We start from the raw sequence: 111,887 nt of genomic DNA on the forward strand, positions 1-111,887 counted from the left end.
GTCACGCCGGTGATGAACTTCGCCTCGGATTGCTGCACGAAGGTGATCAGGTCGTTGGCAATCGGGGAGACCTCATCTTGTTCCGCGTTGGTCAGGTACACCAGCGGGTACGGCACGCGCACGTACGGGTCGATTTTCTTCTTGGTTTCAGACACGGCGAACTTGCTGTACACGTCGCCGGTCGGGTCGTCGGTCTTCTTCTCCAGCACCGTGTTTTGGTACGGGTCGTCGGAGAGCTCGCCGCTCAGGCCAGGGGACGTGATGCCGTAGTTCGGGGTGATCTTGGAGCGGAACTCCTCGGAGTTGGAGTAGTCGATGCCCTTGTTGAAAACGCGGGCCTTGTTGCCGTCGGCGGTGGTTTCGTAGTGCCACATCACGCCTTCTGGACCCTTGTCCATGAAGTTTTGGCCTTCCACGCTGTACATGTAGTCGATCCAGCGCAGGGAGGCTTCAGGCGACGGGTTGGCCTTGGTGATCACGAAGCAGCCGCGGTTGATGCGGGGGTTGCCCGGGATCACGGCGGTCTTGGACACGGAGCTGGTCAGAGGCTGCCACATCGGGTTGGTCGCCTTTTCAGCCGCATCGGTCTGGCCGTTGAAGGACGGGCCGTAGCCCTGGGTGAAGCCGATCTGGCCCTTGTCGGCCTTGGCCTTTCGGGTGTCGTCGGACTGGGTGAAGGTGTTCTTGTCGAGCAGCCCTTCCTTGTAGAGCTTGTTGAAGAAGGTGAGGTACTCCTTGTAGTTCTTGGTGATCGGGTTGTAGACCACCTTGTCGCCGTTGTTTTGGATGCCGTTGGACAGCATGCCGAACGCGGACATCAGCCAGGTGCGGCTCCAGAAGTCCTTGGTGTCGGAGTACGGAATTTCGTCCGCCTTGCCGTTGCCGTTCGGATCTTCGGTCTTGAAGCGCTTGAGCAGCGCGTAGAACTCGTCGGTGGTCTTCGGCAGCTCGGTCACCCCGAGCTTCTTCAGCCACTCGCCGTTGTACCACATCGGGCCAAGGTACCAGTTGGAGGTGTCGCCACGCTGCAGCATCGGCAGCGAGTAGATGTGACCGTCCGGAGTGGTGATCGACTTTTCGATGTTCGGGTCTTCCTTCATCAGCTTGTAGAAGTTCGGGGCGTACTTCGGCAAAAGCTTCTCAAGCGGCACGATCAGGCCCTGCTTGCCGTACGTGATTTCGTTGGCGGTGGTGAAGCTGCCGGTCCCGGAGCCGTAGATGATGTCCGGCAGGTCCTGGGAGGCGAAGGCCAGGTTCAGCTTGGTGCCGTAGTCGGAGGCCGACGGGGTGTTGTACTTGAGGGTGATGCCGGTTTTCTTCGCGTACTCCTGAAGCGTCGGCATGTCCTTGTACTCGGCGTTCCCCGCCACGTTCGGGGCCATCAGGGTCATCGTCAGCTTGGACTTGACGATGGGAAAACCCTTGGTCTCGACCTTGATCTTGCTCTTGGTCCCGCCGTCGCCGGAGCTCGACTTGCCGCCGCACGCGGCCAGGGCCAGCAGTGACATCGCGGAGATTCCCGCGACTCGAATCGCTTTGGACAGTTTCATAGTAATGCTCCCTTCTTAATCTAACCACTTGCGCCGCCCTAAACGGCGCTTAACCTTTCAGCGAGCCAATCAGCACCCCTTTGACGAAGAAGCGCTGCAGGAACGGGTAGATCAGGATGACCGGCAGAGAGGAGACGATCATCACGCCGTACTTGATGATGGCGGCCAGCTCAGCCTTGCGCTCCATCGCCTCCGCGGCGGTGGCGGTGATCGCGGCGCCGGTCGCGGCGCCCTGCTGCATGTCCTGCAGCACCAGGATCTGGCGCAGGACCATCTGCAGCGGGTAAAGCGCCTTGTTTTGAAGGTAAACCAACGCGCCGAAGTAGCTGTTCCAGATGCCGACGCCATAGAACAGCGCCATCACCGCGATGATCGGCGCCGAAAGCGGCAGCACGATGCGGAAGAAAATCTGGAAGTCCGAGGCGCCGTCGATCTTGGCGGCCTCCTGCATCTCCCACGGCACATTGGACTGGAAGAACGCGCGGGTCACGACGATGTTGTAGACGGACACGGCGCCCGGGATCAAAAGCGCCCAGACGGTGTTGACCATGCCCAGGGTCTTGATCAGCAAGTACCCCGGGATCAGGCCGCCGTTCAGGAACATCGTCACCTGCATGAAGGTCGTGAACCATTTTTTACCCGAGAAGTCCGGGCGCGAGATCGCGTAGGCGCAGGGCAGGGTCATGAACAGGCTGATGCCGGTGCCGGCGAACGTGTAGAAAATGGTCATGCCGTAACCGCGCCAGATGTCCTTGTACTTCAAGATCACCTCGTAGCCGTCCAGGGAGAAACCTTTGGGCCACAGCCACATTGCCCCCGAGTTCACCGCGGTGGGGTCGGACACCGACGCGCTGATGATGTAGATCAGCGGGTAGATCACGATCAGCACCGCGAGCAGGACGAAAGCGTAAAGGAAGTACTTGAAGATGCGATCGGCCTTGGTGTCTTTGATCAATGTTGTGTTCATGTTACCCCTCCTTTACCACAGGCTCGTCTGCGAGACTTTGCGGGCGATGTTGTTGACGATGATCAGAAGAATCGCGTTGATCAGCGAGTTGAACAGCCCGACCGCCGCCGCGTAGCTGTAGGCACCGTTGATCAGCCCCTGCTGGTACACGAAGGTCGCAATCACGTTGGAGCTCGACATGTTCAGCGGGTTTTGCAGCAGCAGCACCTTCTCGTAACCCATGGAGAAAAGGCTCCCGACGTTCATGATCAACAGGATGACCATGGTCGGCACGATCGACGGCAGGTTGATGTGCCAGACGCGCTGCAGGCGGGTGGCGCCGTCGACGATCGCCGCTTCGTGGAGCGTCGGGTCAACGCCGGCCAGGGCCGCCAGGTAGATCACGGACCCCCAGCCGGTGCCCTGCCAGACGCCGGACAGCACGTAGACCGTTTTGAACCAGCGCGGGTCGCTCATGAAGGCGATCGGCTTCATGCCGAACAGTCCCAGCGCGTGGTTGATGATCCCGGTCGACGGGTCGAGGAAGGCGACCAGCATGCCGCCCATGACCACGACGGAGATGAAGTTCGGCGCGTAGGTGATGGTCTGGCTGAACTTCTTCCACGTGCCGCCCTTCAGCTCGTTGAGCGCCAGGGCGAGGATGATCGGCAGCGGGAAGCCGACGACCAGTCCGTAGATCTGGATGCCGACGGTGTTGCGCATCAGGTCCCAGAAGTAGTAGGAATTGAAGAACTGATTGAAGTACTTCATCCCGACCCACGGCGAGCTCCAGATGCCCAGGGATGGCATGTAATCCTTGAATGCAATGAGGACCCCGTACATCGGCACGTACGAGAAGATCAGAAGGCTCAGGAACGCGGGCAGGATCAGCACGTACAGCTGCCAGTTATCCTGAAGCCGCTTGAGTGAGAAAAAGCGACGCACTAGCTTGGGTTTGGCCCTTGGAACAGCAATAGCAGTAGCGGGTTGCATGGCGGCCATTAAAATCAACTCCTTTGAGAGAGGGCGGAGCAAGCCGGTCTTAGCGGGTCGGGTGGCCTAGCCAAGGCGCTTGGGCCGTACTTTGGCCCGAGTGACTTGGCGTAGCCAGCCGCACCCGCGTTGGCTTGCGGAGCCCGTTTACTAGCAGGCAAGCGGCATCCTGCCCGCGTCGGTGCTTATCTAGTGGGGCGCCAACGCGATCGCGCGGTGCCGTGGCGAAAGTGGGACGGGGATTGGGTCAGGCGCGCTTGGTCAGCCGGATGCCCGGCAGCAGGCGCTGGCGCAGGCCGCCCGGCAGAAGCACTTGGTGGCCTTGGCGCACCAGCGGCTCGCCGGTGCCGAGCAGCGCGGAATCGGCGACCTGGTCGGCCAGGCCCAGGCTCGTGAGGTCAAGTACTGCGCTTGGCACCTTGGCCTTGGGGAAAAGGTAGTAGTGCCCGGCGTCTTCGGTGATGAACAGGCGCTGGGCGGCGGCGCGGCGGATCAGGTCGGCGCTTGCGGCACGAGTGTTGTAGATGCCCGCGCCGTTGAGTTGCAGCCACGCGCCGAGTTTTTCCAGCAGCGCGACGGCCTGGCGCGGCAGCGTGCCGTCCGCCCTGGGGCCGACGCCCAAGACGATGTTGCCGCCCAGGGTGACCACCTGCAGGACGTTTTCGACCACGGTGCGGATGTCCTTGTAGTCGGCGTGGGGCACGTCGCCCCAGTCGTGGCTCAGCGGGATGTTGCTCTCCCACGGAATGGCCGGGCGCGCCTCGAGCGCCGGGATGCGGCGCTCGGGGGTGACGTACTGCTCGTAGCGCCCGCCCATCGTGCGATCGACCACCAGCATGTCGGGCTGCACCGCGCGAATCTCCGGCATCAGCTCGTCGAACCCGAGCGGCTCGCGCGTCCCGTTGACCCACCCGGCGTCCAGCCACAGCATGCCGAGCGGCCCGTAGTTGGTGGTCAGCTCCAACAGCTGCTTGTGGGTGAAGTCGACGAAGCGCCCCCAGCGCTCGGGATCGTCGCCCGGCTCGTAGTCGGCGCGGCGGTCCTTGGGCTGCCCGTCCGGCCGCCAGTAATCGGGGTGGTGCCAGTCGGCCTTGGAGTAGTAGAGGCCCGGGGTGATCCCGGCGTCTTGCATCGCCGCAACGAACGGCCCGACCAGGTCGCGCTTGACCTTGAAGTCTGAGAACTGCGTGTCGAACAGGTTGAACCCGTCGTGGTGCTTGGTGGTCAAAATCGTGTAGCGGATGCCGGCCTGCTTGAACAGCTTGGCCCACGCCGCTGGATCGTAGCGCGGTGGGTCGAAGCCCTGGGCCAGCCCCCAGTAGTCGCGCTTGAGCTGGCGCATGTTCGGACGAAACGGGTGCTTGCCCCGCGCCCAGGCGTCCTTGTCCGACAGCTGCCAGGACTCGACGATGCCGGCCTTGCTGTACAGGCCCCAGTGAAGCAGCAGCCCGATCTTCTGGTTTTGGAACCAATCCCAGCGCCGGGTCAGGGTTGAATACTCGGGAAATGGTGCAAAGTCCCGCGCCGTCCATCCGGTGGTTTTGGCCGCCTCGATGTCCGCGCGGGTTGTCGGTTCTGTCATGTTGCGTCCCCCTTTCCTTTTCCAGCATAAGATGCTCGGTTAACCGCTTTCAATATTTGGATGTTGCGACTATGTGATTCGTGCGGTCGCCTTGTTGACGCGTGACGCAAGCCGGTATAGTGGAGTATGTAAGCGATTGCGAGACGACAAAGGAAGAGAACGGAGTGACGAGATGAGCGAACTGATGGCATACCTGGACGATGGCAAACCCTGGCGCATCGAGGACATTCGGCTGGCGGATCTGGCGTGCATCAACTACGCCTTCGCCAAGGTCGACGGCCTGAACCTGACGCGCGAGCTGAAGAAAATCCACCTGATCAACGCAGCCAAGCCCGCGTACCCGGGGCTTAAGACCTGCATCAGCATCGGCGGCTGGTCCGCGGACGGCTTCTCCGACGCGGTGGCGACTGAGGCCAACCGCACGACCTTTGCGGCCAACGTGGTGGCCTACATGCGCCGCTACAGCTTCGACGGCGTGGATCTGGACTGGGAGTACCCGGGCCAGACCGCCGGCGGCATCAAGGCCCGGCCCGAGGACGCGGCCAACTTCCTGGCGTTCGTGAAGGTGCTGCGCCGAGCACTCGATGCGGCCGGCGAGGAAGACTGGCGCTACTACCGGCTGACGGCGGCAATCGGAGCGGCCGAGACGCTCTTGGACACGATGAGCCCGGACGGCGAGCACGCCTACGTCCAGTACCTCGACTACCTCAACGTGATGACCTACGACATGCGCGGCAGCTGGACCAAGCTGGCCTCGCACCACACCAACCTGTTCGGCTACACGGCGGCAAACGGCAACCTGAGCGCGCAGCAGGCGGTCAACAACCTGCTGGCGCGCGGCGTGCCGGCCGGCAAAATCGTGATCGGCTCTGCCTTTTACAGCCGGGACTGGTTCCACCCGGCGATGGCCGCGCCGGTGGGGCAGCCGACCGCAACCGAGGGGACGCACACCACCGACTACAACGAGCTGCGGCGCATCCTCGAGGCCCATCCGGAAAACGCTTTCTGGGATGCGGAGGCGCAGGCCCCTTACTACCTGGACGGAAAGCGTTTTTCTTCCTATGATGACGCCCGCTCGATGGCGGCCAAGGCGCGCTACGTCCTCAACCACGGGCTGCGCGGGCTGATGTTTTGGGAGCAGTCCCTGGACCTGTCCGGGGAGCTGGTGCAGGCCGCCGCGACGGTGCTGCGCAGCGTGAGATAAGGAGGGTCACCATGAGACGACTGTTGAAACTGGTGCTCACCGCGGTGGGCGTGCTGATGCTGGCCGCGGCGGCCGCGTTCTTCCTGGTGGACCGGCGTGTCGTGTCCGAGAACGTCTCCGCCCAGGCGGCGACCGGCGCCAAGCAGGGTGCGCGCGCCACGTACGAGGCAAACATTGCGGCGATCAACCAAGGCTCGGTGGCCGGCTACCTGAAGACGGTGCCGCCGGCCAAGCGCGCCGAGACCAAGCGATCGCTTGCCGCCGGGATGCGCCGCGGCACGACAGTCACCCTGCAGTCGTTCAAGGTGCAGAAGGTGACGGCGACCGGCGTGGTGGCCAAGGTTTCGCAGCTGCAGCACACCCGCAGCCCGGCGGAAAAGCAGTCGCTTGAGTTCACGGTCGAGTTCGTGCGGCAGGACGGGCACTGGTACATCAAGCGCAGCGTGTTGGTTAACGCTGTGAAGGTTCGCTAAGACGGGTGCGGTGGCGCGGGCCGCCGCACCTTTTTGTCACCGATTAGAACACGGGATGAACCAGCCGCTGCCACGCGGCCGGTTCGCACACAAAGGAGCACGCCATGACAATAACGTTTACGGCATTACCCGAAGAACTGAAGCAGGGCGTCACCGCGCTGATCGAAGACTGCCAGCTCGGCGAGCTGACGGAGGCGGTCGAAGTGTCCGTGACGCACGCCGACGTCCTAGTGGTCACCCGCACCGGGGCCACCGCGCACATCGGCTACCCGTTCCCCGCGGCCTTTTTCCGCGGGCTGACGTGCCTGGCCGCTGCGGTGCGCGCCGGGCGGGACCTGAACTTAACCGAGCACCCGCAGTTTGCGACCACCGGCATCATGATCGACATGTCCCGCAACGCCGCGCTGAGCGTCGCCGGCCTGCGCCGGCTGATCCGGCTGTCCGCGCGGCTCGGGCTGAACTCGGCGCTGCTTTACATGGAAGACGTGTACGCAGTGCCCGAGTACCCGTTTTGGGGCTACCAGCGCGGGCGGCTGAGCGAAGCCGAGCTGCGCGCCGCCGACGCGTACGCGCAGGCGCTTGGCGTCGAGCTGATCCCCTGCATCCAGACGCTGGGCCACCTGAAGAACCCGATGCGCTGGGGGTTCATGAACCCGATCCGCGACACCGACGGCATTTTGCTGGTCGGCGAGGAAAAAACCTACGCCTTCCTCGAAAACATCATCAAGGCGGCCGCCGCGCCGTTTGCCACCCGCAAGATCCACATCGGCATGGACGAGGCCCACGAGCTCGGGCGCGGCCGCTACCTCGACCGCAATGGCCTGGTCGACCGCACGCAGATCATGCTCGACCACGTGCAGCGGGTGACGGCGATCACCGCGGCCCTTGGGCTTGAGCCGATCATGTGGAGCGACATGTGGTTCAACGCCGCGGGCTTTGGCTACGGCGATCCCGAGACCGTTTTCCCTGATGCGGTCAAGGCGCAGATCCCCGGCGTCGGCCTGATGTACTGGGATTACTACAACGACTCGCGCCAGAACTACGAGGACGTGTTCCGCGTCCACCAGACGCTCGGCCAGCCCGTCAGCTTCGCAACCGGCGTGTGGACGTGGAACGGCATCGCGCCCAACTACGGCAAGACGATGACCACGATGAAGGCCGGCATGGACGCGGCCAAAAACGTCGGCCTGGACACGGTCTACGCGACGATGTGGGGCGACGACGGCGGCGAGACGCAGTTCACCGCCGGGGCGCTCGGACTCGAGTACTTCGCGGCGCAGTGCTACCGGCGGACCGCGCCGAGCCAGGCCGAGCTGGCCGAGCAGTTCTGGTGCCACCAAGGCAAAATCGCGGCGGACTACTGGCTGCTGGACCGCTTCGACCAGCTGCCGGACCTGGTTTTAGGCAACCCGGACGCGACCAACCCGAGCAAGATAGTGCTGGATGAGGACGTGATGCACCCGCTGTTTGCGGCCAACCTGGCGCCGCACGACCTGCGCGGCCACTACCGCAAGCTGGCCCGCGCGCTGGCCGCGGTGGTGCCGCAGGCCGACGACCAGGCGGTGTTCGACTTCTACCGTGCGCTCGCCGACACGCTGGTGGCTAAGCTCTCGTTTATGGAGAAAATAAACTCCAGCTATTTTAGTGGACAACCCGGCGACCAGATTGGTATAGTAAACTTATCGCAAGAGTTAGTTAAATCTTTGAATAACCTGCGCGACAAGCACCGCACGGTCTGGTTCGAGCTCAACGCGCCGTTCGGCTGGGAGGTCCTGGACATCCGCTACGGCGGCCTGATCGCCCGCTGCGACACGGCGGCCTGATCGCCCGCTGCGACACGGCGGTGTGGCGCATGGCGCAGTGGGCAACGGGGGCGGTAGCGACACTGCCGGAGCTGGACGAGCCGCGGTTGACGCTCGGGACGCCGAACGACCGCACGGTAGGTCGCGGCCTGTACGCGGACCTGGTCACGGTGACCAAGCTTTCCGGGGTGTGAACGCACCAGATAGATGGAAGCGCTTGCTAGCGGTTGACGTGCCGGGCTCCGGCCCGGACGACGTGGTGCTTCCGGCTCCGGGCCTCCGCCCTCCTTATTAGAGGGCTAGCCGCTGTTGGCTGCGTTCGAACATTCGGTTATTCAGACGATGGGGGCTTTGATGCAGCGATGCTAGGCTAGTCAATCCGCTAAGCCCGCTGCGCTGCACGCTCATTGACAAAGGGGGAATCACGATGATGGCGACGGAACCACGGGGATTTGTGAAGGGAACGCTTCAGCTGGGGCGGCTTTTGCTGTTTGGCATCAAGCTGCAGCTGCTGTGGCTGTGGTACACGCTGCGCGGTGGCATCGTGCTGGGATTTTTCCCGGCTTTGGCCAGCTGCGTGAAGCTGTTGCTGAGGCGGCTTGAGGCGCCAGACGCCGAGCGCTTCAGCGGCGAAGAGGCCCACCTTTCGAACCTGAACCGCGAGTTTGCGGCGTTTTGGCGCCAGTCGTTCGCCGCGATGAACGGCATCGGCTACCTCAGCGGCGGGGTGCTTTTGGCGCTTCTGGTCGATCTGGCCGTGAACCGCGCGTTCATCCGCTCCGCGCCGCTGCATTACGGGCTGATTGTGCTGCTGGTCGCCGGGCTAATCTACCTGCTGTACGTGCTGACCGTGTTCGGGCGCTACCAGCTCGGGTTTTGGCAGTACTTCCGCCAGGCGTTCGTGATCTCCGTGGCCAAGCCGGTCGACACGCTGGCCATCCTGCTCGGGACGGTGGCCGCCACCGCGCTGCTCGTGCTGTTCCCGGCGCTGTCGCTGTTTGCCATCGTGCCGCTTTACCTGACGCCGGTGGTGTGGTTTTCACTTCACGCCTGCCGCTACGTCGAGGCGGTGATCCAGGTCGCCGCGGAAAACGGGGAGGGGTAGCACTGCCTGAAGTTGTTGTCGCTGACGTTGCCTAAGATTGGGGGAAAAGCTTACGCATGCCAACGCTATGGCCCAGGTGGCCCATCAACCGGAGATGTTCGACTTCATCACTGAACTCAAGCTGGATAACAGCCTGCTGCACCGCAACTTCGACCACGCGCGCGAGGCCTTCGAGGTCCTGTTCGCGCTGGCCAGCCAGAGCTACGATCCGCACGCGCGCTTTGACCTCGGGATGTCGAACCTGATCACCCGCATTCTGAAGGCCGATTACCAGCGCAACCTGCAGCTGTCGACCGAGCTGGTGCACCAGCTGTTGGCGGTGGAATCGCTGCCCCAGCTGCACGCGCTTTTGCTTGCGACCATTCGCAGCATCACGGCACCGGACGCCGCGCCGGCGCGTCCCGCCCCGGCGGACATGGCCGCGCGGCTGCGGGCCTACATCACGGCCCACGCGGCCAGCCCGACGCTGTCTTTGGTCGATGTGGCCGACCACTTCGGCTACTCGGTGCCTTACACCAGCCGCTTCGTGAAGGAGGTCACCGGCAAAACCTTCACCAGCTTCGTGGCCGAGCGGCGCCTGATCCAGATCGAGCGGGCGCTGGTCACCACGCCCCTGCCGATCAAGACCATCATTGAACAAAACGGCTACTACGACGTCGCCAACTTCACGCGCAAGTTCAAGAAGCTGACCGGCGTCACCCCGGGCGAGTACCGCCGCACCCACGCGATCAGCGTCGCCGGGTGAGCGGTGCAGGTCGCGCCGGCCGCTCGCTGGGCCACCCCGTCGTTGCCCGTCGCCGCTGCGGGCGGTGGCCGTACGCCCAGCGGCCCGGCGCGGCCGCGTCACCAATCGCCGCCCGTGTGCCCCACCGTTGCGACCGGCCCGCCCCCGCGGCGCGCCGGTCGTTTTTTGTCTAGGCAACGTGTTACCGCGAACAACCGAGTCGCAACCCTTTCGCCAACGCGGCGAAAACGGTATCATAGGGGCGTTACCGAACCCCCGTGAAGGAAGGAAATCACAATGCAATCGATTAAGTCAGTTGAACACAAAGACCAGCTGGTCACCATCACCTACGCCGACGGGCAGCTGAACCTGCAGGTGGTCACGCCGCAGATCGTCCGCGTCCAGCGCGGCCCGTGGCAGGCCGGGCACTCCTACGCCATCGCTGGCGACAAGGTGCAGCAAGCGCCGTACCAGGTGGACCGCGGCAGCCAGGAGGTGGTGGTCACCACCGCCGAGCTGAAGGTGGTCGTGGATGACGCGGGCTTCGTCGACCTGTTCGACGCCACCGGCGCGCTGCTGGTCGCGGACTTCCGCGGCCCGCGCCACGCCCTGGCGCGCGACCTCTCCAAGCAGCAGGCCGCGCTGGCTGTGGCCGAGGGCCACGACCTGGCCAAGGCCGAAGTGGGCAGCGCCAACGAGGTGGTCAAGGTGCTGCACGACCACGAGCACCTGTACGGCCTGGGCGACAAGGCCGGCTTCATGGACAAGCGCGGCTACGAGTACGACATGTGGAACACCGACAACCCGGCGCCGCAGCTGGAGAACCGCACGCGGCTGTACAAGACCGTGCCGTTTTTGATCGGCCAAAACGCCGGGCGCGCGTACGGCCTGTTCTTCGACAACATCGAGCGCAGCCACTTCGACCTGGGCAAGGAGTCTTCGGACTACTATTACTACACCAGCAAGGTCGGCGTGGTGGACTACTACCTGATCGCCGGCGCCGGCATTCCCGGCGTCCTTGAGGCGTACACCTACCTGACCGGTCGGACACCGCTGCCCCAGAAGTGGACGCTGGGCTACCAGCAGTCGCGCTGGAGCTACGGCACGGAGGCGCAGGTCGACTACATCGCCGACCACATGCGCGAGTACCGCCTGCCTTGCGATGTGATTCACTTAGACATCGACTACATGGACGGCTACCGCGTGTTCACCGTCGACCACGACCATTTCCCGCGCTTTGCGTCGCAGCTCGCCGACCTGGCCAAAAAGGGCATCAAGGTCGTGACCATCATCGACCCCGGCGTCAAGGAGGACCCGGGCTACCACGTGTACGACGAGGGCGTGGCGCAGGGGCTTTTTGCCACCAACACCGACGGCTCGGTGTACGTCAACGCCGTGTGGCCGGGGGACGCGGTGTACCCGGACTTCGGGCGCGCCAAGGTCCGCGACTGGTGGGCCAACAACGTGAAATTCCTGACCGAAAAAGGCGTGGCCGGGGTCTGGAACGACATGAACGAGCCGGCCAGCTTCAAGGGCGAGATTCCGGACGACATCGTGTTCTCCGACGGCGACCAGCCATCGACGCACGCGCGGATGCACAACGTGTACGGCCACAACATGTCCCGCGCGACCTACGAGGGCCTGCGTGAACAAACCGGCAAGCGCCCGTTCGTGATTTCACGTGCGGTTTACGCCGGCTCGCAGAAGTACACCACCGTGTGGACGGGCGACAACCACAGCCTCTGGGTCCACCTGCAGTGGTCCGTGCCGCTGTTGTGCAACCTCGGGCTGTCCGGCTTCGCCTTTGCGGGCACCGACATCGGCGGGTTCGGCTCCGACACGACGCCGGAGCTGCTCACCCGCTGGATTGAGGCCGCGATTTTCAGCCCGCTTTTGCGCAACCACTCGGCCATCGGCACGCGGGCGCAGGAGCCGTGGCAGTTCGGCAAGCAGACGCTTGACACCTACCGCAAGTACCTGGAGCTGCGCTACCACCTGATCGACTACCTCTACGACCTGTTTGAGGCCGGCACCCGCACCGGGTTGCCAATCATGCGGCCGCTAGCCATGCACTACCCGAACGACGAGCGCGCGGCGACCATCAACGACGAGTTCCTGGTCGGGGAGGACCTGCTGGCAGCGCCGGTGCTGACGCCGAACACCGCGGAGCGGCTGGTCTACCTGCCGGCCGGCGAGTGGCGCGATTTTTGGACCGGCCAGGCCTACGCCGGTGGCCGGTCCCACGTGATTGCGGCGCCGCTTGACGCGCTGCCGCTGTTCGTGCGGGCCAACGGCATCCTGCCGTGGCGGCCGCTGACGCAGTACGTGGACGTCGCAAGCGAGACGACTCTCGGCTTCAAGTGCTTCGGCAACGCCGGCACCTACACGCACTACCAGGACGACGGCGAGAGCTTCGCCTACGAGAACGGCGCCTTCAACCGCTACCTGGTTGAGGTGAAAAACGGCGCGGCGACCGTCACCCTGACGCACGCGGGTTACGCCAAGCCGTACGAGACCATCACCGTGGAGGTCGCGGACGGCGCGGCCCAGACGCTGACCTACGACGCGGCCACCGGGAGCTACCGCGGATGAGCGGCGCAACTGACGACCGTCGCACACCAAAACTGACCGCGCGCGAACCGGAGCCGGCGGGCCAAGGCACGGCGGGGCGGCCGGCGATGACGCTCGCGGCCCTGGCGGCGGGCATCGGGCTGCCGACTTCGGTGCTTGAGGCGGCCGACCGGGCGCTGGCCGCGCAGGTGATTGCCTGGCCCGAGGCGGCCCGCACCGCCGGGGAGGACGCGTCGGTGACCGCGGCCGGCACCACGACGGTGACCGCCGCAATCACCGCAGCCGGGGCCACAGCCGCCGGCAGCGCCGACCGCGACGGCGCGACGGACACCGCCGGGGATGCCGCAACGGCGCCGGCGGCTGACACCACAGCGCCGGCCGCAGCGCTTGCGGCCGTCGACTGGCCGCGCCTTTACGCCGAGATGCTGTTGCAGGACACCGACGCGGCGTTTCACGCCTGGCAGGCGGCGCGGGTGCCAAACCCCGACGCCACCGGGCTGGCGACGCTCGGCCTTCAACTGCACCTGGCCGTTCAGGCGCACGCGCGCTACCAGGCGCTCGGGCTGCCCGATGCGACGTTTTTGGCCACCATGGGCTACTTCAGCCGCACGGTGCGCGAAAGCACGGCGGAAAGCCGGCGGTCGGGGTTTCTGGTGCGCGACTGGTCGCGCCGGCAGCTGCAGCTGCGCGAGTTTCGGCTCGGCAGCTTCGAGTACGAGCGGGTGGGGGATGACATCAACCTGCACATTCCGGGGGATGCCGACCTGACCACGCCGGCGCGGCTTGAATCGTACCGCGCGGCCCGGCAGTTTTGGCCGCAACACTTCGGCCTGACCGTCACGGCGCTTCACTGCGGCTCGTGGCTGCTGGCGCCGGTGCTGGACGAGGTGCTCAAGCCCGATTCGCGGCTGCGGCAGTTTCGCGGCGACTTTCGGATGACGGGGAGCGACCCGACTGAAAACGGCTACCGCAAGTGGCTGTTTGACAACGACCAGGGGCCGGCTGAAGGGCTTGCGACCCGCACGTCGCTGCAGCGCGGCGTCCGCGACCTAGTGCTGGCGGGCAAACCGATCGGCGTCGGCATCGGGGTGATCGACCTCGCGTCGGTGCTGGGCGAAACAGACGTGACGCATTAACGTGGAGGGCGTCGGCCTTTTGGGCCGGCGCCCTTCCTTGCCGTTTTGGGCCACAGGGCGTCTTTAGTTTCCCTGACCGGCAGGGTGTGCTAAGCTTAGACCACAACTAGGGAGGAGGCCGACGATGTCAAGAGCACGCAAAATCTGGCTGTGGGTCACCTCACTTACCGTGGCGCTACTGCTTGGATTCAATTTTTTCTTCCAGATTGACCACACCGAGGGCTCGTCGATGGCGCCGACGCTGACGGACGGCCAGTGGCTGCTGGTCGCGCGCAACCGCACCGTCAAGCTGACCGGCGCCGGGTACAGGTACGGCGACATCGTGATTGTGACCAACGAGGCCAAAAACCTCGACCAAAGCGCCCACCGCCTGCTGGTCAAGCGCCTGATCGGCAAGCCGGGCGACCTGATCGGCGTCACGCGCTACCACGTGTACCGCAACCTCAAGCAGCTCAAGGAGCCGTACGTCTTCTACCCGATGGACAACCGCGCGTACGACTACGGCGGCGTGCCCGGCGCGGGCGTACTGTTTCAGAGCACGCACTTCATGAAAACCGTCTCGCTGCACGACGGCCAGTACTTCATCCTCGGCGACAACCGGCCGATCTCGGCCGACTCGCGCTGGTTCGGCCCGATCAAGCAGAACCAGCTGCACGGCAAGGTCGTCGCGGAGCTCGCCATGAACGACCACGTCGGCTGGCACAAGGCGCTGAGCGTGCTGATCCGCTTCCTGCCGCTGATCGTGCTAGCGCTGTGGCTGGTCGGCCTGTACGCGCCGACGCTGCGCAGGCTGTGGCGCAAGTACCTGGTGAAATAGCGAATGAACAACCGGTGTGGCCCGCGGCCACACCGGCTTTTTGGTTGTCCAGGGCGACGCGCGGCGCACTTAGCGGGTCGACTAGCCTAGCACTGGCGTTGAGGCGGTCTTGGCCTCGGCGCTAGTGCGTAGCTAGACGCACCCGCGTTGCCGCGCAGAGCCCGACGAACCAGGGCGACGCGCGGCGCACTTAGCGGGTCGACTAGCCTAGCACTGGCGTTGAGGCGGTCTCGGCCTCGGCGCTAGTGCGTAGCTAGACGCACCCGCGTTGCCGCGCAGAGCCCGACGAACCAGGGCGACGCGCGGTGGTCTTAGCGGGTCGGGTGGCCGTCGTCGTGCGTGGTCCGCCGCCCGGCCCTTCCCATTGGTGGTACAATCGAGGCATGCACGCCGAACGGGGCGTAATCTGTGACGAGGTGAGCGAATGTCTAACATCAAGATTGAGGAAGGCTACATGCCGTTCCACGAGTTTCGAACCTACTACCGCATTGTCGGCGAGCGCACGCCGGGCAAGGCGCCGCTGCTTTTGATCCACGGCGGGCCGGGGTCGTCGCACAACTACTTCGAGCTGATGGACGACTACGCGGCGACCGGCCGCCAGCTGATCATGTACGACCAGGTCGGCTGCGGCAAGTCCAGCCTGCCCGAGGACGAAAAATGGTACGTCAAGGAGACCTGGGCGGAGGAGCTGATTGCGCTGCGCAAGTACCTGCACCTTGATGAACTGCACATGCTGGGCCAGTCCTGGGGCGGGATGCTCGAGATGCTGTATCTGACCCAGTACGACCAGACCGGCGTCAAGTCGGTGATGATCGACGGCTCGCCGGCCTCCATCAGCCTCTGGACGCGCGAGCAGCACCGCCTGATCTCGTATTTGAGCTACGAGGACCGGGAGGCGATCGCCCGCGCCGAGGCGACCGGCGACTTCACCGGCGCCCAGTACCTGGCGGCCAACGAGCGCTACATGCAGCGCTACTGCTGGGACGCGCCGACGGCATCGGATCCGGAGTGCCTGCGCCGCGAGACCAACGGCCAGCGCGCCAGCCGCATCGCCGAGGGCCCGAACGAGTTCACGGAAAACGGCACGATCTCCGACTTCGAGCTCAGCTCGGAGCTCCACAAGATTCACGTGCCGGTCCTAGTCACCAACGGCACCGACGACCTGTGCACGCCGCTGATCGCCAAGGACGTCTACGACCACATCCCGGGCGCCAAGTGGCACCTGTTCGCCAACTCCCGCCACCTGGCCCTGCGCGACCAGCACGACGAGTTCATCCAGGTTCTCGATCAGTGGGTCAACGCCCACGACTGAGGCCCAGGGCAAGCCTCGCCGGGCGGGTTCGTCCATACCCGGGGCCGGCTTTAATCCGAGCGGTTGCGTCCATGCGGCGCAACCGCTTTTTGCGTCCGGCCGGGCCCGTGCCGCGCGGTGGCTGCGTCACGCAGCTCGGGGCGTCCGGTCGCAGTGCGCGGGAAGGCGCCCGCCGCGTGAATCGGCGTTGACCGGCCGGCGTCCGTGGCGTACACTGGCGGAGCGTGTTGCGCACGCTTTTTTAATTAATTTTGTAAAGGATGATCAATATGTCAATCACACCATCAGAGGTTTCCGGGCAGCGGAGTAAGACAATGGGAGACGCTCGCCCGCGTCGCTGAGCTGACGAAAGGATGATAGGCCCGAACTCGCCAATCTTCCATGGCACTATCTAGGTAAATCACAATGTTTCGCTACTTATCGCACCACCCCTGGCGCCTGACCCTGGCGCTGGCTTTGAACATCGCCGCGTCCGCCGTTTTGGTCGGCTACGCGTTTGCCATGCAGCTGATCACGGACATCGCGACCGGCCGCAGCAACATGACCTTCACGGTGGCCGTCCCGGTCGTCGTGGGGTACCTGATGCTGCAGGCGGCCACCTACGCGGCCAGCGACTACCTCAACCAGGTGCTGCCGGCGCAGGCCGGCCGCGACCTGCGCCGCGACCTGTTCGCCCACGCGCTGAACCGACGCCCGGCGGAGTCCTCGGGCGTCGTGATCGCGCAGCTGACCAAGCAGGTCGACAGCGCGGTCGACAGCTACTTTCGCGTGCTGCTGCAGGCGCCGGCCCAGCTTGCGATGCTGGTGTTCGCCGCGGCGGGGACGCTGTGGATCAGCCCCGTCATCACGCTGTGCGTCGTGCTGCTGAGCCTGCCGGCGCTGATTTTTCCCTTCCTGATCAAAAAGGCGCTGGAGCGCGCCTCCGACCGGGCGGTGGCCAGCGTCGAGCGCTACACCGCGCTTTTGGCCGACGCCCTGGCCGGCCTGACCACGCTGCAGCACGCCCTGGCGCAGGGCCCGTTCGCCAAGCGCCACGAGGTGGCCAACGCGGATCAGTACGACACGCTGCGCCACAACGAGCGCATCCAGAAAATCACCACCGGGCTGACCGACTTTCTCGGCGACCTGATGTACCTGGGCACCTGGCTGGTCGGCGCCTACTTCGTGCGCCGCGGCCAGATCACGATGGGCCAGCTGGTGGCCTTTTCCCAGCTGACCGCGTTCCTGAACGCCCCGATGGCGGCGTTGCCGGAGATGCTGGCCAAGTTCTACGGCGCGCGGCGGGTGACCGGGCGGCTGACCGCAGTGCTCGCGCAGCCGGTGCCGACGCAGCCGCGCCGAGCGCTTGAGCTGACGACGCCGCTGATGGCGGCCGAAGCGGCGACCGCCGGCGACATCCTGCACGACATCACGCTCACGGTGGCGCCGGGCCAAAAGGTGCTGCTGGTCGGCGCCAGCGGCAGCGGCAAGACCAGCCTGGTGCGCCTGCTGCTGGGTGAAACCGCCGCGACCGCGGGCACGGTAACTTTGGCCGGCGCAACGCCGACCGCGCTGAACCCGGCCGATGTCTTCGGCCTGATCGGCGTGCTGGACCAAAAGCCGGCGGTGTTTGCCGCGACGCTGCGCGACAACGTCACCCTGTTTGCGTCCGGCTACACCGACGCGCAGGTGGAAGCGGCGCTTGACGCCGCCGGGCTGGCCGCGTGGCGCCGCGCGCGCTCGCTTGACGAGCCAGTGTCCGACACCTCCGCGAACCTGTCGGGCGGCGAGCGCCAGCGGCTGGCGCTTGCGCGGCTGTTGCTGCGCAAGACGCGGTTTTTCGTCTTCGACGAGCTGACCACGGGGCTTGACCCGCAGATCGCGGCGACGCTTCAGGCCGACCTGATGGCGATGCCGCAGGGGATGCTGTTAATCACGCACCAGTACGACGCCGCGACCTTCGCCGCGGCCGACCAGGTGCTGGTGATGCAGGGTGGTCGCCTGATCGCGGCCGGCCCCGCGACGCAGCCCGCCGTGCAGGCGGCGCTGCGGCAGCTGGGCATGCTGACCCGCGAATAAAGATGGTTACAGAGGCCTCGCCGGCGACGGCGGGGCCTTTTCGCGCGCCCGGCGTGGCGCAGCGCCGTGATTGAACGTATACTGGGCGTGATGGTGAACGGATCACCACAAGGAGGCGGCCCATGAGGACGGAAAAACAGGTTTACGACACGATTCTGAACTTTGCCAAGGCGGACGAGCGAATCCGCGCGGTCACGCTGGAGGGCTCCCGGACCAACGTCAACATTTTGCCGGACGACTTTCAGGATTACGACGTCACGTTTTTCGTCACGGACATGGCGAGCTTCACCGCGGCCGACGACTGGCTGGCCGTGTTCGGCGAGCGGCTGATCATGCAAAAGCCCGAGGACATGGCCCTGTTTCCGGCCGAGGAACCGGGCTACTCCTATCTGATGCTGTTTGCGGATGACGTCAAGATGGACCTGACGCTGCTGCCGGTGGCTGACATCGACGCGTACTTTACCTGGGACAAGCTGGTTGAGCTGCTGCTGGACAAGGACGGCCGGGTGCGCAATCCGCCGGTGCCGACGGACGGCGACTACCACCTGCAGTGCCCCACCGCGCGCATGTTCGACGACTGCTGCAACGAGTTCTGGAACACGACGACGTACGTGGTCAAGGGCCTGTGCCGCGGCGAGATCCTCTTTGCCATCGACCACCTGAACGAAATCGTGCGCAAGGAGCTGATTCGGATGATCGGCTGGACGGTGGGCTTTGAGCGCGGCTTCGACTTCAGCGTGGGCAAAAACGCGAAGTTCCTCAAGGCCTACATCTCGGCGGACTGGTGGCAGCGCCTGATGGCCACCTACCGCACGGATTCCTACGCCCACGCGTGGACGGCCCTCGAGCAGTGCTTGGCGCTGTTCCGGGAGGTGTCGGCCACGGTCGCCCGGCGGCTGGACTGCCCGTACCCGCCGTACGACGCCAACATCAGCGCTTACGTCGCCAGGCAAAAGGCCAAGTACGGGGTGCGCGCCGACTAACCAGGCGCCGCCGAGGATCGCCAAAAAGCCGCTTCGGCCCCGGTTGAGATGACCGGTGGGCCAAAGCGGCGCTTTTGGTTGGCGGATTTGCAGCGCGCACGCGTCGCGCCCGTTGCGTTCAGCGTTGCGCCAGCCGGTCGTGTCGGTTGCGCGGGTGCCGCAAGCGCGGCATTCCTACCGGCCACAAGCGTGCGGCACCGGCTGCCCGGCGTGAGCCAACGGTGTCACAGGCTGCCTTGGTGCTTGCGGAACCGGTGCCACAGCATGACGGCGGCGCCGGCGGCCAGAAGCCCCAGCAGCAGCGGGTCGAGGCGGTGTTGCGGATCCAGCGCGGCGACCACGGCGGCCGCGATCAGCACCAGCCCGACGACAAGCTCCGCCTTGCGCGCCCGCCGCTTGGGTTCCTTCAGGTCCTGAACCCGGTGTGCCGTCAGCCCGATCACCACGAGGTTCAGCCACAACAGCGCCAGCAGGCCGTACTGGGTGGTTGTGCCCATGGTCACGCCGGGCACCGCCAGCTTTTTGCCGAGAAACAGCAGCGTGATGCCCGCACTGACGGCCACCGCCGTCAGCTCGGTCCAGGCGGCGCGCCGGCGCTCCTGTTCCTTTTTGCTCAGATCATCCATCATTCGAGAGTCCTCCTTAATGAGTGTATCCAAGGAAAGCCCGTAGAGGTTGCTGAGCGTGAGCAGACTCGCGATGTCGGGGTAGCTGCGCCCGGTTTCCCAGTTCGAAATCGTGGTGCGGGTGACGTGCACCTCCGCCGCCACCTGGGCCTGCGTCAGCGCGGCCGCCGCGCGGGCCTTCTTCAAGCGTTCACCAATCTCCATTGTGCTTCCCTCCGATACCCTCACTATGACCCCGTCACCTCGATCATACTAGCCAAGCCCCCGCACATCCAGCGGATTGAGGGTCAAGAATGTTGACATCGCGCTGCGGCGGGGGAAAAGCGCCCGGGTGGCGGGACCGGCACCCGTCGAGCCGCCAGACGGGCAGTGGTCTCCGGCGCACACCGTGGCCGGCGCGGGTGCCGGGTAGTGGCCCGGCGCCCGCGTCGATATTTCCCGGGAAATACCGCGTGTCCAACGCTTTTGGCGGCCGCCGTCACGGCTTTGATGGTACACTGACTTTGTTCCGGCGATGATGAGGCAAGGGAGGGCGAGACATGCAGATCGGCAAGCAGATTCAGGCGCACCGCCAAGATCTGGGCATGACCCAGGATCAGCTGGCGGAGAGGCTGTACGTGTCGCGGCAGACCATCTCGAACTGGGAGAACGACCGGCACTACCCGGACATCGAGAACCTGCTTTTGCTGAGCGGGCTGTTTCACACCTCCCTCGACGACTTAGTCAAAGGAGATGTTTCGGCAATGAAGCAGAAAATTTTCACGGCGCGCTCGACGCGAGACGTCAAGTGGATGCTGGGGCTTTTGGCGGCGGCCATTGTGGCGATGGGTCCGACCGCGTTCATGGGGTCCCCGTGGTGGTGGCTGATTCCCGGGCTGCTGTGGGCCGCGGCGATGGTGCCGGCCACGCACCTGGAGGTTCTCAAGCACAAAGCGGACGTGCACACCTACCAGGAGATCATCGCCTACGAGAAAAGCGGCGACATCGCGGCGCTGCGGGCCAAGCGCAGCAAGTGGCGCAACTTCTGGCAGACCGCGCTGATCATGGCGGTGTTCGGCGCTGTCGTCTTGGTGCTGGTACTGATCGTGATGGTGCCGTTCATGCTCTGGGGCGGCCGGTGACGCGCCAAGCGATTGATGGGGGGACGCCCGCCGCGGCAGCTGCTTGCTGCGGCGGGCGTTTTCGTGTCCGCTGCCGGGTCAGGTGACAGAACTGTTAGCGCGCCCGGCCCGGCGTCGCCGTATACTAGGCGAGATTGAACCGCGCATCTCCATCCCGAGACGGATGCGATAGGGCGTGTACGTGTTATGCTATTCACAATGTGGGGCGAACGCCCCAAAGGCGTGCCGGGGCCGCAAGGCGGAGCCGGCGCAGCGGAGGAGGAGTAATATGAGCACAGTTTTGACAGTCGACCACCTCGACAAGTCGTTCGGCAGCAAGCAGGTTCTGCACGGCGTCGACTTTTTCGTCGAGGAGGGGCACGTCGCGGGGCTGGTCGGCCCCAACGGCGCGGGCAAAAGCACGATCATGAAGGCCATCCTAGGGCTGATTCCGGTCAACGGCGGCGGCGTCGAGATCACCGGACAAAAGGTCTCCATCACCAGCCACCAGGCGCTGCGCAAGGTCGGCGCTTTGATCGAGTACCCGGGCATCTACCCGTTTTTGACCGGCCAGCAGCACCTCGAGCTGTTCGCCGACAAGCACAACAAGGCCGCCAACATTAAGGAAATTGTCGATGCGCTGGGCATGGGCACCTACATCAACCGCAAGGCGAAGCTCTACTCGCTGGGCATGAAGCAGAAGCTCGGCATCGCCCAGGCGCTGGTCAACCAGCCCAAGCTGGTCATTCTGGACGAGCCGATGAACGGCCTGGATCCCCAGGCGGTCAAGGACTTGCGCGACATCATCCGCAAAATGGCGGCCAACGGCACCAGCTTCCTGATCTCCAGCCACATCCTGTCCGAGCTCGAGAAGGTCGCCGACGACGTCTTGATCCTCAACCACGGCCACATCGTGCGCGAAACCGGCATGGCCGAGCTCGCCCACGACGGCGGCGTGACCTACGAAATCACCACCGGCAACCTCGACCAGGCCAAGGCCGCGCTGGCCACGGCCAACGTCGCCTTTACGCAAAACGGCATGAACCTTGTAATCAAGGACAACGAAGAGGTTGGCACCCTGAACCAGGCGCTTTACGCCCTGGTTCAGCACGGCGTGGCGATCACCGCCGTCGACCAGAAGACGCGCGACCTCGAGGCGTCCTTCCTCGACATGGTCCAAAAAGACAAGAAGGAGGCTTAGCCATGGGGACGTTAATCAAGCAGGAATTCTACAAGCTTTTTCATAAAACCGGCACCTGGATTGCTATCGGCATCATGGTCGGCCTTCAGATTGCCTTTGCGATTATTCGGATGGCGAACCCGGACCTCTTCACGCTCGGTGACCTGGTGACCTCCGACTTCATGGGCGGTGGCCTGGTGATTTTTCTCGCCGTCGCCGCGACCGCCAGCATCGTCGCGCAGGAGTTCCAGTTCGGCACGATGAAGCAGCTGCTGTACCGCAAGTACTACCGCAGCCAGGTCTTCGTCAGCAAGGTGATCACGATGGTGCTGTACCTGGTGTTCCTGCAGGTCATCGCCACCGCCGTCACCGTGGTGCTGTCCGTGACCACCGGCAAGTACGACTGGCTCAAGGTGGTTGGCAAGCACGCCAACTGGGAGACTTACAGCATCAGCGTGATCGGCTTCTTCCTGGTCAGCCTGCTGCTGCTGTCCGTCGTGCTGCTGCTGTCGACGCTGCTCAAGAGCAACGCCGCGGCCGTCGCCACCGGCATCGTCGGCTACTTCCTGATGTACATCGCCTCCGGCATCCTGATCGCCCTGATTGCCAAGTGGGAGTTCGTGAAGTGGAGCCCGTTCACCTTCCTGATGGTCGGCAGCCAGCTCAGCAGTGAGTCCGTCAGCAAGGTGACGCAGCTCTCGACGCCGGTGATGGTGATCGGTTCGCTGGCCTACACGGCGCTGTTCACCGTGATCGCCTACCTGAGCTTCAGAAAGCGGAGCGTGTAAAAACCAGAGCGGAGAAGCGCGCACTTAGCGAGACGGGTAGCCTAGCCGCAGCACTCGGGGCGTACTTGGCCCCGAGTGCTGCGGCGTAGCTATGTGCTCTCGCGTTGCGCTTCGGAGCTCGACGAAACCAGAGCGGAGCGCGGCGGGTTTAGCGGGTCGAATAGCCTAGCCCTGGCGTTGAGGCGGGTTATGCCTCAGCGTCAGGGCGTAGCTATTCGCACCCGCGTTGCCGCGGGGAGCTCGACGAAACCAGAGCGGAAGGCCGCGCACTTAGCGGGATGGGTAGCCTAGCCACACCCGCGTTGCCGCGGGGAGCTCGACGAACCAGAACAGACAAAAAAACGGCGCCCCGAAATTTTCGGGGCGCCGTTCGTGTCTTGTGAAGAAAATCAGGCGGTGCGCGCACTGCGCCGGGCGCTCAGCGCAGCCTTGGCCCAGTTGTAGCAGGCGCCGAACACCAGCGAGCCGCCGAGCACCAGCAGGTACACCACCAGCAGCTTGGCCAGGTGCGGCGTCACGAGACCCAGGCGCATCAGCACGCCCAGGGCCAGCGGGTGGACCAGGTAGACCGGCAGGGAAACTGCGGAGAGCCAGGACGTTGCCCGGGACGGCCGGTCGGCGTAGGCCTTGGCCAGGACGAACCAGCCGGCGGCCTGCAGCAGGATCCACAGCCCGAGGTTGGCCTGGAAGGCCTGGTCGAGGTGGCCGGCGGCGTCGGAGGCCAGCTGCGTCAGCCAGATCATCGCCAGCGTCCCGCCGTCGCCGGCCGCGGCAATCAGCCAGGTCTGTGCGCGGGTGAGCGTGAGCTTGTGCAGCGCGTAACCCAACACGAAGTAGAACACGTAGCTGCCGAGCGTCGGCACGTGGAACTGGGTCAAAAGGGCGAGCACCGGGCTGTCCGGGCGCAGGAACGGCCGCAGTGTGGCCGGCAGCACGGTGAACGCGGTGCCGAGCGTCAGCGCCCAGGCCATCAGGGCCGGCTTGGCCGTGATCGGCCGCAGCAGCGGCACCATCAGGTAGCAGCCGATCAGCACGTACAGGAACCAGAGGTGGAAGGGCCCGAGCACCAGGGTGTGGATAACGGCGGACCAGTCGTGCGAGCGCACCCACTCGGCCGCGGCGTAGATGACGTTCCACACCACCAGCACGGCCAGCAGGCGCGCCACGTTTTTGCGCAAAATGCGGCCGAACGAGGCCGGACGCGCCGGGTCGAGGAACAGGGCGCCGGAGATCATGATGAATAGGGGCACGGCGGCGCGGGTCGCGTTGTTCAAGACGGCGGTGACCACCCAGAAGCTGCGGTCGGGCGGGCCGACGAGAAACTGGGCGGTGACGTGGGTCAGAACGACCAGCAGGCAGCCGAGGGCGCGCAGGGCGTCGAAGTAGTGCGTACGATGGGATTGCGGCATGCGATTAACCTCTCGTGATGTTCATAGTGTGAAGTAAGTTCAGTGTACCCCAAAGATTCGCGGCTGTTAACTTGGCCGCGAGTTTTCTATAATGGAAGAAGACTAGATAAAGTGAGGGATTCCTTTGAGTGCCTATGTTTTTCCGCTGAAAATGGCGGCCGTGACCTTTCCCATCATCGCACTGCTCATCGCCCTGCCGTTTCTGATCGGCCAGTACCGCCGCTACGGCAGCCTGGTGTTCTGGCGGGCGGTGGTGGTGTACACCTTCATCTTCTACCTGCTGGCGGCCTACTTCCTGGTGATCCTGCCGCTGCCGGACCGCGCAAGCGTCGCCGCGCTGACCACGCCGCGCTACAGCCTGATGCCGTTCCACGAGCTGCAGGAATTCCTGGCCGCGACGCCGTTCGTCTGGAACCAGCCGGCCACCTGGCTGGCGACGGTGCGCGAGTCGACGTTTTTCATGCCGCTGTTCAACGTCGCGCTGACGCTGCCGTTCGGCGTGTACCTGCGCTACTACTTCAAGCGCCCGGTGTGGCAGGTGGTGATCGCAAGCTTCGCGCTCAGCCTGTTCTTTGAGCTGACTCAGCTGTCCGGGCTGTACGGCTACTACCCGCGGCCTTACCGGCTGTTCGAGGTCGACGACCTGATCTTGAACACCCTAGGCGGGACGCTCGGCGGGCTGCTGGCGCCGACGTTGATGCGCGTCTTCCCGTCGCGCGACGAGATGGACCAAGCCGCGCTTGAAAAAGGGCGGCACGTGACCTGGACGCGCCGGCTGGTCGCGCTGTTGATCGACAACCTGCTGGTGGCCAGCATCCTCGGCGCCCTGGCGCACCTGCTGCTGCAGCTGCTCGGCGTCAATTCCGACCTCACGCTGTTCGGCAACGTCGCCGGGCTGGTGCTGACATTCGGGCTGATGCCGCTTCTGATGAACGGCCAGACGCCGGGCAAGCGCGCGGTGCGCATCCGCATCGTGCGCCTCGACGGCAGCCCGGCCAGCATCTGGCGCATCTGGTGGCGCGAGTTCCTGCTGTACGGTGTCGCCTTCTACACGATGCGCGCGTTCCAGGCCGTTTTTGACCAGATCTTCACCAAGTTCCACCGCACCGAGACCAACTTCATCCTGCTGGGCCTGCTCGCGATTCCGGCGCTGTTTCTGGTCGCCAACTTCCTCTGGGAGGTCGTGACCCGCGACAACCGCTACTTCTACGACGTCTGGGCGGACACGACGCAGGTCAGCACGGTGGAGGCGGACAAGTGGTACGGGAAAAAGCGCGGCGGTCGGGCGGCCGCCAGTGAGCCACGCGCGACCGCGGCCGGCGATCCGGATTCGAAGGCCGGTGACGCAACGGCGGCCCAGGACGAGACAACGGCCGAGCGCGATTAGCTTGGCGCCGCGCCGATCGCCGCGTCTGTAGGCCACCGTGTATCAGAAGCCGGGCGGAATCGCCTAGGTGAGCGGGGTGAGACTTTGGTGCGCGTCGTCTCATTCAGGCTTTTTCCCCTAGCCCAAAACCGCTCTCAAGTGCGTTACAATAGAAGTAACAAGACGCGCAAAGGAGGCACACCATGGCGAACGCGACGCGCTACACGGTTGTTAACACACAAGGGGAATTCCTGGAGGACGACAGCCTGCTGCTGCTCGCCGCGTGGACCCCGGACATCCGCCGCACCTGGCTGACGTACAGCGAGCTGGAGGCGCGCCGCGTCGCGCACCAGTCCGAGGGTCAGGCGGTGGCCGTGACCTTCACGCCGCTTCCGGCCGACGGCGAGGCGGTGACACACCGCGGCCTGCCGATTGCGGTCCAAAAGCAGGTGATCACGCTGCGCGAGCAGGGGATGTCCTACCGCCACATCGCGCGGCTGCTCAACATCAGCAAGTCCACGGTCGGCAACATCGTCAGCCGCAAGTAAGCGCACAGCACAGACCAACGCGCCCCTTTCCCGATTTCGGGAAGGGGGCGCGCTTTGTGTTGAACGAAATTTCACTCGCTAGGCGCTCCGCCCTGGTCGTCGGGCTCCGTGGCGCAACGCGGGAGCGGCTAGCTACGCACCAGCGCCGGGGCATAACCCGCCCCAACACTGGCGCTAGGCTACCCGTCCCGCTAAGTGCGCGCCGCTCCGCCCTGGTATCGTCGGGCTCCGCAAGGCAACGCCGGGTCGTCTAGCTAAGGCCAGCACTCGGGGCCAAGTGCGCCCCAAGCGCCGGCCTTACGCTAGCCGCCCGGCTAAGTGCGCCTTGCTCCGCCTTGGTTATCGTAGCACCCAATGTTCCTCCGCCACTTGCACCAGCCTGGCGTCCGGGGCCGGGGCGGTGTGCGGGTCCGGGATCAGGACCTTCTGGTGCTCGTAGATCGGATCGGCGTGCGGCACCGCCGACAGCAGCGACCGGGTGTATGGGTGGCGCGGGTCTTGGTAGACGGCATTGGTTGCGCCGGCCTCGACGATGCGGCCGGCGGACATCACCAGCACGCGGTCGCAGAGGTAGCGCACCATCGACAGGTCGTGGGCGATGAACAGGTAGGTCAGGTGGCGCTCGCACTGAATCTGCCGCAGCAGGTTCACAATCTGCGCCTGAATCGAGACGTCCAGGGCCGAGATCGGCTCGTCGAGCACCAGAAACTCGGGCTGCACCGCCAGCGCCCGGGCGATGCCGATGCGCTGGCGCTGGCCGCCGGAGAACTCGTGGGGAAAACGGTTGGCGGCGTCCGCCGGCAGCCCGACCTGGGCGAGCAGCGCCTGCACCTGCGCGCGGCGTTCGGCGGCGCTGGCCGCCAGGTGGAAGTTCTCGATGCCTTCGCCGATGGCGTCGCCGACCTTCTGGCGCGGGTCGAGGCTTGAGAACGGGTCCTGGAAAATCAGCTGCACCTGGCGGCGAAAGGCGCGGCGGTCGAAGCCACGGGCGCCCAGCACCTGGCCGCGGTAGCGCACGGTGCCGGCCGTGATCGGGCCGATGCCGGCGACGGCGCGGCCGGTGGTGGACTTGCCGGATCCCGACTCGCCGACCAGGCCGACGGTGGTGCCGGCGTCAATCGCGAAGCTCACCCGGTCGACGGCGGTCAGCGCCCGGTGATTTTTCCTGAAAATGACACTGAGGTCTTCAACTTCAACTAACGGCTCAGGCATGGCGGGCCTCCTTCATCAGTGCGGCGTAGCGGGCCCAGCGGCGGCGGATGCTTGCCGGCGGCTGGTAGGCCGGGGTGCGCGGGTCGAGCAGCCACGAGCGCACGCGGTGGGTCGGCGTGACGGCAAACACCGGCGGCGCCTGCTGGAAATCGATGGCGAGCGCCTGCGGGTTGCGCGGCGCGAACGGGTCGCCGACCGCGAGCTGGTGCATGTCCGGCGGGGTGCCGGGCAGCGTGAACAGCTCAGCCTGGTCCGTCGTGTCGTCGGGGACGGCGTCGAGCAGCCCCCAGGTGTAGGGGTGCTGCGGGTGGTAGAAAATCTCGGTGGCGGTGCCGACCTCGACCACCTGGCCGGCGTACATGATGGCGACGCGGTCGGCGATGTTGGCCACCACGCCCAGGTCGTGGGTGATGAACACGACGCTGAGGTCGCGCCGCGCCTTTTGCGCCTGAATCAGCGCCAGCACCTGCGCCTGCAGGGTGACGTCGAGCGCCGTGGTCGGCTCGTCGGCAATCAAAACGCGCGGGTCGGCGATCAGCGCCTGGGCGATCATCACGCGCTGGCGCTGGCCGCCCGACAGCTCGTGCGGGTACTTGCTGGCGATCATGGCGGGGTCGGGCAGCTCGACGTCGGCGATGGCGGCGAGAACCGCCTCGCGCAGCGCGGCGCGGCCGACGCGGTGGCGCGCGGTGAGCGCCTCACCGATCTGGCGGCCGATGCGCATGGTCGGGTTCAGCGCGCTCAGGGGGTCTTGAAAAATCAGCGCGGCTAGGCTGCCGCGCACCGCGGCGAACTCCCGTGGCGTCGCGTGGGTCAGGTCGACGCCGGCCAGTCGCATGGCGTCGGCCGACACGTTGGCGTCCTTGCCCAGCAGTCCGAGCAGCGCGTGGGTGGTGACGGACTTGCCGGAGCCGGACTCGCCGACGATGGCCAGCGTCTCGCCCTGGTGGACGGTCAGGTCCACGCCGTTGACGGCGTGGAGCACCCCGGCGTCCTCCTGAAACTGCACGTGCAAGTTGCGAATCTCGATGATGTCTGACATGGTGTCCTCCAATTCAGAGGGTGACGCCGAGCGCACTTAGCGGGACGGGTAGCCTAGCGCCAGTGCTTGGGGCGCACTTGGCCCCGAGTGCTGGTGCGTAGCTAGCCGCTCCCGCGTTGCTCGGCGGAACCCGTTTACAGCTGTGTGGTCGGCGGTGGGTTAGGCCTAATCTGAAAATCCGGGCTCCGGCGCGGACGGAGCACTGCCTCCGGCTCCGGGCCGGGGCGGCGGAACGCGTGCGGCTCCCTGGAGCCCGAAGTGCGGTCTCCAGACCCGCCGTTGCTGTAAGCCAGCAAAAAGCGCTGGCTAACAGCAATTTCACGCTGGCTCGCCCCGGCCCTACGCCTGCAGCGGTGGCCCGTCCGCGCCTCCGCCCTACATCGTGGTGAATGCCACCAACTGATGACCTGCGCGCCAAAGTCCGGACGGGAGAGGTTTTTCAGATGTGATCTCGTGACCGACGCTACCCGTTCACAGCAGCGTGTCCAGCACTGTGCCAACCGCGACGGCCAGGGCGCCGATCGCCAGCAGCCGACTCGGCCGCGGCGCCTTCGCCTGCACGGTCCGGCCGAGCCGGCCCGCGTGCAGCGGCGACACCCAAAGGCGCGCGGCCAGCGCCAGCATGGCCAGGCCGGCCACGGCCCAGCTCAGGGTGTGGCCGGTCCACAGCAGCGCCGCTACCGGTGGCTGGCGGGTCAGGTTCCAGGCCAGCAGGGCGAGCACGCCGGCGAAGGCCAGGCCGATACCGGTGCGGCGACGGGCAAGCGGACCGGAAACAACCGCGGCCTGGTTTGTGATGTTTTGTCTCATCGCATGTTACCCCCTGAACTTCGGGTCGAGCGCGTCGCGCAGCCCGTCGCCGAGGATGTTGAACGCCAGGACAATCAGGACCAGGATGGCCACCGGAATGTACAGCTGGCTGGGCGACTGCAGCATCTGGTTTTGCCCGTCCGAGATCAGCAGGCCGAGGCTCGTGTTCGGCGCCTGGATGCCCAGACCCAGGAAGCTCAGCCCGGCCTCGGCGAAAATGTTGCCGGGGATGCTTTGGCCGATGTCCAGAATCAGAATGCTCATCATGTTCGGCACCAGGTGGCGCGCCATGATTTTGTACAGCGGCGTGTCCAGCATCACCGCGGCGGTGACGTAATCGGCCTGGCGCAGCTGCAGCACCAGCCCGCGGGCCTGACGCGCCGCGCCCGACCAGCTGGTGATCGCCAGCGCGAACAGCATCGTGCCGACGCCGTTGCCCAGCACGATCATGATGATCATGGTGACGAGCAGTCCGGGCAGCGAGTTGAAAATCTCGATAATGCGCATCAGGAGCTCGTCGACCCAGCCGCCGAAGAAGCTCATCACCATGCCGTAGACGGTGCCGAAGCCGATGGCCAAAAAGGTGGCGACCAGCCCGACGGCCAAGGACACCCGCACGCCCAGGCAGGTGCGCACGAACAGGTCGCGGCCCAGGTGGTCGGTGCCAAACCAGTGCTGAGCGCTCGGCGCGGCGTTTCGCAGGTTGACGTGAATCGTGTAGGGGCTGGCGCCCGAGACCAGCGGGCCGATCAGGGCGGCGAGCACCAGCAAAAGCAGGATGACCAGCCAGACCATGGCCAGGCGGTCCTTGAGCAGCTTGCGCCCCGCGGCCCGCCAGAACCCGATGCTTTTGGGCGGCTGCGCGACCGGCGCGGCCTCATCGGGGCGGTGCGAGACGAAGCGAAAGGCGGAATTATCCATGGTGACCTCCATTAATTGTGGTGCAAAGCGAACTGTGGTGGAAACGGGTTCCGCGTGGCATCGCCGGTGCGTCTAGCTAAGGCCGGACGCTGGGCCAAGGACCGGCCCAACGCCCAACCTTACGCTAGTCGACCGGCTAAGCGCCACGCGTCACCCTCTAAACGGGTTCCGCGTGGCATCGCCGGTGCATCTAGCTAAGGCCGGACACTGGGCCAAGGACCGGCCCAACGCCCAACCTTACGCTAGCCGACCGGCTAAGCGCCACGCGTCACCCTCTAAACGGGTTCCGCCGAGCAACGCGGGAGCGGCTAGCTACGCACCAGCACTCGGGGCCAAGTGCGGGCCCCAAGCACTGGTGCTAGGCTACCCGTCCCGCTAAGTGCGCTCGGCTCCACCCTCTAGTCCTGATACAGTTTAATCCGCGGATCCACCGCCATGTACAGCAGGTCGGTGACGAACAGCGTGACGATGTACAGCGCCGCGAGCAGCACCGTTTCGCCCATCACGATCGGGACGTCGCGGTTGGTCAGCGCCTGCACGAAGTACTGGCCGACGCCGGGGATGACGAAGATGCTCTCGACGAACACCGAGCCGGTGATGCCGAACGCGACCGTGACCGGCAGGCTGGTGATGATCGGAATCGCCGCGTTGCGGATCACGTGGTGTAGAACGATGGCCGGCTCCGACAGCCCCTTGGCCCGCGCGGTCAGCACGTAGTCGGCCGACAGCACGTCGAGCATCGAGTTTTTCAGCAGCCGAGCGTAGGCCGCGATGTAACCGAGTCCGCCGGCGATGGTGGGCAAAACGGTGAAGGACCAGCCGCCCCACCAGAGCTGATCACCCTCCGGCCAGCCGATGATCGGGAACCACCCGAGCCGGCCACCGAAGTAGCTCTGCAACAGCAGCGCGATGATCAGGCTGGGCACGGACATCAAAAGCAGCACGGCCACCGTAATCAGCCGGTCGATCCAGGTGTTTTTGAACACCGCGGCCAGGACACCGAGCAAAAGCCCAAGGGGGATGCCAATCAGCATTTCCTGCAGGCCGAGCCGGGCGCTCGGCGGCAGCTTCTCGGCCAACACGCGGCTTATGGTCTCGCTGGGGTCGACGATGGACGTGCCGAAGTCGCCGTGCAGCATCTTGACCATGGTCAGGCCGTAGCGCTCGAGCACCGGCTTGTCCAGCCCGGTGTTGGCGTACACCTGCCGGCGCGTGGCGGCCGGCAGCCGGTCGGTCTGGGCCGACAGCGCGTCGCCGGGCACCGCCGCGAGCAGGAAAAAGGTGGCGCTGGCGATGAGAAACAGTGAGACGGCGAGCTCGACGAGCCGCCGCAGAATGATTTTGAACATAATGTCTCCTTGTGGTGACTCTGCGCTGTGTCGGGGCATAGAGGCCGCGGCCCTTTTAGCTCAGTGCCTTACGCTACTTCCGAGATGCGTACACGTAGTCCAGATCCGGCCCGAACGTCGGGGTTTGGATGCCCTTGATGTCCTTGGCGATGTAGTAGCGGTTCTGCGCGGAGATCAGCGGGGCGACGCCGTAGTCCTTGGTCAACAGCAGCGTCTCGAGCCGCTTGTAGATGGCCAGGCGCGACTGGGTGTCGGACACCGGCGCCAGCGTCGCGTAGAGCTTGTCGTAGGCCGGGTCGTCGTAGCCGCCGAAGAACTGCTGGAAGCCGCCGGTCGACACCCACAGGTTCAGGAAGGTCGATGGGTCGTCGTAGTCGCCGTTCCAGCCGTTGGTCAACAGGTCGTACTTGTTGCCGTTGCGCGCGGCGATGAAGGACGCGGAGTCCGGCGCGACCACGGCCTTGACGGTGATGCCCAGCGCCTTCTTGTAGGTCTGCGCCAGAAAGCTCGAGGTGTCCTCGTCGCCCGCCATGGTCAGGTAGGTCAGCTTGACCTTCGCCAGGTCGGTCGACTGGCCGAGCTCCTTGAGGCCGGCCGCAAAAAGCGCGCGGAGCTTGGCGTCGGTGTTGTACTTTTCCAGCGCCGGTTTCAGGAGGTCACCGGCGTAGTCGTGGTAGTTGCTCGTGCCCACGGAGATCGACGCCGGCACGAAGCTGTAGACGGCCTTGCTCTGACCGTTGGCGACGGCCTTGTTGTAGGCCTCGCGGTTGATCGCCAGAGACAACGCCTGGCGAATTTTGGCGTTGGTCATCAGCTTGGACAGGCCGCCGTTGTGCTGGTTGAAGGCCAAGAAACTGGTGTTGCCGCTGGCCTGGGTGGACTTAACCACCTTGGCGCTCGACGACAGCTTGTCGAAGTCGGCGGCCTGGGCGCCGCTGGCCTTCACGAAGTCCAGCTGCCCGGACTGCAACAGTGACAGGACGGTCGCGTCCTTGGCGGTGGTGGTGATGGTCACGGTCTTGAAGCTGACCTTCTTGGCGTTCCAGAACTTCGGATTCTTGGTCAGCACCATCTTGCCGTTCTTCTTCCAGGACGTGATGGTGTACGCGCCGTTGGACGCCTGGTCCTGCCAGTCCGTTTTCCACGCCTTGGTGCCGCCGGCCTTGTTGATCAGGTCGAGGCGCACCGGGTAGAAGACGACGCTTGCGAGTTTTTTCAAAAAGTACGGCGTCTTGTTGGCCAGGGTGAGCTGAAGCGTGTGGGCGTCAAGCGCCTTGGCGCCGACGCCAGCGGCCGTGCCCTTGCCGGTGTTGAAGGCCTCCGCGCCTTCGATGTCGTAGGCCATCGAGGCGTAGGCGAACGCGTTCTTCGGCGTCAGCTCGCGGATGATGGAGTCGACGAACTGCTGGGCGGTGACCGCCTTGCCGTCGCTCCACTTGGCGTCGCGCAGCTTGAACGTGTAGGTCAGGCCGTCCTTGGAGACGGTGTAGGACTTCGCCTGCGCCAGCTGCAGGCCGTCGTGGCCGTTCTTGGACGTGATGCGAAAAAGGCCTTCCTGCGTCGCGTTCAGCACGTCGAACTCGTTGGCGTTTCTCACGTCGTTGACGTCGACGGTGGTGGGGTCGGAACCCTGCACCAGGTTCAGCGTGTCGTCGTGCGCCGCGGACTTGCCGCCGCAAGCGCTCAGCAGAAGCGTTAAGGCGGCGATCAGGGTGGTGTCGAGCAATGTTTTTTTCATCATGATTTCTCCTCAAGTGGCGGCGCGCCGGTCGGCCGGGCCGGTGCGCCGCGGGTAGGCACCCGCGCGTCTGCAGTCACGCGAGCACCGATTGGATACAAAAAGGCGGTGCGACAAGAATTGCTTCTCGTCACACCGCCAGAGTTGGGCTCACAAAAAGGTCAGACCGCGAGTGGTCGCCTGTGGGCATGCGCTATGGGCACGTGAAAGAAGCTGTTATGACTGTCATAACAGCAACACGTGTCCATGCAGATGCTCATCAAGCTGCGCGTCATGGTTATCCCTCCTCGTGAACTTGGCTCAAGGTTACTGCACCCGATCGATTCCTGTCAACCTTAAAGTTGAATTTGATTCCGGTGACGCCCCGATGGCGATTGCCGAAAAATTCGCCAACCCGCGCCCCGCGGCCCGTGACCGCTCCCATCCGCCCCCTCAAGGCGCTGATCGTGACTCGCCAAAAATGAGACCACCAATTAATTTCGCCGTCTGTAAGCTTACCTAACATTATGCCTCGACCCGAATGTTCGGAATGGGTATGCTCGTAGATGTGCTGTCAGAGGGCGAAGCGGCGGCCGGGCTCCGGTTCGGCTGGCGTGTCGCTTCCGGCTCCGGGCCAAGGCGGCGGAACGCGTGGGGCTCTCCTGAGCCCAAAGTACGGTCTCAGGACCCGCCCTTGCAGTAAGCCGGCAAAGAACGCCGACTAACTGCAATTTCACGCTGGCTCGCCTTGGCCCTCCGCCTCCAGCGTCACGCCGGCCGAACCTCCGCCCTACATCGTGGGTGAGCAGTTATCTTGGATTATTCACTCGCCCGTAACGGATATGTGGCTTCTGGTTACGATGCGGGACGCACTTCGCTCGCGCTAGTCGTCGTTTTGGCCACTATGTAGCGGGCGTAGGGGCGATGGGCGGGCCGGCAGTGAAAGGATTGGCCGCCCGCAAGACGCGCGGTCTAGGCGCGGCTTGCGCGTGGCCAATCCCGGCAAAAGTTGCGACAAGCAAGGGAGCCGCAGGCGACGCTTGGCGCAACTTTTAGGTCGGAGCCCGCCTCGGGCGGAGACCGGCCGCACAGCCGGCCCGCCCATCGCCCCGGAGCCGGCGGCAGCCAAGCGCACATGCGCACGCAGCAGCCCGCTGGCAGCACAACAAGCAAACACAAAATTAAGCAAAGGGAAGTGGTGTAGGGATGAGACGCAAGTTTTGGGTGCCGGTACTGGCGCTGTTGCTATCGATTATGACATGGGGGATGCCCCGAGAACAGCAGGTGCAGGCAGCCGAACAGACCTACACCATCGGGACGGACGTGACGTTCGCGCCCTTCGAGTTCGCGGACAAGAATAACCAGTACGTCGGCATCGACATCGACCTGCTGAACGCGATCGGCAAGGCCGAGGGGTTCAAGGTCCAGTGGAAAATCCTGGGCTTCAACGCGGCCGTGCAGGCGCTTGAGGCCAAGCAGGTCGACGGCGTCATGGCGGGGATGAGCATCACCCCCGAGCGCCAGCAGAAGTTTCTCATGTCCGACCCGTACTACCAGTCGGGCATCGCGATGGCCGTCGCGACCGGCGCGAAGATTTCGAAGATTGCGGACCTGCGCGGCAAGCGCGTGGCGGTCAAGACCGGCACCGAATCGGCCGATTACGCCGCCGCCCACGCCAAGCAGTACGGCTTTCACGTGGTGACCTTCGACGACTCCAACAACGTCTACCAGGACGTCACGTCCGGCAACTCGCAGGCCTGCTTCGAGGACTTTCCGGTCATGCAGTACGGCATCGCCACCGGCGTCAAGCTGCGCGTCGTCAACAAGACGCCGTACGCGGCCAACGACTACGGCATCGCCGTGCAAAAGGGCAAGCCGCAGCTTTTGGCCAAGATCAACGCCGGCCTGAAGAAGCTGCGCGCGTCCGGCGAGTACGCCAAAATCGTCGCCAAGTACGTCGGCGACGGCTCGCAGGCCTCGCAGACGGCCAAGACCAAAGAGACGCAGGAGACGGACCGCAGCTTCTGGGGTCTCCTCAAGGCCAACCGCCAGACGCTTCTGGCCGGGCTCGCGCAGACGCTCGAGCTGACCGTGGTCGGCATCCTCTTTGCCACCGTCGTCGGCATCCTGATCGGGCTGCTCGGCGTGATTCCGAACCGCTTCGCACAGGGTGCGGCCACGACGTTCATCTACATTTTCCGCGGCCTGCCGATGATCGTGCTCGCGCTGTTCATCTACACCGGGGTGCCGGGGCTGATCGGCTTCAAGATTCCGGCCTTCATCGCCGGCATCATCACCCTGACGCTCAACGAGGGGGCCTACACGGCGGCGTTCGTCAAGGGCGGCATCGCCGCGGTCGACCGCGGCCAGATGGAGGCGGCCCGAAGCCTCGGCCTGCCGTGGGGTAAGGCGATGCGGCGCGTGATCCTGCCGCAGGGGCTGCGCATCATGATTCCAAGCTTCGTCAACCAGTTCATCATCACGCTCAAGGACACGTCGATCCTGTCGGTACTGGGGCTGCTCGAGCTGACCCAGACGGGTAAAATCATCATCGCCCGCAACATGGAGGGCTTCAAGATCTGGACCATCGTCGCCCTGATCTACCTTATTCTGATCACCGGGCTGACCTGGCTGTCCAACTACATCCAAAAGAAGGTGCGCTAATGACCACAACGCGAATCGAAATGAAGGACGTCCACAAGCGCTACGGCCACAACGAGGTGATCAAGGGCGTCGATCTGGCCGTGAAGGACAACGAGGTCGTCGTGCTGATCGGCGCCTCGGGTGCAGGCAAGAGCACGGTGCTGCGCATGATGAACGGCCTGGAAACCACCAGCTCCGGCGAGATTCTGATCGACGGCCTGGACATCGCCAAGCCGCACGTGAACATCGACCAAGTGCGGGAGAAAATCGGCATGGTGTTCCAGCACTTCAACCTTTTCCCCAACCTCACCGTGCTGGGCAACATCACGCTGGCGCCGATCGAGCTCGGGCTGATGGACAAGGCGGCGGCCGAAAAGGAGGGCCTGCGCCTGCTGGACGTGGTCGGCCTGGTCGACAAGGCGAACGCGCGCCCGGCCAAGCTGTCGGGCGGCCAAAAGCAGCGCGTCGCCATCGCGCGGGCGCTGGCGATGAAACCGGACATCATGCTGTTCGACGAGCCGACCTCGGCGCTTGACCCCGAGATGGTCGGCGACGTGCTGGGCGTCATGCGGCGCCTGGCCAAGCAGGGGATGACCATGGTGATCGTGACCCACGAGATGGGCTTTGCCAAGGAGGTCGCCGACCGCGTCGTCTTCTTCGGCGACGGCCGCATCATGGAGCAGGGCACCCCGGACCAGATCTTCAACCACCCGCAGTGCCCGCGGCTGCAGAGCTTCCTGGAGAAGGTGCTGGAGGCGTAAAGGCCCGCGGTGCAACAATCTATTCATGACGAGGTCCCTCGCAGGGCTGGCGACAACGCCAGCCCTCCGAGGGGCCTTTTGTGCGACGAAAAGTTAGTCGAGGCAAAACCTTTGTGATGCCCGTTCTAAGGCATTCACCACCACGGACACAGGAAGTCCCCACGAAAAAATAGCCAAAATTAAATTTAGTTAAGCAAGGCGAACTTTATTCGAGATTTTTATTGAGTGGTTTCGGAGCAGATAACAACCGATGAGCAGACTGTCGGGTGTCGGAAATTTGGCCGGCAAACGTTTTTTTTCGGGTCGATCGGGCTTCTCGACCCCAATGATCGGGCTCTAACGGCGAGAAATCGGTCCAAAGGGGCGGAGACGACGCATTCAATCCGGAACGCGTCTGCGCGAGGGTCACACGATAATCGTGTTTTTATGCTTTTTGATTGCGCCTCCGGTTTCGCAAAGTTAGCCGCCCCTTAAAAAATCCTTTAACTCGCGCAACAACCGCCGTATACTGGCCTTGGAATAATTTGGCAATCCATCACGCCGCATCCAAGCGGCAGTCGGGCGGGGCAGTCCGGCAGAAAGGAAGGGCAACATGGCAGAAGAACCACGCAAGCACAAGCTGATCGAGTACGCGAACGGACCGTCACTCGAGGAGATCAACGGCACGGTGGAGGTGCCGCGGGGGAAAGGGTTCTGGCGCACCCTGTTCGCCTACTCGGGGCCCGGCGCCCTGGTCGCCGTGGGGTACATGGACCCCGGCAACTGGTCGACCAGCATCACCGGCGGGCAGAACTTCGGCTACCTGCTGATGAGCATCATTCTAATCTCGAGCCTGATCGCGATGCTCCTGCAGAACATGGCGGCGAAGCTGGGCATTGTCACGCGCATGGACCTCGCGCAGGCGATCCGCGCTCGCACCAGCAAGGTCCTCGGCGTCATCCTCTGGATCATGACCGAGTTCGCCATCATGGCCACCGACATCGCCGAGGTCATCGGCGCGGCGATTGCGCTGTACCTGCTGTTCAAGATTCCGCTGGTCATCGCGGTGTTTCTGACCGTGCTCGACGTGCTGGTGCTCCTGCTGTTGACCAAAATCGGCTTCCGCAAGATCGAGGCGATCGTGGTCTGCCTGATCCTCGTGATCCTGCTGGTGTTCGCCTACCAGGTCGCGCTGTCTGACCCGCAGTGGGGCCAGGTGATCCTCGGGCTGGTGCCGAGCGCCAAGTCCGTCGCGACCAGCCCGACCGTCGCCGGCATGACGCCTTTGAGCGGGGCGCTTGGCATCATCGGCGCGACCGTCATGCCGCACAACCTGTACCTGCACTCCGCGATTTCGCAGACGCGCAAGCTCAACCACGACGACGAGGAGGAGGTCGCCACGGCGGTGCGTTTTTCGCAGTGGGACTCCAACATTCAGCTGAGCTTCGCCTTTGTGGTCAACGCGCTTTTGCTGATCATGGGCGTTGCCGTTTTCAAGTCCGGCGCGGTCAAGGATCCGTCCTTCTTCGGCCTCTATGAGGCGCTGTCGGACACCTCAACGCTGAGCAACGGCGTGCTGATCGCCGTCGCCAAGTCCGGCATCCTGTCTGTCCTGTTCGCCGTCGCCTTGCTGGCGTCGGGGCAAAACTCCACCATCACCGGCACCCTGACCGGGCAGGTGATCATGGAGGGCTTCGTCCACATGCGGATGCCGCTGTGGGCGCGGCGCCTGGTCACCCGGCTGATCTCCGTCGTCCCGGTCCTGATCTGCGTGGCGATGACCGCCAACCTGAACAAGGTCGACCAGCACGAGGCGCTCAACACCCTGATGAACAACTCGCAGGTCTTCCTGGCCTTCGCGCTGCCGTTCTCGATGCTGCCGCTGTTGATGCTGACGGACAGCGAGGCCGAGATGGGCGCGCGCTTCAAGAACTCGGGGTGGGTCAAAATCTGCGGCTGGATCTCCGTGATCGGCCTGACCTTCCTGAACATGCTGAACCTGCCGAAGTCCTTCGCCGACTTCCTCGGTGCGGACGCCAGCGCGGATGCGGTCTTGTCGGCGCACATCGCGGCCTACGTGGCGATCGCGGCGATCCTGGCGCTTCTGGTCTGGTGCATCGCCGACCTGCGCCGCGGCAACCAGCGGCTGGCCGAACACGAGGCGGCCGCGAAGTTGCACGCGACGACCGCAACCCGCGATAATTAACATAGGTGCACTCACGACACGGAGGAGGAATCACAATGGCAAAGGATTATCAGAAAATTTTGGTCGGGGTCGACGACTCGGCGGATGCGCTGGCGGCTTTTCGCTACGCCATCCACCGCGCCAAGGCCGACGGCGCGGAGCTCGTCATCACCGGCATCCTGGAGTCCGGCGAGATGAACATCTACCAGGCGCTGAGCAAGGATTACGTCCACGGCGAGCGCGCCGAGCTTGAGGCCCACCTTAACGACTACGTGGGTCTAGCGCAAAAGGCCGGCATCGCCAAGGTCTACGCGGTGATCGGCGAGGGCGACGCGGGGGAGACCATCATCAAGACGATCATCCCGCAGGTGCAGCCCGACCTGTTGATCATCGGCGCCGAGGCCAAGAAGGGCCTGGCGCGCCACTTCGGCAGCCAGGCGGCCTACATGGCCAAGTACGCCGACATCTCGGTGCTGATTGTGCGGGAGTAACGCCGACAACATGACGAATTAGCAGGGGGTGCGCCGAGTCTCGGCGCACCCCCTGCTTGCCTAGGGCCGCGCCCGCCGCAGCGGCGGGCTCGCCAGCCATTCCCGGGCCAGGCGCACCAGGGCCAGCGGGAAGCCGAGTTCGTAGTCGGTGAAGGTCAAAGCGCGGCGCGAGACAGCGGCACTGGCCAGGCGGGTGACGTAAAGCGGGCTTGGCATGACCGCCACCGGCTGAAGCGCCGCCTGCATCGTCTCGAGGCGGCGTCTGGCCTGCGGGGTGCGCGCGTCCTGGGCGGAAGCAAAGGCGGCACACAGCGCGGCCCCCTCGCCCGGGCGCGCGGCGTAGCGCGTGGCGACCTGGCCGCCGACGCTGGCCAGGTCGCCGCACCGCACGTCGGCCCGGGCGAACGTGGCGTCAAAGGCCACGAGCAGCGGATTGGGGTCGGCGCTGGCGTAGACGAAGGGCAGGGTCAGCGGCGCGCCGGTGCGGGTTGGGCCGGTGACGGTGAGAATGGTGAGGCGGTCGAACGCGGCCTCGAGGTGTTGAGGGTGCGGCATGGGCAGGCTCCTTTTCTGTGCGGTTGACAGCGGTGGGGGAACGCTTACAATGGAAACCATGCAGTGGGCGCCGCGGCCGCCCGAGTGGGGGCGGCACGCAGGCGCGGAGGAGGAAAAGATGAAAAAGCGCGCGGTATTATTCGATCTGGACGGGGTGCTGATTGACAGCGAGCCCCTGTACTACAAGTGGCGCAAGGCGCAGTTCGACGCGGCGGGGGTGCACCCCGCGCGCTTCTCTTTGGCGGAGACGGCGGGGGTGACGGACGACGCCTTTTGGCTGCAGGCCTTTCCGACCGACGCGGCGCTGCGAACGGCGCAGCGGCGTCAGTTCGAGGCCGACGTCGCGGCGCACCCGGTTCCCTTCTCAAGCATCCTGAAGCCGGGGGTGGCGGAGACCCTGGCGTGGCTGCCCGCGCACGGCTACCGCACCGCGCTGGTGTCGGCCGGTGCGATGCCGGACCTCTTGCGCTTCGTGGCCGAGTGTGACCTGCACTTCGACCGCGTGATCAGCGGTTCGGACCTCGCCGCCAACAAGCCGGATCCCTTGATCTACCGCACGGCGCTTGAGGCGTTAGCGCTGCCGGCCTCGGCCTGCCTGGCCATCGAGGACAGCCAGGTCGGCATCGCCGCGGCCACCGGTGCGGGCATCGAGACCTGGGCGGTGCGGCCCGACGGCTACGCGCTCGACCAGCGCGGGGCCGACCGGATCATCGCCGGGGTCAAGGCGTTGCCCGAACTGTTGGGATGACGGTGGCCCCGAGGTAATCTTACCGGCTGAGGGCGTGGCCGGCAATTTTTAAGCACCGCACGATTAGGTGACGCGAAGAACGGCCGCCGGTTTGGCATCGTGTCAGGTGACGAGGGCTGGCCATCAATCGGCCAGCCCGGATTGCGCACGAAAGTTACATCGCAGTCGCGGGCCGAGAGTCTTCGCCCACGCGCCACGGCGGCCACCGCGTGTTTCCTAAGTTCGGGAAACACGCGGTGGCCGCCTTGTACTCTGGGCTAAGTGCGACTTATGACCCAGCCTCTTTTTTTGCGGTCGCGCCGACGCCAAAACGCCGGTGCGACCGCTTTTGCGTCCCGAAAAAGCGCGGCGGCTTGCCTTCTAGCCGGGGTTTCGGTAGAATTGGTGTAGATAGTTTAGACGTCCCTAAAAATAATGGAGGTGCCGCATGCTCAAGCTCACGGCCCTCACCGTTGCTTACGATGACACACCAGTCTTCTCTGATGTTGCCGTGGACTTTCACGCAGGCACCATTACTGGGATCATCGGCCCCAACGGTGCGGGCAAATCCACCATGATCAAGGCCGCCCTCGGCCTGATCAAGGCCGCCGGGTCGGTCACGTTCGACGACCGCCCGATTAAGGCCATCCGCAAAAACATCGCGTACGTCGAACAGCGCAAGGACCTGGACCTCACCTTCCCGGCCTCGGTGCTCGACGTGGTACTCACCGGCACCTACGCCAGCCTCGGCCTGTTCAAGAGCCCGGGCAAGAGGGAAAAGGCGGCAAGCCTGAACGCCCTGCACCAGGTTGACCTGACCACCTTCACGCACCGCCAGATCGGCCAGCTCTCGGGCGGCCAGCTGCAGCGGGTGTTCGTCGCGCGCGCCATCGTGCAAGACGCCGACCTGATCATCTTGGACGAGCCGTTCGTCGGCATCGACCTGCAAAGCGAGGCCGCCATCATGGCGATCCTCAAGGAATGGCGCGACGCGGGCAAGACCATCATCGTCGTGCACCACGACCTCAACAAGGTGTTCGACTACTTCGACGAGCTCGTGATCGTCAACCGCGGCATCGTCGCGGCGGGGCCGACCCGCGAGGTCTACACCGCGGCCAACATCGCCAAGGCCTTCTCGCCGGACCTGGCCTCGGTTCTCTTTGAACCGGAGGTGAGCGCATGAGCACGATCACAGACTTCATCGCGGCGCTTGGCAAGTACGATTTTCTCCAAAGCGCCCTGATCACCGCCGTCATGGTCGGCGTGATGTCCGGCATCGTCGGCAGCTTCATCATCCTGCGCGGGATGTCTCTGATGGGCGACGCGATCTCCCACGCGGTGCTGCCTGGGGTGGCGGTCGCCTACATGCTGGGCATCAACGTGCTGCTCGGCGCGTCGGTGTTCGGCATCCTGGCGGCGATGCTGATCGGCTTCGTCGCGTCCCGCAGCAAGATCAAGACGGACACCTCCATCGGAATCGTTTTCTCCGCCTTCTACGCGCTGGGCTTCATCCTGATCTCGATGGCCGAAAGCGCGACGAACCTGCACCACATCCTGTTCGGGAACATCCTGGCCGTGTCGGATTCCGACATCATGACCACGGCCATCGTGCTGGCGCTGGTGATCGTGTTCGTCGTCTTCTTCTACAAGGAGCTGTTCATCACCAGCTTCGACGCGACCTTCGCGCGCACGTACGGCCTGCCGGTGCAGGTGGTTCATTACGCGCTGATGCTGGTGCTGACGCTGGTGACCGTGTCGTCGCTTCAGACCGTCGGCATCATCCTGGTGGTCGCGATGCTGATCACCCCGGCGGCCACCGCGTTCCTGTGGACCGAGCGCCTGCACGTGATGCTGGTGCTCGCCGCCCTGGTCGGCGTGGTCTCCGCCACCGTCGGCCTCTACCTGAGTTTCACCTTCAACTGGGCGTCCGGCCCGGCCATCGTGCTGGTCGCAGCCGCGCTGTTCGGGGTGTCGTTCGCGGTCAGCCCCAAGCAGGGCCTGCTGCGGCGGAAGGTACGGGTGCCGGCATGAAAAAACTCCTGATCACGCTGCTCGGCGTCTCCGCGATGCTTTGGGGCGTGCACCACTTCGTCACCACCCGCGCGGCCAGCCAGCCGGCGACCGGCACGGACAAGCTGCAGGTCGTGGCGACCAACTCGATTCTGGCCGACCTGGTCCAGGAGGTCGGCGGATCGCACGTGGCCGTTTACAGCATCGTCCGCCGCGGCGTCGACCCGCACGAGTACGAGCCGCGCCCCAGCGACGTGGCCGCCGACGCCGAGGCCGACCTGCTGTTTCACAACGGCCTGAACCTCGAAACCGGCGGCTCCGGCTGGTTCAAGAAGCTCGTGACCACCACCGGGCAGGCGTTCGGCAAGACCGTTTTCGCCGCGTCCGAGGGCGTCACCCCCAAGCACCTGACCACCAACAAGGCCGAGGTCGACCCGCACGCGTGGCTCGACCTCGAAAACGGCGTCCAGTACGTCCGCACGATCCAGCGCCGGCTGAGCGACGCCGACCCGGCCAACGCCGCGGCCTACCAGCAAAACGCCGACGCGTACGCCGACAAGCTGATGGCGCTGCATGAGGCCGCGGTCGCGAAGTTCGCGCGGCTGCCGGAGAACCGGCGGGTGCTGGTGACGTCGGAGGGCGCGTTCAAGTACTTCGGCGCCGCGTACGGCGTGACGCCGACCTACATCTGGGAGATCAACACGGAGTCGCAGGGCACGCCGGCGCAGCTGCAGGCGGTGCTCGGCAAGCTCGCGGCCAGCTCCGGCAAGCACGTCTTCGTCGAAAGCTCGGTGTCGCCCAAGGCCATGCAAAAAGTGGCCAAGGAAAGCGGCCGCACCATCTACGCGAAGCTCTTCACCGACTCCCTGGCCGCCGCCGGCACCACCGGCGACACCTACTACACGATGATGAAGTGGAACCTCGACCAAATCTACGCCGGGCTGGCGGGGTAGGCAGCCCGGCGCCGGCGCGGGCCGGCTGGGGCTTCCGGCTCCGGGCCAAGGCAATGGTCCGCGTGGGGCTCTCCTGAGCCCGAAGTGCGGTCTCAGGACCCGCCCTTGCAGTAAGCCAGCCAAAACCGCTGCCCGCGCCCCGAGAAAGCGCGGCAGCAATGTCACGCTGGCTCGCCTTGGCCCTCCGCCTCCAGCCGCAGCCGACCCGCGCCGCGGCCCTACCGTGGAGGAAGAGGGCCACCGTGGTCCAAGTTCGAGTACACTGGCGGTGTCCGGGTGTCCGGGTGTCCGGGTGTCCGGGTGTCCGGGTGTCCGCCGACCGATCTGCGGGCTGGGTCTCGCCGCGGCTGAGGCCGGTTGCCACATGGTCGCGGTCGCGGGCTGCGTCGGTGATTGCGGCGCTCGCCCCGGTTCGGTACAATGGCGAAGACAACGGAGGGATGCGGATGAGACCTGTTTACTTCTACGGCGCGATGAGCCTCGATGGCTACCTCGCCACGGCCGACGATGACCTGCAGTGGCTGCTCGACGCCGACGTCGGCGGGGTGGACACGTACCGTGACTTCGCCGCGCGCATCGACACGCTGGTGATGGGGCGGGCCACCTACGACTGGCTGCTGGCCGCGATGCCCGGCCAGGCGCTGTACCCGGATTGCGCCAAGGTGGTGCTGACCCACCGGCCGGCCGCCGCGGTGCCGGGCACGGCATTCGTCGCCGAGACGACCGCGGACGCGGTGCGGCGGCTGCGCGAAGCGCCCGGGCGCGGCATCTGGATTGTCGGCGGCGGCCGCGTGGTCGCCGACCTGCTCGCGGCGGACCTGATCGACGAGCTCTGGGTGCAGATCGTGCCGGTGCTCTTGGGCGGCGGCAAGCCGCTGTTTCCGGCAGGTGATTACCGCCGCCGCTTCGCCGTGGCCGACCGCACCGCGATGGGCGAGCTGACCGAGCTGCACCTGGTGCGGCAACCCGAATGACAGTAAAAATGCGTTGTCTCACCGTTTTGCTTGGCGGTGAGACAACGCATTTTCGTTTGTTTTAGAATGTGGGATGTTTTTTGGCTGACCTGATGCTCGCGATTACAGCGTCTGCCAGACACCTCAATCGGTGATTCGACCTCAACAGTAGGGCGTAGGCCTGGGTGGGGCAGCGCCGGAAGCGGAAGCCTGGGCGAGCCAGCGTGACATTGCACTTAGCCGGCGGTTTTGGCCGGCTTAGTGCAAGGGCGGGTCCTGAGACCGTACTTTGGGCTCAGGAGAGCCCCACGCGGACCATTGTCCAGGCTGGAGCTGGAGGTGCTACCCCGCCCGGGCCGGAGCCCGGCTAGTGCCCCAGCACCAGCTTGCGGTAGCGGACGCGCTGAACGGCGCCGGCGAGCAGCCACGCGGCGGCGGTCCAGGCGGCGAGGATGATGAAGGCCGTCGCCGGGGTCGCGGCGCCGAACGGGTCGGCGTGGGCGAGCAGCGCCGGCGGGTTGGTGTAAAACGCCGGCAGAAGCTTTTGCACTGCGACCGGCAGGACGTCGAGCGCGTGCAGCGGGGCGATGAAGAAGGTGGCGGCGGTGATGGTCAGGGTCATCAGGAGGTTGCCGGTGAACTGGGTGACCAGGAAGGCGACGCCGGAGAGGAACGCGGCCCACGCCCACCAAACGCCGAGCTGCCAGACGATGTCCTGCCACATCGGCGTCAGGGTGACGCCGGTGACAGCCGAGTGGATCGCCGGCTGCCAGATGCTGCCAAGCACCGTGCCGGGCACCACGGCGTTGACGGCCAGGGCGAGGCCGAACACCGCGGCCAGCACGACGGCGATGGCGGCGAGCGTCAGCCCGGCGCGGGTCGCGGCCATGCGCAGGTCACCGCGCGGGGTCATGCGCATCAGGTTTTCCGTCTGGTGCCGGGTGTCGAAGCCGAACACCGCGGCCATGACCAGTGCGACGTAGCAGAGAAAAATCCAGGTGAGCGTCGTGCCGGCGTTGAGCTTGTAGAAGTAGTGCTTTTGGCCCTGCACGACGGTCCACTTGTAGACGTGGGAGCCGTACCTAGAAAACAGCCCGTGCACCTTGGCCATCGCGGTGGTCTGCTCGGCGACGGCCGGCAGCGCGTTGATGTCATGCTTAACGTAGTAGCCCAGCACCTTCTGCATCGTCTCCAGCTGAAGCTGCGGGGTGGTGTAATCGTTGTAGATGAAGGTGCCGAGGTCGTTCATCTCCGCAAGCTCCGGGTGCTTGTTGATGGCGTTAAGCGCCAGGCGGTTGACAGCCACGAAGTCGTGTTCGGCCAGCGGCTTTTTCATGGTGCCCAGCACCTTGATCGCGAGCGTTGCGGTGTCGTTGTGGTTGAACTGACGGAGGCTTGTGACCTGGTCCTCGAGCCGGCGCGGCAGGGCGTCGACCATCGCCTTCTCGGAGGTGGTGGCGTAGTTGGGGATGCGCATGCCGCGCATGTAGTGGTAGGTGGTGGGCAGGATGCCGAGGGTGTGGCCCAGCGGCACCGCGAACATCAGCACCAGGCCGATCAGGGCGGCCAGGTGCAGCAGCCAGGGCTGCTTCTTGAGCTCTAGGGCGAGTAATCCGTGCATGGTTCCTCCCGCGGGCCGCCGGGGCGGCCTAATCATTTTTTAATCAGTTTATCACTAAGATGGCGCAACCGCTATCATTTTTCGGCCAAAAACGCGGTGAATTTCTTGCGAATCTCGGCGCGCACCTGCGAGATCCGCTGGTGCGAAAGGTGGAGCTCGCGCGCGATCGTCGCGTTGCTCGCCCGCTGATACGCCAGCGCGAACACGCGGCGCTGGAGCGGGGTCAGCCGCGGCCACACCGCGGCGATGGTGGCCCGCACCGCCACGACCGCCGACCGGTCGGGGGTCTGGCGCGCGTCCAGGGCGAGTGCGGACCAGGCCGCGCGCTCCCGCGCCTTCCTGCCGGCGTCCTGTCTGACCCGCGTCAGCAGGCTGTAGCGCAGCCGCCACGCCAGCAGGTGGCCGAAGTCCGCGGCCTGCGCATCGGTGAAGCGCGCGTGGTTGGCGGCAATGAAGCGCCACGCAATCTCCAGCGCCTCACCGTAGTAGCGGTCGAGGGGCCCGAAGCGCTGGGCCGCCCGTCGGATCACCGGATCGTAGCGGCGCAAAAGGGTGTCGATGTCTCCTGTCATCACAATGCCTTCTTGTGCGCCGGCGCTGCAGCCCCGGCGCGGGTATTCATCGATGATGACGTCAGGGTAACGCCGACGACGCACGGCCCCAACCCGACCTTTGGCCCACCGAACGCCGGTGTGACGGGGCTTGTGCGATGGGCTGAACCGAGGAGACGAACGAACCGCGGTCCGGCCGGGTTGGGCGTGGTGCAACGCCGATCAAAAAATCTTCGGTGTGAGCATATAATTCGCCATTTTTGCAACCGCTTGCTAAAATGCGAGTATTAAAGGTTGAGGAGGCAAATAATGGGAATTACCAAGCGTTATCCTTTGGTTGAGTTGAGGCTGGATGGGGTGCCGGTCGCTCCGCCGGCACTGGCGACGATGGACTGGGACGACGGCGAGATTATGGAGGACGTGGCGGTGCTGCTGGAGGTGCACCACGATCCGCAGGGGGTGCGCAGCGTGCTTTTGGTCGCGGGGCACTGGTACCGCAGCGCCCGAACGCCGGCCGCCCTGATCGACCGTGCTCGCGCCGGGCTGGCCGGCTGCTGGCTGAACGTGGCCAGTTACGGGCGCCAAGCCGAAGCGGAGTGCGGCAGCGCCGCGCTGCCTTGGACGGTGACGTTCGGGCGCAACTACCTGATGTGCCTGACCCGCAGCCCGCTCGGGGCCCTGTGGCTGGGGATGAACCGGGTGCAGGACGTGCGGTGCCTGGGCCCGGCCGGTTTCACCTGCCGCGTGCGGCTGGCGGATGGGCCGCACACGCTGGCCCTGGCCGCCACCCCGATGAGCCCCGCCACCTTTGCCGCCCGGGCGCGGGCGGCAAAGCGCCTGCACGCGCTGTGCGCGGCGGCGTTCACGGAAGGCACCCGCGCCTACACCCGCCGGCCGCTTCATCGGCGGTAAGCCAAAAGCAGCTCCCGACGTCGTGGCGTCGGGAGCTGCTTTTGTGTGCGGGCGTGGCGGGTGCGAACTGTGCGCCGAGATCCGAGCCGACAAGCCGGTGCCGTGCGCACCGCGAGCGCCGGAGCCGCGCCCTCAGGCGAACAGCGCAGTGGCGGTCAGGCGCCCCACGACGCCGTCCGCCGTCAGGTGCCGGGCCTTTTGGAACGCGACGACGGCGGCCTGGGTGTTGCCGCCGAACACGCCGTCCAGCCCCTTGGGGTCAAGGCCGAAACACGCCAGCGCGGCCTGCACCAGGTGGACGAGGTCGCCGGCGCTGCCGCGGCTCAGCGGGGGAAAGGCCGCCGCCGACCGCGGTCCGAACACGCCATCCACGACCAGGTCCGCGCCGTACTTGGCGTTGAGCGTTCTCTGCACGGCGCGCACCAGCGCCTGGTGGGTCAGCGGGCCGAACTGACCGTCGGGGGCCAGTGAGCTGCCGAAGTGCTGGTTCAGGTAGGTCTGCAGCGCGAGCACGGCGGCCCGGTTCGCCTGCGCGGCCTGCGGGGTTGCGCTCGCGCTGGGTTGCGGCGCGGCCGGCTGGACGGCCGCGAGCGGCGCCGCGGGTTTGGCCAAATTAGCCCAGTCCGCCGCGTTGCCGTTGAACACGTCGAAGTCCAGCGCCCCGGACCAGCCGGGCAGGCGGCCACTTGCGGTGTACTGGAACAGCGTCGCCTTGGGCCACCAGCGCGGCGGCGCGGGCAGCGGTCGCGGGGCGTAGCCGTTGACCACGTTGTAGTTGTTGTACTGCGCCAGCCACAGGCCAAAGCCCGCGGCGGCCACCTTGGCCCAGTTGCGCGCCTGCTCCTCCGAACGGTTGGTGTAGACCAGGGGCCGCACGCCGGTGAGCGCGACGACGCGCTGGAGAAAAATCAGTCCGTGGTCCGGTCCGGCCTGGCTGAGCAGCGGCGCGTCCTCGATGTCCAGGGCCAAGAGCGCCTGGCCGAGGTAGGGTCGCACGACGCCGACGAAGTAGTCGGCCTCGCGCACCGGGTCGTTGTTGCGCAGGTAATGGTACAGCCCAATCAGACGCTTGGCGGCGCGCGCCTGCGCGAGGTTAGCGACCATGGCGGGATTCTGGTAGCCGACGCCCTCGGTGGCCTTGACGATGACGAAGCTGGCGGGCGCGCTGCCGGCGTCGAGGTAGCGCCCGTTCACCTGGTTGTTGCTGGAAATGTCGATGCCGTTCAATGTCATGTTGATCATCCTCCTTTGTGGCCTAAACAAGTTTTGCGGCAAAAATTGCTAGCCCCCCCTAGCGCTTTTTCCCGTCCAACTTGTTTAAGGGGTGTCGGCACGAGCGAACAAGGCTCAATTCTGGCCGACGGGGAGGTGAACGCGATGCAAGTACTCGAATCACTTCGCCTGGTGTACAGCTACGCCAGCGACGACGATGCAACCGACGTGATCACGCGGTCCTTCAGCGCCTTAGCGCTCGATGCCAAGGACGATGAAATCAATGCCGTCGGCGCGGCACTGACCGGCCTGACGCCCGGTCGCCACCTGTCCCACATTCAGCTGACCAAGGTCTACGAGGTCGCCGACGACCAGCCGCAGACCAACGCGTAGTGGCGGGGAACGACGACACGGGTAGCCCGACCCGCTAAGCCCGGCTTGGGTCGCCCTCTAAACGGGCTCCCCGGCGCAACGGCAATTCGTCTAGCTAGGGCTGGCACTCGGGCCCAAGTGCGGCTCAAGCACCAGATCTACGCTGGCCGATTGCCTAAGTTCGCGCCGCTCCGCCCTCTAAACGGGCTCCGCACGGCAACGCGGGCGCGGTCTGCTACGCACGAGCACTCGAAGCCAAGTGCGCTTCTAGCGCTCGCGCTAGGCAGCCCGACCCGCTAAGTTCGCCGTGCTCCGCCCTCTAAACGGGCTCCCCAAGCCGACGCGGGTGCGGTCTGCTACGCACGAGCACTCGAAGCCAAGTGCGCTTCAAGCACTCGCGCTAGGCAGCCCGACCCACTAAGCCCGCCGTGCTCCGCCCTCTAAACGGGCTCCCCGGCGCACCGCGGGCGCGGCTAGCTACGCCCAACCGCTCGGGCCCAAGTGCGGCCCAAGCGGTTAGGCTAGGCTACCCGACCCGCTAAGTTCGCGCCGCTCCGCCCTCTAAACGGGCTCCGCACGGCAACGCGGGCGCGGCCTGCTACGCACGAGCACTCGAAGCCAAGTGCGCTTCTAGCGCTCGCGCTAGGCAGCCCGACCCGCTAAGCCCGCCGTGCTCCGCCCTCTTCGAAAGGAGGTGAACCTAATGAATGATTCCGTTCAACTGCGCTTGATTTTTGCCACCAGCGATGGGGCGCGTCGCACGCTGTCCTTGAGCAACATCTCGGCCAAGCCAAGCGCCGAGACGGCCGAGGCGCTGATGACCACGATTGCCAACACCAACATGTTCGTCTCCAAGGGCGTCGTGCTGTACGCGCGGCCGCTCGAGGCGTGGTACGTCGCGACAACCGTCGAGCAGATCTACCAGGCCTAGGCCATCCGGGGGTGCGCCCCCGGTACATAGACGAGAGGGGGGAGAACGATGCGCTTAGTGCTTTTGATGCTGGCCTTCGTCAGCGTGAACCTGGAGTACCTATTTCTACTCCTGTACCTGCTGCAAAAATACACCCCGCTTCAGGTCGTCGCGGGTTACCTCGCCGCGGATGGCGTGCTGATGGGGCTGAGCTACGCGCTCGGGCTGGGCCTTCAGCTGATCGTGCCCGACTGGGTGACCGGCGGGGTCGGGCTGGTGCCTTTGGCCTTCGCGCTGAGCGCCAAGGCGCCGACGGATCCCGCGCAGTCGCCGCCGGCCGCCGCGGTGACGGTGTGGGTGACGGTGCTGACCGTGACGACGCGCTGCCAGCTCGCGCTGTACCTGCCGATTCTCACCGGAACCGGTGGCTGGGAGGCGCTGGCGGCGTTCGGCCTGATCGCCGGGCTGACCGTCGCCGTGGTGCTGGCCGCAAGCACGGTGGCGCGGCACCCGGCGTGGGCCGACGAGATCGGCAGGCGCAGCCAGGCGCCGACCAAGGCCTGCTACGTGCTGGTCGGCGCGTACGTGATGTGGGATTCCGACCTGCTGCAGCACCTGGAGACGGCGGTGGAGGCGGCGCTGACGGCGCTTGGAAGATGAGCACGAATATTGAATTATCCAACACAATGAATAACAAAAAATGTGCTTTCAATAATGGACTGAATTCTTTTTAGATGACGCCATTCGTGGTATTATTAGCGCAAGCCTGTATCTTAAAAAAACGGGTGAGCGCTTATTCTATAACATTCTCGGAGGAGAGAAATTATGAAGAACAAGAATCTGATTATGGCCGACGGGATCTTCGGCCTGATTGCCGGGATTCTGCTGCTGATCGGGCCGTTCCTGATCACCGGCGCGGCCCTCAGCGACGTGACCGGCGGCTCCGGCAACACCAGCGGCACGGCCGGCCTGCTCCTGCTGCTGCGGCTTGGCGCATTGGCACTGGGCATCCTGACTCTGATCTACTACAAGGGCACGAACCTCGTCAAGCCAGCGGCACCGGTCCTGCTGATTGTCGGCGGCGGCGTGGCCCTCATCCCGTTCCTCGGCTGGGCGGGCGGCATCGTGGTCATCGTGGGTGGCGGCATCGCCTTCGCCAACCTGAAGAACTTCCAGCCCAAGCAGTAACGACAAGCGCCTTGGCGCGAGGGACAAGGCGAGACGTAGGCGCGGCACGGTCGCGTCACGGCTGGCGGCGTATGCCGGAAGCCGAATTTTTGGGTGGTGCCTAGACACCATTTGCCCTCAGTCGCGATGCCGTGTGGTAACATGGAGTCAAGACGGGGAGGGGATGCAATGGCAACGACGGCAGCGGCGCGCGATGCCGCACAGGAGCGGCTGATCGCGGCGACGGATGAGTTGATGCAGCACAAGGGGCTGGGCAACTTCAATGTGAACGAGATCTGCGTGCTGGCGCGCGTGGACTACGCGACCATGCGCAACACGTTTCGCAAGGACGAGCTGATCGACCTGGCGGGGATGCGGGCGTTCGCGCGGTTCTACCGCCAAGCGACCGCGGAGGCGACGGCGGCCGGGCTGAGCTTGGCGGAGCGCATCACGCGCTTCGCCGCGTGCGCGCGGAAGTTTCGCGCCGGAATCCCGGGCAAGGGGTTCCAGCAGCTCTTCTTGCGCCTTCAGCAGTCGCCGACCCACGCCGCGCAGCTGGAGAAGTGGAACGACGACGTCTGGGCCGCCATCATCGCGTTGGGCCGTGCCGATGGCTCGGTCGCCGCGACCGGCGACGAGGCGACGATTCGCCGCTTCCTGATGATCCTGGTGGACGCGCTGATCGACCCGCGCCCGGGCGACGACCCGGCGGCCCTGACCGCGCTGTTCGTCAACGGCGTGCGGTGAGTTCCTACTATATAGAAATGTTTGGCTGGTGAGGCCCCGTGCGGCGAACGCACGGGGCTTTTTGCGCGCCGGCGGCCGTGGACGGGACCGGGTCGTCGGACATGTCGCCCGGCACGTGAATAGCTGCCGGACATGTTGCCGGGCAAGCACCTCGGCCAGTCGCCGACCGCTTCGCCGGGGCAAGCCGCCGCGCCTTCGCAAACTGGCGCCGAGCAAGTCAGCGAACCCGCCACCGGGTCGTTCAGGACACCACAGGACCCGTCGCCAGGCGGGCTGCCTCGGAGTGGTCCACTCGCACCGGTTGGGTCGGCCGCGCGGCGGGGAGGACGGGCCGCAAGCACCCGCGGAAGCCGTTAACCCGCGATACTATGCGGTTTTGACGACGACAGTCGGAAAAATCCGCGAAAAGTTTGTGACATTTTGGACAGACTTTGTGAACCTGCCGAGGAGGCGACAAACCCCGTTGTGGCGCGGTTTTGCGGCCGTTAACCGCGAAAGTTTCGTGTTACAGTTAACACGCTTCATGACAACGGCGGCGAATCGTTAACTTGGATGTAACAGCGCTGTAACTTTGGTCTGCTATATTCTTAACCAGTGAAGTAAGGGAGTGTATTTTATGAAATTCGCAAAATCAATCACAGTGGCTGCCATCATGACCATCCTGGCAGCAGGCACCTTCAGCACCGGCAACACCGTTTCCGCCGACGATGTCACCTCGGCGAAGTCCGCGCTGAGCAGCAAGAAGAGCGAAGCCACGACCTTGCTTAAGGAACTGCAGACGGCCCAAGAGAAGGTCGCCAAGATCGATAACAAGGTCTCCGACAAGACGCTGGCCATTATCGACACCAAGAAGAATATCAGCACCACTGAAGACACCATCCAGAGCTACGCGGCTAAGATCGCCAAGGAGAACCAAGAGATCAAGAGTCGCAAGGCCGTTTTGAAAAAGCAGCTGGTCTCCCTTCAAAAGAAGGCCGGCAACTCCATCACCGGTAACGTCTACGTCGACTTCGTCCTGAACGCGCGCGACCTGTCCGATCTCGTGTCCCGCGGCGTCACCGTCAACAAGCTGAACTCCGCCAGCAAGGATGCGCTGGACGCCGTCAACGAGGCCAAGGCCAAGGTGAAGACGCTCAAGGCTTCGCAGGAGAGCAAAAAGGCCGACCTCGTCGCAACCAAGGACAAGCTGGTTGCCGACAAGCAGGAACTGACCGAGCTGCAGAAGCAGGCCAAAAAGGACTCCGCAGCCCTGGCCAAGAAGCTCGCCGACAACAAGGATGAAATCGCCGTCCTCGAAAAGAAGCTGACCACCGCCACCGCCCAGGCCGCCGCACTGAAGGCCGCCGCCGAGCAGGCTAAGGCCACCGCAGCCGCTCAGGCCGCCCAGGCTGACGCCATCGCCAAGGCCACCAGCGCCGCCGCCACCGTCAAGAAGACCACGACGCCGGCCGCACCGGCTGCCTCGAGCACCAGCTCCAGCACCACGCACCACACCAGCAACAGCAACTCGAACAGCAACTCCAACAGTTCTAACGGCAGCAGCTCCAACGGCAGCAGCTCCAGCAACGCCGGCTCCAGCATCAGCGCCGGCAGCTTCTCCAGCATGATCGCCGCCGCCAAGTCCCAGCAGGGCAAGCCTTACGTCTGGGCCGCCGCCAACCCGTCCGTCGGCTTCGACTGCTCCGGGCTTGTGATGTGGTCCGCCGCCCAGGTCGGCATCTCCCTGCCGCACCAGGCTTCCCAGCAGGCCCACTACGGCTCCGAAGTTTCCCTGAGCAGCCTGTCCGCCGGTGACCTCCTCTTCTGGGGTGGCCGCAACAGCGCCTACCACGTCGCCATCTACATCGGCGGCGGCCAGTACATCCACGCGCCTCAGGAAGGCGATGTGGTCAAGATCGCGACGATCAGCGCCGGCTTCATGCCAAGCTTCGCGCGTCGCCTGTAATTCAATAGTTAACACCGCGACCGGTTTTGCCAACAGGCAGGGCCGGTTTTCGTGTATCAGGCGGGCAAGCCGCGGGCCGGCGACGACAGGCGTCGGGTTCGCCGCGCGCGGCGCGTGATTCGGGGTGGAAGCCGCGTCACAGGGGCGATTGCGGCTTTTGACAAATTGGTATAGATGAGCGAACTTCGATTAAGTCTTGACTCGTTTCGCGAATATAGCGCTTTATATTTTGATAAATCACATTAGATATCGGCGATGATCGGTAGGCACAACCGCCTATGGACGGGACCTCACGCGATTGCCTGCGAAAAGCGGACACGTGTTGCGCCTTGGTGTACGAACGCTGGATGTAACAAATCACCCAAAAATATCAGTATTAATATTCCGAAAAAGATGTACAATTGGGCTAATATTTTGTAGGATGGACTGGCATAGTTAATTGGTTTACTAACTATAACTCAGAGGTTCACCTCTGGGCCGACATTCTTGCGTGTATCGTGACGCGACATTAATTTTCGGGGCAACGTATAGGTTTTGATCCGGCGGGCAATCAACCGGGGAACACCTTGCATCAACAATGACTGGGGGGTTATTGGCGATGAAGCAGCAACTGGCACAACTCAGGCGACTCGGTCGTCTATTAGGCGCAGCAGTGAGCCTAATGGGCGTCTTTTGGGTCGCCTATTTTGTGCTGGCTAATGCGTTCGCCGGGGCCAATGCCGATCCGGTTACGTCAAGCAACACAGCCATCGTTCGTGAGGATGGTGCGCAGGGTACTGTACTAGAGCAATCCCAAACATATGCTCAGGAGTTTCCGGAGACGGCGAATGATTACCTCAACGTTGCCCAGCACTTCACCATTTTCACTAACAAACTCACACGTGAGACCAATGTCAACGGCAACATAGCAGCTGGCACGGTCGTATCCACTAGCGGTAATGGGGGCAAGACACCTCCTGAACTGATACGAGATCTCGTGAAAGACGCGAATGGGGTCGCACACGACGTTTACTATTATCAGAATAACGGGGCTAGCCTGATTCCGAAGGTCGATGACGACGAATCGTTGAATCCGAAAATGGTTCTCGGCTCTGGAATTCAAGGAATTCACGAGATTAACAACGGCAAGCCGTTCACGGTTAACGGCGGACAGCTTCAGCTTGATAATGGACAACTCTTCCAAGAAAATTCCAATACGACTTACATCAATATCGCCGCCGACATGGCAAATCTCAAGGGGATATCTGAGGCGGTCGCGGTTGACACTAATCAGACGCATCTAGATCCAATTTATCCTAAACCTGGTACGACTGATACAGAGACTGGAACGTCAACGGACAATGCTAATACTGATGCTCCACAGAATCTAACTGTTTTTGATGCCAATAACGGCGGGGGTACAGATAAGTATAACGACACCTATGAGAATGCCTATGCGCTCAAATTAACCAAATATGCTCTGAACACCACAGATCCGTTGGCCGGCGCCAAATTCACCATTCAATATCCAGTCTATCCAGCACAGTATACTGGAACGGAAACGCCCGAAATTAGTTCATGGGCGGATCTCAAACCTGGCGTCGAGGTACCGGTAACGGATGATGATGGTAATCCCACTTATGATGCGAACCATAAATTGATTACCCAAAAAGTTAAGCTCTATGACTCCCAGCACCAAGAGATTACAACGACGGGACCTTCGACGGCCCTGACAGTGGCTAAAGATGGCCGGTACGCGGGTCTCTACCTCCTAACGACAGATGCGAACGGGCAGATAAATGTTGCGGTGAACGTTTCGGGTAATTATCAATTTAAGGAGGTTGCGGCACCTGATGGCTACATTATGCCTCAAGATGTTAACACAGATGTCACAACGTTCCGCACGAGCAACACTCCGATCGCGCGAGAGTTCGATATTGATTATAACGAGATTATGAAGGGCGCAAAGCTCTACTTTGTCAACATGGACCTCTCAAAGAATGCGGCCCCGATTGAGATTAATATTAACTTTTCGAACGCACCTGCAGTCTGCGATTTCGACGCGCCGGACACCTACTTCATTTCCCCCGAGAATTCTCCCGCAAACACCACTGAGGCGTTGAAAAATATCACAATCGTTCCGCATATTGACCTGTCCAATGCGGACGTTCGTGCGGCGAATTATAACAAGATTCTTTGGAACTATAAAGGTACCAGCGCAGAGCATGGTGCAAAGATCACGCTCAACAACGATTACTTCTACGGAACGATTCTAGCCCCCACCTCAGAGCTGTTTGTTAAAGGTGCGCACATTTTTGGCTCCTCAATTTTCAAGTCAAGTGCAACGATGATAACGAATTCTTGATAGTGGTCTAGGCTGTTACGCCATGCATCGGTAGTAATCGCATGGGCGAAGATAGTTCAGAATACGTCTGGGACGATGGTTCAGTGCGGATTGGACTGCTTGAATTTCAACCAGGGTAACGGCTCTGAGAGACTTCCCTTTCGGGAAGAATTCCCTAAGCAGTCCATTGGCGTTCTCGTTTGTGCCACGCTCCCAAGGCGAGTACGGATGTGCGAAGTAAATCTGGGTTCCAACAATCTCTGATAACTTGGCAAACTCGGAACCATTGTCAAAAGTGATACTCTCAAATTCCTTGGCCCCGTAGTCGTCAATCGTGTCTTGCAAGGCTTTAAGGCAGGTGCCCGCATGATAGTCAGGAATCTTGACGATGATCTCAGTCCGGCTGTACCGTTCTGTGAGCGTCATTAATGCTGGCTCATCAGCTAAGCGAATACCTTTGACCAAGTCGCCTTCCCAATGTCCCACGCCTGTGCGGTCATTCACGGCCGCAGGACGCAACTCGATTGAGTCGCCGTATGTCTTCTTATTCTTGCGCTTGTGGGCGTTCTTATAGCCTTTGATGCGGCGTCGGAGCTTCTTGGGAAGTGTCATGTTGTCTAGCTCAAGCAGCCCGGCGTCGATGTAGCGATACACAGTTGTCGTTGAAGGGCAAGCCTTGCCCTGGTCGCGATAGAAGTGTACGAAGCTATCAACGCTGTGTACGCGCGGCTTACGAGTAAGCTCCCTGGCGAGAGCCTTGAAGAACGCACGGCCGGTCTTAAGAAAGGCGTAGTGACCGGTTCTATCGCGTTTACGGTCGTGCATGGCTTGGGCAGTTTCCGCAAGATAGACTTGATGCGAGTGACGCTTCGAGTCGAGCTGAGTTACAGATCCACGCGTGATTTCTCGTGAGATTGTCGCTTTACTGCGATGAAGCTTCTGTGCAATCACGGTCGCGGTGTCACCAGCAGCCCGAAGGGCCTGAATTGTAGCACGGTCGCTAAAACTGAGTTGTTGGTAATGCTTGTGGGTGTTAGTCTGAGAGTGGGTCATGAAGATTCCTGCTTTCTTGTTTAGCTAGTACTAACAAGAATAGGTCTTCATGGCCTTTTTGGTCTAGTCGTCAGGGTGTTGCACTTGAATTGTAAACTGGGGGCACATTTTTGGCTCAGTTATTGCAGATAGTGTCAACATTGATAGTGGCGAGGTGTGGCGCTGAGATCTGTCTTACCGGCCGTGGACTGGCTCCAATGATGATCGGTCTAACAATCGTGTTGTCTATAACACCCCAGTTCCGAAAACAGAGGCAAAGACAACTAATATCCATGTAACCAAGAAATGGCTCGATTTAACGAATAGCAAGGCAGGTGCTGACTCAGTTACCGTTCAGCTCTATCAGCGAATTACCGACCCCGACGGCACAACACATGACAGCAAAATGGCGGATAATTCGCTGACGCTGTCCGAGGCGAACGACTGGAATGGTTGGTTTAAAGATCTGCCCACTCGGGATGACAACGGTTCACCGATTACGTATTACTTCACCGAGGATTCACCACCGGAAGGTTATACACCCGTGTACGCCCGTGGCGCGGTAGACGAGAGTGGGAATCAGGAAGTCTCGGTGACCAATACCAAGTTTGGTTTTGACATCAAGAAGGTGACTGTGGGTGGTACAACCCCGCTGGCCGGAGCTGAGTATACGCTGACCGATGTTGCTAAACATTCGGATACTTCTATTAAAACCAGCGACGCCACGGAAGCAAGCCTCACACCTATGACACAGGTTAGCCCGGGCACATATTTGTTGAAGGAAACAAAGGCGCCAAAGGGGTACAGACTTGATGCCCATTATTATGGCTTAAGACTCGTCAGCAAGGACAACAACCTTGCGGATGGTTCGGACTTTGAGTGGGAGCAGATTACGCTACTTGCCAAGGACGTTATCGACGCAGAGGACCAGCTTGCCAAGGGTGGGACAACGTGGCGGCCCTTGGATAAGCCAGAAGCAAGCGACATTAGCGGTGTCAGCGGTTATTTCGCAGATTCGGTTAAGTCCAATCTCGTACATTTCATTCAGGAAGATGCGATGCAGCCGCTGACCATCACCAAGATCGGGAGTGACACAGGAAAGCCACTTTCGGGAGCTGAATTCTCTTGGCAGCGGGCTAGTGACGATTCGATTGGACTCACCAGCAACGCGGAAGGCGAGCTGGTTGCCGAGGTCATTAAGGGCAGTCCGACCACCAGCCTGACGCTTCAGTCGGGGACGCTTTTCACGTTGACAGAGACTAAGGCGCCAGAGGGTTATAAGCCGTACACAGAGCCAATCTACCTTTTGGATGGTAAGCTTGTGAACAACAAGGGCGAGCCACTCTCAGAAGACGAGCTTGCAGATCTGCCAGTCAAACTCACGCTGGGTGACGATGGGTACGCCTTGACCTTTAAGGACGATCCCGACGCTAGACCTTGGCACGTCAAGGTCGTGAAGCTCGACGCGAACACCAACAAGCAGATAGATGGATCAAAGTTCACACTCAGTCCATCACCGGGGGACTCGGCCACAAGTGTTCTGACGCCCACCGCGACTGACGGCAGTGATGCCGCTGAGCTGGCGATGGGCGCGAAATACAAGCTAACGGAAACTCAGGCCCCAGATGGCTATGTGCCGCTGAATGGCGACATCTCCATCGTCACGCAGACGACCGACGACCCACCCGCCATTTACTGGCAGGGGGGGCAACTCGACGACGAGAAGGATGCTTCCGCCTCTAGTCACCAGGTCACCTGGCACGTCACTGGCGATCACGTCATCACCATCACGGTCAAGGACCCCAAGAAGGGCATCCTGCCCAAGACGGGCGGGACGGGGCCGCTGGTGCCCCTGATTCTCGCGACGATGACCTTCGTGGCGTCAGCCGGTATGTTCTTGCTGGCACGCACCCAGCGAAAGGCGGGTGAGCGCCGATGAGAAGAATGCTTAGACTCGCCATCACCCTGCTGATCGGCGTCGCCGTGGGCCTCGGCCTGCGGGGACACCCGGTCGCCGCAAGCACCACTGTGACCGTCCACCCGCCGAGTGCGGTCGCGTCTCGCGGGCACCCGCGCTTCACCGCCTACGACATCACGTCGTACGTGGCTAAGCGCGAGGCCGCCGGCGAGACGCTCGCCGAGCTTCGGCTGCGCCTGCAGGGGGCAGACGCCAGACGGCTGCGCCAGTTCGTGGCCAACCACCATCTGGAGGTTGCCGCGTCCGGCACCGAGAGCCTGGTGGTGCCAAGCGCCAACCGCGACTACCTGCTTTTGCAGGACACGCCGGCGACGCTTGACTTTGCCGGGTACGCCCGGACGCTGGCGGTAATCGTCGAGGTCACACCGACAGACGGCGTGATCGAGGCGTACCCCAAGCCGGTGACGGAGGCTGCCGCCGTGTACTTTTACAAGTACGCGACGCTGGTCGATGGCACCAAGACGCCGCTTGCCGGCGCCCGCTTCGCCCTGACGCGCACCCACCGCGGCGCCCGTCAGTACCTGAGCACCGCCGGTGGTTGGGTGACCAGCACCCAGCCGTTGACGGACGCAAGGGTGAAAAAGGTCCGCTCGGATGCCTCGGGCGCGGTGCTTCTCGACCGCGTCCGGCTCCCCGCCGGCACCTACGTTTTCCGTGAAGTCCAGTCCCCCCAGGGCTTCATGATCTCGGCCAAGGCCAAGAACGTGGTGGTGCGCGTCACCACCACGGACATCTGGGTCAACGGCCACCGGCTGCGGAACCTGCTGGATGGACACATCCAGGCGGGTGAGGCGGCCAGGGTCGGCCTGCGGGTCTACAACCCGCAGCGCCCGGCCGGTCCACCTGGCAAGGACACGACGCCGCCAACGCCGACGCCGTCGACTCCGGGCACGACCACGCCGAACAACCCACACTCAAGCATTTGGCCACACCTGCCGATCACCGGCGGCTGGCTCCCCCAGACCGGGGAGGCCCGCTCCGCCATGGCAATTTTGGGGATTGTCATCATCGGCATTGCACTATACTTTTGGTTCCATACCAAGACGAATAAGAGGGAAAAGCAATGAAAAAAGGACAACTCAAGCATCTCCTTGCCAGCGCGCTGCTGATCCTGCCGCTGGCGTTCCAAGCTGCCGTAGGGGTTCAGACCGTAAGCGCGGCAGGTGAACCAACGGACGGCGCGGTCAATGTTACGTTGCACAAGCTGAAATATACGGAAGGCGACAAAACACCAGATATTACCAATACCGGTTCGTTGATTACGGATCTTCAGGGTGCTACACCGCAGGATGGTGCGACGTTTGTTGCATATAACATCAGTAACTATTACCAGGGTGTTCTTGCACAGGTTGCCAAGGATGCCTCGAATACGACTTCCACAAAACAACAGGAAGCTGCACAACAGCAAGCCGAAACGGACTGGAAAAACGGGGCACCTAGCGCTGAAGTTTCTAAAGATAACCCTCAGGTTGAGACTGATGTTGATCACACTACAGCTAATGGCGGATTGACGACTTTCGAGAATCTTCCTCTGAAAAATCCTGATGGGTCATACGCAACATACGCATTTATTGAAACCACTACCCCCGCTCCCCAGGGACCTGACGCTGATACCACGGTTGTTAAGGCCTCACCACTGATTGTCACGATGCCAATTTATACGCAAGAAGATGGAAAAGACACGTTGAACAGTGATATTCATCTTTACCCAAAGAACACGGTCTACAAGACTTTGGATAAGGACATGACGGCCGTGAATGGAGCTGCAATCAAGGATAGTGCTGTCGGCACAGGCGGTACCGTCGGCACGCAAATTGGGGATAAAGTAACTTACACAATCCACAACGCTTTGCCGGCTGATTTTCACACACTGAAGGAATATACGCTTACTGATACAGCAGACAAGGGTCTTAACATCGACCTCGGCTCAATTAAAGTAACGTATACAGATGCAAAGCAAGTTCAAGTTGATGTTCCGGCCGGAAACTTCCGCATTTCACCAAAGTATCTGGCGTCGCAGGACGATGCTTCTGATACAGCTTCAAAGGATCTGAACGGCTTTGTTCTAGATTTGCAACCAGGCGCATCAACCACGGATCATGCTATTCCTGACGGTGCAACCGTTACCGTAACATATGATGCAGTTATCACCAAAGGTGCGGAGATCAACCAAGCAATTAAAAACACGGTAACTGTCACGCCAGACATTACTACTACGAGTACGCACAATCCTAAGGTGGGCAAGATTCAGTTCACCAAGATCGATGCCAATACCAAAGCAAAACTGGCAGGAGCAATCTTTGTGGTTTCGCGTGTCGTAAAAACTGATGCAGGCGATGAGACTCAGTATGCGACTCAAGACAAAGATACCTTGGAGATTAGCAAAGAGTGGACTACCGACGAAGGTGCAGCCGCTAAATTTACGACGGATAAAGATGGCTTGATTCAAATTTCTGGCTTGGCCTATTCCGCGGATGTTGTGAACCCCGAGAGTGGCGACTATGTTCTGGGCCAGCAATACACTGACAAGGCAGGCGACACTCAGACGGCCACTTACAACCTTGTCGAGTATCAGGCTCCAGCCGGTTACACCAAACTGGCGGAAGCCATTCCGTTCGCGGTCGTATCAAATGACGGCGATGTGCTGCTGAAGACCATTCAACTTGGCACAGATGTTAAGAACTCACCTAATGGTATCCTCCCACACACCGGTGGCATGGGTATCTACATCGTCATCGTGGCCGGCCTGGCCATCATGGCGGCTGGCGTCTTCTTCCTGCGTCGCGGCAAGCACCACGAAGAAGTCTAATGCTTAATTAACAGATCGACCTTTTAACAGGCGCCAAGTCGCAAGGCTTGGCGCTTGCTGTAAGGGCCGAGCGAAAGGACAGTGTCTTATGGCGAAGAAGCACCCCCGGGCCCGCGGCCACCTGATCACCCAGGCCATCGCCGTCATCCTGTTGATGATCGGTGTCGTGGTCGCCCTCTACCCGTTTTACGTCGAATCCCTCAACAGCCTGCTGGACGCGCGGCGCGTGGCGAAGGTCGAGAAGATGAACGCCGCCAACGTCGAGGCCCAGCGGGCGAAAATGGCCAAGGCCAACGCGGCGCTGAAAAAGGCCGGCCTGCACGCGGACGCCGACCCGTTCTCGGGCATGGACAAGAAGGACAAGGTCAACCTGCAAAAGGACCAGCTGGGCACGGTGACGGTGCCGAAGATTGCGCTGACGGTGCCGCTGTTCAAGACGCTGACCGACGACACGCTGGCCGTCGGGGCGGCGGTGGTGCCGGGCACCTCGATGCCGACCGGCGGGCCGAGCACCCACACGGTCGTGGCGGGGCACCGCGGCCTCGTCGACCGCAGGCTTTTCTCCGACCTCAACCGGGTGAAGAAGGGCAACCTGTTCGTCTTCACCGTCGGCAAGCACCACCTGGCCTACAAGGTGTTCCGCATCCAGGTCGTGCTGCCGGAGGACACCGACGTGCTGCAGATTGAGCCGGGCCGCGACCTCGCGACGCTGCTCACCTGCACGCCGTACATGATCAACTCGCACCGGCTGCTTCTGACCGGCTATCGCGTGCCGTACACGGCCAAAATCGCCAAGGAGGTCAAGGCCGCGCAGAGCGCCGAGACCTGGCAGCAGCTGGCGATCCTGATCGGCTGCGCGCTGGCGCTGCTTTTGACGCTGGGGCTGCTCGGCCGCTACCTGCACGGGCTGCTGCTGCGCCGCCACCTGTTCGACCTCTGGTTCACCGTGGTCGACGCGGCCGGCAACCCGGTGGCCGGCGTCACGTACCGGCTGTGCAAGCCCAACGGCAAGCCGCTGTACCGCAACCGCCAAGTGCTGCGGGTGACCACCGAAGCCGACGGAACGGCGCGCATCGACGACCTGCCGGGCCGCATGTACCGGCTGCGCGAGGACCAGGGCAAGTGGCGCGTGGCCTGCGGGGTCAAGAAGATTCGTCAGCAGAAGATGCGCTTCTACCCTAAGAAGGGCCAGACGGTGACGCTTGAGGACGGCGTCTGGCGGATTGTGAAATAACGAAAAGGCGCGCCCAGGTGGCTGCGGCCGGTCCAGGAGACTGAAGTGCCCTACAATTGTTAGACAAGAAGTCTAACGATTGTGGGGCTTTTCTTATGACTAAATACAGTAGTGAATTTAAAATCAGGGTTGTCTCCAGGTATCTTAAGGGTGGCATAAGCTATAAAAATCTGTGCACAGAGTTTGGAATACCCCATGCCAGAATCGTCCAAACTTGGGTTAATCAGGCTAAGGCTCATGGCCTCGATTCTCTAAAAGTTAAGCATACAAACGTTGAATACTCCCAAACATTCAAGATTGCAGTGGTAGAGTATGTGCATACACATCAAATAAGTCGTGCGCAAACTGCGGCTCATTTCGGCATCTCACCCAGCCAGGTCAATTCTTGGTATCGCATCGTGAGAGATCAAGGGGTGGCTGGATTGCGCACTACTCAAAAAGGGAGACCAGCCATGGGTAAGCACAAGAAAATCAAACCAATCAAGAAACTTGAGCCGACGCAGGAAGAGAAGTACCAACAGGAGATTCTGGAACTCAAAAGCAAGCTTCACGAGGCAGAGCTGGATCGTGATATTTTAAAAGCACTCGCGACCCTGACGAAGAACTCACCGAAGCACTCTCAGCAAAAGTGAAGGCGGGCATCGTTACCTCGTTGAGGTCGCGCTATGGTTTTCAAGAGCTGCTTAGGCAACTCAAGTTGCCTCGAGCAACGTACTATGATCGCCTTAAGCGGGATAAGAAGGCCGACAAGTACGCTGAGATTAAGAAGTTCATCAAGCGGGTCTACTACGATTCTAGGGAGACGTACGGTTACCGGCGGATTCATGATGAAGCGTTGAAGCACGGGTTTCATTATGCCGAGGAGACGATTCGACGTCTGATGAGCGACATGGGCTTGAAAGTGACGATTTACTCCAAACACACGGCCAAGTACCACTCATACAAAGGCACGGTTGGTAATATCGTCCCCAATATCTTGAAGCAACATTTTGGCGCGAAACAGCCGCTCACCGTCCTTCACACCGATGTCACCCAGGTTCGGCTCTATAACGGCGAATGGGGTTACATCTCGTCGATTACCGATGAGGCTAGTCGCGAAGTCCTCGCCACCATTGTCAGTGCCTCACCAAATAAGGCGCTTATCCAAGCGACGCTTGACGAACTCAAACATCATCTCAAAGCAGGAGTACGACCGATTCTTCACTCTGATCAAGGCTGGCAGTATCAGATGCCAGACTATCAGCAGCGCCTGAAGGACATGAACATTGTTCAGAGCATGTCACGCAAGGGCAACTGCCATGATAATGCGCCAATTGAAAGCTTCTTCAACCTGATGAAGCGCGAGTGCCTGAATCGTTATCGGATTGATGACCTTGCCAGCCTGCGCCAGCTGGTGAACGGCTACGTTGATTGGTTCAACAATGCCAGAATCTCGAGAACCAAAAATGGCCTGACCCCAGTCGCGTACCGGGAACAGGCCATGATTGCTTGATTCAAAATTGAACTTGTCTAACTTTTCTATTGCACTTCAGACCGGGGCAGGCGGCTGGGCCGCCTTTTTGAATTGGTGGCACTCGGGAGACCTGAATCGTTGCGCCATCAGGGCTTCCGCCCGATCGACTGCCCGAAGCTTCACGGGAAACCGGCGGCCGTGCTACAATGGTGGTCACGACTCGACCTAGGCAAGGAGGGGAAGCCATGCTGCAGAAGACAAGGCTCTCGTATCAGACGGTGGCGGACTGGTTCCTGGCGCAGGCGCCGATGCCGCCGCGCAAGCTTCAGAAGCTGGTCTATTACACGCAGGCGTGGGGCGATGCGCTGCTTCAGCACCCGCTGCTGGGGGACACGCACTTCGAGGCCTGGCCGAACGGACCGGTCTCCCCCGAGCTGCACGAGAAGTACCGGGCATACGGGTGGACGGAGATCGCGCAGGGGACGGCCCCGACGCTTGAGGACGCGAGCGTGCAAGATCTGCTAGCATCGGTCTGGCTGACATACGGCGACAAGTCGGCCAATGAGCTCGAGGCGCTGGCGAAGCAGGAGCGCCCGTGGCTTGAGGCGCGCGGCGAGCTGGATCAGTGGGCGCCGAGCACTGCGCCCATCTCGGACGCGACGATGCAGGCGTTCTACCTGTCCATCTATGCTGGTGACTAGCGATGCGACGGCTCACGAAGCAACAACGGTCGGGCGAGGCAACGCCTCAGCCCGAGCTTTTGACGAACCGGACTCATCACGTGGGCGACGTGCGCGGTGACAAGCTGGCGCGCGACTCGCGCACCACGCGGCAGTTCATCCTGACAATTGATCATCAACTGGAGCGGCACTACCAGTTCAAGAATCTGAAGACCCAGGAAATCCAAGAGTTCAGTCGCTTCGTAGCGGAAACGGTGGGCAAGGCGCTGACAATCACCCAGGTTGATGCGCGGTTCCTCCGCACCAAGGGGCCACGTGGCGTCGGCGCGTCCGAGACGATTGACGGTGCGCGTGTGACCATGGTTCACTACGGACGGGACCGCTCGCCGTTTCGGCTGTTCGGTTACTACGACGCGGCCGGGTACTTCGTCATCCACCGGCTAGACCCCAGACACCAGTACCACCGCGAATAACGAGGACGTCGGCGCACGCGCTGGCGCCCTTTTGCGCGGAAAAATCCATGCGCTGCAAGCGTTTTTCCACTATAATCGAGACAGATGGGGGCGATTGTGTGACAACACTGTACTTGATGCGGCACGGCGAGACGCTGTTCAACGTGGAGAACCGGATTCAGGGGTGGTGCGACTCGCCGCTCACGGCGCGGGGCATCGCCCAAGGCCAGGCCGCCGCGGCATGGTTCGCACGCGCCGGCATCGGCTTTGACGCGGCCTTTTGCTCGACCACCGAGCGCGCCGCCGACACCCTGGAGCTCGTCTGCGACCTGCCATACCGGCGGGTCAAGGGGCTGCGCGAGTGGGGCTTCGGCCGCTTCGAGGGCCAGCCCGAGATCCTGAACCCGGCGATTCCCTACAACGACTTCTTCGTGCCGTACGGCGGCGAGGCCGAGACCGCAGTGAAAAAACGCGTGAACGACACGGTCACCGCGCTGATGGTCGAGACCACCGGCGAGTCGGTGCTGATGGTGTCGCACGCCGGCGCGATCCGCAACTTCCTGGCCCAGCACGCAGACGGCGCGGCGCTCGAGGAGCGGCTGCCCAACTGCGGCATCGTCCAGTTCGCCTACGACGCCGGGAACTTCACGCTGCAGCGGATCGTGGACCCGGCCACGGCGTAGGGCGCGGCTCCGGTTGCGCCAGTTGCGCGGTTACCTAACGCGCCGGCCGCCGTCACCGCATCGCGGCCCGGCCGCATTGCCCGCGCCACCCGCCACCTTGAACAGGAGGGATTCCCATGAGCAACCGCGTTCACCCAGAGGAGCTGCGCGCCCTGGCCGTGCTGCAGCAGATTGAGCCGGTCAAGTTCGCCGGGGCGTTCAACGCCGACCGGCCGGACATCCAGACGCCGGGCGGCCGGGTCGGCTGCGAGGTCACGCGCGCCGTCGAGCAGTCGGTGTCCGCGCTTTTGGCGCGGGACCGCCACGCGGCGCGGCGGTACGGGCCGCACCGGGCGATGCGGCTGGTGCGCAGCACCGGCGGCCCCCGCGACGCCGTTTTCCCCAACGCGCAGGCGGCATCGGGCAACGACCTAGTCGCCGCATACGAGCGCAAGCGGCGGCTGCTGCCGGGGTACGACCGGTTCACCGAGCAGGACCTGTTTTTGTTCATGCTGCCGGAGGCCGAAGACATTGCGCGGCTGCGGCGCTTTTTGCAAGCGGACCCTGCACGGCAGGCGTTCGCGGTTGTCTACTTGTACGACGCGCGCCACTGCTGGCGGCTGACGGTCGCCGACAACGCGATCACGCGCTTCGCACCCATTCTTGAAGGGAAGTCATGGCTATGAGAATCATCACCACCAAGCTCGACCGGTACCACACGCAGGCGACGCTGACCGCCTACCTGCGCGACACGACGCCGGACATCGTCACCACCACCCGGCCGGCCATCATCATCTGCCCGGGCGGCGGGTACGCCTTCGTCTCGCCGCGCGAGGCCGAGCCGATCGCGCTTCAGCTGTCGGCCCAGGACAACCAGGCCTTCGTGCTGGATTACAGCACCACCGACCGCAGCGCGGACCGCTACCCGACCCAGCTGCTGGAGCTGGCAGAGGCAGTGAAAACGGTCCGGGCCAACGCGGCCGACTGGGGCGTCGACCCCGACCGCATCATCGTCGCGGGCTTCTCCGCCGGCGGCCACCTCGCCGCCAACCTGGCGACCCAGTGGGATCGGCTGCTGGCCCTGAAGTACGGCTACGACCCGGCGACGATTCGCCCCAACGGCCTGTTTTTGGCCTACCCGGTGATCACCAACGGGGAATACGGCCACCAGGACTCCTTCAAGAACCTGCTGGGCGACCAGTACGGCGACCCGGCGCTGATGCAGGAAACCAGCCTGGAGCTGCAGGTGACGCCGAGCGTCCCGAAGACCTTCATCTGGCACACCGACGCCGACACCCTGGTCCCGCTGGAGAACACGCTGCTGTTCGCGCTGGCGCTGCGCAAGGCGCACGTGCCGGTGGAGCTGCACGCCTTCGCCGAGGGCGGCCACGGCCTGAGCCTGGCCACCGAGCAGACGCTGAGTCCGGCGCGCACCGAGCTGCAGTCGGCCGTCGCCGTGTGGCCGCAGTTGCTCGAGCACTGGCTGAAGCAGGAGTTCTAGGGGCTCCGGCGCGAACGGGCCACTGCCTCCGGCTCCGGACCGGGGTGGCGGTCCGCGTGGGGCTCTCCTGAGCCCAAAGCCCGGTCTCAGGACCCGCCCTTGCAGTAAACCGGCACAAACCGCCGGTTAACTGCAATCTCACGCTGGCACGCCCCGGTCTTACGCCTCCGGCAGTGGCCCGTTCGCGCGGTCGCCCGACAGCACATCAAATCCAAAAACCCGGCAACCGCCACTGCGTACGAGAGCACAGTGAGGGTTGCCGGGTTTTGTCGATTCTATGGGGATGGGGTTACCGGTGCCTTACGCGCGCGACCAGAGATCTACTTCGGCCTGGGCCAGCACGTGGCCGGCCATCGCGCGGCGCATGGCGTTGAGCCAAAAGCCCGGCGCCAGGTCGAGTTCAGTGTCCAGCGCGAAGACCATCAGCGTGTAGGCGTGGTCCTTGTCGGGCGGCTGCGGGCCGACGTAGCCCTGGGCGACCTGGACGTCCTGGGCGCGCACCATGCCGCCGGCGTTGGAGTTTCGGCCCTGCACCATCGGCACGGCGCCGGAGCGGCTGGCGTCGTCGGGGATGGTGGTGAACTCGGCCGGGATGTTGGCGGCCAGCCAGTGGAGCCAGACGAAGCCGGACACCGGCACGGCGTCGTAGTCGATGAACGCCAGCGCGAAGGTTAAGGTGCCGGCCGGCGCTTCAGTAATTTTGAAGGGAAAACTGCGCTTGGGGTGATCGGCGTGAACGTCTTCGCCGCTGGCGTACTTGCCGAAGCGGTCGGCGAGGTAGCCGTCATCGGTGGGAACAATCAATTGCATGGGCGAAACCTCCTTAGGCTTTTGATTCCAGCTTACCACACTGGGCAGGGGGTAAATAAATAATCCGGCGCGGTAGATGGGGCTCGAGGCGCGATGGGCGTTGTGGAGACGGTGGTGCGGCTATTGGGATAATGATATTAACGGGCCTGTTCTGGTGTGCGCGGTGGTGTAGGGTCGTTTGCCGTGATACACTTCGGGTGTCGCATCGCCGGCAAGCAAAAGGTTCAGAGCATTATGCTGGAAGTTGACCGGGTTCCGCACGCCTTGGCGGGATGCTGGCCGGCATGTTATACTCAAGGCACAGAAAAGGAGCCGGCGCTGGAAACACCGGCTCCTCCGCGCCAAGGCGCTGCAGCGATAGTTGCGGCGGTGGCACGGTCTATCAGATCGAGACCCGCTAGCCGTGCATTGGCCTAGGCGGGCCCTTTTTGTTTACCCTACCGCCGGTTAATCAGCAGCAGGATAAATGTCAGCAGCGCGAGTTGGAACGTGCCGCCGACAAAGAGTAGGTCCAGAACATCATGGGTCGACATTCTGGCGGCGTTCTCCTTCCTGGAGGGGAGCGCCGCCGGTTTTTCACCATGGGCATCACCTCCGAGGTGGGTTGCGCCACCGCCTGAGTTATCACTGTTCAGTGATTGTAACACGCCTTAAATTAGCTGAAAAGCACTGTCCTAAATATAAATATCGAATAAAAATATCGCAGATTCCCGTAACAATCCTTTCGCTGCAAGCCCAATCCCATCCTCGCCTCGTCTCCTCCCGCGCGCGCTTTCATGGTAGAATTAACCCAGACCAACCGGAAGGGAGCCCGCCCATGACCTACTACGACCAGCACGTGCACACCTATTTTTCCTTCGATTCCACCGCGCAGTTCGAGGCCTACCTGGCCCAGACCGCGGGGCCTCTGATCACCACCGAGCACCTGGAGATGGCCAACCCCGATGACGGCGGGCGAGACGACACGCCGGACTTTGCGGCGTACAGCGCCAAGCTGCGCGCGCTGAGTGCACGCTACCCCAACCGGCTGCTGCGCGGCATCGAGGCGGGGTACTATCAGCCCAAGCTCGCCGCCATCCGCGCCTACCTGGCCGCGGGGGATTACGACCTGACGCTTCTGTCCTTTCACCACGACGGCGCGCACGACTACCTGGATCCGTACTTTCAGACCGTGGACCCAGAAAAGCACGCCAAGGCCTACTACCGCTCGATGCTCGACGGCCTGCGCCAGGCGGACTTCGGGGATGTGCTGGCCCATTTTGACTACGGGCTGCGTACGCTAGACGTGACGCCGGCGCAGTTCGAGGCGTGGGTGGGGCCGCAGGTGAAAGAGATCCTGAAGCTGGTCGTCGCGCGCGGCATGGCGCTTGAGTACAACACCAAGTCGACCGGCCGCTGGGGCAACCAGGCGCTGTACGACCTCGTGTTCCCCTGGTACCTGGCGCTCGGCGGCACCCGCATCACGCTTGGGTCCGACGCGCACGTGCCGGACAAGTACCGCGTTGATTTCACGAAGGCCCAGGCCGCGCTTGCCGGCTACGGGGTCACAAGCCTTGTGACCTACGCCAAGCACCGCCCGACCAATGTCCCACTTGAGGAGGTAACCGTTCAATGATTCCAGAGAAACTTCAGCCGCTGTTCGATGAGGTGCAAAAACGCTACACGATGCCGATCGAGGTCGTGATCGACGGCCCGGCCAGCGGCGTTTTGACCCACGCCCAGTCGCACCAGGAGCTTTTGGCCAATGACCACCTGCAGATCACGGTGTCGGACACGACCAACGTCGCCTACACGCTGAGCCACGAGCTGTTGCACATGCGCTTCACCGCCGCCGGCTACCCGCCGCTGCAGTTTCACATCGCGTCCGGCAACCCGGACGTCGACCAGCAGTTCTTCGCCGTCGCCACCGCGCTGTACGACGCGGCGCTGCACGGCCAGATCAAGGCTTGGCAGCAGAAGCTGGGCCTGTGGGACGCCACGGTTGAAAAGCAGCTGACTGACGGCTACGTCCAGACGCTGGGCATGGCCGCGGACGGCCTGAGCGTTTTTCGCACCCTGACGGCGCTGGATGCCGATGTGATGATCGGCACGTTCGGCGAGTGGACCACCGCCGCGCCGGAGGAGGCCGAGGCCGCCGAGCAGCTCTACATGATCCTGCAGGAGAAGCCGCTGGACACGCCGTTCGCCTTCCGCCGCGCGGTCGTGAAGCTGTGGCGCCAGTTCGACAACGTGCTGACGCAGCACGGCTTCCAGGCGACGCTGAACGACGAGTTCGCGACCCTGCCGCCGGTGCTGTCCGAGCGCCAGCTGCGCCTGGCGGTCAACCAGACCTACGAGATTCGCCACAGCGTGATGCGCGACCGCACGACCAAGCACCGCGCCTACGTGGCCCAGGGCAAGGGCGACGGGCAAAACGCCTTCGTGCTGCCGCTGCAATCCGACAGCCCCGAGGCCTTCCAGGCCCTGTACCGCCGGCCGCTCAAAGAGGTGCTGGACCAGTACCAGCTGGACTACACGATTCGCTAGGCGATGGCCGACAACCCGGGCTCCGGTGCGAACGGGCCGATGCTTCCGGCTTCGGGCATGGGCGGCGGAACGCGTGGGGCTCCCTTGAGCCCGTTCCGGTCTCAAGCCCCGCCCTTGCACTAAGCCGGCATAACCCCGCCGACCGCGCCCCGAGAAAGCGCGGGTGCAATTTCACACTGGCTCGTCCATGCCCTGCGCCTCCAGCAGCGGCCTGTTCGCGCCTCCACCCTCCGCAGATTCTGGGAAGACTTGGTCGCGGGACTGGCAACACGCTTTGGTCCGATCGTTGTGATGTCATCCAGGTGACCACGTGGACGAGGACTGTCACACGCCGCGGCCGTAAAATCGAGTGAAGGAGGAACCGTCAATGTTTGACCTGAAGCAGACCATCGCGCAAGCGAAGTTCGTCACGTTCATGACCGGGGCCGGGGTGTCGACCGCCTCGGGCATTCCGGATTACCGCAGCAAGGGCGGGCTGTACTCGGCCATGGCGCGCCCGGAGTACGCGCTGTCGGCCGACAACCTGCGCGACCACCACCAGGCCTTCCACGACTGGGTGGTCGCCAACATGTTCTACCCGGACGCCCGGCCCAACGCGATTCACGAGGCGATGGCGGCGATCACCAACGAGAAGGGCGCGATCGTCACCCAAAACGTGGACGGCCTGCACCAGCAAGCCGGTGCCGAGCACGTGGTTGAGTTTCACGGCAACCTGTACGACATCGTCTGCAGCAAGTGCGACGCCCACGTGCCGTACCAGGACTACCTGAAGTCCGACGTGCACGCGGCGGACGGCGGGAGGCTGCGCCCGAACATCGTGCTGTACGGCGAGCCAATCGACCCCGCCGTCAGCGCCGCGGCGATCCGCGCCGTTGAGGCCGCCGACCTGATCGTCGTGGTCGGCACGAGCTTTCAGGTGTACCCGTTCGCCGGGCTGATCCGCTTCGCGCGCCCGGGCGCGACGCTTGCGGCGGTCAACCGCGAGCCGATCGAGCTGCCGTACGGCGCGCACATGGTGGTCGGCGATGCCACTGACGTTTTCGCCGGCCTGCGACCCGGCGCTGGCTGTACCCGGCGCTGGCCGTAACCAGGCGCGCACGGCGCCCTGTTGCCGGCGGAGGCGCCGACGCTCGGCGGCCCGCATCACTGCCCTGTAACCTGATTGGACCGGTGGGGGCCGGCCGAAAGGAGTCTTTATGCCCAAGAGTCGCTTGGAGGCCTTCACCGATGGCGTGATCGCCATCATCATCACCATCATGGTGCTGGAGCTGCGGCCGCCGGCGGGTGGCACCTTCGCCGCCCTGTGGGGGCTGCGCTACTCGCTGTTGATTTACCTCGTGTCCTTTTTCACCCTCGCGGTGTACTGGAACAACCACCACCACCTGTTCGTGATCGTGCGAAAAATCTCGGGGCGGGTGCTGTGGGCCAACGTGCTGTTCCTGTTCACCATCAGCCTGTTCCCGTTCGTCACCGCCTGGGTCGGCGAGCACCACGTCGGTGCCGCGGCCCCGGAGATGACCTACGGCGTCGTGGTGGCGGCGACCAACTTCGCCTTCTACCTGCTGATTCGCTGCCTGAACCACGCCGATCAGCACAACGCGGCGTTTTCGGAGCTGGTGGGGCGCGGCTACTACAAGCCGCTGGTGTCGGTGATCGGCGCGGTCTGCGCCATTTTCCTGGCGCTGGCCTGGCCGCCTTTGACCGTCATCGTCGACACGGCGCTACTGCTGCTGTGGGTGCGGCCGGAGCGGCGCATCGAGGCGCACGTCGCGCGAAAGGAGCCCTGATGAGAAGAATCCGCTACTGGCTGCTCGCGCTTGTGGCCGCCCTGGCGCTGTTCGGCCTCGCCCAACCGGTGCGCGCCGCCAGCCACAACGCGTGGGTCAACGACCACGCCGGGGTGCTGAGCCAAGCCACCCTGAAGCAGGTGGCCGAGCTCAACGAGCAGACCTTCGCCAAGCTTCCGGGGTCGCCGCAGCTGGCGGTCGAGACCTACGACAAGATTCCCGGCGACGACGACATCGACGACTTTCGCGCCAGCCGCTTTCAACAGCTGGGCGTCGGCCACAAGGACTGGGACAACGGCCTGTACTTCGTGATGGCCGTGAAGGACCGCAAGTTCGGGCTGGAGGTCGGCTACGGGCTGGAGTCGGCCGTGCCGGACGGGGCCTCGGCCAAAATCGTCACCGCGGCGGTCAAAACCAAGCTGCGCGGCGGCGACTACGACGCGGCGATGCAGCAGATCGTCGCAAACATCGCCAAGACCCTGAAGCAAAACCGCAGCGCCATCATGACCCCGACGGACATCAAGGCCAAGCGCGCGGCGGCCGCCCGGATGCGCGGCATCCTGATTGTGGTGGCGGAGCTCACGGCGCTTGTGGCCGCCGGCAGCACCGCCTGGCTGGTGGTGCGCAAACGCCGCCGCAACGCGCGGCTGCAGGCGGCGTTCGAGACGCCCGATGCCACGCTTTCGCTTTTCGCCGGCCTGCCGAAAGCCGAGCGCGACCGCTTCGTCGCCCAGCTGCGCGCGCCGATGAGCGGTCCGATTGACCTCGCGCTGCAGCAGGCGCGCTTCGCCGATTACGTGCGCGCCAACTTCGGCGAGCTCAGCCTGCGCCTGGTCACGGGCAGCCCGTACCCGCTGTACGTGTTCGGTGCGGTTCGCCCCAAGCAAAAGGCCGCGGCGCTCAACGCGTTCCCGGACTTCGCCGCGCTGGTCGCCGCCTGCGATGAGCAGCTGGCGGCCAAAAGCGTCCCGTTTTCGCTGTACCAGCCGGCTTTTGAGGACTGGGCGGCGGACGGCAAGGTGACCCTCCTGGACCAGCAGGCGGTGTGGGCCGAGTTCGTCAAGCACGTGCGCGCCAAGGACGCGGACAAGCTGACGGTCAAGAAGCAGCGCAAGACCTTTCAGGCCATCCTCGACTACCAGTACGGCCGCGACACCCACACCGGCGACCTGCCGCTGTGGGTCGGCGTCAACTACGCGCACGACAGCGCAAGCGCGGGCTCGGGCAGCGACTTCGGCGGCGGTTTCGGCGGCGGCTCAAGCGGCGGCGGTGGGTTCTCGGGGGGATGGTAGAAAACCCAGGGCGGAGCGGGGCGCACTTAGCCGGTCGGGTAGCGTAAGGCTGGGCATTGGGCCGCACTTTGGCCCAGTGTCCAGTCTTAGCTAGGCTAGCCGCATCTGAGGCGCACATCGGAACCCGACGCCCCCATGCGCGAATCATCTTGCCTTGGGAAACGCTTTCAACTACACTGAAGCCAACGGCAGACGCGGAGTCAATGGAGGACATTGCGAATGGGCAAGCATGCTTGGCGGTACTTAATCGCTGTCGCGTTCGGGCTGACCGGACTGGGGCTTTTGGCCCCCGCGAGTCAGGCCATCGCGGATGGCAGCACGGAATCGCTGTACCTTTACTTCTACGGCTGGCCGCTGGGGTGGCTCGAGGGCGACACGCCCAGCCGCCTCGATGCGGCGGCCCGGTTCGCCGGGATCTTCAAACTCGGGCAGAAGGGCGCGACCTGGCAGTTCAACCTGCTGGGGTTCGTCGGCGACTTTTTGGTGGCGCTGGCCTTTGCGGCGCTAGTGTAGTGGGGCGTGCGCATGCTGGCGCGCCGCGGCCGCTAGCCATCAATCAGGACAAAATAATTCCCGTCTGCAGCCAGCCTGCAGGCGGGAATTTTTTGTCCTATGACACTCAGTCCACGTGCCGCCACTCCGAGTCGGTGACGATGCGCGCCGCGGCCAGACCCAGCGGCAGGGCGACGACGATCAGGACGGCCTTGATCATCCAGCCGCCGCCGACGCCGAAGTCGTTGAGGCCGAGGTTGAACATCGCGCGGTACATGTAAAGCCCCGGCACCATAATCACGATCGCGGGCACGGTCAGGGAGATGCGCGGGTAGCCGGTGTTGCGGTTGACGGCGCTGGCGAGCAGTCCTGCGACCAAAGCGCCGATGAAGGCCGCGGCGGCGGCCGGCATCGCGAAGTCGACCAGGGTCAGCCGCAGCGTGTTGGCGACGGCGCCGAGCACGCCGGCGGACGCGGCGAGTTTGCGCGGCGAGTTGAACATGATGGAGAAGCCGTAGACCCCGCAGAAGCTGGCCGCCAGCCGGCAGGTGAGCAGCACCCAGAAGCTGAGGTGCAGCGGGATGAAGTTTTGCGGCTCAAAATGCACGAGCAGCGCGACCAGCCAGCCGGTGACGGTGGCGACCACGATCACCATGATCGCGAAGGTGCCGCGCTCAAGCCCGCTTCGCATGTCGAGCTTGGCCATGTCCAGCCCCGAGGTGATGAAGGGAAAACCGGGGATCACGAACAGCATCGCACCGATGTAGCCGGCCTCGTGGGCCTGCGACACGTGGAAGCCGAGCTCCAGCACCTTGAACATCAGCAGGTAGGAGAGGCAGGCCAGGGCGACCGAGACGGCGGTGCTGGCGGTGACGGTGATGTGTCGCGCACCCATCAGCCGCCTTGAGTAGTTGCCGACGCCGGCGCCGAGGAACGCGCAGATCATCTCGATCGGCCCGCCACCGAGCAGGAAGGTGAAGGCGGCGCAGGCCAAAGCCGACGCAAGGCCGGCGGTCAGCGCCGAGAAGTTGCCCGGCTTGTGCTGGATCTTGTCCAGCTGCGCGTGGATCTCGCCGACGGACAGGCCCACGCAGTCGGTCGCAAAGCGGGCGACGTAGCGCTCGAGCACGGTCAGCTTGTCGGTGTTGACGCCGCTGGTCGGCAGCGCCAGCGCCTGCGTGTAGTGGCGGCCGTGGTCGAAGCAGGTGAACTCGATGGTGATCAGCCCGACGTCGGCCGAGCAGGTCAGCCCGAGGTCGCGCGCGATGGTGTTCATCGCCTCGCGCACGCGCCAGGCCCCGGTGCCGCACGACAGCATGATGATGCCGACGCGGCCGACGATGGTGGCGCGCTCGGTGAGGCTGGCGCCGGTCACCGGTCCGTCACTTTGCCGGTCGAAGCTGTGCCAGTTGATGGTCATGTGGTGGTTCGGCGACAGCGTGACGCGCGGCCGGGCCTTGGGTTCTTCTGAGTGGTCCATGGTGTCCCTCCAAGCTTGTTAGGGCCTATTTTACACCTTTTCATGAAAATCAAAAAGGCCGCCGCGGCGGCGCAGGCGTGAAAAACGCGGCCGCCCGGCCCCCAAACTGCTGGGAGCGGGCGGCCGCGGCGGGCGATTGGTGCGAAGTAGACGGCGCAAATCGCGGCCGGAGCGGCGGAGCGGCGCGGTTCGACCGCGTGGTCTGGCGTGCGGGCCGGAACCCGGCGGCTAGAGCCCGAACGCCGGGTCGTACCGCAGCGTGCCGTGCACGCCGCTCAGCCCGCCGGGAATCAGCTCACGGATCATGAAATTTTCATCCGCGACGGCGAAGGGCGCGGTGATGCCGAACTTGGCGGCCGGCCCGTAGCCGAAGCGGCCGTAGTAGGCGGGATCGCCGAGAATCGAGATGGCGCGGCGCAGGTCCTCGCCGGCGGTCGCCTCCAGAAAGGCGATCAGCGCGCTGCCGACGCCTTGGTGCTGGAACGCCGGCGCCACCGCCAGCGGCGCGAGCACGAACAGCTTGGCGTCGCCGACGCTCGCCTCTGACAGCATGGTGTGGCCGATCAGGGTGCCGTCGTCGGCAAGTGCCACGGCGTCGTACTCGGGGCGGTAGGTCGCGGACCGGCGCAGCGCCGCGACCAGCGGGCCCTCGTTGCCGTCGGTGTGCGGCGCCGTGGCGAAGGCGGCGGTAACCAGCGCGACGCTTGGGGCCAGGAATTCTTGGGTAACCGGTTGAATTTTCATTGTCAATGCTCCTTAGTGGTTTCGAGCGCGCGGACCTGCGCCTGCAGGTTCACGCCGGGGTCGACCTGATCGTTGTTCATGAACGTGTGCGTGAAGGCGGCCCGGTAGCGCGACGGCGGCAGGCCGACCGCCCGGTGGAAGACGCGCGCGAAGTATTTTTCATCGGGGAAAAAGGCGCGCGCGGCGACCGTTGCCACCGGGTCGTCCGTCGACAGCAGCAAAAGCTTCGCGTAGTCCAGCCGCAGTCCGGTGCCGTACTGGCCGATGGTCTGGCCGGTGGCCTGCTTGAACAGGCGGTTGAGGTAGTCCGGGTTGCGCTCGAACTGCGCCGCGACGGTCGCGACGCTGGGCCGCGCCGCCAGGTTGATGCGCAGCCACGCCCGCACGGGGTTGACCAGCCGGGTGCCGTCGGGCCGCCGATCAGCCGCCTCCGCCGCCGCGGCGAGCCGCAGCACCACCAGCGTCGCCTGGTAATCGCAGAGCAGCTGACCGCTGGCCGGATCGTGGGCGACGTCCAGCAGCTGGCGCCAGGCGACGCCGGGCTGCGGGAACTGCCCAAGGTGGGCGAAGCGCGGCAGCAGGGCGACCGCGGGCGCGCCGGGTCCAGTCGGGGTCGCGGCCGGCGCCGTACCGATATCGGCCCCAGCCGTCCCGCCCGGACCTAGTCCAACTGCGAGCGCCGTCCCGCCCGTGCCCGCCACCGCGGTTGCCGGCGCCACCACGTGCAGCCACAGGAAGCGGCTCGGCGTCAGCGTCGGCTGGGCGCCGACGATGGTCTCGTGCGGGAACACGGTCAAGGCGTCGCCGGGACCGAGGTGGAACGTCTGGCCGGCCACGGATAAGTGCACCTCGCCGGTCACGCCCAGCAGCAGCTCGGTGTCGGCACCGTGGGTCGCGCGGTGGTGCCGCCAGCCCAGTGCCGCGGTGAACTCGCCGCTTTGCAGGTAGGTCGCCGGTGTGTTCAGGGTCATTTTCAGCTGCGCCATATTGCACCTCCCAAGGTCGGAATCCGCCACCAATTATCAGATTCTAGCAGTGTTGGCGGCCAAAGTAAACGCTTATACTGGCGGTAATGGAGGTGCGACATGAAACTGACTCAGGTGACAATCGACGACGACTTCTGGAATTACTACCGCGACCTGGTGCGAACCCGGATGATTCCCTACCAGTGGCGGGTGCTCAACGACCTGGAGGCGGTGGCCAACCCCGGCGGCAACAGCTACGACGCCCAGGACAACAGCCACGCGATCCGCAACCTGCGCCGCGCGGCCGGCCTGGAAAAGGGCGGCTTTGCCGGCATGTGGTTCCAGGACTCCGACGTCTACAAGTGGATGGAGGCCGCGGCGTATTCGCTGCAAAGCCACCCGGATGCGGCGCTTGCCGGCCAGTGCGATGAGGTCGTCGCGCTGATCGCCGCGGCGCAGGAGGACGACGGCTACCTCGATACCTACTTTCAGCTGGAGGCGCCGGACCGCAAGCTCAAACACGTCGCGCGCTCCCACGAGCTCTACTGCATGGGCCACTACATCGAGGCCGGCTGCGCGTACTACGAGGCGACCGGCAGCAAGCCCGCCCTGGCGATTGCGGTGAAAATGGCCGATTACCTGGCCGCGCATTTTGGCCCCGAGCCCGGCAAGCTGCACGGCTACCCCGGCCACCCCGAGGTCGAGCTGGCGCTGACCCGGCTGTACCAGGTGACCGGCGACCGGCGCCACCTGGACCTCGCCCTGTACATGCTCAACCAGCGCGGCACCGAGCCGAACTTTTTCAAGGCGCAGGCTAAGACCACGGCGGTCAAAAACGAGCCGTACTGGAGCGGCGACTGGCAGGACCTCGGCTACTTCCAGGCCGATGTGCCGCTGACCCAGATGCCGGAGCCCGAGGGCCACGCGGTGCGGATGCTGTACCTGCTGGCCGGCGCGGCGCAGGCCGGGCGGCTGGGCGCCGATGACGCGCTGATGGCGGCCTGCCGCCGCCTGGCCGAGCGCATCATTGACCACCAGATGTACGTCACCGGCGGCGTCGGTCAGACGGTCAACGGCGAGGCGTTCACCTTCCCGGACGACCTGCCCAATGACACGGCCTACGCGGAGACCTGCGCCAGCTGCGCGATGGTGTTTTTCCTTCAGGCCATGCTTCAGGCGGCGCCGGAGGCCGAGTACGCCGACGTGATCGAGCGCGAGCTGTTCAACGGCGTGCTGGCCGGCGTCGCGCTTGACGGCGCGCACTTCTTCTACGTCAACCCGCTGGAGGTCGACCCAACCGCCTGCAGGCTGGATCCGGCCAAGCGGCACGTGCTGCCGACGCGGCCGGCCTGGCTGAACTGCGCCTGCTGCCCGCCGAACCTCGCGCGGCTGGTGGCCAGCCTCGACCGCTACGTGTACCTCGCGCGCGGCGCCCGGCTGGAGGTCAACCAGTACGTCGGCGGCACCGCGCGCCTCGACAACGGCGCGGCGGTCACCCAGACCGGCGGCTACCCGTGGCGCGAAGGCCAGACGTTCACCGTGACCGCGCCGGCCGGGGTGGCCTTCACCCTGGCGCTGCGCATTCCGGCCTGGGCCGCGGGCTGGTCGCTGACCGTTGACGGCCGGGCGGTGCCCCCGGCCGCGCGCGCCGGTTACGCGGAGGTGCCGGTGCACGACGGGGCGGTCGTGGTGCTGACCCTGCCGCTGCAACCGCGGCGCGTCCACGCCGACCCGGCGGTGCGCGCGGACATCGGCCTGGTCGCCGTCGCCCGCGGCCCGATCGTCTACTGCCTGGAGCAGGCCGACAACGGCGCCCAGCTGCCGTGGCTGGCGCTGCCCAAAGACGCCGCGCTGACCGCGACCGGCGACGCCGCGACCTTCGCGCTGCCGCTGGTGCGCGTGACCGCACCGGGCTTGCGCCTGCCCGGCTCGGCCGCCGCGGTGGCGGCGGGCCCGCAGCCCCAGCCGCTGTCCTTCATCCCGTACTTCGCGTGGGCCAACCGCGAAGTCGGGGAGATGAGTGTGTGGGTGAGGGACACACAGAATGCATAATATGTTTTCATCTAGCTATATGCACTAATGAGAATAATTCAACAATCAGGGCAATCGCGGGCAACGATTGCCTTTTGGCGTAATATTTAGGGAGACAAAACGTATTCAGATGTTCCGTGGTATAATCAGAAACAAAACATGGTTAATTATTCCGATGCGTGGGAGGGATTTATGTGGGATTGGTTACAGCCTTCACAGGTGCAATTTCTGGCACCTTGGCGGATCAGTGGCGAGAAATAATTACAGCCGGTAAATTTGATGAGCAGGTTGTTGTTGCTCCGGGAATTTTCGTTCAAACTAATAATGACCGTGGAAGTAACACATCAGGTTCGGTTGGTGTTATTACTTCCGGATCAAAAGTTTATGTTCCCGAAAATACTGCGATGTTCATTTTTTCTGATGGTGGAATCGAGGACATCGTTGATGAGGCCGGGGGCTACATCTACGAGGACGGGCAAGAGACCATTCTCGATACCGGAAGACTCGACTCGATTTTCAAACAAGTAAAGAATCGTTTTGAATTTGGCGGACAACCTGATGAATTGAAGCATGTTGCTTACGTCAATCTACGAGAAATTCGTGGGCTGAAATTCGGAACTAAGGGCCCCCAAGTATACCATGACGGATACTATGATGTAGATCTCGAAGTCTTGGCCTATGGGACCTATTCTGTACGCGTTGTTGATCCGGTCAAATTCATCCGTCGTTTTGTGCCAGCTAACGCTGACCGATATTCTTTGTCAGATCGGGCTGCGCGCGCACAACTCCTGCCGGAATTTCTTCAAACATTTAGTGCTGTACTAAACTCCCTTTCTGGGCAATTTCGGGTATCCCAGTTACCATCTCAGACCTTGGCTCTCAGCCAAAGCATTAAGCAACTTCAAGAAAATCCGGGTAGCTGGATTGAGAGATTTGGACTTGAAATCAGCTCAGTTGGCATTGAAAACATTCAACTTTCGGAGGCGTCACGTGCGCTGGTAAATCGCTTTGCATCGGATCGAATGAGCGTGAGTGCATTTAACGGGCTTTCGCGTCAGGCAGGTGACATGGCCGCCCAGCAAAAGATTGCACGAGGTATTGAAGAAAAGGGATTAGGGGACAGTGGGGCCGGCATGCTCTTGGGAGTCAATCTAACGGAAGGCCTTAGCGGTAGTAAAGTAGCAGGAGCACAACCAAGCATTGATGAACAGGTGAATTTGTTAAAAAAATTGAAGGCCTTGCTCGACGCTGGAATTCTTACTGAGGATGAATTTACCCAGAAGAAACGCGAGATTTTGGGCTTGTAATGAGCGGGGAAGAGATTCGATATGGAAAAATATAGCTGTAAGAACTGTGGTGCCAATGACTTCGAACGTATTGATGGACAGCTAGTATGTAAGTACTGTGACACTGTCTATATCCCAGATGTCGCACAAAGTAAACCCAAGGAGAGCACTATTTCTCTCGGGTCTGACGTGCAGGTTTTGTTTGAAAAAATTAAGCGCGATCCGAATAATGCGGCAATGTACGCGAATTTGATTTTGGACATCGATCCCAATAATATGTTGGCACTCAGCTATCTGCAATAGGAGGAGCTTCTATGAAAGTAAAAGAACTGGCAAATACTAATAATATTCCAGTTGACCAGTTGTCGGGTTTTTTGAAGACAACTAAACAATTTCAGACCAACTTTACGACATTCGGAGGTCTCCAGGTTAGAGACGAAGATGCACAAAGCATTCTTGTGTCGTTCGAGCAATACGTAGAAAATCAAAAGGTTGAGTTGGCAGAGAGGGAGGCAGCCAAAATAGCCGCTGAGAGAGCGGCACAACAGGAGGCAATTCGTAAGCAGCGTGCCCTTGCGGAAATGCTCATTACCTCGGGTTTTAATTTTGATGGTTACACGGTTGTTAAATACTCTGGATACATCTCAGGTGATGATGCAGTTCAAATCCCCCGCGGAACTGACGGTATCTTCAGATCGGCAACGAATACGGGTGATGCACTGATGCAGAATTTGTCCGTCATTCGTCGCCGGGCGTTGGCCGAACTTAAGGAGCAGGCGTATGCGTTAGGGTGCAATGCAATCATTGGAGTTGATTTCGACTATCTAACTCTTGACCCGCAGACCGCAAACTCTCAAGGGGCACCGTGTATCTCCCGTACGTTTTCGGCGTGACTGCAAACGGAAATGCGGTAATTATTGAGAAGAATAATTAGGTTAAGCTACAGATACCAGAAAAAACGCCGTGAGGGTGTTTTTTTTTCGGGTGAAAGTGACATTGACTCTGAATGAAGTAGGTGCTATCCTACCGATGGAGTTAGTTACTTGACCAACTAACCAACGAACGAGGGAGGGGTCCAGATGCATTTTGATGCGAGCTCGGTGGTGCCGCTGTTCCATCAGATTGCGCAGCAGTTCACGGCGGGCATCCTGTCCGGCGCGTTCCCCGAGGGCAGTCAGATTCCATCGACGACCGAGGTGGCGCGGACCTACGCGATCAACCCGGCGACGGTGCTGCGCGGGATGAACGAGCTAGTCGACGCCGGCGTGATCGAGAAAAGGCGCGGCGTCGGGATGTTCGTCGTCCACGGCGCCCGAGACCGGCTGGCTGCGGCACAGCAGGCCGAATTTTTCGCCGCGCAGGTGCCGCAGGTCGTGCGCCAGGCGCAGGCGCTGGGCATCACGGCGGCGCAGCTGACCGCCGCCATCGAAAGGGAGTACAGCCATGAGTGAGATCAAGTTCAAGAACGTGACCAAGCGCTACGGGAACAAGCAGGTGCTGCGCGGCGTCAACGCGACCTGGGAGGCGGGCAAGATCTACGCGCTGCTGGGCCGCAACGGCGCCGGCAAGAGCACGCTGATGCGCATCGTCAACAACCGCACCTTCGCCACCAGCGGCGCGGTGACCCTGGACGGCAAGTCGGTGGTCGAGAACGAAGCGGCGCAAAACCGCATCTTTCTGATGTCGTCCGCCCAGCTGTACCCGGCCGACCGCAGGCTGTCCTGGCTGTTTGCACTGACCCGCCGGATGTACGGCGGCTTCGACGACGCCCTGGCCACGCACCTGCTGGACGCCTTCGAGCTTCACGACACGGCCAAGATCGGCCAGCTCTCCACGGGCTACCAGACCATCGCCCGGCTGATCATCGCGCTGTGCGTGCCGTGTGACTTCGTACTGCTCGACGAGCCGGTGCTCGGCCTCGACGCGCCGGCGCGGGAGCTTTTTTACCAGGAGCTGCTCGCGACCTACGCAGAGCGGCCGCGGACCTTCGTCATCGCGACGCACCTGATCGAGGAGGTCGCGGATCTGGTGGAAAACGTCAACGTGCTGGCCGGCGGCGAGATCGTGCTGGCCGAGGACGTCGCAACGGTGCTGGCCAAGGGCCGCATCGTGTCCGGTCCCGCCGGCCTGGTAACGGATTACCTGCGCGACACGCCGGTGATGCGCAAGCAGGCGCTGGGCGGGATGCTGACGGCCTACACGCTGGACGCGCCGCTGGAGCGGCCGCTGCCGGCCGGCGTGACGCTCGCCGGCATGGACCTGCAGCGCCTGTTCATCGAGCTGACGCGGGGTGAGCGCCATGAAAAGTAAGGCGCTGTTTCGCAGCCTGGCCGGCACGGTGCTGGTCAGCATGGTGGTGATGGTCGTGACCACGGCGATCGTGATCGTGGGGCTGCCGCTGCTGTTGCACCAGCACGACTTCAGCCTCGGCGACCTCCTGATTGCGATCGACGTGGCGTTCGGCGGCATGATGCTGATCGACGTCGGCGTCGACCAGGCCTTCCAAAACGGGGTGACCCGGCGCACCATGCGGCGGGTCGGTGCTGCGCTTTTGCTGCCGCTGGTCGCGCTGGGGGCCGCCGCGCTGCTTGCGATGCAGGCGGTGGTGCGGCTGATCGGCGCCAATCCGGTCAGCCTGGTGACGCCGTACGTGACCGGCGTCTTCGGCGGGCCAATCTGGGCGGCGGTGCTGGCCGTGTTGGCCATGGGCCTGTTCGCGCTGCTCGGGGTGCTCGGCGGCCTGGCGATGCGCGGCCGCGGCAAGCGGGTGACCACCTGGGTCAGTGTGGTGGCCTTCACCGTCGCCGGGCTCTTGATCGGCACGGCGATGATTCTGGGCGACACGACGATTCACGCGGCGGTGTTGACCGCCCCGCGTCTGGCCATTGGGCTGCCGGCCGGTGGCGTTTCCGCGCGGCCGTGGCTGGCGACGCTGTGGCTGCTCGCGCTTGACGCGCTGGTCGGCTGGCTGGCCTGGCGCGGCGTGGCGCAGGTGGAAACGGGGGCGAAGTGATGAAACGACGCGGCTTACTGAACGTTGAGCTCAAAGAGACACTGGCGATTCTCGGCGTTTTCCTGCTGGCGATGGCCGGCTTCACGGCGGCGTTTTGGGCGCTGTTCACCCTGATTCTGCCAAGCGACGGGCCCGACACGGTCGGCACTCCGCTGATCGTGCCGAGCGTCGTGCTGTTCCTGGCGGTCAGCGTGGTCAAGACGCCGCGCTGGCTGCGCCTGGCCGCGGTGATGGGGGCGGCGCGCCGCAGCGTTGCCGCCAGCGTCATGGCGACCTGGACGGTGCTCGCCGCCCTGATGACGGCCGTCATGTGGGGCTACGCGCGGCTGCTCGGGACGCCCGAGACCTTCCTGCACGAGCTGGGCTACCCGGGCGCCGAAACGGCGACTGTGTGGCTGGCCAACAGCCTGTTCATCTTCGCGCTTTTGATGAGCGCCGCCTTGATCGGCGTGTTCATCAACGCGCTGCACTACTACGTCAACCCGTACGCGTTCGGTGTCGCGGTGCTGGCGCTGCTCGCGGTGTTTTTCCTCGGCTTCGATCCGGTGGTGCAAGCCATTGCGCCGAGCGACAGCACGGCGGCCGCGCTCACGCGGGCGCTGGCCAGCGGGAGCTTCGACCACCAGTTGGGCGGTGCAGCGGCGACGCCGTGGCTTTTGCCCGGGCTGGCCTGGGCGCTGCTGGCGCTGCTGGTGCTGGCCGACTGCGTGCTGCTGCGCGGCGTCGACCTGCACGTGACCGGCGGCTTCTGGCAGCGGCTTTTGGGCGGCACCCATCGGCGCGCGGTGCAGGTGGTCCTGATCGCGGCGGCGGTGCTCGTGGTGCTGTTCGCGCCGGTGCTTTTGACCACGCGCGTGCTGTTCGTGATCGTCGTCACCGTGTTCCTGGCGCTGCCGATGATGAAGGAGGGGTGACGGATGGTTAGAAAGATTACGGGCACGGTGCTGGCCCTGGCGCTGCTGGCGGCCCTTGCGCTGACCACCAGCTGGCCGCTGCGCATGGCGGTGGCCTGCGCACTGTTGGTCGCCATCTGGTGGCCGGAAAAGGAGATAACGAATGAATACGAATCCAACCAATAACCGCCCGGGCCTCGGCTCGCTGATTCTGGACCTGCTGCTGGTCGTCGTCTCGACGGCGACGCTTTTGCGGGTGCTGCGCGACCCGCTGGGCTCGCCGATCACCTACGCGGTGGCCGCGGTCATCGCGGTCGCCGGCCTGGCGCTGACCATTGTGCGCTACCTGCGCGGGCGCAAGTAGCGGCCGAGTGAGTGAGGATAAGGCGCGTCTGCCGATGGCAGGCGCGTTTTTGCGTGAGCGAGGGCAAAACAAAAACCGCGTCCAGCGGCGCGGATAATTCGAGCACTCGACTGACACACTTAGACAGCGAGTGCTTGCGCGAAATTCTGGGGGAAATTCATGTCCTGCAGAATGGCGTTGAACGACACCGACTTGAATTGGTCACGGTAGGTGGTAATCAGCTTGGTGACCTCGACCACCAAGCGTTCATAGTCTGGACGGGGTAGCACCAGCTTCAGACTGAAGATTAGTTCAAAGACGCCGGCCTGACTGTGCAGAATCACGTCCTTTCGCTGCAGGGCCTGCTTGATGGGATACATCTTGGTGCTCTTGTTCAGGTGGCGCGAAAACGTGATTTCTCCGTGTGCGACGGCGTTGCGGAATGTGTTGACGATTTTGTTGATGGCAAGGAGTGCTTCGATAGGTGTCGTTGAATACTGTTCTAGATGATACGCGGTAGTCCGCTGCTGGGTGAAGTCTTTAGCAATTTTTAGTTGCAGACTTTCCGTCAGATTGGCATAAAAGTAGTTCAGTTCACCGAAAGTCATAAAATTGACAAGGACCCAGAGTGGAACATGACCGTGCTTATTCACATAGTGCTTGACCGCATTCTCCTCGTCGTGCTGGCGCCACTGTGCCTGAAGCTCCCGTGAAAGCGAGCTGATTGTGCCAACAACCATCCCGGTCTGATGTGGGTCACGGTTGTACTTATCTATTGCAAGGTAGGCATTGGCCTCTGGATAGGCTTCAGAGAATTTGTACGAAATTTCGGCACCGAGAACAGACTCGTACTTAAGCAGTGAGCGGTATAGTGTCGCACGTAAATCCGCATCGAAATTATACAGAGCAAGTATTTCGTTGAACGAAGATCCTGTGGCGTAATGTTCTGGATGAATCACCTCACCACTCGAATCCCGCTGCAGAAAACTCCATTTATACCCGTTAATGACGGCATAATAGCCGATTTCTTCTAATGCATGTACCGCGTTGGAGTCGACCTTCAGGCCACGTGATTGCAGAATTTGAATCTGCTGTGCATGGGTTGTGAAAGGCTTTGAGTTCATCAGCACACCTCCAAAAAGGGGTAAACAAAAACCGCGTCAATCAGCGCAACGAAGGCGCTGACGATCACGGTTTTGCTAGTCCAGCACCTACTCCTGGGGCCCTCCGGACTTGATCTCGTGTTTATAGTATGCCGGGTTGGATTCTAGGTGTCAACCTTTTGAAAGGGAATCCTAATCTGACGCGGTTTGACGGCGAAAAAAGGGTTTCGCCCTGGTTCGTCGGGCTACGCAAGGCAACGCGGGAGCACATAACTAGGGCCGGCACTCGAAGCAAAGAACGCTTCAAGCGCCGACCCTACGTTATGTGTCCCGCTAAGTGCGCCTTGCTCCGCTCTGGGTCTAGTCGTGCAGCGTGAACTGCAGGGCCATCCGCGGTGCGGCGAGCTCGACCATCTGGCCCAGCAGCTTGTTGCTGTTCTTGAAGGAGAGGTCGGCCATCTTGGCGTTGGCCTCGGTCAGGTAGGCCTTCAGGTCGGCCTGGTCTGCGGCCGCGGCGTCGGTCTGGCGCTGCAGGTAGCGGCACTGGGCGACGGTGTTCTCCTCGAAGACGTTCTCCTGGTCCTCGAACAGCGTGAAGTCGGTGTCGCCGAACGTCGCCATCAGGTTGGACAGCCAGTACATCTTGGTCGGGTCGAACTCGGCCGTGGTGTCGCGGTAGGTCGCCGGCGTGTCGTTGACGTTGGCGTAGAACGGAATCACCGCGTTGAAGGTGTTCGGCCCGAACGCCAGCCAGTGGATGCCCGCCAGCGCCGCCGGGACGTTGTTGCGGATCTGCAGGATGTGCAGCTCCTGGTTGCGGTTGATGCCGATCGGGCGGAACCGCTTTTTCTCCTCGGCCGTGCCCTGGCCGCCGTACACGTCGTACGGGGTGTTCTGGTAGTGCGAGGAGAGCACGAGCTTGACGTCCTCAATCGAGATCTTGTGCGGGGTCCGGCAGATGAACGGCAGGTCCTGGTCGATCGGGGTGGTGTCGAATTCGGGGTTGAAGTACTTCTGGCCGTACCAGGCGCGCGGGTTGTTGTAGCGGGTGTCCTTGAAGGAGGCCGAGCCGAAAATGTGGCGGAGGTTGTAGCCTTCCGGATCCGGGTTCAGCTGGTTGTCATCGACCAGCTCCTTCAGGTCGCTGGAGCACAGGGTGTCTGCGGAGTCGAAGTCGAAGTCGGTGATGTTGAAGCGGTTCGGGGCGACCACGTAGGCGTCGTCGGGGATGCGCACGGCGGCCCAGTGGTGGCCGGCGATGCTTTCGAAGTACCAGACCTCATCCTTATCGGCGAAGCAGATGCCGTTGGTCTCGTAGGTGCCGTACTCGGTCAAAAGGGCACCGAGGCGTTCCACGCCTTCGCGGGCGCTGTGGATGTACGGCAGCGTGATGGTCGGCATGTCCTCCTCGCCGAGGCCGTCGTCCACCAGCGGGTCGATGCCGAGAATCCGGCTGTTGGTGGTGATGGTTTCCGTGGAGGTCATCGCGACGTTTTCACTGTTGATGCCGGCGGCCGCCCACAGGCCGTGGCCGTCAACGGCCTCCGGGGTGGACGTGTAGGCCAGCGGGTTGTCCGGCAGGTCGATGGCGAAGGTGCTCAGCACGCTCTGGTAGTGGCGCGGCTGCTTGTCCGGCGTCACCAGGACGAACTTCTGCGGGTGCAGCGGGGCGTTGCCGTCCTCGTTGCGTGCGATGATGGTCGACCCGTCCAGGCTGGCCTTTTTGCCGACAAGAATGGTGGTGCAGGAACCTTTGATGCGCTTGGTCAATTCGCTCAACTCTTTTCTGAATGATGCTTCTATTGTAAGCCGTTCACGCGTGGTATGCTACCTAAGAGGTGATACGATGAAAAAATGGCAGCGCTGGCTGCTCAGCTTCGCGATTGCGCTGGCCGCCGTGGCGGCGATCGGCCACGTCGCCCTGACACGCCAGGCCCACGCGCCGGCGCCGGCGGCCCGAGTCGCGCAAAAGGCCGCGACGACGACCAATGGCACGCTTTACTTCGGCCCCAAGCAGGCCGAGCTGACGGTGGTGGTGTACCCCGGCGCGTTCGTGGATCCGGGGGCGTACAGCATCTGGGCCAAGCAGGTCGCCGCGGCGGGCTACCGCGTGGCCATCGTCAGCTTTCCCTACGACTTGGCCGTGCTCGGCGCCAACCGGGCGGACCGCGTGGTGCGGCCCAAGCAGCGCTACGTGATCGGCGGTCACTCGCTGGGCGGCGTGATGGCCAGCCGCTACGCCAGGGCGCACAAAGACGGCCTGGCCGGCGTGTTTTTCCTGGCCAGCTACCCGGACGCCAAGGGTGCGCTGAGTTCGGTGCCGGTGCTGTCCTTGACCGGCAGCCGCGACGGCGTGCTGGACTGGGCCGCCTACAAGAAGGCCAAGGCCGACCTGCCGGCGGACGCAATCTACCGGCAGCTTGCGGGCGGCAACCACGCGGGCTTCGGCGCGTACGGCAAGCAGGCCGGCGACAAAACCGCGCACGTCAGCAACACGGCCCAGCAGCGCTGGATCGCCGCTCAGCTGGTGGCGTGGCTGAAGACGCTGCGTAACTAGACAACAAGAAGCCCCTGCTCACGCGAGCAGGGGCTTCTTGGCGGCGCGGGGGGTGCGCCTTGGTTTGCTTTGGAGGAGAGAGGTTGTCATCTCTATGTCTAATAGATTACCAGCCAGTTGCGACCAAAGTGTGAGGATTTCATCAAGAAAAGTTAAGGATGCTAAACTTTTGGTTACGTCAGGCGAGGTCCGGGAACAGACGGCGCGCGATCTCGGTGATCGGCGAGTCGTTGTTGGTTGCGTCGAGCACCAGCCCGGCCGCCGCCTTCACCGCCGGAATCGCGTTTTGCACCGCGACGCCCAGGCCGACCTTCGTCAGCATACTCAGGTCGTTGGAGTTGTCGCCCAGCGCGATGATCTCGTCTCGCGCGACGCCAATCTGATCGCCCAGCGCCAGCGCCGCCTCGCCCTTGTCGATGCCCGCGGGGTTGAACTCCACGTAGCGGTTGGAGGAGTAGGTGACCGTCAGAGGTGCCGCCACTTCGGCCGCCACCCGGTCCTTCAGCGCGGCGCGCAGGGGCAGGTCGCGGTTTTCAAAAATCACCTTGGCGATTGCGCGGTCCGCGAAGCCACTGAGGTCGGCGATGGCGAGCTCTTCATACGCGACGCCGCGGTTGGCCAGGTAGCCGCGCTCGTCGGCGTTGGCGTTGACCACGTAGACGTGGTGCATCGTGTAGACGTGCGCGCAGAAGTCGCCGCTCGTCATCGCCAGGCGGAAAATCCGGTCGGCGACTTCGTGGTCCAGCGCGTGCTGGATCAGGATGCGGTTGCCGGCGTTTTCGACCGTTGCGCCGCCGTTGTAGGAGATGACGTATTGGCCGGCAAGCCCAGCCAGCCCCAGCGTCGTCACCAGCGGCTGCACCGACGCGAAGCCGCGGCCGGTGTTGGGCACGAACTTGACGCCGGCCTCCCGCAGCCGCGCGATGGTCTCGATGTCTTGGGCGGACACCGCCCCGTCGTCTTGCAGCAGGCTTTCGTCCAGGTCACTCACAATCATTTTGTACATAGCGTTCCCTCCGTGTGTGCCTCCAGCATACCACACGACAAGCGTCACGGTTTCGCCAAAAAATCGTCACATTCGCCGTGTAGTCTCTTAGACATAGGGGCGGCCCGCCGCCCCTATCCCAACCACTTTTCTTCAATCGTACGCGGCCAGCCCAGGCCGCTTACCCCCGCAGTCGCCAGCTGCGGGGGCTTTTTGCAACCCAGGGCGGAGTGCGTCGCACTTAGCCAGCCCTTGCCGAACGAGCCGGCATTGCGGAGCGGAGCCCGTTTGAATCTAGGATGGAGAAGCGAGCATTTGGCGGATTGAGTCGTTTGGCACCGACGGCGTGCCATAGTAGCCGCACAAAGTGACCAAACTCAACGGACGGAATAACGCTGCGGCTTGGGTTGCCCAACCCGACTACTGGGTGACCTCTGACCAACTGTGTAGGGCGGAGGTGCGAACGCGCCACTGCGGCAGGCGTAGGGCCGGGGCGGGTCGGCCCGTGAAAGGATGAGGATTCCGGGTGACCGCGGGCTTGGCGGGCAGCCGCACTCCTCATCCCGGCAAAATTCGCGCCGGAGCGCGGGGCCGTAGGCAACGGCTCGGCGGGAATTTTAGGCTGGAGCCCGGTTTTTGGGCGGAAGCCGGCCGCACAGGTCGACCCGCCCCGGCCCGGAGCCGGAAGCCGTGGCCCGTTCCCGCCGGAGCCCGGCCACCACCCAGCGGAATAATCGCCCGCCACGAGTCGTTGGCCTAGACCAATAACCGGGGTTGTGCTACACTGGTGTTGGCAACGGATAACAACGATGATAAGGAGATCATGTGATGAGCTACTACATTCATGCTGCGAAGTTTTTCCTGAAGAACACCACCGAAAACGACGGCTGGCTTGAGGTTACCGATGAGGGCAAGTTCGGCGACTTCATTCCGTCTTACGGGCAGAAGCCGGAGGGGGAGATCAAGGATTACGGCAACCAGTGGATCGCCCCAGGCCTGGTTGACACGCACATTCACGGCTCGCTTGGCCACGACGTCATGGACAACGACTGGGAAGGCATCAACGAGATGTCCGAGGGCCTGCTGAAGACCGGTGTCACCAGCTGGCTGCCGACCACGCTGACCGGCCCGTTCGACCAGCTCAACGCCGTCTGCAAGACCATCGGCGAGCACGCCGGTGAGGAAACCGGCGCGAAGATCCAGGGCATTTACTTCGAAGGCCCGTTCTTCACCGAGGAGCACAAGGGCGCCCAGAACCCGAAGTACTTCCGCGACCCATCGATCGAAGAGTACGACGAGTGGCAAAAGAGCGCCAAGGGCCTGCTGCAGAAAATGGCCCTGGCACCGGAACGCGACGGCGCCGTTGAGTTCACCAAGCACATGAGCCAGGACGGCAAGGCCGTTGCCCTGGGCCACAGTAGCGCGACCTTCGAACAGGCCAAGGCCTGCATCGAGGCCGGGGCCACCGTGTTCTGCCACACCTTCAACGGCATGTCCGGCCTGACCCACCGCGAACCCGGCATGGTCGGCGCCGCAATGTTTTTGAACATCGTCGACGACGAGCTGATCTGCGACGGTCACCACGTCCGCCCAGAAGTTGCGGCCTCCCTGATCCGCGAGAAGACCCCGGAGCACATCGCCCTGATCACCGACTGCATGTCCGCCGGCCTGATGCCTGAAGGCGACTACATGCTCGGCGAATTCCCGGTCATCGTCAAGGACGGCACCGCCCGCCTCAAGAACGGCGGCAACCTCGCCGGCTCCATCCTGAAGCTCAACGACGCGATCAAGAACGTCGTGGACTGGAACAACAACACGCCGGAAGAGGCCATCATGATGGGCTCCTACGTCCCGGCCAAGTCCTCGAAGATCGACGACAAGTGCGGCAGCATCCTGCCGGGCCGCGACGCCGACTTCCTGGTTCTGAACAAGGACATGAGCCTGGCCGAAACCTACCTGAACGGCGTTTCCCGCTATCAGGCCTAACCAGACAGTGGGGACCCACTGCTTTTTGTGAAAAGCGGCGGGTCCTTTTTTGCTATAATCAGGACAAAGGGAGTGGTCTGTTGAACATCAAAATCGTGGCGGTCGGCAAGCTCAAGGAGAAGTACTTCAAGGACGGCATCGCCGAGTACGCCAAGCGCCTGAGCAAGTTCGCCAAGTTCAGGCTGGTCGAGGTGCCGGACGAAAAGGCGCCGGAGTCGCTGTCTTCGGCCGAGATGGCGCAGGTCAAGCAGGTCGAAGGCGAGCGCATCCTGGGCAAGATCCAGGACAAGGAGTGGGTGATCGCACTGGCCATCGAGGGAAAGCAGCGCAGCTCCGAGGCCTTCGCCAAGGAAATCGCGGACCTCACGACTTACGGCCACTCGGACATCACGTTCGTCATCGGCGGCTCGCTCGGCCTGTCGCCGGAGGTGATGCAGCGCGCCAACAACACGCTGAGCTTCGGCAAGCTGACGATGCCCCACCAGCTGATGCGGCTGGTGCTGACCGAGCAGATCTACCGGGCGTTCATGATCAACATTGGGAGTCCGTACCATAAGTGAGGCGGTGCAAGAAACACGGGACGTGCCAGTGATCGGCACGTCCCGTGTTTTGTTGTCACCGATTATTCAGAACGCGGCCGCTCAGTCCGGCTGGCCCGTGCGGTAAAGCTCAGGCAAGTCAGCTAGGAACTGCCGGCGCACCGCATCCGTCGTCAGGTTCACCTCGCCGAAATGAATCCAGTTCGTCTTCGCCGGCGCGATGCCGAGGTCGGCAAAGACCCGGTTGATCAGGTTGCCCTGGATGGGGTCGCCCGACTCGTGACGAAGGTAGTCCTTCGTGATGGTCGCCGTCGTGATGACCGCCGCCTTGGTGATGTTCGTCAGCAGGCCGCGCCAGACGGGAGATTTTGCATACGCGAAATTCCTCAGCATCACCTTGTCGAAGAAGCCCTTGAGCTCAGCGGGAATGTTGTGCCACCAGATCGGGGTGATGACAATCAGCTCGTCGGAGGCTGCGATCAGCTGCTGGTAGGTTTTGACCAAGGTGTAAGGGGTCTCGCCGCGGCTGTACAGGCGCAGCTCCTCTGCAGAGTAGCGCGGGTCGAACCCGTCGCGGTAGAGGTCGATCACGCGGTAGGGCTGGTCGGTTGCGGCGAAGTCTTCCGTCAGACGGGTTAAAATGGCATGGTTGAAGCTCTTGTCGTAGGGGTGAGCGTAGACGATTGTTTTCATTTTCTTGGCACTCCTTTCTGGCACTGCATCCAGCATATGGTATGCTTAACGCGCAAACAAGTACGGTAATTAAGGTGTGGTACTCACCTGAAGGAGTGTGTCATGGCGGATATTGATTACATCACCGAGAACCGGCTGGAGGATACGGGCTTTGCCTACACGCTGCGGCTGATCGGCGGCAAGTACAAGATGCAGGTGCTCTACGCGCTGGCGCTGAACCACGGCCCCATTCGCTACAACGCCCTCAAGCGCCTGCTGACGCCGATCTCGTTCAAGACGCTCACCAATACCTTGCGCGAGCTCGAGGCCGCCGCATTGATTCGTCGCCAGGAATTCCCGCAGGTGCCGCCCAGGGTGGAGTATTCGCTCTCGCCCCGCGGGGAGTCGCTGATTCCGGTGCTGGATGGCATCTGCCGCTGGGGGAATCAGCATGCCGCGGAGACGAAGGACTGACGAACAACGGTGGGACGATGCGGCTGGCCGTGCATTACCAGTGTTTGAGTCGTCGAGTTCATTCTATCCGCTGGTCTCCCAGACGGCGAATTGTTGGTCCAACAATACCGACCGAGTGTGTTCGTGGGTGGATGCGTCCCGCCGCTGGTTTTTTAACGGCGAGTTGTGCCGGATTAGGGTGATGCTGACGCGACACTATCCGTTCCTTTTTGGGAACACACATGATACAATGAGAGCATAGAAAGAGGCCGACATGCGTCAACATGCCGACCCTGCAGACCGTTAAAGACGGTTGGCATTAGTTGATAGCAAGCGAGACCGCTAAACCTCAGCCACGAAGTTTACTAGCGGTCTTTTTGATTGCCGACAATTGCTTGGATAACGGTGATGACGAGCTCGACGAGTGTTAGAATAAACCCGCCAAACGTGAGCATCAGCATCAGAGCATCAGCAACGGACAAGAAGGCACCTCCTTTCCTGTATAGTTTGGTGATTGTGCATAGGCACCACCTCACAAGGAATTGGATTTACCAACCGTTTTCAACTTTCTGCCCGAATATTGTATCATGACAGGCTGAATTGAACATTGCAGTGCTATGATGGTTGTCTAAAGAGTGGGTGACAATGGTGATGCGGCGCGGTCAGCGACCGCCGCGGCTGAGGCACGCATAGAGATTGTGAGGGTGACGTGGTGAACTTAGATGTGACAATTGAACGAGTCGACGAGCCGCAAGCGCATCCGCAGATTGTTCAGGGGATTTTGGCCGAGCTGCCCGAGTGGTTTGGCCTGCCGGAATCGACTCAGTCGTATGTTGATGAATCGGCAGAACTGCCGCTTTGGGTGGCGAAGGCGCAGGGCGCGGCCATCGGCTTCATCGATCTGAACGAGACCAGCCCGGATGTCGCTGAGATCAGTTGCATGGGCGTTTTGAAGCCATTTCAGCACCTGGGCGTTGGCTCTCAACTGGTGGGCGCACTCACGCGGTTCGCTGAGAGCCGCTACCGGTTCCTTCAGGTTAAGACGGTCGACGAGGGGCATTACAGCCAGTACGACGACACGATCCGGTTCTACGAGGCCGTGGGTTTCACGCGGCTGGAGGTGTTTCCGAGCTTGTGGGATGAGTGGAACCCGTGCCTCATCCTAGTCAAGCATCTTGGTGGGTAGCCTGCGGTGTTGTTGAATGACTTGCGATTTCGCTCACGTGCACGTCTGACTTTGCACATCGACTTGGAGGCTCAAAATGATCATTGCACCACTGACGCAAACCCCGCACCACACCGCCGAACTGGTGGATCTCGTCAACTACTGCCAAAACATTGAGGCTAACCTGGCCATCAAGATGGCCGAGCAAGACGATATCTTCCAGCTCAACGCCTACTACCGCCGCCCCGGCGGTGAGTTCTGGGGCGCCCTGACCGACGACGGCCGGTTGGTCGGCTGCATCGGGCTTTTGCCGCTCGACGACGACACCGCGGTTTTGAAGAAGTTCTTCACCTATCCCGATTTTCGGGGCCGGCCGCACCGCCTGGGGCTGGCGCTGTACGACACGTTGCTGACGGCGGCGAAGGCCCGCGGCCTCAAGCGGCTGGTCCTGGACACGCCGGAAAACGAGCACCGCTCGCACAGCTTCTACGAGCGCCAGGGCTTCACGCGCATCGACCGCGACCAGTTCGGGGTATCTTACGCCTTTCCGGACCGCGACTCGCGGTACTACGAGCTGCGGCTGGAGTAAGCGCGGTCGAGAGGCGATGACGGGCGTGAGCCGAGGCGATGACTGAAAGCCAGGGCTAACCGGTGCAGCGGCCGCGCGATGTGCGGCGAATCAAGATGGAGGCGCGAGCATGACAGATTTACGCAAGTTCAAGAGCCGGCGCGACATTCAGGCCGGGTTCATTGCCTGCTTGGGCGACCAACCGTTCGCGGCGGTGACGGTCAACGACATCTGCGCCGCGGCACTGGTGGGGCGCAGCACGTTTTACCATCACTACGCCGATAAGTACGCGCTTTTGGCCGAGATGGTCACGGAGCGGGCCGACACGTTCGACCGGCTGCTGGATTCCCGGGTGGCCGGGGTTGCCGATGACGAGCCGCTGCTGACGCTGTACCGCCAGCTGGAGGGCGACGCCGACGCAATCACCCGCCTGCTGGCGATTCACGAGCGCGACGGCGACCTCAGGGCCCGCTACCTGACCAGCCTAGCCCGGCATGCCGAAGCACTGTTACCCCAGGTCGCGCTCAGCATCCCCAAGGATTTCGCGCTGGAGCTGTACGCCACCACCGCCCTCACGGCCATCAGCTGGTCGCTGCGCCACGGTGAGCCGGCGGCCATCTCGCGGTTCATGAACCGATTGGTCAAAATGGTCCTCAGTACGTCAGCGTGATGACGTGCGGGTCGGTGGTGGTGTTGTGGTTGGCCAGTGCCTCGATGCAGTTGGGGTCATGGGCCATCTCCCGCACCCAGCCCAGGCTGGTGATTGCGGCCTTGCGGTTCGTGCAGATACCGGGCGTCAGCATCTCCTCCCAAGAGCGGTTGGCGTAACCGACGTCGGCGGCAAGGAGAACATAGCGGCCATCGCCACCGCGAGCCAGGGTCGCAGACATGCCGGTCGCGTGGCCCGCAGTGTGAACCTGCAGCACCCGGTCGTCGCCGAACACGTCGTAGGCCTCTCCAGTAGGGCCAACGCGGGCCTGGGCGTAGCGGTAGGTTTGGACGTTGACGCCGCGCCACTCGTGAGGCAAGTACACTAGGGGCAGGCGATTGGCGACCCGCCATTCGGGTTCTGATACCAAGATGTGCTTGGCGGCGGCGACGTGCTTCAGGCCGCTGACGTGGTCGCAGTGCAGGTGGCTCAGCAAGACATAGTCCAGGTCTTGCGGGCGGTAGCCGAGGGCCGCGAGCCGTTCGTCGATGGCCCACCCGGCCGGCAGGTAGGCGGTGTTGATCTGAACCTGCGGACCGAGTTCCCGCCAGTTGCTGGTGCGAACCAGCTTGTTCCAGCCGGTGTCGATCAGCACCAGGCCCTTGGGGTGCTCAATCAGGTAGCTTGAAACCGGCAGCGTCACCTGGTTGGCCTCCGAGCGCACCAGGCCGGTGAAGGCCAGCGGGTTGCGGTACAGCCCGTGGAAGGGCAGCGCCTTGTCCACCTTCACCAGTCCGGTGTGTAAAACGTGAATCTTGATTGTGTCAGTCATGATGCGCCTCCATTTGAGTATGGCTTCATCATAGAAAAGTCGGAGGCGGATGGGTAGAATTAATCCACACCGGAATGTGCCAAAGTGGACAGACCGGTGGGGCGGTGTCTCGCAAGTGACACATTGCGGTCCAGTTGCGTCAGTTGGGCGCCGCCCGCTGCATAATTAATCGTTTGTGATTCAATCGGCCAAGTCCTTTGATAAAGTGTCCGCGGTTCGCTATAATGGAATCGGTATCAATAAGGAGGAGTGTCGAATGCCAATTGACCTGAGAGATGTCCAGGACGTCTACAAGGACGCCGGGGACAACATCATTTTTGCCACCATGGACCTCAACCGAAAGGACCACGACGCCGACTTGGCGATGATCCAAGACCTCGCGGAGCGCCTGCCCGCTTTCGAGTCGTCGCTGAACGTCCGCTACCCGGAGGCCGGCCTGGCCGTCGCCTTCGGGCTGTCGCGCCGAGCCTGGGACTACCTGTTTCCGGCCGGGCCGCGGCCGGCGGAGCTCGAGGAATTCGCGCCGGTGGTGGGGCCCAAGTACACCGCACCGGCCACGCCCGCGGACCTGTTTTTCCACATCCGGGCGAAGAACTCGGCGGTGCCGTTCGAGCTGATGAGCCAGGTGATGGACCGCATCAAGGACCAGGTGACCGTGCTCGACGAGACCCACGGCTTCCGCTACTTCGAGGGCCGCGCGATCATCGGCTTCGTCGACGGCACCGAGAACCCGACGGCGCTGGACACGCCGGATTACGCCGTGATCGGCGACGAGGACGAACGCTTCATCAACGGCTCCTACGCCTTTGCCCAGCAGTACCACCACGACATGGACGCTTGGAACAAGCTCAAAACGGAGCAGCAGGAGGCCGCCATCGGCCGCAAGAAGTTCACGGACGTTGAGCTGGAGGACGACGAGAAGGCGCACAACGCCCACAACGTCGTGTCCCAGGACAACGAGGGCGACGTCGAGCACAAGATCGTGCGGATGAACGTACCGTTCAGCAACCCTGCGGAGGGCCTGCACGGGACCTACTTCATCGGCTACGCGCGCCACTGGACGGTGACCAAGCGGATGCTTCAGGGGATGTTCGAAAAGTCCGACCGCCTGCTGGACTTCTCGACGCCGGTCAGCGGCGAGCTGTTCTTCATCCCGTCGCGCAGCGTGCTGGCCAAGATCGCAGACGGTGAGGCGTTCTAGAGCGCGGAACTGTGAGCGTCACATGTCAAAAGGGGGCTGGCCGAGTGAAGTCCAGCCCCTTTTTGCGGTGGGCGGCGCGGTTACGCCTTCTTGTCCGCGTCCAGCAGCACGACACCGTCCGCCGGGTTGTGGTCGATCGCGCCGACGACCTTGTGCGGCAGGTAGGCTTCCTCGAGGTAGGTGATGTCGTCTGGGGTCAGCTGCACGGCGAAGGCGCCGGCCGCGTCGGTGAGGTACTTGGCCTTGGTGGCGCCGACGATCGGCGCGGCCACGCCCTTGGCCCACTGCCAGGCGAGGCTGACCTGCGCCATCGTCGCGTCGTACTTGGTGGCCAGCTCGTGGACGCGCTGCGCGATGCGCAAGTCGGCCTCCTTGGTGTGATCGTACTTGCCGGCGGCGACGCGATCCGTTTGGCTGCGCTTAGTGTTCGCGTCCCAGTGCGGCCGGGCGAGGCGGCCGGAAGCCAGCGGGCTGTAAGGCATCAGGGAGACGCCGAGCTGCTGACACAGCGGGATCAGCTCGCGCTCGTCCTCGCGGTACAGCAGGTTGTAGTGGTTTTCCATCGCGACGAACGGTGCCCAGCCGTGGTCCCGCGCGGCCAGCTGCATGTTGTAGAACTGGTAGCCGTACATGGCCGAGGCCCCGAGCGCGCGCACCTTGCCGGCCACCACCAGGTCGTTCAAGGCCTCCATGGTCTCCTCAATCGGCGTCTCGTAGTCGAAGCGGTGGATGATGTAGAGGTCCAGGTAGTCGGTGCCCAGACGCTTCAGGGTGCCGTCGATCTCGCGGTTGATCGCCGCGCGGGACAGCCGGCCGGGGTTGAAGTAGACCTTCGAGGCCAAAACCACTTGGTCGCGCGGCACCAGCTGCCTGATGGCCGCGCCGAGGTACTGCTCGCTGGTGCCGGCGGAGTAGACGTTGGCGGTGTCGAAAAAGTTGATGCCGAGGTCCAGGGCGTGCGCGATGACGGCCTGGCTTTGCGCCGCGTCCAGCGTCCAGTCGTGCATCGTGCCGGCTTGACCGAAGCTCATCGCGCCGACGCACAGCTTGGAGATGCGAATGTCGGTGGTGCCTAGTGTAGTGTATTCCATGATTGTGATTGTCCTCCCGTGACTTGCGACGAATGGCTGGGTACGGGGTCAGTGTACAACATTAGAGCGGGTCCAGGGCAAGCGGTTTCGCCAATTTCCCCGGGCGCCGTTGCGGGTGGCGCGGCGCCTTGGTACACTGGGACCATCAGCTAGGCCGCCGGCAAGCGCCGGCGCGAAAGGAGCCCTTATGACCGTCACGATTCGCCCCTTAACGCAAGCCGAGGTGCCGGCCTTTTGGCAGCTCGCGTACAGCGACCCCGCCGCCGAATGGGCCATGTGGAACGGCCCGTACTTCAACGACCCGATGCCGACCCAGGCCGAGTTCGCGGCGACGGCGCAGCAGCGCTGGGTGCAAAACCCGCTGCGCCGCGTGATCCTGCTTGACGGCGCGCTGGTCGGCTCGGTGACCGCGTACTACGACGACAAGCCGCTGAACCAGTGGCTCGAGGTCGGGCTTGCGGTTTTTCAGGCCGACCGGTGGGGCCAGCACATCGGCCGCACGGCGCTGACACTGTGGCTGGACCACCTGTTTGCGACCACCCCGCTGCCGCACCTCGGCTTCACCACCTGGTCGGGCAACGAGCGGATGATGCGGCTGGGCGCCGCGGTGGGGATGCAGTGCGAGGGTCGCATCCGCCAGGTCCGCTACTGGCAGGGGCGCTACTACGACTCCGTCAAGTACGGGATCCTGCGCTCGGAGTGGGCGGCCCGGCGCAAGGCGGACTGAGTCAGTAAAAGGCGGCATGCGGTGTCACCCACCGCATGCCGCCTTTTGATCGGGCTGCGGCACTACTGCGCGGCTTCGTAGCGGAAGCTTTGGGTCTTGCCGCCGTAGCCCCAGTCCGAACCGGGGACGTCGGTGACGACAACGTAGCTAGTGGCGGCGACGGGGCCGAGCAGCCGCTGCATCGCGGCGAACACGGCCTGCACGAAGGCGGCTTTGTCGTCGCGGGTGTTGGTGCCCGCCGTGACCTTGACCTCGACGAAAAAGCTGCTCTGGTGGCCGGCAGCCAGCGGCTGACCCCCGATGAACCAGCTTGTTGGGTCGCGGTACTGGATGTCGACGGCGGCGGCCGCGGCGTTTTTGCCCAGCTTGGTGACGGCCAGCTGGGTCAGCGCCTGGGCGACCCGCGCGGTGGTGGCTGGGGTATGAGAAGCGGTGGCGAGACGAACACGTAAGTATGGCATGATGATTCCTCCTTGTTGATAGGGTCAGCTTACCCCCGCGCGACCGTGGCGCCTATTACCAGATTGTGCTATGGTTATCGTAATTAGTGATAGGGAGGACGCCATGCAATTACAGGACTTCGAGGTGTTCAGGCAGCTGTACGAGCTGCGGTCGATCAACCTGACGGCGCAGGCCATGGGGTTTGCGCAGTCGAACATCACGGCGCGGCTTCAGGCGATTGAGCGGGAGTTCGGGGCCAGCCTGTTCACGCGCAGCTACCAAGGCATTGTGCCGACGCCGGCCGGGGAGCGCTTCTTTGCGTACGTGCAAAACGTGCAGGCGGCGACGGCCGCGGTGCGCACGGCGCTGAGCGAGCCGGACCGCAAGCCCCGGCTGGCGATGTCCAAGCTCCTGTACAACCTGCTGGTGGTCCAAGACCACCGCTACGACATCGCCCGAAGCGACATCCGGCTCCTGTCCTCGACGCAGATGCGGGCGCTGACGCCGGCCGCGGTCGACGCGATTGTGACCTACGCCGACGTGCGGCCGAGCGGTTTTGAGCAGACCGCCCTGGCACACCTGCCGGCGGCCTTCCTGGCGACCCCGGGCGGGGACTGGGCGCACCTGCCGATCCTGGTCAACGCCGATCGGCTGTGCCCGTTTCGCGCGCGGACGCTGCGCGACTGCAGGGGTGAGCTTTCGCGGGTGGTGACGCTGGACGACTGGGACAGCATCATCGCGACGGTGGCCAGCGGCCGCGGCGTCGCGCTGTTGCCGCAGTACCTCGCGGCCGCCCACGGCCTGGTGAACGCGCGGCCAACGCACCGCTACCGGCTCGCCTACCGGACGTTCGCGGTCAACCAGGAGTGAAGGCGGCGCGAGGGAGCCTTACTTGCGGCCTTGGTATTGCTTGTATATACTAAGGATACGAGGTGATAACATGATTGACCCAACTAAGCTGACGAACCGTGAGGACCGGAAGATCGGCCAGAGCAACACCAGCCTGTACGTCACGATTCCGCCGGCGATTGCGACGGCGCTCGGGATCCACAAAGGCGACCACGTGACCATCGGCGAGCGCGACGGGCAGGCCGTGATTGTGCCGGTTCGCCAACGCGATGAGGCGCTGGCCACCGTGGCCCGCATCGACCGGCTGATTGCCGAGAACCAAGACGCCATGGATTACTTGGCGGACCGCTGATGACTTATTTAAGTGAAGAAGAGATTGTGGCGCTCAACGTCTGCGTGCAAAAACGTTACGGCCAGGAGGCGACGATTCGCGATGCCGGGGCACTGGATTACATCGTGCGCTCGGCGCAGCAGGAGGTTTTCGGCCGCAGGCTGTACGCCACAGTACCGGACCTGGCGGTGTTTTACTTCGTGAAGCTGATCAAGAAGCACATTTTCAACGACTGCAACAAGCGCACCGGCTACCTGGCCCTGCTGGACTGTCTGGCCCAAAACGGGGTCGTGTTCCACCCGACTGCGGCGCAGCGGCGCCGGCTGGCGGACCTGGCGATTCATGTGGCGCAGGTCGACGGGGAGCCGCAGGACCTGTGGCAGGACGTGCGGGCGGCGGTGCGGGAGATGTTGGCGTAGGTTTTGGTGGCGACATGGATCGTCACCTCGGTTGAGGGGGGACAAGCATTTGGATCTGTTATTCACGCTGGACGCCGGCTACCTGGCGCCGCTGAAGGTCGCCCTGACCTCGCTTCACGCCAACGAGCCGGCCGCCGACGTCACGGTGTGGTTGGTTCACTCGGCGATTCCGGCCGCGAAGCTCGAGGAGGTGGCCGCGCTGACCGCGGCCTTTGGCTGGCAGTTTCGGCCCGTCGCCGTCGACGGGGCGCAGTGGGAGGCGGCGCCGACGCAGGCCCGCTACCCCAAGGAGATGTACTTTCGCCTGCTGGCCGGCGATATTCTGCCCGCGGACCTGCACCGGGTGCTGTACCTCGATCCGGACATCCTAATTCTCAACCCGCTGTGGCCGCTGTGGGAACTGGACTTGCAGGGGCGGATGCTGGCGGCGGCCACGCACACCGGGCTGGTCGATGTCACCACGCCGTTCAATAACCTGCGGCTGAACACCGACCACGCCTACTTCAACTCGGGCGTCCTGCTGATCGACCTCGACCAGGCCAGGGCCCGCATTCGCTGGGCCGACATCCGGCACGTGATCGAGACGCAGGGCGATTTTTTGATGCTGCCCGACCAGGACATCCTCAACCACCTGTATGGCAAGTACACCCTCGAGGTGCCCGACGAACGGTGGAACTACGACGCGCGCAGCTACGCCAAGTACTTCCTGCGCAGCAAGGGCGAGCACGACATCCACTGGGTGATGGCCAACACGGCGATTCTCCACTTCGACGGCCAGCCCAAGCCTTGGACGGCCAAGCACGACAACCGCTTCACCGCGCTGTACCTGGCGTACCAGAAGATGGCCGAACGCTAACAAAAAAATGGTTCCCCAGGCCTCTGCGATGAGGCATGGGGAACCATTTTTGCATGCATCAGATCAGCACGAACAGCAGCGCGGCGATCACGCCGCCGATGATCGGGCCGACCACCGGAATCCAGGCGTAGTTCCAGTCGGAGTCGCCCTTGTTGGCGATCGGCAGGACGGCGTGGGCCAGGCGCGGACCGAGGTCACGCGCCGGGTTGATCGCGTAACCGGTGGTGCCGCCGAGGCTCAGGCCGATGCCGGTGATCAGGATGCCGACGCCGATCGGGTTGAGGCCGTCGGTCCACTGGCCCTTGGTGAACGCCAGCAGGCCGAACACCAGCATCGCGGTGCCCAGGGCCTCGCTGAACAGGTTCGCCCACGGCTGGCGGATGGCCGGGCCGGTGGCAAAAGTGCCGAGGATCGCGGCCTCGTCCTTGGTCGCCTGCCAGTGCGGCAGGTACTGCAGCCACACAAGGGCGGCGCCGACGAACGCGCCGAGCATCTGCGCGATGATGAACGGCAGCACGCCGCTCCAGCTGAACTTGCCGATTGCGGCGAACGCGAGGGTGACGGCCGGGTTGAGGTGCGCCGGGCCGAGGAAGCCGGCGCAGTAGACGCCGAGCGTCACGGCCAGACCCCAGCCGAGGGTGATGGCGATCCAGCCGGCGCCTTGCGCCTTGGACTTGTTGAGGCTGACGCCGGCGACAACGCCGTCGCCGAGGAGCACCAGCACCAGGGTGCCGATGAACTCACCCAGGGCCTGGGTCATGATGGTAGAGGTCATTTGATTTTTTCTCCTTTGTAGAGGGCGACCGAGCGCGGGCTTAGCCGGTCGGGGGCCAGTGTATTCAGTTCAGTTCTGATGCGCGGCCCGCTTGAGCGCGCGCAGGCTGCTTTCGTCGTACGCGGTCTGCAGCCGCTGGCGCTGGGCGCGGGTTTCCTCCGGGCCCCAGCCCAAAAGGCGGGCCATCTCGGCCACGACAGGATCGGCGAGGACGTGGATGGTGTCGGCGGCGAACAGCAGGGCCGAGGTGCGCCGCAGCAGGTAGTCGACGGGGGTCATGGTGGCCTCCTCCTCCACGCAGTAGCGCAGGCTGGCGGTTTCGGCCAGCGACAGCCCCGGCGCCGCGCCGGCCGCCGCGTGGGTCAGGACGGCCGCGGTGTTGCCGCCGAAGCGCTCGGCCAGCTGGTGCGCGTCGGCCTCCGGCAGCCCAGCGGCCACGCCCAGCGCGGTGAAGTCCGTCATCGCGTCCTCGACCGCGTCGGCGGCGAAGTCCCCGCCGGACACGCGCAGGCGCGTCGAGTCAACGTCTTGTGCGCGGATGTCAAAGTCCGCGGCCAGGGTCCGCCGGATCAGCGCCATGGCGCCGGCGGCCATCTTGCGGTAGTCGGTCAGCTTGCCGCCGGCCAGCGTCAGGAGGCCGTCCGCCTCGGTGGTCAGGGCCGAGCCGCGCGAAACGGTCGACGGCGCGGCCGCGGCCTCTGCCGGCTCGAGTGCGGCGAGCGCCCGCTCCAGGTGGGCGCGGTCCATTTTGCCCGCCTGGTACGCCGTGACCGCGGCAATCAGCTTGGCCACGGCGGCGTCGGACAGGTGGTGCACGGCGCCGCCGTTGTAGTCATCGCCGCCGGCAATCAGCGGTCGCAGCCCGGCCCAGGACGCCTCGAGGTCGGCCAGGCGGACGCTGGCCTGCGGGAAGCGGGTGTTGATCACCCGCAGCAGGTAGTCGACGTCTGGCTGCTCGACGCGCGGCTGGCGGTAGTCGCCGCGGTAGTCGGTGTCGGTGGTGCCGAAGTACGTTTTGCCCGCGCGCGGCACGACGAAGATCATACGGCCATCGGCGAGCCCGGAGTCAAAATAGATCGGCTGGGGCACGTGCAGCACGCTGTCGTCGACCACCAGGTGCACGCCCTTGGTCGGCCGCAGCGTCTTGGTGTGGTCAAGCGCCGCGTCGGCCTCGCGCAGGTAGTCGGACCAGGGCCCGGTGGCGTTGAGGATCAGCCTGGCACGGACGGTGAACTCGCCGCCCTGCACGTGGTCGTGGACGCGCACGCCGTTGGCGCGCCCGGCGTCGTCGTGCAGGATTTCGAGCACCTCGGCGTGGCTGACCGCGGTCGCGCCGTGGGCCACGGCGGCCTTGACGTTTTCAATCACCAGCCGCGCGTCGTTGTTGACGTAATCGAGGTAGACGCCGGCGCCGGTCAGGTTGGCGGTCGCAAGGCCGGGCACCCGGTCGCGGACGGCCGCCGCGGTGAGCGTCGTGTTGGCATACGGCGGCCCGGTGATGCCGGCCAGCCGGTCGTACAGGTCCATGGCGACCTTGGCGGCAAAGGGGTCGAAGGTCGCACCGGGCTCGTCGTAGAGGGGCAACAGCATCGGGGCGGGACGGGGGATGTGGGGGGCGATGCCCTGGATCACGGCGCGCTCCTGCACCGTGTCGGCCACCACCCGGACGTCGAAGGTCTTGAGGTAGCGCAGCCCGCCGTGCACCAGCTTGGTGGAGCGCGACGAGGTGCCGGCGCCGAAGTCCTGCATCTCAAGCAGGCCGACCCTGAGATTGCTGGCGGCCGCCTGCAGGGCGACGCCGGCGCCGGTGATGCCACCGCCGATGATCAACAGGTCGAGCGGTTCGGCCTGCATGCGCTGAATCGCGGCGGGCCGGGTACGTGCGGAAAATGCCATCAACTGAGCCTCCTTCGTGACGGGACCGCCGACCCGGTGGCCGGCGGCGGGGTGTTGAATGCGTGCGGTTCAAAGATGATGATTGTTCAGACGCTGCGGGGTGCCCGGGACTGGAGACATTCTCCACTCGAACACACGGACAAACCGGCAGTGTCATGAAGCAGAAGGTGTTTACTTAGGTCGGCGTGAGTCGGCGGTTTTGAACACGCATGTAGGCGAAGGCTCGGCCGTGGTGGTGCTGGAGGTGGAGGTCCAAGGCGAGCCAGCGTGAGATTGCTGTTAGCCAGCCGGTTTTGCTGGCTTACAGCAAGGGCGGGTCGCAAGACCGAACTTTGGGCTTGCGGGAGCCCCACGCGTTCCGCCGCCTTGGACCGGAACCGGAAGCACCACCGCGGCCGGGCCGAAGCCGGGCCATGCAGCAGCGCCGGTTAGTGCTTGAACGCCATGGTGGCCTGGACGGCGGACTGCCAGCCGGCGTAGAGGTCGGCACGGCGGGCGTCGGTCATGGCCGGCTCGAAGCGCTTGCCGATCTTGGCGATGCGGTGCAACTCGTCCGTGTTCTTCCAAAAGCCCACGGCCAGGCCCGCCAGGAACGCGGCGCCCATCGCGGTGGTCTCGAGGTTGGCCGCGCGCTCGATCGGCGTGTTCAGGATGTCGGCCTGGAACTGCATCAGGTAGTCGTTGTTGGCCGCGCCGCCGTCCACGCGCAGGGCGGGGATGGCGATGCCGGTGTCCTTGTACATGGTGTCGATGACGTCGCGGCTCTGGTAGGCGAGGCTTTGCAGCGTCGCCTTGATGAAGTCCTCGCGCGTGGTGCCGCGGGTGATGCCGAACACGGCGCCGCGGGCGTCGGCGTCCCAGTACGGCGCGCCGAGGCCGGTGAAGGCCGGCACGACGTAGACCTCGTCTTGCGACTTGGAGGCCAGGGCCGCCTCCTCGGACTCGGGCGCGGTGGCGACGAGCTTCATCGCGTCGCGCAGCCACTGGATGGCCGAGCCCGCGACGAAAATGGACCCCTCAAGCGCGTAATGCACCTCGCCGTTGATGCCGTAGCCGATGGTCGTCAGCAGGTTGTTGGCGGAGGTGGTCGGCTCAAGGCCGGTATTCATCACGATGAACGCGCCGGTGCCGTAGGTGTTTTTGACCATGCCGGGCTCAAGCGCCAGCTGGCCGAACAGCGCCGCCTGCTGGTCACCGGCCATGCCCGCGATCGGCACGCCGGAGCCGTAGAAGTGGTAGTCGGCTGTCTGACCGTAGACCTCGGAGTTGCTGCGGACCTCCGGCAGAATCGCCTTGGGGATGTTCAAGAGCTTCAGGATCTCGTCGTCCCACTCGAGCGTGTGGATGTTGAACAGCATCGTGCGGCTGGCGTTGGTGTAGTCGGTGACGTGGAAGGCGCCGCCGGACAGCTTCCAGGAGATCCAGGTGTCGATGGTGCCGAACAGCAGCTCGCCTTTTTCCGCGCGCTCCTGGGCGCCTTCGACGTGGTCGAGGATCCAGCGAATCTTGGTTGCGGAGAAGTAGGCGTCGATCAAAAGCCCGGTCTTGTCGTGGATCATGGCGCCGTAGCCGCCGGCCTTGAGCTGGTTGGCGATCTCGTTGGTCTGGCGCGACTGCCACACCACCGCGTGGTAGATCGGCAGGCCGGTCTGCTTGTCCCAGATCACCGTGGTCTCGCGCTGGTTGGTGATGCCGACGCCGGCGACCTGCTTGGGCTGGATGCCCGAGTCGATGAACGCCGTGGCGATGGTGGACAGCACGGCGTTCCAGATCTCGTTGGCGTCGTGCTCGACCCAGCCGGGCTGCGGGAAGTACTGCGTGAACTCGCGCTGCGCGTCGGCCACCTTGTTGCCGTCGTGGTCGATGATCAAGGCGCGCGTCGAGGTGGTGCCTTCGTCGATGGCGAGGATGTAGTCGCCTTTTGTCGTCATGTTTGTTCCCCCTAGATTAAAAAGTTTGTGACATCGCTTACATTAATATGATAACGAACCGGGCCGCGGCGGGACAACCCAAAGGCCGATGCCGTTAACCCGGTTGACGGTCTTCCTAACTGTACCACGCGGCGGGTGAAAACGGTAACAAAACCGCCGCGGCGCAAACGAAAAAGGCCCCGCCCGGGATGGCACCGGGCAGGACCGTGGCAAGGCTGTGGTTGTGGTTGGGGCCGTGCACGTTCAGTCCGCCTCGGCGTGCCGGTTGCGCCACCACTGGTAGCCGGAGGTGGCGCCGAGCGCCGTGAACACCAGCGGCAGCACGACGGTTGTGACGAAGCCCTCGGTCAGCCGCCCGGCGCGCAGCAGCGGCTGACCGTAGCCGGGCAGCGTCAGTGCGCTCCAGAGCATCACGGCGCCGAGCGCCAGCCAGACCAGCCCCAGCGCGGCCGTCGCCAGCAGGCTTCCGTCCCCCTGGCCGGGCTTCAGGTAGGCGCTGGCCAGAATGAAGTAGCAGCTCAAAGGCGTCATCACTGCGAACACCAGGGTCAGCGTCCCGACGTACTGGCTGGCAAACAGCGGGTGCCCGAGCCAGGCGCTTGCCACGAGGTTCAGTCCCAGCAGGGCGATCAGGCCCCAGAAGCTGGCGGTGTACCCGCGCCGGCGCGCATTCAGTTGACGTTCATCGAACATGCAATCTCCTCCTTTGCGACCGCCGTGCGGTCAATCCTCCCAGAACAGGTCGTTGAGCGTCTGGTCCAGCGCGCGGCAGATGCTGCGGCACAGCTGGATGGTGGGGTTGTAGTCCCCCTTTTCAATCGCGCCGATGGTCTGGCGCGTGACACCGATCAGGTCGGCCAGCTCGGCCTGGGTCAGCCCGTGGGCCACCCGGGCCGCCTTCATCTTCGTGTTCGTCATGTGGCTCACCTCACCGGTATTGTAAGACATAAACAGCAAAATGACAATTATATTTAACTTTTGGTCATGGTTTGCGGCGCCGCGGCCCGCCGGCTATACTGGATGGGACAGACAAAGAAAACGGTACCGTGAGGGGAAAGATTAACATGGATGAACAGTGGCAGCGGCTGTATTCGGCGGCCAAGGCGGTGCTGGCCCCGCGCAACGTGTCGGATTACATCGAGGCGGGCGGCGTGGCGGCCGCCATCGCGGTGCCAAGCGGCGCAATCTACGTCGGCGTGTGCGTCGACACCGCCTGCACCCTGGGCGTGTGTGCCGAACGCAACGCCATTTTCAACGCGCTGACCCACGGCGAGAATCGGATCACCCGGGTGCTGGCGATCGGCGCGGACGGTCAGGCGATGGCGCCGTGCGGGGCCTGCCGCGAGCTGATGGCGCAGCTGATGCCGGGCGCGGCCAAGGACGTGCAGGTGATGATGGACTGCCAAAGCGGCCGCGTGGTCACGCTGGCGCAGCTGACGCCGGAATGGTGGGTGTAGGCAGCAGCCCGCAATCGATGACGAGACGAAGCAGCGGCCCACCCGTGATGAGGTGGACCGCTGTTTCGTTGTGCGCATTCAGTTGCCGATCACCGGCTCGCCGAGGTCGTCCAGGGCGGTGGCGAACAGGCGCAGGCGCTGGGCGTAGCTCGGGTGGTCGCTTTGCTCGGCGATCACCCGCTTGAGGTCGCTCAGGTTGTCGGTGATGATGCCGTCGACGTCCGAAAACAGCATCTGCGCCATGTCGCCCTCGTCGTTGACCGTCCACGCCCACACCTCCTGGTGCCGCGCGTGGACCGTGTCGACGAGCTCGGCGTCGAGCGTCGTCTCCTCGACGGTGTAGCCGGACAGGTCGGTCTGCGGCGCGACCAGGCTGAAGGGCATGATGAAGCCGGCGTACAGCTTCGGCACGCGCAGGTGCAGCCGCGCCATCAGCCGGTAGCTCAGCGAGTGGACGCGCGAACCGTCCTGTTCCAGGCGCTTGGCGTAGCGGCGGATAAAATGGTCCAGCATCTGCGGGCTGTCGCCGGGCGTGGGCTTGAGCTCGACAATCAGCTTCTGGTCCAGCTTTTCGGCCGCGGCCAGGTAGTCGTCGAAGCTGGCCAGCTTGGCCCGGTGCCCGTTCTCCCGCACGGTGACGGCCTGAAGCTGGGCCAGGGTCAGCTGGTGCGGGGTGCGGGCGACGCCGGCCAGCGCCTTGAGGTTCTCGTCGTGCAGCACCACGAACTGGCCGTCCTTGGTCTCGTGCAGGTCCATCTCGACGAAGTCCGGGTGCAGCGCCGCGGTTTTGCGCAGCGCCGGGATGGTGTTTTGCACCCCGTTGCCGGCGTCGACGCCGCGGTGCGAGATGGTCAGCGGGTGCTCGACCAGAGCACCGGTCATGTAAAAGGCGCCAAACGCCGCCATGATCACAATCACCGCGCCGCCGGAGCCGAGCACGAACGCGCGGCGCAGCCAGTGGTGGCGGTTCGGAATCGCGCGCGTCGCGGGCACCAGCCCGTCCGGCGCGACGAGAAACAGCAGGTACAGCACGCTCGCCGCGCCGCCGAGCAGGGTCTGGCCGGCTAGCATCAGCGTCAGGAGCACCACCGCCGCGGGAAAGGCAATCGGCGTGCGGTCAAGCACCGTCTGCAGCGCAATCAGGCCGCCGGACCACGCCCAGCCGACCAGCGTCGTCAGCACGGTCAACAGCGTCAGCTGCCAGCCGTAGCGCCACATTTTGCCCTTAGTCTGCCGCCAGGACTGGCGCGCCGCGACGGACAGCGGCTGGTCGCGCAGGATGGTGTTGGGCAAAACGCGGATCCACCGCACCCCAAGGTACGCAGCCGCGGCGTAGAACACGGCGACCAGCACGGCGAAAAGGGGCTTGGTCGCGAGCCACTCGAGGACGAAGGTCGGAATCTGCACCTTGTTGAGCAGGGCCGACTGCAGGACGACGCCGGCGAACGGCACGATCAACAGCAGGTAGACGACGAAGAAGCCGAAGCTCGAGGGGCGCAGGTGGCGCAGGTCGGCCAGACCCTCGCGGACGATGGCGCGCACGCCGCGGCCCTCGCGCTGCTGAATGCTGGCGATGCCGCCGAGCAGCACGGCGAACTGCAGGTAAACCAGCACCAGGAGCACCAGCAGCAGCCCGAGCAGCAGCGCGGCTGCGCCGGGGTGGTGCAGGGCGACTGCGACCAGGTTGTCGACGCCGAGGTAGGGGATGCCGCTTGCGCGCAGGATGCCGGCGGTGGCCCAGCGCATCAGGGGCACCGCGACGCCGGCGGTGGCGGCGGCCACCAGCTCGACCAGCAGCAGGTAGCTGCCCCAGCGGCTGGCGAATTCGCGCATCAGGGCGCTTATGTCTCGCAATGATTTCATCGTTTTGCCTCCAATAGTCCGATTATACCGCGCCGGCCAGGTCGTCGCCTCCCACCCGAGCATGAGAAAGCGCTAACGACAACCGGCGCGGACTGGGGTAAAATGGGCGTGATGGCAGTCGTGGGTGAGGTGTGGGCAGGGGCCCAAGGGGGATTGGAATGTTTTGGAGGCAGGCCGAGGCGGGCACAACCATTGGCAAGACGGGCAGCGAGGACGGCGTGATTCTGAGAGACGAGTTGTCCGCGGTCGGCCGCCTGACGCTTGAGCGCATCGATGGGGGCTACGCCATCACGTGCAGCCTCTACGGCACGCTGTTCCACACTGCCTGGGCCGACTCCGAAACCGCGGCCGACGACAAGTTCTGGCGCATGCGCCGCGCGCTCGAACAGGCCCCGGCCGACGCCGAGGGCCAGGGCGACTGGTGCGAGTGGTTCGTGAACATGTTCTGAGGCCGCAACCTGGCCCGCCTGCAGAGAAAGGGGCGTCCACCATGATCGGCCTAACCGGCACTTGCGCCACCGCACAAGTCTTCACCAATCTGGAGGACAGTGCGCGCGATGGCGCCTACATCCAAGATTCCGTCGAGGTCACCGACATCATCAAGCCGGTGTACAACTTCAAGGCATGAGCGCGTTGTGGCCGGAGGCGCTGCGCTTGGCCGCCCGACTCAACCGCGTGGGCATCACGCCCTACCTGCTGGGCAGCCTGGCCGCAGAGCGCGTGCTTGGGCGAGACTT

Annotated in this window: 114 protein-coding genes and 1 pseudogene (2 of these 115 running past the window's edge); 79 read left to right on the forward strand and 36 right to left on the reverse strand. The window is 63.6% G+C overall.

The window, feature by feature from the left end; genetic code table 11:
* From LE416_RS10260 to LE416_RS10275, 4 genes are all read right to left on the reverse strand, one after another.
* Positions 1–1,550 carry the 5' portion of an extracellular solute-binding protein gene (locus LE416_RS10260; RefSeq protein WP_225048451.1) on the reverse strand. 109 nt of this gene lie to the left of the window's left edge, so only the first 1,550 of its 1,659 coding nucleotides appear in the window; its start codon is at positions 1,548–1,550; its stop codon lies off the left edge, out of view.
* 49 nt (positions 1,551–1,599) lie between these two features.
* Positions 1,600–2,517 (reverse strand): carbohydrate ABC transporter permease, encoded by a 918-nt coding sequence (locus LE416_RS10265; protein ID WP_225048453.1) that lies wholly within the window; start codon positions 2,515–2,517, stop codon positions 1,600–1,602.
* Positions 2,518–2,529: 12 nt separating this feature from the next.
* A complete protein-coding gene (locus LE416_RS10270; protein ID WP_225048740.1) occupies positions 2,530–3,489 on the reverse strand; it encodes an ABC transporter permease in 960 nt (319 codons plus the stop codon).
* A gap of 247 nt (positions 3,490–3,736) precedes the next feature.
* Positions 3,737–5,071, reverse strand: coding sequence for an alpha-L-fucosidase (locus LE416_RS10275; protein WP_225048455.1), 1,335 nt, complete (start codon positions 5,069–5,071; stop codon positions 3,737–3,739).
* 172 nt (positions 5,072–5,243) lie between these two features.
* Here LE416_RS10275 and LE416_RS10280 point away from each other — a divergent pair, with 172 nt between their 5' ends.
* The 12 genes from LE416_RS10280 to ant(6) all read left to right on the forward strand — a co-directional run bounded on the left by LE416_RS10280 (position 5,244) and on the right by ant(6) (position 19,256).
* Positions 5,244–6,275: a glycoside hydrolase family 18 protein gene (locus LE416_RS10280; RefSeq protein WP_225048456.1), complete on the forward strand. Its 1,032-nt coding sequence runs from the start codon at positions 5,244–5,246 to the stop codon at positions 6,273–6,275.
* 11 nt (positions 6,276–6,286) lie between these two features.
* The gene (locus LE416_RS10285; RefSeq protein ID WP_225048457.1) at positions 6,287–6,748 is read left to right on the forward strand and encodes a hypothetical protein; all 462 of its coding nucleotides are present in this window, start codon (positions 6,287–6,289) and stop codon (positions 6,746–6,748) included.
* A 104-nt stretch (positions 6,749–6,852) separates the two neighbouring features.
* Entirely contained in the window at positions 6,853–8,571 is a 1,719-nt protein-coding gene (locus LE416_RS10290; RefSeq protein ID WP_257793768.1) for a beta-N-acetylhexosaminidase, read from the forward strand.
* A gap of 29 nt (positions 8,572–8,600) precedes the next feature.
* On the forward strand, positions 8,601–8,744 hold the full coding sequence (locus tag LE416_RS13150; RefSeq protein WP_257793769.1) for a hypothetical protein: 144 nt from the start codon (positions 8,601–8,603) through the stop codon (positions 8,742–8,744).
* Between the two features lie 233 nt (positions 8,745–8,977).
* The gene (locus LE416_RS10295; protein ID WP_225048458.1) at positions 8,978–9,655 is read left to right on the forward strand and encodes a DUF624 domain-containing protein; all 678 of its coding nucleotides are present in this window, start codon (positions 8,978–8,980) and stop codon (positions 9,653–9,655) included.
* A 94-nt stretch (positions 9,656–9,749) separates the two neighbouring features.
* Positions 9,750–10,400 (forward strand): helix-turn-helix transcriptional regulator, encoded by a 651-nt coding sequence (locus LE416_RS10300; RefSeq protein ID WP_225048460.1) that lies wholly within the window; start codon positions 9,750–9,752, stop codon positions 10,398–10,400.
* 276 nt (positions 10,401–10,676) lie between these two features.
* Entirely contained in the window at positions 10,677–12,971 is a 2,295-nt protein-coding gene (locus tag LE416_RS10305; RefSeq protein WP_225048463.1) for a glycoside hydrolase family 31 protein, read from the forward strand.
* Entirely contained in the window at positions 12,968–14,086 is a 1,119-nt protein-coding gene (locus tag LE416_RS10310; RefSeq protein WP_225048465.1) for an acyltransferase domain-containing protein, read from the forward strand. The genes LE416_RS10305 and LE416_RS10310 overlap by 4 nt, the downstream gene beginning before the upstream one ends.
* 124 nt (positions 14,087–14,210) lie before the next feature.
* Complete coding sequence (lepB, locus tag LE416_RS10315) at positions 14,211–14,903, forward strand: signal peptidase I (protein WP_225048466.1); 693 nt, start codon at positions 14,211–14,213, stop codon at positions 14,901–14,903.
* A gap of 433 nt (positions 14,904–15,336) precedes the next feature.
* Complete coding sequence (pepI, locus tag LE416_RS10320) at positions 15,337–16,215, forward strand: proline iminopeptidase (protein WP_225048743.1); 879 nt, start codon at positions 15,337–15,339, stop codon at positions 16,213–16,215.
* Positions 16,216–16,620: 405 nt separating this feature from the next.
* Complete coding sequence (locus LE416_RS10325; RefSeq protein ID WP_225048467.1) at positions 16,621–18,273, forward strand: ATP-binding cassette domain-containing protein; 1,653 nt, start codon at positions 16,621–16,623, stop codon at positions 18,271–18,273.
* A gap of 122 nt (positions 18,274–18,395) precedes the next feature.
* Positions 18,396–19,256: an aminoglycoside 6-adenylyltransferase gene (ant(6), locus tag LE416_RS10330; RefSeq protein WP_225048468.1), complete on the forward strand. Its 861-nt coding sequence runs from the start codon at positions 18,396–18,398 to the stop codon at positions 19,254–19,256.
* 224 nt (positions 19,257–19,480) lie between these two features.
* On the opposite strand, the gene LE416_RS10335 is transcribed toward ant(6), so the two are convergent.
* Complete coding sequence (locus LE416_RS10335; protein ID WP_225048469.1) at positions 19,481–20,086, reverse strand: helix-turn-helix transcriptional regulator; 606 nt, start codon at positions 20,084–20,086, stop codon at positions 19,481–19,483.
* A gap of 335 nt (positions 20,087–20,421) precedes the next feature.
* On the opposite strand from LE416_RS10335, the gene LE416_RS10340 reads away from it, so the two are divergent.
* The 3 genes from LE416_RS10340 to LE416_RS10350 all read left to right on the forward strand — a co-directional run bounded on the left by LE416_RS10340 (position 20,422) and on the right by LE416_RS10350 (position 22,950).
* On the forward strand, positions 20,422–21,003 hold the full coding sequence (locus LE416_RS10340; RefSeq protein ID WP_225048470.1) for a helix-turn-helix transcriptional regulator: 582 nt from the start codon (positions 20,422–20,424) through the stop codon (positions 21,001–21,003).
* A gap of 268 nt (positions 21,004–21,271) precedes the next feature.
* Positions 21,272–22,183, forward strand: coding sequence for an ABC transporter ATP-binding protein (locus tag LE416_RS10345; RefSeq protein WP_225048471.1), 912 nt, complete (start codon positions 21,272–21,274; stop codon positions 22,181–22,183).
* A gap of 2 nt (positions 22,184–22,185) precedes the next feature.
* The gene (locus LE416_RS10350) at positions 22,186–22,950 is read left to right on the forward strand and encodes an ABC transporter permease (protein WP_225048474.1); all 765 of its coding nucleotides are present in this window, start codon (positions 22,186–22,188) and stop codon (positions 22,948–22,950) included.
* Between the two features lie 389 nt (positions 22,951–23,339).
* On the opposite strand, the gene LE416_RS10355 is transcribed toward LE416_RS10350, so the two are convergent.
* Positions 23,340–24,359 carry an acyltransferase gene (locus tag LE416_RS10355; RefSeq protein WP_225048476.1) on the reverse strand — a complete coding sequence of 340 codons (1,020 nt, stop codon included), beginning with the start codon at positions 24,357–24,359 and terminating at the stop codon, positions 23,340–23,342.
* Between the two features lie 124 nt (positions 24,360–24,483).
* On the opposite strand from LE416_RS10355, the gene LE416_RS10360 reads away from it, so the two are divergent.
* Together LE416_RS10360 and LE416_RS10365 are read left to right on the forward strand one after the other, a co-directional pair.
* Complete coding sequence (locus tag LE416_RS10360) at positions 24,484–25,746, forward strand: VanZ family protein (RefSeq protein WP_225048478.1); 1,263 nt, start codon at positions 24,484–24,486, stop codon at positions 25,744–25,746.
* A gap of 182 nt (positions 25,747–25,928) precedes the next feature.
* Positions 25,929–26,273, forward strand: coding sequence for a sigma factor-like helix-turn-helix DNA-binding protein (locus LE416_RS10365; protein ID WP_225048480.1), 345 nt, complete (start codon positions 25,929–25,931; stop codon positions 26,271–26,273).
* Between the two features lie 339 nt (positions 26,274–26,612).
* Here LE416_RS10365 and LE416_RS10370 read toward each other — a convergent pair whose 3' ends face one another.
* From LE416_RS10370 to LE416_RS10395, 6 genes are all read right to left on the reverse strand, one after another.
* A complete protein-coding gene (locus tag LE416_RS10370; RefSeq protein WP_225048483.1) occupies positions 26,613–27,485 on the reverse strand; it encodes an ATP-binding cassette domain-containing protein in 873 nt (290 codons plus the stop codon).
* Positions 27,478–28,527 carry an ABC transporter ATP-binding protein gene (locus tag LE416_RS10375; RefSeq protein WP_225048485.1) on the reverse strand — a complete coding sequence of 350 codons (1,050 nt, stop codon included), beginning with the start codon at positions 28,525–28,527 and terminating at the stop codon, positions 27,478–27,480. Before LE416_RS10375 ends, LE416_RS10370 begins: the two co-directional genes overlap by 8 nt.
* Positions 28,528–28,998: 471 nt before the next feature.
* Positions 28,999–29,337, reverse strand: a complete 339-nt coding sequence (locus LE416_RS10380) for a hypothetical protein (protein ID WP_225048487.1) — start codon at positions 29,335–29,337, stop codon at positions 28,999–29,001.
* 6 nt (positions 29,338–29,343) lie between these two features.
* Positions 29,344–30,258, reverse strand: a complete 915-nt coding sequence (locus tag LE416_RS10385) for an ABC transporter permease (RefSeq protein ID WP_338034773.1) — start codon at positions 30,256–30,258, stop codon at positions 29,344–29,346.
* 398 nt (positions 30,259–30,656) lie between these two features.
* Positions 30,657–31,607 carry an ABC transporter permease gene (locus LE416_RS10390; protein WP_225048488.1) on the reverse strand — a complete coding sequence of 317 codons (951 nt, stop codon included), beginning with the start codon at positions 31,605–31,607 and terminating at the stop codon, positions 30,657–30,659.
* A 73-nt stretch (positions 31,608–31,680) separates the two neighbouring features.
* On the reverse strand, positions 31,681–33,345 hold the full coding sequence (locus LE416_RS10395; protein WP_225048489.1) for a peptide ABC transporter substrate-binding protein: 1,665 nt from the start codon (positions 33,343–33,345) through the stop codon (positions 31,681–31,683).
* 1,185 nt (positions 33,346–34,530) lie between these two features.
* On the opposite strand from LE416_RS10395, the gene LE416_RS10400 reads away from it, so the two are divergent.
* The 4 genes from LE416_RS10400 (at position 34,531) to LE416_RS10415 (ending at position 39,383) form a co-directional block, all read left to right on the forward strand.
* Entirely contained in the window at positions 34,531–35,988 is a 1,458-nt protein-coding gene (locus LE416_RS10400) for an ABC transporter substrate-binding protein/permease (protein ID WP_225048490.1), read from the forward strand.
* Positions 35,988–36,728 (forward strand): amino acid ABC transporter ATP-binding protein, encoded by a 741-nt coding sequence (locus tag LE416_RS10405; RefSeq protein WP_225048492.1) that lies wholly within the window; start codon positions 35,988–35,990, stop codon positions 36,726–36,728. Before LE416_RS10400 ends, LE416_RS10405 begins: the two co-directional genes overlap by 1 nt.
* Positions 36,729–37,320: 592 nt before the next feature.
* Positions 37,321–38,913, forward strand: coding sequence for an Nramp family divalent metal transporter (locus LE416_RS10410; RefSeq protein ID WP_225048494.1), 1,593 nt, complete (start codon positions 37,321–37,323; stop codon positions 38,911–38,913).
* 35 nt (positions 38,914–38,948) lie between these two features.
* Entirely contained in the window at positions 38,949–39,383 is a 435-nt protein-coding gene (locus LE416_RS10415; protein ID WP_225048496.1) for a universal stress protein, read from the forward strand.
* A 60-nt stretch (positions 39,384–39,443) separates the two neighbouring features.
* On the opposite strand, the gene LE416_RS10420 is transcribed toward LE416_RS10415, so the two are convergent.
* Complete coding sequence (locus tag LE416_RS10420) at positions 39,444–39,938, reverse strand: hypothetical protein (RefSeq protein WP_225048499.1); 495 nt, start codon at positions 39,936–39,938, stop codon at positions 39,444–39,446.
* A gap of 118 nt (positions 39,939–40,056) precedes the next feature.
* Here LE416_RS10420 and LE416_RS10425 point away from each other — a divergent pair, with 118 nt between their 5' ends.
* The 5 genes from LE416_RS10425 (at position 40,057) to LE416_RS10445 (ending at position 44,602) form a co-directional block, all read left to right on the forward strand.
* Positions 40,057–40,686: an HAD family hydrolase gene (locus tag LE416_RS10425; protein WP_225048502.1), complete on the forward strand. Its 630-nt coding sequence runs from the start codon at positions 40,057–40,059 to the stop codon at positions 40,684–40,686.
* Between the two features lie 427 nt (positions 40,687–41,113).
* The gene (locus LE416_RS10430; RefSeq protein WP_225048505.1) at positions 41,114–41,848 is read left to right on the forward strand and encodes a metal ABC transporter ATP-binding protein; all 735 of its coding nucleotides are present in this window, start codon (positions 41,114–41,116) and stop codon (positions 41,846–41,848) included.
* The gene (locus tag LE416_RS10435; RefSeq protein WP_225048508.1) at positions 41,845–42,696 is read left to right on the forward strand and encodes a metal ABC transporter permease; all 852 of its coding nucleotides are present in this window, start codon (positions 41,845–41,847) and stop codon (positions 42,694–42,696) included. The genes LE416_RS10430 and LE416_RS10435 overlap by 4 nt, the downstream gene beginning before the upstream one ends.
* Positions 42,693–43,628, forward strand: coding sequence for a metal ABC transporter solute-binding protein, Zn/Mn family (locus LE416_RS10440; RefSeq protein ID WP_225048510.1), 936 nt, complete (start codon positions 42,693–42,695; stop codon positions 43,626–43,628). The genes LE416_RS10435 and LE416_RS10440 overlap by 4 nt, the downstream gene beginning before the upstream one ends.
* A gap of 446 nt (positions 43,629–44,074) precedes the next feature.
* Positions 44,075–44,602 (forward strand): dihydrofolate reductase family protein, encoded by a 528-nt coding sequence (locus LE416_RS10445; protein WP_225048512.1) that lies wholly within the window; start codon positions 44,075–44,077, stop codon positions 44,600–44,602.
* 346 nt (positions 44,603–44,948) lie between these two features.
* Here the strand turns inward: LE416_RS10445 and LE416_RS10450 are convergent, their stop codons facing one another.
* Positions 44,949–46,202 carry a hypothetical protein gene (locus LE416_RS10450; protein WP_225048514.1) on the reverse strand — a complete coding sequence of 418 codons (1,254 nt, stop codon included), beginning with the start codon at positions 46,200–46,202 and terminating at the stop codon, positions 44,949–44,951.
* Positions 46,203–46,276: 74 nt separating this feature from the next.
* Positions 46,277–46,774 (reverse strand): sigma-70 RNA polymerase sigma factor region 4 domain-containing protein, encoded by a 498-nt coding sequence (locus LE416_RS10455; RefSeq protein ID WP_225048515.1) that lies wholly within the window; start codon positions 46,772–46,774, stop codon positions 46,277–46,279.
* A 288-nt stretch (positions 46,775–47,062) separates the two neighbouring features.
* Between LE416_RS10455 and LE416_RS10460 the strand changes: the two genes are divergently transcribed.
* Positions 47,063–47,665, forward strand: a complete 603-nt coding sequence (locus LE416_RS10460) for a hypothetical protein (RefSeq protein WP_225048516.1) — start codon at positions 47,063–47,065, stop codon at positions 47,663–47,665.
* 132 nt (positions 47,666–47,797) lie between these two features.
* On the opposite strand, the gene LE416_RS10465 is transcribed toward LE416_RS10460, so the two are convergent.
* A complete protein-coding gene (locus tag LE416_RS10465; protein ID WP_225048517.1) occupies positions 47,798–48,898 on the reverse strand; it encodes a GH25 family lysozyme in 1,101 nt (366 codons plus the stop codon).
* Positions 48,899–49,042: 144 nt separating this feature from the next.
* Here LE416_RS10465 and LE416_RS10470 point away from each other — a divergent pair, with 144 nt between their 5' ends.
* From LE416_RS10470 to LE416_RS10500, 7 genes are all read left to right on the forward strand, one after another.
* Complete coding sequence (locus LE416_RS10470; protein ID WP_225048518.1) at positions 49,043–49,270, forward strand: DUF1659 domain-containing protein; 228 nt, start codon at positions 49,043–49,045, stop codon at positions 49,268–49,270.
* Positions 49,271–49,952: 682 nt separating this feature from the next.
* Positions 49,953–50,180, forward strand: a complete 228-nt coding sequence (locus LE416_RS10475; RefSeq protein ID WP_225048519.1) for a DUF2922 domain-containing protein — start codon at positions 49,953–49,955, stop codon at positions 50,178–50,180.
* 48 nt (positions 50,181–50,228) lie between these two features.
* Complete coding sequence (locus tag LE416_RS10480) at positions 50,229–50,819, forward strand: hypothetical protein (RefSeq protein ID WP_225048520.1); 591 nt, start codon at positions 50,229–50,231, stop codon at positions 50,817–50,819.
* Positions 50,820–50,984: 165 nt separating this feature from the next.
* The gene (locus LE416_RS10485) at positions 50,985–51,347 is read left to right on the forward strand and encodes a hypothetical protein (RefSeq protein ID WP_225048532.1); all 363 of its coding nucleotides are present in this window, start codon (positions 50,985–50,987) and stop codon (positions 51,345–51,347) included.
* A gap of 168 nt (positions 51,348–51,515) precedes the next feature.
* Positions 51,516–52,073: a hypothetical protein gene (locus LE416_RS10490; RefSeq protein ID WP_225048534.1), complete on the forward strand. Its 558-nt coding sequence runs from the start codon at positions 51,516–51,518 to the stop codon at positions 52,071–52,073.
* 616 nt (positions 52,074–52,689) lie between these two features.
* A complete protein-coding gene (locus tag LE416_RS10495; protein ID WP_225048536.1) occupies positions 52,690–54,018 on the forward strand; it encodes a C40 family peptidase in 1,329 nt (442 codons plus the stop codon).
* A gap of 598 nt (positions 54,019–54,616) precedes the next feature.
* The gene (locus LE416_RS10500) at positions 54,617–56,362 is read left to right on the forward strand and encodes a SpaA isopeptide-forming pilin-related protein (protein WP_225048539.1); all 1,746 of its coding nucleotides are present in this window, start codon (positions 54,617–54,619) and stop codon (positions 56,360–56,362) included.
* Between the two features lie 15 nt (positions 56,363–56,377).
* Here the strand turns inward: LE416_RS10500 and LE416_RS10505 are convergent, their stop codons facing one another.
* Entirely contained in the window at positions 56,378–57,394 is a 1,017-nt protein-coding gene (locus LE416_RS10505; RefSeq protein ID WP_225047419.1) for an IS30 family transposase, read from the reverse strand.
* A 268-nt stretch (positions 57,395–57,662) separates the two neighbouring features.
* Here LE416_RS10505 and LE416_RS10510 point away from each other — a divergent pair, with 268 nt between their 5' ends.
* From LE416_RS10510 to LE416_RS10565, 12 genes and pseudogenes are all read left to right on the forward strand, one after another.
* Positions 57,663–59,312, forward strand: a complete 1,650-nt coding sequence (locus LE416_RS10510; protein WP_225048745.1) for a SpaA isopeptide-forming pilin-related protein — start codon at positions 57,663–57,665, stop codon at positions 59,310–59,312.
* Positions 59,309–60,418, forward strand: a complete 1,110-nt coding sequence (locus LE416_RS10515; protein WP_225048541.1) for a prealbumin-like fold domain-containing protein — start codon at positions 59,309–59,311, stop codon at positions 60,416–60,418. Before LE416_RS10510 ends, LE416_RS10515 begins: the two co-directional genes overlap by 4 nt.
* Positions 60,415–62,160 (forward strand): SpaH/EbpB family LPXTG-anchored major pilin, encoded by a 1,746-nt coding sequence (locus LE416_RS10520; protein ID WP_225048543.1) that lies wholly within the window; start codon positions 60,415–60,417, stop codon positions 62,158–62,160. Before LE416_RS10515 ends, LE416_RS10520 begins: the two co-directional genes overlap by 4 nt.
* An 88-nt stretch (positions 62,161–62,248) precedes the next feature.
* On the forward strand, positions 62,249–63,394 hold the full coding sequence (locus LE416_RS10525; protein ID WP_225048545.1) for a class C sortase: 1,146 nt from the start codon (positions 62,249–62,251) through the stop codon (positions 63,392–63,394).
* A gap of 95 nt (positions 63,395–63,489) precedes the next feature.
* A pseudogene (locus LE416_RS10530) lies at positions 63,490–63,831 on the forward strand (transposase); the annotation flags it as partial.
* 15 nt (positions 63,832–63,846) lie between these two features.
* Positions 63,847–64,026, forward strand: a complete 180-nt coding sequence (locus LE416_RS10535) for a hypothetical protein (RefSeq protein WP_225047806.1) — start codon at positions 63,847–63,849, stop codon at positions 64,024–64,026.
* Positions 64,023–64,886 (forward strand): IS3 family transposase, encoded by an 864-nt coding sequence (locus LE416_RS10540; RefSeq protein WP_225046558.1) that lies wholly within the window; start codon positions 64,023–64,025, stop codon positions 64,884–64,886. The genes LE416_RS10535 and LE416_RS10540 overlap by 4 nt, the downstream gene beginning before the upstream one ends.
* A gap of 206 nt (positions 64,887–65,092) precedes the next feature.
* Positions 65,093–65,548, forward strand: coding sequence for a Panacea domain-containing protein (locus tag LE416_RS10545; protein ID WP_225048547.1), 456 nt, complete (start codon positions 65,093–65,095; stop codon positions 65,546–65,548).
* A gap of 2 nt (positions 65,549–65,550) precedes the next feature.
* Positions 65,551–66,000, forward strand: coding sequence for an MAG6450 family protein (locus LE416_RS10550; RefSeq protein WP_225048549.1), 450 nt, complete (start codon positions 65,551–65,553; stop codon positions 65,998–66,000).
* 47 nt (positions 66,001–66,047) lie between these two features.
* On the forward strand, positions 66,048–66,662 hold the full coding sequence (locus LE416_RS10555) for a histidine phosphatase family protein (RefSeq protein ID WP_420844385.1): 615 nt from the start codon (positions 66,048–66,050) through the stop codon (positions 66,660–66,662).
* A gap of 116 nt (positions 66,663–66,778) precedes the next feature.
* Entirely contained in the window at positions 66,779–67,327 is a 549-nt protein-coding gene (locus LE416_RS10560) for a hypothetical protein (protein ID WP_225048550.1), read from the forward strand.
* A complete protein-coding gene (locus LE416_RS10565) occupies positions 67,324–68,142 on the forward strand; it encodes an alpha/beta hydrolase (RefSeq protein WP_225048749.1) in 819 nt (272 codons plus the stop codon). The genes LE416_RS10560 and LE416_RS10565 overlap by 4 nt, the downstream gene beginning before the upstream one ends.
* Before the next feature lie 300 nt (positions 68,143–68,442).
* Here LE416_RS10565 and LE416_RS10570 read toward each other — a convergent pair whose 3' ends face one another.
* Positions 68,443–68,952, reverse strand: coding sequence for a YbhB/YbcL family Raf kinase inhibitor-like protein (locus LE416_RS10570; protein ID WP_225048551.1), 510 nt, complete (start codon positions 68,950–68,952; stop codon positions 68,443–68,445).
* 437 nt (positions 68,953–69,389) lie between these two features.
* A complete protein-coding gene (locus tag LE416_RS13235) occupies positions 69,390–69,485 on the reverse strand; it encodes a putative holin-like toxin (RefSeq protein WP_225048552.1) in 96 nt (31 codons plus the stop codon).
* A gap of 284 nt (positions 69,486–69,769) precedes the next feature.
* Between LE416_RS13235 and LE416_RS10580 the strand changes: the two genes are divergently transcribed.
* The 6 genes from LE416_RS10580 (at position 69,770) to LE416_RS10605 (ending at position 75,070) form a co-directional block, all read left to right on the forward strand.
* Positions 69,770–70,567, forward strand: coding sequence for a PHP domain-containing protein (locus tag LE416_RS10580; RefSeq protein WP_225048553.1), 798 nt, complete (start codon positions 69,770–69,772; stop codon positions 70,565–70,567).
* Positions 70,567–71,478: a hypothetical protein gene (locus tag LE416_RS10585; protein ID WP_338034776.1), complete on the forward strand. Its 912-nt coding sequence runs from the start codon at positions 70,567–70,569 to the stop codon at positions 71,476–71,478. Before LE416_RS10580 ends, LE416_RS10585 begins: the two co-directional genes overlap by 1 nt.
* A 367-nt stretch (positions 71,479–71,845) precedes the next feature.
* Positions 71,846–72,565, forward strand: a complete 720-nt coding sequence (locus tag LE416_RS10590; protein ID WP_225048556.1) for an NAD-dependent protein deacylase — start codon at positions 71,846–71,848, stop codon at positions 72,563–72,565.
* A gap of 109 nt (positions 72,566–72,674) precedes the next feature.
* Entirely contained in the window at positions 72,675–73,265 is a 591-nt protein-coding gene (locus LE416_RS10595) for a TMEM175 family protein (RefSeq protein WP_225048558.1), read from the forward strand.
* Complete coding sequence (locus LE416_RS10600; protein WP_225048560.1) at positions 73,265–74,557, forward strand: TPM domain-containing protein; 1,293 nt, start codon at positions 73,265–73,267, stop codon at positions 74,555–74,557. Before LE416_RS10595 ends, LE416_RS10600 begins: the two co-directional genes overlap by 1 nt.
* A gap of 219 nt (positions 74,558–74,776) precedes the next feature.
* A complete protein-coding gene (locus LE416_RS10605; RefSeq protein ID WP_225048561.1) occupies positions 74,777–75,070 on the forward strand; it encodes a hypothetical protein in 294 nt (97 codons plus the stop codon).
* Between the two features lie 106 nt (positions 75,071–75,176).
* Here the strand turns inward: LE416_RS10605 and LE416_RS10610 are convergent, their stop codons facing one another.
* The 3 genes from LE416_RS10610 to LE416_RS10620 all read right to left on the reverse strand — a co-directional run bounded on the left by LE416_RS10610 (position 75,177) and on the right by LE416_RS10620 (position 78,259).
* Positions 75,177–76,529, reverse strand: a complete 1,353-nt coding sequence (locus tag LE416_RS10610; RefSeq protein ID WP_225048563.1) for a threonine/serine exporter family protein — start codon at positions 76,527–76,529, stop codon at positions 75,177–75,179.
* Positions 76,530–76,757: 228 nt separating this feature from the next.
* Positions 76,758–77,273, reverse strand: coding sequence for a GNAT family N-acetyltransferase (locus tag LE416_RS10615; protein ID WP_225048565.1), 516 nt, complete (start codon positions 77,271–77,273; stop codon positions 76,758–76,760).
* Positions 77,274–77,275: 2 nt separating this feature from the next.
* A complete protein-coding gene (locus LE416_RS10620; protein WP_225048567.1) occupies positions 77,276–78,259 on the reverse strand; it encodes an AraC family transcriptional regulator in 984 nt (327 codons plus the stop codon).
* 99 nt (positions 78,260–78,358) lie between these two features.
* Between LE416_RS10620 and LE416_RS10625 the strand changes: the two genes are divergently transcribed.
* From LE416_RS10625 to LE416_RS10670, 10 genes are all read left to right on the forward strand, one after another.
* A complete protein-coding gene (locus LE416_RS10625; RefSeq protein WP_225048568.1) occupies positions 78,359–80,290 on the forward strand; it encodes a glycoside hydrolase family 127 protein in 1,932 nt (643 codons plus the stop codon).
* Positions 80,291–80,463: 173 nt separating this feature from the next.
* Positions 80,464–81,576 (forward strand): SPFH domain-containing protein, encoded by a 1,113-nt coding sequence (locus LE416_RS10630; protein WP_225048570.1) that lies wholly within the window; start codon positions 80,464–80,466, stop codon positions 81,574–81,576.
* Between the two features lie 21 nt (positions 81,577–81,597).
* Complete coding sequence (locus LE416_RS10635; RefSeq protein WP_225048572.1) at positions 81,598–81,858, forward strand: TFIIB-type zinc finger domain-containing protein; 261 nt, start codon at positions 81,598–81,600, stop codon at positions 81,856–81,858.
* An 11-nt stretch (positions 81,859–81,869) separates the two neighbouring features.
* The gene (locus tag LE416_RS10640) at positions 81,870–82,448 is read left to right on the forward strand and encodes a heavy metal-binding domain-containing protein (RefSeq protein ID WP_225048581.1); all 579 of its coding nucleotides are present in this window, start codon (positions 81,870–81,872) and stop codon (positions 82,446–82,448) included.
* A 186-nt stretch (positions 82,449–82,634) separates the two neighbouring features.
* Positions 82,635–83,006: a GntR family transcriptional regulator gene (locus LE416_RS10645; protein ID WP_225048583.1), complete on the forward strand. Its 372-nt coding sequence runs from the start codon at positions 82,635–82,637 to the stop codon at positions 83,004–83,006.
* Positions 82,999–83,865 (forward strand): ATP-binding cassette domain-containing protein, encoded by an 867-nt coding sequence (locus tag LE416_RS10650; protein WP_225048585.1) that lies wholly within the window; start codon positions 82,999–83,001, stop codon positions 83,863–83,865. The genes LE416_RS10645 and LE416_RS10650 overlap by 8 nt, the downstream gene beginning before the upstream one ends.
* Positions 83,855–84,568, forward strand: a complete 714-nt coding sequence (locus LE416_RS10655; RefSeq protein ID WP_225048587.1) for a hypothetical protein — start codon at positions 83,855–83,857, stop codon at positions 84,566–84,568. Before LE416_RS10650 ends, LE416_RS10655 begins: the two co-directional genes overlap by 11 nt.
* Positions 84,568–85,482 carry a hypothetical protein gene (locus LE416_RS10660; RefSeq protein WP_225048590.1) on the forward strand — a complete coding sequence of 305 codons (915 nt, stop codon included), beginning with the start codon at positions 84,568–84,570 and terminating at the stop codon, positions 85,480–85,482. The genes LE416_RS10655 and LE416_RS10660 overlap by 1 nt, the downstream gene beginning before the upstream one ends.
* A 3-nt stretch (positions 85,483–85,485) precedes the next feature.
* The gene (locus tag LE416_RS10665) at positions 85,486–85,647 is read left to right on the forward strand and encodes a hypothetical protein (RefSeq protein ID WP_225048592.1); all 162 of its coding nucleotides are present in this window, start codon (positions 85,486–85,488) and stop codon (positions 85,645–85,647) included.
* Entirely contained in the window at positions 85,625–85,825 is a 201-nt protein-coding gene (locus LE416_RS10670; protein ID WP_225048594.1) for a hypothetical protein, read from the forward strand. Before LE416_RS10665 ends, LE416_RS10670 begins: the two co-directional genes overlap by 23 nt.
* 119 nt (positions 85,826–85,944) lie before the next feature.
* Here LE416_RS10670 and LE416_RS10675 read toward each other — a convergent pair whose 3' ends face one another.
* Entirely contained in the window at positions 85,945–86,928 is a 984-nt protein-coding gene (locus LE416_RS10675; RefSeq protein WP_225048597.1) for an Abi family protein, read from the reverse strand.
* Between the two features lie 339 nt (positions 86,929–87,267).
* Positions 87,268–88,677 (reverse strand): C69 family dipeptidase, encoded by a 1,410-nt coding sequence (locus tag LE416_RS10680; RefSeq protein ID WP_225048599.1) that lies wholly within the window; start codon positions 88,675–88,677, stop codon positions 87,268–87,270.
* A gap of 76 nt (positions 88,678–88,753) precedes the next feature.
* Between LE416_RS10680 and LE416_RS10685 the strand changes: the two genes are divergently transcribed.
* On the forward strand, positions 88,754–89,464 hold the full coding sequence (locus LE416_RS10685) for an alpha/beta hydrolase (RefSeq protein WP_225048602.1): 711 nt from the start codon (positions 88,754–88,756) through the stop codon (positions 89,462–89,464).
* A gap of 178 nt (positions 89,465–89,642) precedes the next feature.
* Here the strand turns inward: LE416_RS10685 and LE416_RS10690 are convergent, their stop codons facing one another.
* Positions 89,643–90,470 carry a Cof-type HAD-IIB family hydrolase gene (locus tag LE416_RS10690; protein ID WP_225048604.1) on the reverse strand — a complete coding sequence of 276 codons (828 nt, stop codon included), beginning with the start codon at positions 90,468–90,470 and terminating at the stop codon, positions 89,643–89,645.
* A gap of 807 nt (positions 90,471–91,277) precedes the next feature.
* On the opposite strand from LE416_RS10690, the gene nagA reads away from it, so the two are divergent.
* Together nagA and rlmH are read left to right on the forward strand one after the other, a co-directional pair.
* Positions 91,278–92,435: an N-acetylglucosamine-6-phosphate deacetylase gene (nagA, locus tag LE416_RS10695; RefSeq protein ID WP_225048606.1), complete on the forward strand. Its 1,158-nt coding sequence runs from the start codon at positions 91,278–91,280 to the stop codon at positions 92,433–92,435.
* Positions 92,436–92,515: 80 nt separating this feature from the next.
* Complete coding sequence (gene rlmH, locus LE416_RS10700) at positions 92,516–92,995, forward strand: 23S rRNA (pseudouridine(1915)-N(3))-methyltransferase RlmH (RefSeq protein WP_225048607.1); 480 nt, start codon at positions 92,516–92,518, stop codon at positions 92,993–92,995.
* Positions 92,996–93,076: 81 nt separating this feature from the next.
* Here rlmH and LE416_RS10705 read toward each other — a convergent pair whose 3' ends face one another.
* Entirely contained in the window at positions 93,077–93,667 is a 591-nt protein-coding gene (locus LE416_RS10705; RefSeq protein WP_225048608.1) for an NAD(P)H-dependent oxidoreductase, read from the reverse strand.
* A 102-nt stretch (positions 93,668–93,769) separates the two neighbouring features.
* On the opposite strand from LE416_RS10705, the gene LE416_RS10710 reads away from it, so the two are divergent.
* Positions 93,770–94,120, forward strand: a complete 351-nt coding sequence (locus tag LE416_RS10710; protein ID WP_225048610.1) for a winged helix-turn-helix transcriptional regulator — start codon at positions 93,770–93,772, stop codon at positions 94,118–94,120.
* A gap of 344 nt (positions 94,121–94,464) precedes the next feature.
* On the opposite strand, the gene LE416_RS10715 is transcribed toward LE416_RS10710, so the two are convergent.
* Positions 94,465–94,581 (reverse strand): putative holin-like toxin, encoded by a 117-nt coding sequence (locus LE416_RS10715; protein ID WP_225048612.1) that lies wholly within the window; start codon positions 94,579–94,581, stop codon positions 94,465–94,467.
* A 227-nt stretch (positions 94,582–94,808) separates the two neighbouring features.
* Between LE416_RS10715 and LE416_RS10720 the strand changes: the two genes are divergently transcribed.
* From LE416_RS10720 to LE416_RS10730, 3 genes are all read left to right on the forward strand, one after another.
* Positions 94,809–95,285, forward strand: coding sequence for a GNAT family N-acetyltransferase (locus LE416_RS10720; RefSeq protein ID WP_420844386.1), 477 nt, complete (start codon positions 94,809–94,811; stop codon positions 95,283–95,285).
* A 76-nt stretch (positions 95,286–95,361) separates the two neighbouring features.
* On the forward strand, positions 95,362–95,853 hold the full coding sequence (locus LE416_RS10725) for a GNAT family N-acetyltransferase (RefSeq protein WP_225048614.1): 492 nt from the start codon (positions 95,362–95,364) through the stop codon (positions 95,851–95,853).
* 109 nt (positions 95,854–95,962) lie between these two features.
* Entirely contained in the window at positions 95,963–96,502 is a 540-nt protein-coding gene (locus tag LE416_RS10730; RefSeq protein ID WP_225048616.1) for a TetR/AcrR family transcriptional regulator, read from the forward strand.
* On the opposite strand, the gene LE416_RS10735 is transcribed toward LE416_RS10730, so the two are convergent.
* A complete protein-coding gene (locus LE416_RS10735) occupies positions 96,486–97,313 on the reverse strand; it encodes an N-acyl homoserine lactonase family protein (protein ID WP_225048618.1) in 828 nt (275 codons plus the stop codon). The genes LE416_RS10730 and LE416_RS10735 overlap by 17 nt on opposite strands.
* Before the next feature lie 256 nt (positions 97,314–97,569).
* Here LE416_RS10735 and LE416_RS10740 point away from each other — a divergent pair, with 256 nt between their 5' ends.
* Complete coding sequence (locus LE416_RS10740) at positions 97,570–98,514, forward strand: Dyp-type peroxidase (protein WP_225048620.1); 945 nt, start codon at positions 97,570–97,572, stop codon at positions 98,512–98,514.
* Positions 98,515–98,594: 80 nt separating this feature from the next.
* Here the strand turns inward: LE416_RS10740 and LE416_RS10745 are convergent, their stop codons facing one another.
* Positions 98,595–99,605 (reverse strand): aldo/keto reductase, encoded by a 1,011-nt coding sequence (locus tag LE416_RS10745; RefSeq protein ID WP_225048622.1) that lies wholly within the window; start codon positions 99,603–99,605, stop codon positions 98,595–98,597.
* 187 nt (positions 99,606–99,792) lie between these two features.
* Here LE416_RS10745 and LE416_RS10750 point away from each other — a divergent pair, with 187 nt between their 5' ends.
* The gene (locus LE416_RS10750) at positions 99,793–100,332 is read left to right on the forward strand and encodes a GNAT family N-acetyltransferase (RefSeq protein ID WP_225048624.1); all 540 of its coding nucleotides are present in this window, start codon (positions 99,793–99,795) and stop codon (positions 100,330–100,332) included.
* Between the two features lie 62 nt (positions 100,333–100,394).
* Here LE416_RS10750 and LE416_RS10755 read toward each other — a convergent pair whose 3' ends face one another.
* On the reverse strand, positions 100,395–100,793 hold the full coding sequence (locus tag LE416_RS10755; protein ID WP_225048625.1) for a tautomerase family protein: 399 nt from the start codon (positions 100,791–100,793) through the stop codon (positions 100,395–100,397).
* A 103-nt stretch (positions 100,794–100,896) separates the two neighbouring features.
* On the opposite strand from LE416_RS10755, the gene LE416_RS10760 reads away from it, so the two are divergent.
* The 4 genes from LE416_RS10760 to LE416_RS10775 all read left to right on the forward strand — a co-directional run bounded on the left by LE416_RS10760 (position 100,897) and on the right by LE416_RS10775 (position 103,228).
* Positions 100,897–101,643 carry a LysR family transcriptional regulator gene (locus tag LE416_RS10760; RefSeq protein WP_225048627.1) on the forward strand — a complete coding sequence of 249 codons (747 nt, stop codon included), beginning with the start codon at positions 100,897–100,899 and terminating at the stop codon, positions 101,641–101,643.
* A 70-nt stretch (positions 101,644–101,713) separates the two neighbouring features.
* Entirely contained in the window at positions 101,714–101,974 is a 261-nt protein-coding gene (locus LE416_RS10765; RefSeq protein ID WP_225048629.1) for an AbrB/MazE/SpoVT family DNA-binding domain-containing protein, read from the forward strand.
* A complete protein-coding gene (locus LE416_RS10770; RefSeq protein WP_225048631.1) occupies positions 101,974–102,372 on the forward strand; it encodes a type II toxin-antitoxin system death-on-curing family toxin in 399 nt (132 codons plus the stop codon). Before LE416_RS10765 ends, LE416_RS10770 begins: the two co-directional genes overlap by 1 nt.
* A 49-nt stretch (positions 102,373–102,421) precedes the next feature.
* A complete protein-coding gene (locus LE416_RS10775) occupies positions 102,422–103,228 on the forward strand; it encodes a glycosyltransferase family 8 protein (RefSeq protein ID WP_225048633.1) in 807 nt (268 codons plus the stop codon).
* A 58-nt stretch (positions 103,229–103,286) separates the two neighbouring features.
* Here LE416_RS10775 and LE416_RS10780 read toward each other — a convergent pair whose 3' ends face one another.
* From LE416_RS10780 to LE416_RS10800, 5 genes are all read right to left on the reverse strand, one after another.
* Complete coding sequence (locus LE416_RS10780) at positions 103,287–103,991, reverse strand: MIP/aquaporin family protein (RefSeq protein ID WP_338034777.1); 705 nt, start codon at positions 103,989–103,991, stop codon at positions 103,287–103,289.
* A gap of 81 nt (positions 103,992–104,072) precedes the next feature.
* Positions 104,073–105,899 (reverse strand): type 1 glycerol-3-phosphate oxidase, encoded by a 1,827-nt coding sequence (gene glpO / locus LE416_RS10785; RefSeq protein ID WP_225048635.1) that lies wholly within the window; start codon positions 105,897–105,899, stop codon positions 104,073–104,075.
* Between the two features lie 428 nt (positions 105,900–106,327).
* The gene (glpK, locus tag LE416_RS10790) at positions 106,328–107,830 is read right to left on the reverse strand and encodes a glycerol kinase GlpK (protein ID WP_225048637.1); all 1,503 of its coding nucleotides are present in this window, start codon (positions 107,828–107,830) and stop codon (positions 106,328–106,330) included.
* Between the two features lie 243 nt (positions 107,831–108,073).
* Positions 108,074–108,523 carry a hypothetical protein gene (locus LE416_RS10795; protein ID WP_225048639.1) on the reverse strand — a complete coding sequence of 150 codons (450 nt, stop codon included), beginning with the start codon at positions 108,521–108,523 and terminating at the stop codon, positions 108,074–108,076.
* 30 nt (positions 108,524–108,553) lie between these two features.
* Positions 108,554–108,748 (reverse strand): helix-turn-helix transcriptional regulator, encoded by a 195-nt coding sequence (locus tag LE416_RS10800; RefSeq protein WP_225048641.1) that lies wholly within the window; start codon positions 108,746–108,748, stop codon positions 108,554–108,556.
* 146 nt (positions 108,749–108,894) lie between these two features.
* On the opposite strand from LE416_RS10800, the gene LE416_RS10805 reads away from it, so the two are divergent.
* Positions 108,895–109,287: a cytidine deaminase family protein gene (locus LE416_RS10805; protein ID WP_225048642.1), complete on the forward strand. Its 393-nt coding sequence runs from the start codon at positions 108,895–108,897 to the stop codon at positions 109,285–109,287.
* A gap of 78 nt (positions 109,288–109,365) precedes the next feature.
* Here the strand turns inward: LE416_RS10805 and LE416_RS10810 are convergent, their stop codons facing one another.
* Positions 109,366–111,150: a glycerophosphoryl diester phosphodiesterase membrane domain-containing protein gene (locus LE416_RS10810; protein ID WP_225048643.1), complete on the reverse strand. Its 1,785-nt coding sequence runs from the start codon at positions 111,148–111,150 to the stop codon at positions 109,366–109,368.
* Positions 111,151–111,308: 158 nt separating this feature from the next.
* Between LE416_RS10810 and LE416_RS10815 the strand changes: the two genes are divergently transcribed.
* The 3 genes in view from LE416_RS10815 to LE416_RS10825 are tightly spaced (at most 41 nt apart) and all read left to right on the forward strand, a layout consistent with a single transcriptional unit that may run on beyond the window.
* Entirely contained in the window at positions 111,309–111,599 is a 291-nt protein-coding gene (locus LE416_RS10815) for a hypothetical protein (RefSeq protein WP_225048644.1), read from the forward strand.
* A gap of 41 nt (positions 111,600–111,640) precedes the next feature.
* Positions 111,641–111,778, forward strand: a complete 138-nt coding sequence (locus LE416_RS10820) for a hypothetical protein (protein ID WP_225048645.1) — start codon at positions 111,641–111,643, stop codon at positions 111,776–111,778.
* Positions 111,779–111,804: 26 nt separating this feature from the next.
* A protein-coding gene (locus LE416_RS10825) for a hypothetical protein (protein WP_225048648.1) crosses the window boundary here: on the forward strand, positions 111,805–111,887 show its 5' portion. Its footprint extends 355 nt past the window's final position; 83 of the gene's 438 nt are visible here — the first part of the coding sequence; it begins with the start codon at positions 111,805–111,807; its stop codon lies off the right edge, out of view.

It is taken from the genome of Lacticaseibacillus kribbianus (genome assembly GCF_020180945.1).
GTDB lineage: Bacteria > Bacillota > Bacilli > Lactobacillales > Lactobacillaceae > Lacticaseibacillus > Lacticaseibacillus kribbianus.

Bases quoted from the DNA above. Each gene is read 5' to 3' on its own strand.
- LE416_RS10265 (WP_225048453.1), bottom strand. From the start codon at position 2,517: ATGAACACAACATTGATCAAAGACACCAAGGCCGATCGCATCTTCAAG.
- LE416_RS10270 (WP_225048740.1), bottom strand. From the start codon at position 3,489: ATGCAACCCGCTACTGCTATTGCTGTTCCAAGGGCCAAACCCAAGCTA.
- LE416_RS10275 (WP_225048455.1), bottom strand. From the start codon at position 5,071: ATGACAGAACCGACAACCCGCGCGGACATCGAGGCGGCCAAAACCACC.
- LE416_RS10280 (WP_225048456.1), top strand. From the start codon at position 5,244: ATGAGCGAACTGATGGCATACCTGGACGATGGCAAACCCTGGCGCATC.
- LE416_RS10285 (WP_225048457.1), top strand. From the start codon at position 6,287: ATGAGACGACTGTTGAAACTGGTGCTCACCGCGGTGGGCGTGCTGATG.
- LE416_RS10290 (WP_257793768.1), top strand. From the start codon at position 6,853: ATGACAATAACGTTTACGGCATTACCCGAAGAACTGAAGCAGGGCGTC.
- LE416_RS13150 (WP_257793769.1), top strand. From the start codon at position 8,601: ATGGCGCAGTGGGCAACGGGGGCGGTAGCGACACTGCCGGAGCTGGAC.
- LE416_RS10295 (WP_225048458.1), top strand. From the start codon at position 8,978: ATGATGGCGACGGAACCACGGGGATTTGTGAAGGGAACGCTTCAGCTG.
- LE416_RS10300 (WP_225048460.1), top strand. From the start codon at position 9,750: ATGTTCGACTTCATCACTGAACTCAAGCTGGATAACAGCCTGCTGCAC.
- LE416_RS10305 (WP_225048463.1), top strand. From the start codon at position 10,677: ATGCAATCGATTAAGTCAGTTGAACACAAAGACCAGCTGGTCACCATC.
- LE416_RS10310 (WP_225048465.1), top strand. From the start codon at position 12,968: ATGAGCGGCGCAACTGACGACCGTCGCACACCAAAACTGACCGCGCGC.
- lepB (WP_225048466.1), top strand. From the start codon at position 14,211: ATGTCAAGAGCACGCAAAATCTGGCTGTGGGTCACCTCACTTACCGTG.
- LE416_RS10325 (WP_225048467.1), top strand. From the start codon at position 16,621: ATGTTTCGCTACTTATCGCACCACCCCTGGCGCCTGACCCTGGCGCTG.
- LE416_RS10335 (WP_225048469.1), bottom strand. From the start codon at position 20,086: ATGGAGATTGGTGAACGCTTGAAGAAGGCCCGCGCGGCGGCCGCGCTG.
- LE416_RS10340 (WP_225048470.1), top strand. From the start codon at position 20,422: ATGCAGATCGGCAAGCAGATTCAGGCGCACCGCCAAGATCTGGGCATG.
- LE416_RS10345 (WP_225048471.1), top strand. From the start codon at position 21,272: ATGAGCACAGTTTTGACAGTCGACCACCTCGACAAGTCGTTCGGCAGC.
- LE416_RS10350 (WP_225048474.1), top strand. From the start codon at position 22,186: ATGGGGACGTTAATCAAGCAGGAATTCTACAAGCTTTTTCATAAAACC.
- LE416_RS10355 (WP_225048476.1), bottom strand. From the start codon at position 24,359: ATGCCGCAATCCCATCGTACGCACTACTTCGACGCCCTGCGCGCCCTC.
- LE416_RS10365 (WP_225048480.1), top strand. From the start codon at position 25,929: ATGGCGAACGCGACGCGCTACACGGTTGTTAACACACAAGGGGAATTC.
- LE416_RS10370 (WP_225048483.1), bottom strand. From the start codon at position 27,485: ATGCCTGAGCCGTTAGTTGAAGTTGAAGACCTCAGTGTCATTTTCAGG.
- LE416_RS10375 (WP_225048485.1), bottom strand. From the start codon at position 28,527: ATGTCAGACATCATCGAGATTCGCAACTTGCACGTGCAGTTTCAGGAG.
- LE416_RS10380 (WP_225048487.1), bottom strand. From the start codon at position 29,337: ATGAGACAAAACATCACAAACCAGGCCGCGGTTGTTTCCGGTCCGCTT.
- LE416_RS10385 (WP_338034773.1), bottom strand. From the start codon at position 30,258: ATGGATAATTCCGCCTTTCGCTTCGTCTCGCACCGCCCCGATGAGGCC.
- LE416_RS10390 (WP_225048488.1), bottom strand. From the start codon at position 31,607: ATGTTCAAAATCATTCTGCGGCGGCTCGTCGAGCTCGCCGTCTCACTG.
- LE416_RS10395 (WP_225048489.1), bottom strand. From the start codon at position 33,345: ATGAAAAAAACATTGCTCGACACCACCCTGATCGCCGCCTTAACGCTT.
- LE416_RS10400 (WP_225048490.1), top strand. From the start codon at position 34,531: ATGAGACGCAAGTTTTGGGTGCCGGTACTGGCGCTGTTGCTATCGATT.
- LE416_RS10405 (WP_225048492.1), top strand. From the start codon at position 35,988: ATGACCACAACGCGAATCGAAATGAAGGACGTCCACAAGCGCTACGGC.
- LE416_RS10410 (WP_225048494.1), top strand. From the start codon at position 37,321: ATGGCAGAAGAACCACGCAAGCACAAGCTGATCGAGTACGCGAACGGA.
- LE416_RS10415 (WP_225048496.1), top strand. From the start codon at position 38,949: ATGGCAAAGGATTATCAGAAAATTTTGGTCGGGGTCGACGACTCGGCG.
- LE416_RS10420 (WP_225048499.1), bottom strand. From the start codon at position 39,938: ATGCCGCACCCTCAACACCTCGAGGCCGCGTTCGACCGCCTCACCATT.
- LE416_RS10425 (WP_225048502.1), top strand. From the start codon at position 40,057: ATGAAAAAGCGCGCGGTATTATTCGATCTGGACGGGGTGCTGATTGAC.
- LE416_RS10430 (WP_225048505.1), top strand. From the start codon at position 41,114: ATGCTCAAGCTCACGGCCCTCACCGTTGCTTACGATGACACACCAGTC.
- LE416_RS10435 (WP_225048508.1), top strand. From the start codon at position 41,845: ATGAGCACGATCACAGACTTCATCGCGGCGCTTGGCAAGTACGATTTT.
- LE416_RS10440 (WP_225048510.1), top strand. From the start codon at position 42,693: ATGAAAAAACTCCTGATCACGCTGCTCGGCGTCTCCGCGATGCTTTGG.
- LE416_RS10445 (WP_225048512.1), top strand. From the start codon at position 44,075: ATGAGACCTGTTTACTTCTACGGCGCGATGAGCCTCGATGGCTACCTC.
- LE416_RS10450 (WP_225048514.1), bottom strand. From the start codon at position 46,202: ATGCACGGATTACTCGCCCTAGAGCTCAAGAAGCAGCCCTGGCTGCTG.
- LE416_RS10455 (WP_225048515.1), bottom strand. From the start codon at position 46,774: ATGACAGGAGACATCGACACCCTTTTGCGCCGCTACGATCCGGTGATC.
- LE416_RS10460 (WP_225048516.1), top strand. From the start codon at position 47,063: ATGGGAATTACCAAGCGTTATCCTTTGGTTGAGTTGAGGCTGGATGGG.
- LE416_RS10465 (WP_225048517.1), bottom strand. From the start codon at position 48,898: ATGACATTGAACGGCATCGACATTTCCAGCAACAACCAGGTGAACGGG.
- LE416_RS10470 (WP_225048518.1), top strand. From the start codon at position 49,043: ATGCAAGTACTCGAATCACTTCGCCTGGTGTACAGCTACGCCAGCGAC.
- LE416_RS10475 (WP_225048519.1), top strand. From the start codon at position 49,953: ATGAATGATTCCGTTCAACTGCGCTTGATTTTTGCCACCAGCGATGGG.
- LE416_RS10480 (WP_225048520.1), top strand. From the start codon at position 50,229: ATGCGCTTAGTGCTTTTGATGCTGGCCTTCGTCAGCGTGAACCTGGAG.
- LE416_RS10485 (WP_225048532.1), top strand. From the start codon at position 50,985: ATGAAGAACAAGAATCTGATTATGGCCGACGGGATCTTCGGCCTGATT.
- LE416_RS10490 (WP_225048534.1), top strand. From the start codon at position 51,516: ATGGCAACGACGGCAGCGGCGCGCGATGCCGCACAGGAGCGGCTGATC.
- LE416_RS10495 (WP_225048536.1), top strand. From the start codon at position 52,690: ATGAAATTCGCAAAATCAATCACAGTGGCTGCCATCATGACCATCCTG.
- LE416_RS10500 (WP_225048539.1), top strand. From the start codon at position 54,617: ATGAAGCAGCAACTGGCACAACTCAGGCGACTCGGTCGTCTATTAGGC.
- LE416_RS10505 (WP_225047419.1), bottom strand. From the start codon at position 57,394: ATGACCCACTCTCAGACTAACACCCACAAGCATTACCAACAACTCAGT.
- LE416_RS10515 (WP_225048541.1), top strand. From the start codon at position 59,309: ATGAGAAGAATGCTTAGACTCGCCATCACCCTGCTGATCGGCGTCGCC.
- LE416_RS10520 (WP_225048543.1), top strand. From the start codon at position 60,415: ATGAAAAAAGGACAACTCAAGCATCTCCTTGCCAGCGCGCTGCTGATC.
- LE416_RS10525 (WP_225048545.1), top strand. From the start codon at position 62,249: ATGGCGAAGAAGCACCCCCGGGCCCGCGGCCACCTGATCACCCAGGCC.
- LE416_RS10535 (WP_225047806.1), top strand. From the start codon at position 63,847: ATGGGTAAGCACAAGAAAATCAAACCAATCAAGAAACTTGAGCCGACG.
- LE416_RS10545 (WP_225048547.1), top strand. From the start codon at position 65,093: ATGCTGCAGAAGACAAGGCTCTCGTATCAGACGGTGGCGGACTGGTTC.
- LE416_RS10550 (WP_225048549.1), top strand. From the start codon at position 65,551: ATGCGACGGCTCACGAAGCAACAACGGTCGGGCGAGGCAACGCCTCAG.
- LE416_RS10555 (WP_420844385.1), top strand. From the start codon at position 66,048: ATGCGCTGCAAGCGTTTTTCCACTATAATCGAGACAGATGGGGGCGAT.
- LE416_RS10560 (WP_225048550.1), top strand. From the start codon at position 66,779: ATGAGCAACCGCGTTCACCCAGAGGAGCTGCGCGCCCTGGCCGTGCTG.
- LE416_RS10565 (WP_225048749.1), top strand. From the start codon at position 67,324: ATGAGAATCATCACCACCAAGCTCGACCGGTACCACACGCAGGCGACG.
- LE416_RS10570 (WP_225048551.1), bottom strand. From the start codon at position 68,952: ATGCAATTGATTGTTCCCACCGATGACGGCTACCTCGCCGACCGCTTC.
- LE416_RS13235 (WP_225048552.1), bottom strand. From the start codon at position 69,485: ATGTCGACCCATGATGTTCTGGACCTACTCTTTGTCGGCGGCACGTTC.
- LE416_RS10580 (WP_225048553.1), top strand. From the start codon at position 69,770: ATGACCTACTACGACCAGCACGTGCACACCTATTTTTCCTTCGATTCC.
- LE416_RS10590 (WP_225048556.1), top strand. From the start codon at position 71,846: ATGTTTGACCTGAAGCAGACCATCGCGCAAGCGAAGTTCGTCACGTTC.
- LE416_RS10595 (WP_225048558.1), top strand. From the start codon at position 72,675: ATGCCCAAGAGTCGCTTGGAGGCCTTCACCGATGGCGTGATCGCCATC.
- LE416_RS10600 (WP_225048560.1), top strand. From the start codon at position 73,265: ATGAGAAGAATCCGCTACTGGCTGCTCGCGCTTGTGGCCGCCCTGGCG.
- LE416_RS10605 (WP_225048561.1), top strand. From the start codon at position 74,777: ATGGGCAAGCATGCTTGGCGGTACTTAATCGCTGTCGCGTTCGGGCTG.
- LE416_RS10610 (WP_225048563.1), bottom strand. From the start codon at position 76,529: ATGGACCACTCAGAAGAACCCAAGGCCCGGCCGCGCGTCACGCTGTCG.
- LE416_RS10615 (WP_225048565.1), bottom strand. From the start codon at position 77,273: ATGAAAATTCAACCGGTTACCCAAGAATTCCTGGCCCCAAGCGTCGCG.
- LE416_RS10620 (WP_225048567.1), bottom strand. From the start codon at position 78,259: ATGGCGCAGCTGAAAATGACCCTGAACACACCGGCGACCTACCTGCAA.
- LE416_RS10625 (WP_225048568.1), top strand. From the start codon at position 78,359: ATGAAACTGACTCAGGTGACAATCGACGACGACTTCTGGAATTACTAC.
- LE416_RS10635 (WP_225048572.1), top strand. From the start codon at position 81,598: ATGGAAAAATATAGCTGTAAGAACTGTGGTGCCAATGACTTCGAACGT.
- LE416_RS10640 (WP_225048581.1), top strand. From the start codon at position 81,870: ATGAAAGTAAAAGAACTGGCAAATACTAATAATATTCCAGTTGACCAG.
- LE416_RS10645 (WP_225048583.1), top strand. From the start codon at position 82,635: ATGCATTTTGATGCGAGCTCGGTGGTGCCGCTGTTCCATCAGATTGCG.
- LE416_RS10650 (WP_225048585.1), top strand. From the start codon at position 82,999: ATGAGTGAGATCAAGTTCAAGAACGTGACCAAGCGCTACGGGAACAAG.
- LE416_RS10655 (WP_225048587.1), top strand. From the start codon at position 83,855: ATGAAAAGTAAGGCGCTGTTTCGCAGCCTGGCCGGCACGGTGCTGGTC.
- LE416_RS10660 (WP_225048590.1), top strand. From the start codon at position 84,568: ATGAAACGACGCGGCTTACTGAACGTTGAGCTCAAAGAGACACTGGCG.
- LE416_RS10665 (WP_225048592.1), top strand. From the start codon at position 85,486: ATGGTTAGAAAGATTACGGGCACGGTGCTGGCCCTGGCGCTGCTGGCG.
- LE416_RS10670 (WP_225048594.1), top strand. From the start codon at position 85,625: ATGAATACGAATCCAACCAATAACCGCCCGGGCCTCGGCTCGCTGATT.
- LE416_RS10675 (WP_225048597.1), bottom strand. From the start codon at position 86,928: ATGAACTCAAAGCCTTTCACAACCCATGCACAGCAGATTCAAATTCTG.
- LE416_RS10685 (WP_225048602.1), top strand. From the start codon at position 88,754: ATGAAAAAATGGCAGCGCTGGCTGCTCAGCTTCGCGATTGCGCTGGCC.
- LE416_RS10690 (WP_225048604.1), bottom strand. From the start codon at position 90,470: ATGTACAAAATGATTGTGAGTGACCTGGACGAAAGCCTGCTGCAAGAC.
- nagA (WP_225048606.1), top strand. From the start codon at position 91,278: ATGAGCTACTACATTCATGCTGCGAAGTTTTTCCTGAAGAACACCACC.
- LE416_RS10705 (WP_225048608.1), bottom strand. From the start codon at position 93,667: ATGAAAACAATCGTCTACGCTCACCCCTACGACAAGAGCTTCAACCAT.
- LE416_RS10710 (WP_225048610.1), top strand. From the start codon at position 93,770: ATGGCGGATATTGATTACATCACCGAGAACCGGCTGGAGGATACGGGC.
- LE416_RS10725 (WP_225048614.1), top strand. From the start codon at position 95,362: ATGATCATTGCACCACTGACGCAAACCCCGCACCACACCGCCGAACTG.
- LE416_RS10730 (WP_225048616.1), top strand. From the start codon at position 95,963: ATGACAGATTTACGCAAGTTCAAGAGCCGGCGCGACATTCAGGCCGGG.
- LE416_RS10735 (WP_225048618.1), bottom strand. From the start codon at position 97,313: ATGACTGACACAATCAAGATTCACGTTTTACACACCGGACTGGTGAAG.
- LE416_RS10740 (WP_225048620.1), top strand. From the start codon at position 97,570: ATGCCAATTGACCTGAGAGATGTCCAGGACGTCTACAAGGACGCCGGG.
- LE416_RS10745 (WP_225048622.1), bottom strand. From the start codon at position 99,605: ATGGAATACACTACACTAGGCACCACCGACATTCGCATCTCCAAGCTG.
- LE416_RS10750 (WP_225048624.1), top strand. From the start codon at position 99,793: ATGACCGTCACGATTCGCCCCTTAACGCAAGCCGAGGTGCCGGCCTTT.
- LE416_RS10755 (WP_225048625.1), bottom strand. From the start codon at position 100,793: ATGCCATACTTACGTGTTCGTCTCGCCACCGCTTCTCATACCCCAGCC.
- LE416_RS10760 (WP_225048627.1), top strand. From the start codon at position 100,897: ATGCAATTACAGGACTTCGAGGTGTTCAGGCAGCTGTACGAGCTGCGG.
- LE416_RS10765 (WP_225048629.1), top strand. From the start codon at position 101,714: ATGATTGACCCAACTAAGCTGACGAACCGTGAGGACCGGAAGATCGGC.
- LE416_RS10770 (WP_225048631.1), top strand. From the start codon at position 101,974: ATGACTTATTTAAGTGAAGAAGAGATTGTGGCGCTCAACGTCTGCGTG.
- glpO (WP_225048635.1), bottom strand. From the start codon at position 105,899: ATGGCATTTTCCGCACGTACCCGGCCCGCCGCGATTCAGCGCATGCAG.
- glpK (WP_225048637.1), bottom strand. From the start codon at position 107,830: ATGACGACAAAAGGCGACTACATCCTCGCCATCGACGAAGGCACCACC.
- LE416_RS10795 (WP_225048639.1), bottom strand. From the start codon at position 108,523: ATGTTCGATGAACGTCAACTGAATGCGCGCCGGCGCGGGTACACCGCC.
- LE416_RS10800 (WP_225048641.1), bottom strand. From the start codon at position 108,748: ATGACGAACACGAAGATGAAGGCGGCCCGGGTGGCCCACGGGCTGACC.
- LE416_RS10805 (WP_225048642.1), top strand. From the start codon at position 108,895: ATGGATGAACAGTGGCAGCGGCTGTATTCGGCGGCCAAGGCGGTGCTG.
- LE416_RS10810 (WP_225048643.1), bottom strand. From the start codon at position 111,150: ATGAAATCATTGCGAGACATAAGCGCCCTGATGCGCGAATTCGCCAGC.
- LE416_RS10815 (WP_225048644.1), top strand. From the start codon at position 111,309: ATGTTTTGGAGGCAGGCCGAGGCGGGCACAACCATTGGCAAGACGGGC.
- LE416_RS10820 (WP_225048645.1), top strand. From the start codon at position 111,641: ATGATCGGCCTAACCGGCACTTGCGCCACCGCACAAGTCTTCACCAAT.